At 71.8% G+C, this 112562-nt stretch carries 114 protein-coding genes, 1 tRNA gene and 1 pseudogene (2 of these 116 only partly in view); 81 read left to right on the top strand and 35 right to left on the bottom strand.

The annotated features are described in order from the left end of the window. The 5 genes from DAI17_RS15910 to DAI17_RS15930 all read left to right on the top strand — a co-directional run. A protein-coding gene (locus DAI17_RS15910) for an ABC transporter substrate-binding protein (RefSeq protein WP_107774204.1) crosses the window boundary here: on the top strand, positions 1-511 show its 3' portion. It extends 374 nt beyond the left edge of the window; 511 of the gene's 885 nt are visible here — the last part of the coding sequence; its start codon lies beyond the left edge, outside the window; it ends in the stop codon at positions 509-511. Then, the gene (locus tag DAI17_RS15915; protein ID WP_107774205.1) at positions 511-1398 is read left to right on the top strand and encodes an amino acid ABC transporter permease; all 888 of its coding nucleotides are present in this window, start codon (positions 511-513) and stop codon (positions 1396-1398) included. Before DAI17_RS15910 ends, DAI17_RS15915 begins: the two co-directional genes overlap by 1 nt. Before the next feature lie 98 nt (positions 1399-1496). After that, a complete protein-coding gene (locus tag DAI17_RS15920) occupies positions 1497-2216 on the top strand; it encodes an amino acid ABC transporter ATP-binding protein (RefSeq protein ID WP_107774417.1) in 720 nt (239 codons plus the stop codon). 62 nt (positions 2217-2278) lie between these two features. Beyond that, positions 2279-4174 carry an ABC transporter ATP-binding protein gene (locus DAI17_RS15925; RefSeq protein WP_325049877.1) on the top strand — a complete coding sequence of 632 codons (1896 nt, stop codon included), beginning with the start codon at positions 2279-2281 and terminating at the stop codon, positions 4172-4174. Then, entirely contained in the window at positions 4171-5988 is a 1818-nt protein-coding gene (locus DAI17_RS15930; protein ID WP_325049878.1) for an ABC transporter ATP-binding protein, read from the top strand. Before DAI17_RS15925 ends, DAI17_RS15930 begins: the two co-directional genes overlap by 4 nt. 19 nt (positions 5989-6007) lie before the next feature. On the opposite strand, the gene DAI17_RS15935 is transcribed toward DAI17_RS15930, so the two are convergent. Next, entirely contained in the window at positions 6008-6427 is a 420-nt protein-coding gene (locus tag DAI17_RS15935; RefSeq protein ID WP_107774207.1) for an SsgA family sporulation/cell division regulator, read from the bottom strand. A gap of 209 nt (positions 6428-6636) precedes the next feature. Here DAI17_RS15935 and DAI17_RS15940 point away from each other — a divergent pair, with 209 nt between their 5' ends. The 7 genes from DAI17_RS15940 (at position 6637) to DAI17_RS15970 (ending at position 13416) form a co-directional block, all read left to right on the top strand. After that, positions 6637-7131, top strand: coding sequence for a PGPGW domain-containing protein (locus tag DAI17_RS15940; RefSeq protein WP_107774208.1), 495 nt, complete (start codon positions 6637-6639; stop codon positions 7129-7131). Between the two features lie 22 nt (positions 7132-7153). Continuing rightward, positions 7154-7225 (top strand) — tRNA-Val (locus DAI17_RS15945). A 159-nt stretch (positions 7226-7384) separates the two neighbouring features. After that, on the top strand, positions 7385-8887 hold the full coding sequence (locus DAI17_RS15950) for an MFS transporter (RefSeq protein WP_199905163.1): 1503 nt from the start codon (positions 7385-7387) through the stop codon (positions 8885-8887). Continuing rightward, positions 8884-10020 (top strand): aminopeptidase P family protein, encoded by a 1137-nt coding sequence (locus DAI17_RS15955; RefSeq protein WP_107774209.1) that lies wholly within the window; start codon positions 8884-8886, stop codon positions 10018-10020. The genes DAI17_RS15950 and DAI17_RS15955 overlap by 4 nt, the downstream gene beginning before the upstream one ends. Positions 10021-10217: 197 nt before the next feature. Next, positions 10218-11621 (top strand): APC family permease, encoded by a 1404-nt coding sequence (locus DAI17_RS15960; protein WP_234412533.1) that lies wholly within the window; start codon positions 10218-10220, stop codon positions 11619-11621. Continuing rightward, entirely contained in the window at positions 11618-12061 is a 444-nt protein-coding gene (locus tag DAI17_RS15965; RefSeq protein WP_107774210.1) for a pilus assembly FimT family protein, read from the top strand. Before DAI17_RS15960 ends, DAI17_RS15965 begins: the two co-directional genes overlap by 4 nt. Continuing rightward, positions 12061-13416 carry a dipeptidase gene (locus tag DAI17_RS15970; RefSeq protein ID WP_107774211.1) on the top strand — a complete coding sequence of 452 codons (1356 nt, stop codon included), beginning with the start codon at positions 12061-12063 and terminating at the stop codon, positions 13414-13416. Before DAI17_RS15965 ends, DAI17_RS15970 begins: the two co-directional genes overlap by 1 nt. 38 nt (positions 13417-13454) lie before the next feature. Here the strand turns inward: DAI17_RS15970 and DAI17_RS15975 are convergent, their stop codons facing one another. From DAI17_RS15975 to DAI17_RS16005, 7 genes and pseudogenes are all read right to left on the bottom strand, one after another. Continuing rightward, positions 13455-13937 (bottom strand): DUF6328 family protein, encoded by a 483-nt coding sequence (locus DAI17_RS15975; RefSeq protein WP_107774212.1) that lies wholly within the window; start codon positions 13935-13937, stop codon positions 13455-13457. Positions 13938-13947: 10 nt separating this feature from the next. Continuing rightward, a complete protein-coding gene (locus DAI17_RS15980; RefSeq protein WP_107774213.1) occupies positions 13948-14439 on the bottom strand; it encodes a threonine/serine exporter family protein in 492 nt (163 codons plus the stop codon). Positions 14440-14497: 58 nt separating this feature from the next. Then, a pseudogene (locus tag DAI17_RS21815) lies at positions 14498-14812 on the bottom strand (threonine/serine exporter family protein); the annotation flags it as partial. Between the two features lie 88 nt (positions 14813-14900). Further along, positions 14901-15296: an SHOCT domain-containing protein gene (locus DAI17_RS21595; protein ID WP_107774214.1), complete on the bottom strand. Its 396-nt coding sequence runs from the start codon at positions 15294-15296 to the stop codon at positions 14901-14903. A 235-nt stretch (positions 15297-15531) separates the two neighbouring features. After that, a complete protein-coding gene (locus DAI17_RS15995; protein ID WP_107774215.1) occupies positions 15532-15915 on the bottom strand; it encodes an AsnC family protein in 384 nt (127 codons plus the stop codon). 100 nt (positions 15916-16015) lie between these two features. After that, positions 16016-17140 carry an alpha/beta hydrolase gene (locus tag DAI17_RS16000; RefSeq protein ID WP_107774216.1) on the bottom strand — a complete coding sequence of 375 codons (1125 nt, stop codon included), beginning with the start codon at positions 17138-17140 and terminating at the stop codon, positions 16016-16018. Beyond that, positions 17092-18579, bottom strand: coding sequence for a DUF4389 domain-containing protein (locus DAI17_RS16005; RefSeq protein WP_234412534.1), 1488 nt, complete (start codon positions 18577-18579; stop codon positions 17092-17094). Before DAI17_RS16005 ends, DAI17_RS16000 begins: the two co-directional genes overlap by 49 nt. Before the next feature lie 174 nt (positions 18580-18753). On the opposite strand from DAI17_RS16005, the gene DAI17_RS16010 reads away from it, so the two are divergent. Next, positions 18754-19203: a hypothetical protein gene (locus DAI17_RS16010; RefSeq protein ID WP_199905164.1), complete on the top strand. Its 450-nt coding sequence runs from the start codon at positions 18754-18756 to the stop codon at positions 19201-19203. Between the two features lie 19 nt (positions 19204-19222). On the opposite strand, the gene DAI17_RS16015 is transcribed toward DAI17_RS16010, so the two are convergent. After that, on the bottom strand, positions 19223-19795 hold the full coding sequence (locus DAI17_RS16015) for a 1-acyl-sn-glycerol-3-phosphate acyltransferase (protein ID WP_107774218.1): 573 nt from the start codon (positions 19793-19795) through the stop codon (positions 19223-19225). A gap of 132 nt (positions 19796-19927) precedes the next feature. Between DAI17_RS16015 and thrS the strand changes: the two genes are divergently transcribed. The 3 genes from thrS (at position 19928) to DAI17_RS16030 (ending at position 23149) form a co-directional block, all read left to right on the top strand. Then, the gene (gene thrS, locus DAI17_RS16020; RefSeq protein ID WP_107774219.1) at positions 19928-21913 is read left to right on the top strand and encodes a threonine--tRNA ligase; all 1986 of its coding nucleotides are present in this window, start codon (positions 19928-19930) and stop codon (positions 21911-21913) included. A gap of 8 nt (positions 21914-21921) precedes the next feature. Beyond that, on the top strand, positions 21922-22428 hold the full coding sequence (locus DAI17_RS16025) for an HIT family protein (protein WP_456093755.1): 507 nt from the start codon (positions 21922-21924) through the stop codon (positions 22426-22428). A 100-nt stretch (positions 22429-22528) separates the two neighbouring features. After that, a complete protein-coding gene (locus DAI17_RS16030) occupies positions 22529-23149 on the top strand; it encodes a hypothetical protein (RefSeq protein ID WP_107774220.1) in 621 nt (206 codons plus the stop codon). Positions 23150-23199: 50 nt separating this feature from the next. Here the strand turns inward: DAI17_RS16030 and DAI17_RS16035 are convergent, their stop codons facing one another. Together DAI17_RS16035 and DAI17_RS21680 are read right to left on the bottom strand one after the other, a co-directional pair. Next, the gene (locus tag DAI17_RS16035; protein ID WP_107774221.1) at positions 23200-24348 is read right to left on the bottom strand and encodes a N(5)-(carboxyethyl)ornithine synthase; all 1149 of its coding nucleotides are present in this window, start codon (positions 24346-24348) and stop codon (positions 23200-23202) included. Continuing rightward, positions 24345-24479 carry a hypothetical protein gene (locus tag DAI17_RS21680; protein ID WP_267894735.1) on the bottom strand — a complete coding sequence of 45 codons (135 nt, stop codon included), beginning with the start codon at positions 24477-24479 and terminating at the stop codon, positions 24345-24347. The genes DAI17_RS16035 and DAI17_RS21680 overlap by 4 nt, the downstream gene beginning before the upstream one ends. Positions 24480-24550: 71 nt before the next feature. Here DAI17_RS21680 and DAI17_RS16040 point away from each other — a divergent pair, with 71 nt between their 5' ends. From DAI17_RS16040 to DAI17_RS16090, 11 genes are all read left to right on the top strand, one after another. Further along, positions 24551-25306 (top strand): inositol monophosphatase family protein, encoded by a 756-nt coding sequence (locus DAI17_RS16040; RefSeq protein WP_234412535.1) that lies wholly within the window; start codon positions 24551-24553, stop codon positions 25304-25306. A gap of 9 nt (positions 25307-25315) precedes the next feature. Next, the gene (gene pgsA, locus DAI17_RS16045; protein ID WP_107774223.1) at positions 25316-25939 is read left to right on the top strand and encodes a phosphatidylinositol phosphate synthase; all 624 of its coding nucleotides are present in this window, start codon (positions 25316-25318) and stop codon (positions 25937-25939) included. A 56-nt stretch (positions 25940-25995) separates the two neighbouring features. Further along, positions 25996-26898 carry a pyridoxal 5'-phosphate synthase lyase subunit PdxS gene (gene pdxS, locus DAI17_RS16050; protein WP_107774224.1) on the top strand — a complete coding sequence of 301 codons (903 nt, stop codon included), beginning with the start codon at positions 25996-25998 and terminating at the stop codon, positions 26896-26898. Further along, entirely contained in the window at positions 26895-27491 is a 597-nt protein-coding gene (gene pdxT, locus DAI17_RS16055) for a pyridoxal 5'-phosphate synthase glutaminase subunit PdxT (RefSeq protein WP_107774225.1), read from the top strand. Before pdxS ends, pdxT begins: the two co-directional genes overlap by 4 nt. Before the next feature lie 44 nt (positions 27492-27535). Further along, positions 27536-28303, top strand: coding sequence for a YebC/PmpR family DNA-binding transcriptional regulator (locus DAI17_RS16060; protein ID WP_107774226.1), 768 nt, complete (start codon positions 27536-27538; stop codon positions 28301-28303). An 80-nt stretch (positions 28304-28383) separates the two neighbouring features. Next, a complete protein-coding gene (ruvC, locus tag DAI17_RS16065; protein ID WP_107774227.1) occupies positions 28384-28905 on the top strand; it encodes a crossover junction endodeoxyribonuclease RuvC in 522 nt (173 codons plus the stop codon). Further along, positions 28902-29501: a Holliday junction branch migration protein RuvA gene (gene ruvA, locus DAI17_RS16070; RefSeq protein ID WP_107774228.1), complete on the top strand. Its 600-nt coding sequence runs from the start codon at positions 28902-28904 to the stop codon at positions 29499-29501. The genes ruvC and ruvA overlap by 4 nt, the downstream gene beginning before the upstream one ends. Positions 29502-29514: 13 nt before the next feature. After that, positions 29515-30627 (top strand): Holliday junction branch migration DNA helicase RuvB, encoded by a 1113-nt coding sequence (gene ruvB / locus DAI17_RS16075; RefSeq protein ID WP_107774229.1) that lies wholly within the window; start codon positions 29515-29517, stop codon positions 30625-30627. Between the two features lie 107 nt (positions 30628-30734). After that, the gene (gene yajC / locus DAI17_RS16080; protein WP_107774230.1) at positions 30735-31040 is read left to right on the top strand and encodes a preprotein translocase subunit YajC; all 306 of its coding nucleotides are present in this window, start codon (positions 30735-30737) and stop codon (positions 31038-31040) included. Between the two features lie 8 nt (positions 31041-31048). After that, positions 31049-31603 (top strand): adenine phosphoribosyltransferase, encoded by a 555-nt coding sequence (locus DAI17_RS16085; protein ID WP_107774231.1) that lies wholly within the window; start codon positions 31049-31051, stop codon positions 31601-31603. A 119-nt stretch (positions 31604-31722) separates the two neighbouring features. Continuing rightward, positions 31723-33951, top strand: coding sequence for a RelA/SpoT family protein (locus DAI17_RS16090; RefSeq protein WP_107774423.1), 2229 nt, complete (start codon positions 31723-31725; stop codon positions 33949-33951). Positions 33952-34095: 144 nt separating this feature from the next. Here DAI17_RS16090 and DAI17_RS16095 read toward each other — a convergent pair whose 3' ends face one another. Next, positions 34096-35346, bottom strand: coding sequence for a DUF349 domain-containing protein (locus DAI17_RS16095; RefSeq protein ID WP_107774232.1), 1251 nt, complete (start codon positions 35344-35346; stop codon positions 34096-34098). 89 nt (positions 35347-35435) lie between these two features. Between DAI17_RS16095 and DAI17_RS16100 the strand changes: the two genes are divergently transcribed. The 28 genes from DAI17_RS16100 (at position 35436) to DAI17_RS16235 (ending at position 66295) form a co-directional block, all read left to right on the top strand. Beyond that, positions 35436-36152 carry an MBL fold metallo-hydrolase gene (locus DAI17_RS16100; protein ID WP_107774233.1) on the top strand — a complete coding sequence of 239 codons (717 nt, stop codon included), beginning with the start codon at positions 35436-35438 and terminating at the stop codon, positions 36150-36152. A 4-nt stretch (positions 36153-36156) separates the two neighbouring features. Further along, on the top strand, positions 36157-37536 hold the full coding sequence (gene hisS, locus DAI17_RS16105) for a histidine--tRNA ligase (protein WP_107774234.1): 1380 nt from the start codon (positions 36157-36159) through the stop codon (positions 37534-37536). Next, complete coding sequence (aspS, locus tag DAI17_RS16110) at positions 37533-39320, top strand: aspartate--tRNA ligase (RefSeq protein ID WP_107774235.1); 1788 nt, start codon at positions 37533-37535, stop codon at positions 39318-39320. Before hisS ends, aspS begins: the two co-directional genes overlap by 4 nt. Before the next feature lie 195 nt (positions 39321-39515). Continuing rightward, complete coding sequence (locus tag DAI17_RS16115; protein WP_107774236.1) at positions 39516-40538, top strand: ABC transporter permease; 1023 nt, start codon at positions 39516-39518, stop codon at positions 40536-40538. Between the two features lie 77 nt (positions 40539-40615). Beyond that, entirely contained in the window at positions 40616-42373 is a 1758-nt protein-coding gene (locus DAI17_RS16120) for an ABC transporter substrate-binding protein (RefSeq protein WP_107774237.1), read from the top strand. A 150-nt stretch (positions 42374-42523) separates the two neighbouring features. Then, on the top strand, positions 42524-43528 hold the full coding sequence (locus tag DAI17_RS16125; RefSeq protein WP_107774238.1) for an ABC transporter permease: 1005 nt from the start codon (positions 42524-42526) through the stop codon (positions 43526-43528). Continuing rightward, positions 43525-44628, top strand: a complete 1104-nt coding sequence (locus tag DAI17_RS16130) for an ABC transporter ATP-binding protein (RefSeq protein WP_107774239.1) — start codon at positions 43525-43527, stop codon at positions 44626-44628. The genes DAI17_RS16125 and DAI17_RS16130 overlap by 4 nt, the downstream gene beginning before the upstream one ends. Beyond that, positions 44625-45947 carry a dipeptide ABC transporter ATP-binding protein gene (locus DAI17_RS16135; protein ID WP_325049879.1) on the top strand — a complete coding sequence of 441 codons (1323 nt, stop codon included), beginning with the start codon at positions 44625-44627 and terminating at the stop codon, positions 45945-45947. Before DAI17_RS16130 ends, DAI17_RS16135 begins: the two co-directional genes overlap by 4 nt. Before the next feature lie 141 nt (positions 45948-46088). Beyond that, complete coding sequence (locus DAI17_RS16140) at positions 46089-47750, top strand: peptide ABC transporter substrate-binding protein (RefSeq protein WP_107774425.1); 1662 nt, start codon at positions 46089-46091, stop codon at positions 47748-47750. A 105-nt stretch (positions 47751-47855) separates the two neighbouring features. Continuing rightward, positions 47856-48782: an ABC transporter permease gene (locus DAI17_RS16145; protein WP_107774240.1), complete on the top strand. Its 927-nt coding sequence runs from the start codon at positions 47856-47858 to the stop codon at positions 48780-48782. After that, positions 48775-49698: an ABC transporter permease gene (locus DAI17_RS16150; RefSeq protein ID WP_107774241.1), complete on the top strand. Its 924-nt coding sequence runs from the start codon at positions 48775-48777 to the stop codon at positions 49696-49698. Before DAI17_RS16145 ends, DAI17_RS16150 begins: the two co-directional genes overlap by 8 nt. A 13-nt stretch (positions 49699-49711) precedes the next feature. Then, positions 49712-50740, top strand: a complete 1029-nt coding sequence (locus DAI17_RS16155) for an ABC transporter ATP-binding protein (RefSeq protein ID WP_107774242.1) — start codon at positions 49712-49714, stop codon at positions 50738-50740. Continuing rightward, the gene (locus DAI17_RS16160) at positions 50733-51755 is read left to right on the top strand and encodes an ABC transporter ATP-binding protein (protein ID WP_107774243.1); all 1023 of its coding nucleotides are present in this window, start codon (positions 50733-50735) and stop codon (positions 51753-51755) included. The genes DAI17_RS16155 and DAI17_RS16160 overlap by 8 nt, the downstream gene beginning before the upstream one ends. Positions 51756-51812: 57 nt before the next feature. Next, complete coding sequence (locus tag DAI17_RS16165) at positions 51813-53159, top strand: replication-associated recombination protein A (RefSeq protein WP_199905165.1); 1347 nt, start codon at positions 51813-51815, stop codon at positions 53157-53159. A gap of 9 nt (positions 53160-53168) precedes the next feature. Then, positions 53169-53696, top strand: a complete 528-nt coding sequence (locus tag DAI17_RS16170; protein WP_107774244.1) for a hypothetical protein — start codon at positions 53169-53171, stop codon at positions 53694-53696. After that, the gene (locus DAI17_RS16175) at positions 53696-53998 is read left to right on the top strand and encodes a DUF6167 family protein (protein WP_107774245.1); all 303 of its coding nucleotides are present in this window, start codon (positions 53696-53698) and stop codon (positions 53996-53998) included. The genes DAI17_RS16170 and DAI17_RS16175 overlap by 1 nt, the downstream gene beginning before the upstream one ends. After that, positions 53998-56697, top strand: a complete 2700-nt coding sequence (gene alaS, locus DAI17_RS16180) for an alanine--tRNA ligase (protein ID WP_107774246.1) — start codon at positions 53998-54000, stop codon at positions 56695-56697. Before DAI17_RS16175 ends, alaS begins: the two co-directional genes overlap by 1 nt. Before the next feature lie 15 nt (positions 56698-56712). Further along, positions 56713-57174 (top strand): Holliday junction resolvase RuvX, encoded by a 462-nt coding sequence (gene ruvX / locus DAI17_RS16185; protein WP_107774247.1) that lies wholly within the window; start codon positions 56713-56715, stop codon positions 57172-57174. Next, entirely contained in the window at positions 57167-58351 is a 1185-nt protein-coding gene (gene mltG, locus DAI17_RS16190; protein ID WP_107774248.1) for an endolytic transglycosylase MltG, read from the top strand. The genes ruvX and mltG overlap by 8 nt, the downstream gene beginning before the upstream one ends. Before the next feature lie 10 nt (positions 58352-58361). Then, complete coding sequence (locus DAI17_RS16195; RefSeq protein WP_107774427.1) at positions 58362-59225, top strand: shikimate dehydrogenase; 864 nt, start codon at positions 58362-58364, stop codon at positions 59223-59225. Continuing rightward, positions 59222-60013 carry a prepilin peptidase gene (locus DAI17_RS16200; RefSeq protein ID WP_107774249.1) on the top strand — a complete coding sequence of 264 codons (792 nt, stop codon included), beginning with the start codon at positions 59222-59224 and terminating at the stop codon, positions 60011-60013. The genes DAI17_RS16195 and DAI17_RS16200 overlap by 4 nt, the downstream gene beginning before the upstream one ends. A gap of 82 nt (positions 60014-60095) precedes the next feature. Then, on the top strand, positions 60096-61274 hold the full coding sequence (gene aroC / locus DAI17_RS16205) for a chorismate synthase (protein ID WP_107774250.1): 1179 nt from the start codon (positions 60096-60098) through the stop codon (positions 61272-61274). Continuing rightward, the gene (locus DAI17_RS16210; protein WP_234412536.1) at positions 61271-61789 is read left to right on the top strand and encodes a shikimate kinase; all 519 of its coding nucleotides are present in this window, start codon (positions 61271-61273) and stop codon (positions 61787-61789) included. Before aroC ends, DAI17_RS16210 begins: the two co-directional genes overlap by 4 nt. Beyond that, positions 61786-62910 (top strand): 3-dehydroquinate synthase, encoded by a 1125-nt coding sequence (gene aroB, locus DAI17_RS16215; protein WP_107774251.1) that lies wholly within the window; start codon positions 61786-61788, stop codon positions 62908-62910. The genes DAI17_RS16210 and aroB overlap by 4 nt, the downstream gene beginning before the upstream one ends. A 148-nt stretch (positions 62911-63058) precedes the next feature. Next, positions 63059-63622, top strand: a complete 564-nt coding sequence (efp, locus tag DAI17_RS16220; RefSeq protein ID WP_107774252.1) for an elongation factor P — start codon at positions 63059-63061, stop codon at positions 63620-63622. A 5-nt stretch (positions 63623-63627) separates the two neighbouring features. After that, positions 63628-64035, top strand: coding sequence for a transcription antitermination factor NusB (gene nusB / locus DAI17_RS16225; RefSeq protein ID WP_107774253.1), 408 nt, complete (start codon positions 63628-63630; stop codon positions 64033-64035). A gap of 64 nt (positions 64036-64099) precedes the next feature. Next, positions 64100-64924: a DUF1206 domain-containing protein gene (locus DAI17_RS16230; protein WP_107774254.1), complete on the top strand. Its 825-nt coding sequence runs from the start codon at positions 64100-64102 to the stop codon at positions 64922-64924. A 9-nt stretch (positions 64925-64933) separates the two neighbouring features. Then, positions 64934-66295, top strand: coding sequence for a dihydrolipoyl dehydrogenase family protein (locus DAI17_RS16235; RefSeq protein WP_107774255.1), 1362 nt, complete (start codon positions 64934-64936; stop codon positions 66293-66295). Here DAI17_RS16235 and DAI17_RS16240 read toward each other — a convergent pair. From DAI17_RS16240 to DAI17_RS16255, 4 genes are all read right to left on the bottom strand, one after another. Beyond that, a complete protein-coding gene (locus DAI17_RS16240; protein WP_107774256.1) occupies positions 66264-66680 on the bottom strand; it encodes a hypothetical protein in 417 nt (138 codons plus the stop codon). The genes DAI17_RS16235 and DAI17_RS16240 overlap by 32 nt on opposite strands. A 104-nt stretch (positions 66681-66784) precedes the next feature. Continuing rightward, entirely contained in the window at positions 66785-67480 is a 696-nt protein-coding gene (locus tag DAI17_RS16245; RefSeq protein WP_107774257.1) for a TetR/AcrR family transcriptional regulator, read from the bottom strand. A gap of 69 nt (positions 67481-67549) precedes the next feature. Beyond that, complete coding sequence (locus DAI17_RS16250) at positions 67550-68041, bottom strand: GNAT family N-acetyltransferase (RefSeq protein WP_107774258.1); 492 nt, start codon at positions 68039-68041, stop codon at positions 67550-67552. Between the two features lie 53 nt (positions 68042-68094). Beyond that, positions 68095-69594 carry an ATP-dependent DNA ligase gene (locus tag DAI17_RS16255; RefSeq protein ID WP_107774259.1) on the bottom strand — a complete coding sequence of 500 codons (1500 nt, stop codon included), beginning with the start codon at positions 69592-69594 and terminating at the stop codon, positions 68095-68097. 84 nt (positions 69595-69678) lie between these two features. Between DAI17_RS16255 and DAI17_RS16260 the strand changes: the two genes are divergently transcribed. Next, entirely contained in the window at positions 69679-70317 is a 639-nt protein-coding gene (locus DAI17_RS16260; protein WP_199905166.1) for a hypothetical protein, read from the top strand. 81 nt (positions 70318-70398) lie between these two features. Further along, the gene (locus DAI17_RS16265; protein WP_107774260.1) at positions 70399-72042 is read left to right on the top strand and encodes an MFS transporter; all 1644 of its coding nucleotides are present in this window, start codon (positions 70399-70401) and stop codon (positions 72040-72042) included. A 7-nt stretch (positions 72043-72049) separates the two neighbouring features. On the opposite strand, the gene DAI17_RS16270 is transcribed toward DAI17_RS16265, so the two are convergent. Next, the gene (locus tag DAI17_RS16270) at positions 72050-72919 is read right to left on the bottom strand and encodes a tryptophan 2,3-dioxygenase (protein WP_107774261.1); all 870 of its coding nucleotides are present in this window, start codon (positions 72917-72919) and stop codon (positions 72050-72052) included. A 39-nt stretch (positions 72920-72958) separates the two neighbouring features. Here DAI17_RS16270 and DAI17_RS16275 point away from each other — a divergent pair, with 39 nt between their 5' ends. From DAI17_RS16275 to DAI17_RS16285, 3 genes are all read left to right on the top strand, one after another. Further along, complete coding sequence (locus DAI17_RS16275) at positions 72959-73912, top strand: DNA-3-methyladenine glycosylase family protein (protein ID WP_234412537.1); 954 nt, start codon at positions 72959-72961, stop codon at positions 73910-73912. A 92-nt stretch (positions 73913-74004) separates the two neighbouring features. Further along, entirely contained in the window at positions 74005-75723 is a 1719-nt protein-coding gene (locus tag DAI17_RS16280; protein ID WP_199905167.1) for an FAD-dependent oxidoreductase, read from the top strand. Further along, a complete protein-coding gene (locus DAI17_RS16285) occupies positions 75720-76607 on the top strand; it encodes a hypothetical protein (RefSeq protein ID WP_107774263.1) in 888 nt (295 codons plus the stop codon). Before DAI17_RS16280 ends, DAI17_RS16285 begins: the two co-directional genes overlap by 4 nt. Here DAI17_RS16285 and DAI17_RS16290 read toward each other — a convergent pair. Further along, entirely contained in the window at positions 76567-77811 is a 1245-nt protein-coding gene (locus DAI17_RS16290) for a phospholipase D-like domain-containing protein (protein WP_234412538.1), read from the bottom strand. The genes DAI17_RS16285 and DAI17_RS16290 overlap by 41 nt on opposite strands. A gap of 53 nt (positions 77812-77864) precedes the next feature. Between DAI17_RS16290 and uvrB the strand changes: the two genes are divergently transcribed. The 5 genes from uvrB (at position 77865) to DAI17_RS16315 (ending at position 83540) form a co-directional block, all read left to right on the top strand. Further along, complete coding sequence (gene uvrB / locus DAI17_RS16295; protein ID WP_107774264.1) at positions 77865-79991, top strand: excinuclease ABC subunit UvrB; 2127 nt, start codon at positions 77865-77867, stop codon at positions 79989-79991. A gap of 197 nt (positions 79992-80188) precedes the next feature. Further along, a complete protein-coding gene (locus DAI17_RS21070; protein WP_159081598.1) occupies positions 80189-80695 on the top strand; it encodes a hypothetical protein in 507 nt (168 codons plus the stop codon). A 1-nt stretch (position 80696) separates the two neighbouring features. Then, entirely contained in the window at positions 80697-81272 is a 576-nt protein-coding gene (locus tag DAI17_RS16305) for a hypothetical protein (protein WP_107774266.1), read from the top strand. Positions 81273-81309: 37 nt separating this feature from the next. Continuing rightward, entirely contained in the window at positions 81310-82290 is a 981-nt protein-coding gene (locus tag DAI17_RS16310) for an NAD(P)/FAD-dependent oxidoreductase (RefSeq protein WP_107774267.1), read from the top strand. Further along, entirely contained in the window at positions 82290-83540 is a 1251-nt protein-coding gene (locus DAI17_RS16315) for an NAD(P)/FAD-dependent oxidoreductase (RefSeq protein WP_107774268.1), read from the top strand. The genes DAI17_RS16310 and DAI17_RS16315 overlap by 1 nt, the downstream gene beginning before the upstream one ends. Positions 83541-83554: 14 nt before the next feature. Here the strand turns inward: DAI17_RS16315 and DAI17_RS16320 are convergent, their stop codons facing one another. Further along, complete coding sequence (locus DAI17_RS16320) at positions 83555-84133, bottom strand: TetR family transcriptional regulator (RefSeq protein WP_234412539.1); 579 nt, start codon at positions 84131-84133, stop codon at positions 83555-83557. 48 nt (positions 84134-84181) lie between these two features. On the opposite strand from DAI17_RS16320, the gene DAI17_RS16325 reads away from it, so the two are divergent. The 3 genes from DAI17_RS16325 to DAI17_RS16335 are packed head-to-tail and all read left to right on the top strand — an operon-like array spanning position 84182 to position 87300. After that, positions 84182-85510, top strand: a complete 1329-nt coding sequence (locus DAI17_RS16325; RefSeq protein ID WP_199905168.1) for a glycosyltransferase family 4 protein — start codon at positions 84182-84184, stop codon at positions 85508-85510. Then, positions 85497-86216 carry a class I SAM-dependent methyltransferase gene (locus tag DAI17_RS16330; protein ID WP_107774432.1) on the top strand — a complete coding sequence of 240 codons (720 nt, stop codon included), beginning with the start codon at positions 85497-85499 and terminating at the stop codon, positions 86214-86216. Before DAI17_RS16325 ends, DAI17_RS16330 begins: the two co-directional genes overlap by 14 nt. Then, positions 86206-87300: a prenyltransferase/squalene oxidase repeat-containing protein gene (locus DAI17_RS16335; RefSeq protein WP_107774271.1), complete on the top strand. Its 1095-nt coding sequence runs from the start codon at positions 86206-86208 to the stop codon at positions 87298-87300. Before DAI17_RS16330 ends, DAI17_RS16335 begins: the two co-directional genes overlap by 11 nt. Here the strand turns inward: DAI17_RS16335 and DAI17_RS16340 are convergent. Further along, entirely contained in the window at positions 87271-87966 is a 696-nt protein-coding gene (locus DAI17_RS16340) for a class I SAM-dependent methyltransferase (RefSeq protein ID WP_234412540.1), read from the bottom strand. The two genes, DAI17_RS16335 and DAI17_RS16340, sit on opposite strands and share 30 nt — an antisense overlap. Positions 87967-87985: 19 nt before the next feature. Here DAI17_RS16340 and DAI17_RS16345 point away from each other — a divergent pair, with 19 nt between their 5' ends. Both DAI17_RS16345 and DAI17_RS16350 read left to right on the top strand, forming a co-directional pair. Continuing rightward, a complete protein-coding gene (locus DAI17_RS16345) occupies positions 87986-89026 on the top strand; it encodes a S66 family peptidase (protein WP_107774273.1) in 1041 nt (346 codons plus the stop codon). Positions 89027-89126: 100 nt separating this feature from the next. Then, the gene (locus DAI17_RS16350) at positions 89127-89462 is read left to right on the top strand and encodes a VOC family protein (RefSeq protein ID WP_107774274.1); all 336 of its coding nucleotides are present in this window, start codon (positions 89127-89129) and stop codon (positions 89460-89462) included. 3 nt (positions 89463-89465) lie between these two features. On the opposite strand, the gene DAI17_RS16355 is transcribed toward DAI17_RS16350, so the two are convergent. Continuing rightward, positions 89466-90713: an alpha/beta hydrolase gene (locus tag DAI17_RS16355; protein ID WP_107774275.1), complete on the bottom strand. Its 1248-nt coding sequence runs from the start codon at positions 90711-90713 to the stop codon at positions 89466-89468. A 167-nt stretch (positions 90714-90880) separates the two neighbouring features. On the opposite strand from DAI17_RS16355, the gene DAI17_RS16360 reads away from it, so the two are divergent. Then, complete coding sequence (locus DAI17_RS16360; RefSeq protein WP_234412541.1) at positions 90881-92419, top strand: M28 family peptidase; 1539 nt, start codon at positions 90881-90883, stop codon at positions 92417-92419. Between the two features lie 39 nt (positions 92420-92458). Here DAI17_RS16360 and DAI17_RS16365 read toward each other — a convergent pair whose 3' ends face one another. From DAI17_RS16365 to DAI17_RS16375, 3 genes are all read right to left on the bottom strand, one after another. After that, on the bottom strand, positions 92459-93190 hold the full coding sequence (locus tag DAI17_RS16365; RefSeq protein WP_107774277.1) for a dienelactone hydrolase family protein: 732 nt from the start codon (positions 93188-93190) through the stop codon (positions 92459-92461). Then, complete coding sequence (locus tag DAI17_RS16370; RefSeq protein ID WP_107774278.1) at positions 93187-93816, bottom strand: DedA family protein; 630 nt, start codon at positions 93814-93816, stop codon at positions 93187-93189. The genes DAI17_RS16365 and DAI17_RS16370 overlap by 4 nt, the downstream gene beginning before the upstream one ends. Before the next feature lie 100 nt (positions 93817-93916). Then, positions 93917-94462, bottom strand: coding sequence for a hemerythrin domain-containing protein (locus DAI17_RS16375; protein ID WP_107774279.1), 546 nt, complete (start codon positions 94460-94462; stop codon positions 93917-93919). 106 nt (positions 94463-94568) lie between these two features. Between DAI17_RS16375 and DAI17_RS16380 the strand changes: the two genes are divergently transcribed. The 3 genes from DAI17_RS16380 to DAI17_RS16390 all read left to right on the top strand — a co-directional run bounded on the left by DAI17_RS16380 (position 94569) and on the right by DAI17_RS16390 (position 96899). Further along, positions 94569-95108 carry a flavin reductase family protein gene (locus DAI17_RS16380; protein WP_107774280.1) on the top strand — a complete coding sequence of 180 codons (540 nt, stop codon included), beginning with the start codon at positions 94569-94571 and terminating at the stop codon, positions 95106-95108. A gap of 90 nt (positions 95109-95198) precedes the next feature. Next, positions 95199-96149 carry a zinc metalloprotease gene (locus DAI17_RS16385; RefSeq protein WP_107774281.1) on the top strand — a complete coding sequence of 317 codons (951 nt, stop codon included), beginning with the start codon at positions 95199-95201 and terminating at the stop codon, positions 96147-96149. Positions 96150-96236: 87 nt separating this feature from the next. After that, on the top strand, positions 96237-96899 hold the full coding sequence (locus DAI17_RS16390) for a sulfotransferase family protein (protein WP_107774282.1): 663 nt from the start codon (positions 96237-96239) through the stop codon (positions 96897-96899). A 27-nt stretch (positions 96900-96926) separates the two neighbouring features. On the opposite strand, the gene DAI17_RS16395 is transcribed toward DAI17_RS16390, so the two are convergent. Then, positions 96927-97556 (bottom strand): sulfotransferase family 2 domain-containing protein, encoded by a 630-nt coding sequence (locus DAI17_RS16395; RefSeq protein ID WP_107774283.1) that lies wholly within the window; start codon positions 97554-97556, stop codon positions 96927-96929. A 92-nt stretch (positions 97557-97648) separates the two neighbouring features. Between DAI17_RS16395 and DAI17_RS16400 the strand changes: the two genes are divergently transcribed. Both DAI17_RS16400 and DAI17_RS16405 read left to right on the top strand, forming a co-directional pair. Then, positions 97649-98125: an SRPBCC family protein gene (locus DAI17_RS16400; RefSeq protein ID WP_159081599.1), complete on the top strand. Its 477-nt coding sequence runs from the start codon at positions 97649-97651 to the stop codon at positions 98123-98125. Then, the gene (locus tag DAI17_RS16405) at positions 98125-99180 is read left to right on the top strand and encodes an NAD(P)H-binding protein (RefSeq protein ID WP_107774285.1); all 1056 of its coding nucleotides are present in this window, start codon (positions 98125-98127) and stop codon (positions 99178-99180) included. Before DAI17_RS16400 ends, DAI17_RS16405 begins: the two co-directional genes overlap by 1 nt. A 23-nt stretch (positions 99181-99203) precedes the next feature. Here the strand turns inward: DAI17_RS16405 and DAI17_RS16410 are convergent, their stop codons facing one another. The 3 genes from DAI17_RS16410 to DAI17_RS16420 form a co-directional block, all read right to left on the bottom strand. Then, the gene (locus tag DAI17_RS16410) at positions 99204-101252 is read right to left on the bottom strand and encodes a M3 family metallopeptidase (RefSeq protein ID WP_107774433.1); all 2049 of its coding nucleotides are present in this window, start codon (positions 101250-101252) and stop codon (positions 99204-99206) included. Between the two features lie 80 nt (positions 101253-101332). Further along, positions 101333-101911, bottom strand: coding sequence for a hypothetical protein (locus tag DAI17_RS16415; protein ID WP_107774286.1), 579 nt, complete (start codon positions 101909-101911; stop codon positions 101333-101335). A gap of 81 nt (positions 101912-101992) precedes the next feature. Next, positions 101993-103612 carry a hypothetical protein gene (locus tag DAI17_RS16420; RefSeq protein WP_159081600.1) on the bottom strand — a complete coding sequence of 540 codons (1620 nt, stop codon included), beginning with the start codon at positions 103610-103612 and terminating at the stop codon, positions 101993-101995. Positions 103613-103885: 273 nt separating this feature from the next. Here DAI17_RS16420 and DAI17_RS16425 point away from each other — a divergent pair, with 273 nt between their 5' ends. Then, positions 103886-104671 (top strand): CPBP family intramembrane glutamic endopeptidase, encoded by a 786-nt coding sequence (locus tag DAI17_RS16425; protein WP_107774288.1) that lies wholly within the window; start codon positions 103886-103888, stop codon positions 104669-104671. A 109-nt stretch (positions 104672-104780) separates the two neighbouring features. On the opposite strand, the gene DAI17_RS16430 is transcribed toward DAI17_RS16425, so the two are convergent. Beyond that, entirely contained in the window at positions 104781-105086 is a 306-nt protein-coding gene (locus tag DAI17_RS16430) for a hypothetical protein (protein ID WP_107774289.1), read from the bottom strand. 175 nt (positions 105087-105261) lie between these two features. Between DAI17_RS16430 and DAI17_RS16435 the strand changes: the two genes are divergently transcribed. Beyond that, on the top strand, positions 105262-105984 hold the full coding sequence (locus tag DAI17_RS16435) for a DUF4396 domain-containing protein (protein ID WP_234412542.1): 723 nt from the start codon (positions 105262-105264) through the stop codon (positions 105982-105984). Between the two features lie 35 nt (positions 105985-106019). Here the strand turns inward: DAI17_RS16435 and DAI17_RS16440 are convergent, their stop codons facing one another. Both DAI17_RS16440 and map read right to left on the bottom strand, forming a co-directional pair. Then, positions 106020-106841 (bottom strand): Fpg/Nei family DNA glycosylase, encoded by an 822-nt coding sequence (locus tag DAI17_RS16440; RefSeq protein ID WP_107774290.1) that lies wholly within the window; start codon positions 106839-106841, stop codon positions 106020-106022. 5 nt (positions 106842-106846) lie between these two features. Next, positions 106847-107614, bottom strand: coding sequence for a type I methionyl aminopeptidase (gene map, locus DAI17_RS16445; protein ID WP_107774291.1), 768 nt, complete (start codon positions 107612-107614; stop codon positions 106847-106849). 67 nt (positions 107615-107681) lie between these two features. Between map and DAI17_RS16450 the strand changes: the two genes are divergently transcribed. Beyond that, on the top strand, positions 107682-108545 hold the full coding sequence (locus tag DAI17_RS16450; protein WP_107774292.1) for an alpha/beta fold hydrolase: 864 nt from the start codon (positions 107682-107684) through the stop codon (positions 108543-108545). 27 nt (positions 108546-108572) lie between these two features. Here the strand turns inward: DAI17_RS16450 and trxA are convergent, their stop codons facing one another. Beyond that, complete coding sequence (trxA, locus tag DAI17_RS21725) at positions 108573-109238, bottom strand: thioredoxin (RefSeq protein WP_107774293.1); 666 nt, start codon at positions 109236-109238, stop codon at positions 108573-108575. A gap of 102 nt (positions 109239-109340) precedes the next feature. On the opposite strand from trxA, the gene DAI17_RS16460 reads away from it, so the two are divergent. Then, the gene (locus DAI17_RS16460; RefSeq protein WP_107774294.1) at positions 109341-109715 is read left to right on the top strand and encodes a nuclear transport factor 2 family protein; all 375 of its coding nucleotides are present in this window, start codon (positions 109341-109343) and stop codon (positions 109713-109715) included. Here DAI17_RS16460 and DAI17_RS16465 read toward each other — a convergent pair whose 3' ends face one another. Genes DAI17_RS16465 through DAI17_RS16475 form a run of 3 tightly spaced genes read right to left on the bottom strand, consistent with a single transcriptional unit; the run spans position 109716 to position 111678 of the window. Next, positions 109716-110273, bottom strand: a complete 558-nt coding sequence (locus DAI17_RS16465) for a GNAT family N-acetyltransferase (RefSeq protein ID WP_159081601.1) — start codon at positions 110271-110273, stop codon at positions 109716-109718. It lies immediately after the preceding gene. Beyond that, positions 110270-110941, bottom strand: coding sequence for an MBL fold metallo-hydrolase (locus DAI17_RS16470; RefSeq protein ID WP_234412543.1), 672 nt, complete (start codon positions 110939-110941; stop codon positions 110270-110272). Before DAI17_RS16470 ends, DAI17_RS16465 begins: the two co-directional genes overlap by 4 nt. Then, the gene (locus DAI17_RS16475) at positions 110938-111678 is read right to left on the bottom strand and encodes a maleylpyruvate isomerase family mycothiol-dependent enzyme (RefSeq protein ID WP_159081602.1); all 741 of its coding nucleotides are present in this window, start codon (positions 111676-111678) and stop codon (positions 110938-110940) included. The genes DAI17_RS16470 and DAI17_RS16475 overlap by 4 nt, the downstream gene beginning before the upstream one ends. Positions 111679-111847: 169 nt before the next feature. Between DAI17_RS16475 and uvrA the strand changes: the two genes are divergently transcribed. Continuing rightward, a protein-coding gene (gene uvrA / locus DAI17_RS16480; protein WP_107774297.1) for an excinuclease ABC subunit UvrA crosses the window boundary here: on the top strand, positions 111848-112562 show its 5' end (the start). 2357 nt of this gene lie beyond the right edge of the window; 715 of the gene's 3072 nt are visible here — the first part of the coding sequence; the start codon lies at positions 111848-111850; the stop codon falls past the right edge of the window.

The following is a 112562-nucleotide window of genomic DNA, read 5'->3' on the forward strand; positions in this document are numbered from 1 at the left end:
CAACCAGGTCTCGATCACCGAGGAGCGCCGCAACGCCGTCGACTTCTCCAGCGGCTACTACGACGTGCGCCAGGCCGTCATCACCAACGCGGGGAGCGCCATCGACGGCGCCACCGCGATCTCCGACCTCGCCGACGCCAGGCTGGGCGCCCAGGTGGGCACCACGAGCTACAACGCCATCACCGAGCAGATCGGCACCTCCGAGCAGGCCGCGGCCTTCGACACCAACGACCAGGCGGTCCAGGCGCTCAAGAACGGCCAGATCGACGGCATCGTGGTCGACCTGCCGACCGCCTACTACATGACCGCCGTCCAGCTCGACGACGGCACGATCGTCGGCCAGCTGCCGCTGCCGGACGGCGAGGTCGAGCAGTTCGGCGCCGTGCTGGACAAGGGCAGCCCGCTCACCGACTGCGTCTCGCAGGCCGTCGACGCGCTGCGCGAGGACGGCACCCTGGACCAGCTCGCCGACGAGTGGCTGGCGCAGCAGGGCGCTCCCGAGCTCTCCTGATGCCGGACCTCGGGGCCGACGCCGAGGCCGCGACCCGGGCCACGGACTGGCACCCCTCGGCGGTCCAGCGCGAGCGCGACGCCTGGCGCCGACGCCAGACGATCCGGAGCGCGGCCGTCGCGGCCACGTCGACGGTCGTCCTGCTCGGCGTGGTGACCGCGCTCGTCGTCACCTCGCCGGGCTGGGAGCGCGTCCAGGAGACCTACTTCGACTGGGACAAGGCCGTGGCCTCGCTGCCGGCGGTGCTCGCGGGGCTCTGGCTCAACATCCGCGTGATGGCCGTCTGCGCGGTCGTGATCGTCGCGCTGAGCCTGACCATCGCGGTGATGCGCACGATCCGGGGCCCGGTGGCGTTCCCGTTGCGGCTGCTCGGGACGGTGTACGTCGACGTGTTCCGCGGCCTTCCTCTGCTGCTGGTGCTGTTCCTCCTCGGCTTCGGCGGGCCGGCCCTGGACCTGACGGGGCTGCCGACGTCCGCGCTGTTCTGGGGCTGCGCGGCGCTGGTGCTGTCCTACTCGGCGTACGTCGCGGAGGTGTTCCGGGCCGGCATCGAGTCCGTCCACCCGTCGCAGCGGCTGGCCGGTCGTGCGCTGGGGCTGTCCTACGCACAGACCCTGCGGCACGTCGTGCTGCCGCAGGCCTGGCGCCGGGTGCTGCCCCCGCTGATGAACGACCTGGTCTCGCTGCAGAAGGACTCCGGGCTCATCGCCGTGCTCGGGGTCATCGACGCCATCCGGGCCGCGCAGATCGAGACGGCCCGCGACTTCAACTACACGCCGTACGTCGTGGCGGGCTTCCTGTTCATCTGCCTCACCATCCCGATGGCGCGGCTGACCGACTGGTTCGCCCGCAAGCAGGGGTTCCACGGCGCGGGAGGGATGCTGTGAGGGACGGAGCCGAGCGAGGCACGAGAGAGCGACCGAGCTCACCGTCGGACGCTGTGAGCGACGGGGCCGATCAGGGCGCCAACGGGCTCGTGCTGGAGATGTCGGGCGTCCGCAAGGCGTTCGGGGACCACGTCGTGCTGCGCGACATCGACCTGTCGGTCGCGCGCGGCCAGTGCGTGGTGCTCATCGGTGCCAGCGGGTCGGGCAAGTCGACGCTGCTGCGCTGCGCCAACCTCCTCGAGGTGGTCGACGACGGCGTCATCACCTTCGAGGGTCGCGACGTGACCGACCCGAGGGTGGACGCCGACGAGGTGCGGGCCCGGATGGGCTTGGTCTTCCAGGCCTACAACCTGTTCCCGCACCTGAGCGTGCTGGGCAACGTGACGCTGGCGCTCCGCAAGGTCCACGGGGTGGCGGTCGACGAGGCCGAGGCCCGGGGGCTGGCCATGCTGGAGCGCGTGGGCCTGGCCGCCAAGGCGCAGGCGCGTCCCGACGACCTGTCCGGAGGACAGCAGCAGCGCGTGGCGATCGCCCGGGCGCTGGTGACCAGCCCCCGCCTCATGCTGCTCGACGAGGTCACCTCGGCGCTCGACCCCGAGCTCGTCGGCGAGGTGCTGGACCTGCTGACCGACCTCAAGTCCGAGGGCGTGACGATGGTCCTCAACACCCACGAGATGGGCTTCGCGCGCGACGTCGCGGACACCGTCTGCTTCCTCCACGACGGGGTCATCCACGAGTCCGGGACGCCCGCGCAGGTGATCGGCGACCCGCAGCAGGAGCGCACCCGCGCGTTCCTCTCGAGGCTGCGACTCGTCTGACCCCGAGGGTGCCCGTCCGATTGGGTCGCCGTCGGTGCCGGGGAATAGCCTGACGCCTCGCGATGGTTGCGACGGGCAACCTGTGCGTGGCGGGTGCTGCGCGGCGGGACAGGGACGACGACGAGGGGCGGGCGACACCGGTGGCAGGCATGGACGCGGGGCTCCGGGGATCGACCACCCGGGAGGGCTTCGCGGTCCTCGGCCACGCGATCCGTCGCGAGCCCGGCATCTTCGTCCTCTCGACGGTGGGGTCGGTGCTGTTCGCCGTGCTGACCGTCGCCGACGCCTGGGTGCTCGGGTGGGCGACCGACCACGTGGTCATCCCCGCCTTCGAGACCGGCGAGATCAGCACCGGCCTGCTCTGGGCCGTGCTGGCGCTCTTCCTCGGCGTGGCCATCCTCCGGGCGGTCGGCATCGTGGCGCGCCGGCTCGGCGCCGGCGTCATGCAGTACCGGATGCAGGCCCACACGCGCCGCGCCGTCACCCGGCAGTACCTCACCCTGCCGATGGAGTGGCACCAGCGGCACCCGACCGGCCAGCTGCTGTCCAACGCCTACTCCGACGTCGAGGCGGCCTGGGCGCCGATCGCGCCCCTCCCGATGGCCCTCGGCACCGTGGTGATGATGGCCATCGCGGTGGTCCAGATGCTGCTGGCCGACGTCGTGCTCGCGATGGTGGGCCTGCTGGTGTTCCCGGCCGTGGTGGTCGCCAACCTGGCCTACCAGCGACTCGCGTCGCCGCTGATGACGCACGCCCAGGCCCTGCGCGCCGAGGTGAGCGAGATCGCCCACGAGTCCTTCGACGGGGCGATGGTGGTCAAGACGCTGGGTCGGGAGACCCAGGAGACCGACCGGTTCCGCGCCAAGGCCCACCAGCTGCGCGACGTCAACATCCGGGCCGGGCGGATCCGGGCCGCGTTCGACCCGACCCTGGCGTCGCTGCCCAACATCGGCGTCCTCGTGGTGCTGGCCGTCGGGACCTCACGGGTGCTGTCCGGGCAGACCGACGCCGGTGACGTGGTGACCGTCGCCTACCTCCTGACCATCGTCTCCTTCCCGATCCGGGCGATCGGCTGGCTGCTGGGCGAGTTCCCGCGCTCCGTCGTGGGCTACCGGCGCACCGCGGCGGTCATCTCGGCCACCGGCTCGATGGTGTACGGCGACGCTGCCCTGCCCTCGTCGGAGCGCGGCGCCGTGCTCGAGGTCGACGGCCTGCACTACGCCTACGACCCCGGCGCCCGGCTCCTCGACGGCGTCACCTTCGACGTCCAGCCGGGACGGACGGTGGCCCTCGTGGGCCAGACGGCCTCCGGCAAGAGCACCCTCACCAACCTGCTCACCCGCCTCGTCGACCCCGACGAGGGCGCGGTGCGCATCGACGGCGTCGACCTGCGCGACCTCGCCCGCGGGCAGCTCGCCGGCGCGGTCGCGCTGGTCCCGCAGACGGCATTCCTCTTCGACGACACCGTGCGGGGCAACGTCACGCTCGGGGCCGACATCCCCGACGAGCAGGTGTGGGCGGCACTGCGCGACGCCCAGGCCGACGGCTTCGTCGCCGCCCTCGACGGCGGGCTCGACGCGCGACTGGGGGAGCGGGGCACCTCGCTGTCCGGCGGGCAGCGCCAGCGCATCTCGCTGGCCCGCGCGCTCGTCCGCCGGCCGCGGCTGCTGATCCTCGACGACGCCACGTCCGCCGTCGACCCCGAGGTCGAGGCCCGCATCCTCGCGACCCTGCGCGACGGCGCCACCGACACGAGCCTCGTGGTGGTGGCCTACCGCAAGGCCACGATCGGGCTCGCCGACGAGGTCGTGCACCTCGACGGCGGGCGGGTCGCCGACCGGGGCACACACCGCGAGCTCCTCGCCCGCAACCCCGACTACGCCCGGCTCGTCAACGCCTACGAGCAGGCGGCCCACGACGAGACGCCCGCCCCCACCAGCGCGGGAGGCGCCCAGTGAGCACCACGACGACCACCCGCACCGCCGCCGGCACCCGCATGGACAGCGGCGAGGACATCGGCGCCATCGAGACCATCCGCCGCGGAATGCGCATCTCGCCCGAGCTCAGCGAGGGCCTCGGCTTCACGCTGTTCCTCGCCATCGTGGCGGCCTGCGGCCAGGTCGTCGTGCCCATCGCGGTCCAGCAGACGCTCGACCGCGGACTCAACGGCCCCGACGGCCCGCAGCTGGGCTACGTCGTGTGGCTGGGCATCGGCTGCGCGGTCGCGATCGCCGTCACCAGCCTCGCGTCGTACACCATGACGAGCCGGCTCTTCGCCACCTCCGAGCGGGGGCTGGCGACGCTGCGGGTCAAGGCGTTCCGGCACGTGCACGACCTCCCGCTGCTCACCCAGAACACCGAGCGCCGTGGCGCCCTGGTCTCCCGGGTCACCAGCGACGTCGACCAGGTGAGCCAGTTCCTGGTGTTCGGCGGCCTGATCTTCGTGGTCAGCGTCGGGCAGATGCTCGTCGCCACCGTGATCATGGTCATCTACAGCTGGCAGCTGGCCCTGGTGGTGTGGCTCTGCTTCGCGCCGCTGTTCGTCTCCATCCGCTACTTCCAGCGCAAGCTGTCCCAGGCCTACGGCGTGGTTCGCCACCAGGTGGGCGTCCTGCTCGGCGCGATCTCCGAGCCCGTCGTCGGTGCCGCCACCGTCCGGTCCTTCGCCGTGGAGGACCGCACCCAGCGCCGCATCGACACCGCGATCGACGAGTTCAGGACGGCGAGCACCCGCGCCCAGAAGTTCACCGTCGTGTCCTTCTCGCTCGGTGGCGTCTCGGCCGGCCTGGCCAACGCCGGCGTGCTGATCGTCGGGGTCCTGCTCGGCTTCACCTCCGACATGACCGCGGGCAAGGTGCTCGCCTTCGCCTTCCTGGTCACCCTGTTCGTCGGGCCCGTGCAGATGGGCACCCAGATCCTCACCGACGCCCAGAACGCCATCGTCAGCTGGCGCCGCGTCATCGGGATCCTCGAGACGCCCGCCGACCTCGTCGACCCCGGCCCGGACGGACTCGTGCTGCCGCGGGGGCCGATCGACGTCACCTTCGACGACGTGACCTTCGCCTACCCCGGCGGCCCGCCGGTGCTCTCCGACGTCTCCCTGCACATCGACGCCGGCACCCGGGTCGCCATCGTGGGGGAGACCGGGTCGGGCAAGTCGACCTTCGCCAAGCTGCTGACCCGGCTGATGGACCCGGTGGAGGGCGCGGTGCTGCTCGACGGCCTCGACGTACGCCGCATCGCCCAGGACTCGCTGCGGCGCAGCGTCGTGCTGGTCCCCCAGGAGGGTTTCCTCTTCGACGACTCGATCGCCGCCAACGTCCGCTACGGCAGGCTCGACGCGACGGACGGCCAGATCCTCGCCTCCGCCGACGAGCTGGGGCTGCGGGACTGGCTCGATGCCCTGCCCGACGGGCTCGCGACCCGGGTGGGCCAGCGCGGCGAGTCGCTGTCGGCGGGGGAGCGCCAGCTCGTGGCGCTGCTGCGTGCCCACCTGGCCGACCCCGACCTCCTCGTCCTCGACGAGGCCACCAGCGCGGTGGATCCCCACCTGGAGATGCGCATCGGGCGTGCCCTCGAGCGACTCATGCAGTCACGGACGTCCGTGACGATCGCCCACCGGCTCTCGACGGCCGAGAACGCCGACGAGGTCGTCGTGGTCGACCGTGGGCGCGTGGTCCAGCGCGGCCCGCACCGCGAGCTGGTGGCGCAGGAGGGCAGCGTCTACGCCGGGCTCCACGCCTCGTGGGTGGCCCAGCACGACGCCCGCTGACGCGGGACGGCGGGACGGCTCAGACTGCGAGCAGCTGGGCGATCATCTGGTCGACGTCGAGGTGCTCGGCCTCGACGCCGGGCGGGCACACGTCCACGGTGCGCGCGATGAAGCGGGTGACGTCCTCGGTGCGCGCCTCGAGCACGAGCTCGCCGTCGGGGCTGGACAGCTCGACCTGCACGATGGCGGCGCCGGACTCGTCCAGGGCGGGCCAGACCCGGACGTCGCCCTCACCGGTGGGGTGGGTGATGCCGCGCATCAAGAGGTCCCGGCCGAAGGTCCAGGTGACCAGCGGGTCGATGTCCCCGAAGGTCATGGTGATGGCGAAGGCGTCCGAGCGTGCGTACCCGAGGACCGTGTCCAGCTCGTAGCGGCGGCCGTCGAGGTCCCGGCAGTACATCGTCACGTCGACGGCGACGTCCGCGGTGGTCTCGCGCATGTCTCTCCACTCTCTCTCGAGGCGCCCGACCGCTCGGACCCTCCCTCGGTGGGTAGGACGGCGGGGGTACCGACCTATGACGTGGGTTCAACGAGCCGATTCTCAGTGGGCTACGCCACACGTGGGAGCGCCCCGTAGGGTCATCTCGTGAGCGCAGCTGATCAGGCAGAACAAGTTTCACCCGCGCGGGCCCGGACGGGGAAATCCTGATGGGCGTCCCGGGGGGTGGCGCGGCGAAGCGGGTGGTCCTGGAGACCCTCGGCTGGGTGCTGCTGCTGGCGGGGGTGGCGGCCATCTTCCTGCCCGGACCCGGCCTGCTCGGCATCTTCGCCGGGCTCGCCCTGCTGTCCCAGCAGTACGACTGGGCCGAGAAGCGCGTCGAGCCGGTGCGCATCCGCGCCCTGCGCGGCGCCGCCGAGGGCGTCGAGACCTGGCCGCGCATCACCGCGTCGCTCCTGGGCGCCGTGATCCTGCTCGCGTGCGGTGTGCTGTGGATCCTCCGGCCGCCGGCGCCCGACTGGTGGCCGTTGGTCGAGTCCTGGTGGCTGCCCGGGGGGCTGTGGACCGGCGTCACCCAGGTCGCCTCGGCGTTCATCGCCGTGGGGCTCATCGTCTACAGCTACCGACGCTTCCACGGGAAGCCCGAGGCGGTCGCCGCGCTTCACCGGGAGGGCGATTCCGACGAGTCGCCGTCGATGCGTTAGAGTTCCCCGGCACCGCAACAGCGGGCGATTGGCGCAGTGGTAGCGCGCTTCGTTCACACCGAAGAGGTCACTGGTTCGAACCCAGTATCGCCCACCGATCCGGACCGCCTCCAGTCTTGCGACAGCAGGACCCGGGGGCGGTCTCGCTTTCTCCACCTCGCCCGTTGAGGGTGAAGGGCAGCCCGGCGGGCCCGGCTAGCGTCGTGGTCACGGGCGCCGCGGCTCGGGCGTCCCGTCAACGGAGGGAGCACACGTGGGCGATCCCGCACAGGTCGGCACCCGGGCGACCGGAGTGCTGGCGGCCACGTGCATCTCGACGCTCGTGGTCAATGCCAACACGTCCGCGGTGAGCATCCTGCTCCCCGCCATCTCCGAGGACACCGGCACCTCGGTCACGACGTTGCAGTGGGCCGTGACGGGGTACTCGCTGGTCGGCGCCGCCGTGATCGTCACCTCCGGATCGCTCGGCGACGTGTTCGGCCGCAAGCGGGTCTTCCAGGTTGGCCTGCTCCTGTTCGTCGTGTCCTGCGTGATGATCGCGCTCGCCGGGTCGGGGGAGATGGTGATCGCGGGACGCGTCATCCAGGGCGCGGCCGGGGCGACCATCCTGGCCTGTGGCCTGAGCCTCCTCACGGTCGCGACCTCTGGCGACCAGCAGCTCAAGTTCGTTTCTCTCTGGGGCGCCGCGGCCGCGGTCGGTGCCGCCGTCGGACCGCTACTCGGTGGTGTGCTGGTCGACGTCACCGGCTGGCAGGGCCTGTTCTGGATCGACGCCGGCGTCGCGGTGGGCTGCATGCTGCTGGCCTACGCCACCATCGCGGAGTCGCGGGACGAGGGCCGGTCGCGTTCGATCGACTACCTCGGGACCATCTTGATCGCGCTGACCCTGGTGCCGTTGATCTACGGCTTCACCGGGAGCGGGGACTGGGGCTGGATCTCTGCCCGCACCTTGGGCTGCTTTGCCGCCTCGGTCGTCGCCGGTCTCCTCTTCGTGCTCACCGAGAAGCGGGTCGCCGTCCCACTCCTCGACCTCGCCCTCCTCCGCAACCGGGTCCTGGTCGGCGCCACGATCTGCATCCTCATCGGGGCCGGCACCATCAACGGCCTGATGTACCTGGTCAGCCTCTACTTCCAGAACCCCGCGGCCCTCGGCTTCAGCCCGCTCCAAGCAGGCATCGCCACGCTGCCCGCCACCGTCGGCCTGGTCGTGGTCGCGCCGTTCGTGCCCCGGTTCGCCAAGAAGCTGGGGGGCCGCCAGGTGATCGGCGTCGGCTTCATCCTGATGGCCGCCGGGTTCGCCGGGATCGGGCTGGTCCAGGCGTCGTGGACCTACACCGCGTTCCTGCTGCCGATCCTCGCGATCGCGGTCGGCATGGGCCTCTCCAACGGCCCGTCGTCCTCCGCCGCGACAGCGTGCGTTCCGCAGGCCCAGGTCGGTGGGGCGTCCGGTGTCTCCAACATGGCGCGCTACGTCGGCGCAGCCGTCGCCACCGCGCTTGCCGCCAGCATCTACGGCAGCGTGCAGGCCAACCAGCTCGACGACGGCGCCAGCGCGTCCGATGCGCTGGCATCGGGCCTCTCCGCGGCCTCGTGGCTGATGGCCGTCATCAGCGCCCTCGGCATCCTGCTCGCAGTCGTCGCGATCCGCCGGCACAAGGCGGCCCAGGGCACCACCCAGGACGCTGCCGCCTCGGCCGCAGCCCACCTCCACACGTTGCCGACCACGGCGACGGCAGCATCCGGGAGCACCTCATGACCCAGGCACAGCCGCGCCCGCCGGCGCCGTTCACCAGCGACGAGTACGCCGCGCGGATGCGACGGGCCCTGGCCGACGCCACCCAGGCCGGCCTGGACGGTCTCATCGTGATGCCGGGTCCGGAGCTGGTGTGGCTCACGGGCTACCGGCCGACAGCGATCACCGAGCGCCTGACCGCCCTCGTCCTCGTGCCCGACCGGGAGCCGACCCTGCTGGTGCCGGTCCTCGAGCGGCCGGACGCGGAGGCAGCCGCCGGGGCGCCCGGCCTCACGATGGTGGACTGGGCCGACGGGGAGGACCCCTGTGCCAGGGCGGGCGCGCTGGTCCATCCTGGGGCGACCATGGGCATCTCGGACTCGGCTTGGGCGATGCACCTGCTGGGCCTGCAGGAGGCCGTTCCCGGCAGCTCCTACCGGTCGCTCACGCACAGCCTGCCCATGCTCCGTGCGGTCAAGGACGAGCGCGAGCTCGCCCGGCTGGCGGCCGCCGGCGCTGCGGCGGATGCGACCTACGAGCAGATCCTGCGTGTGCGGTTCGCCGGGCGCAAGGAGACCGACGTGGCCGCGGACCTGGCTCGGCTGTTGCTGGAGCACGGGCACGAGCAGGTGGACTTCACGGTCGTCGGGTCGGGTCCCAACGGGGCCAACCCGCACCACGAGGCGGGGGACCGCACCATCGAGGTGGGTGACGCCGTCGTGCTCGACTTCGGCGGGCTCATGGACGGCTATGGCTCCGACACCAGCCGTACCGTGTGTGTCGGCGATCCGTCCGCCCGGCTCCGCGAGGTGCACGAGGTCGTCCGGCAGGCGCAGCAGGCAGGGTTCGAGGCGGTCCGTCCCGGCGTCGCCTGCCAGGAGGTCGACCGCGCGGCCCGGAAGGTGATCACGGACGCGGGGTACGGCGAGCGCTTCATCCACCGGACCGGGCACGGCATCGGTACCACGACGCACGAACCGCCGTACATGATCGAGGGGGAGGAGCAGCCGCTCGTGCCCGGGATGTGCTTCTCCGTCGAGCCGGGCATCTACCTCCCCGGGGAGCTCGGGGTCCGGATCGAGGACATCGTCACGGTCGCCGAGGCCGGGGGGCAGCGTCTCAACAACACCGCGCGCGAGCTCCGGGTCGTCGAGTAGGCAACGGAGGCACTCGTGCCCCTCAGATCACCCGTCACGGGTGAACCCCAAGTGTCGGGGAAATCTCCAGACTGCTGGGGACCGAGCACCCGAGCGTGGGAGGGACCGATGCGTACCAACTCGCCCCCGCGGGGGACACCGTGAGCGCCGCTGACGTCCCCGCTGACGGCTCGGCTGTCCCGTCCGCGCGAGCCCGCGTGGCCACGCACCAGTGGATCTCGTGGGTGGCGCTGGCGATGATGACGACCAGCTCGGTGGCCAGCCTCCGCGCCGCGCCGACCATGGCCGTCTACGGCCTGGCGTGCGTGTTCCTGTACCTGTTGCCCGCCATCGTGTTCCTGCTGCCGACGTCACTGGTGTCCGCGGAGCTGGCGTCGGGCTGGGAGGGAGGCATCTACAACTGGGTGTCGGAGGGCATCTCCAAGCCGATGGGCTTCCTGGCGGTGTGGTGCCAGTTCGCGATGACGATCTTCTACTACCCGAGCCTGCTGGGATTCGTGGCCAGCACGCTCGCCTACGTCTTCAATCCCGAGCTCGCCTCCAGCGGCGTGTGGACCGCAGCAGTCATCATCGTCGTCTACTGGTCGGGCGTCTGGGTGTCGTCGCGCGGCACCAAGGGCGTGGCCGGTCTTGCCAGCGGCGGACTGATCATCGGGACCCTGATCCCGGGTGTGGTCCTGGTCGTCCTCGGTGTGGTCTTCCTCGGCCAGGGCAACGAGTCAGCCGCCCCCATGACGTCGGAGAACCTGCTGCCCGCCTGGGCCGGGCTGTCCAGCCTCGTGCTGATCGTCAACAACTTCCTGTCCTACTCCGGCATGGAGATGAACGCCGTGCACGTCGGGTCGCTGAGGAACCCGGGCAAGGAGTTCCCGAAGTCGATGTTCCTGGCCATGGGCCTGGTGCTCGCGATCTTCGTCCTCCCAGCGCTGGCCATCAGCTGGATCGTGCCCGCCGAGGAGCTCTCGCTGACGGCCGGCGTGATGCAGGCCTTCGACGCGGTCTTCGCCAACTTCGGCTGGCAGTGGCTGACTCCGCTCGTCGGGATCATGCTGGTTGCCGCCTCGCTCGGCGGGATGCTCACCTGGCTGGCGGGACCGTCCAAGGGTCTCCTGTTGATCTCCCGGCAGGAGGGCTACCTGCCGCCCTTCCTCCAGCGCCTGAACAAGAACGGCGTCCAGCAGAACATCCTGGTCGTCCAGGGAGCGATCACCACCGTGATCGGCCTCGCCTACGCCCTGATCCCGGACGTTTCCAGCGCCTACTGGATCTTCTCGGTGATCACGACGCAGGTCTACCTGATCATGTACCTCCTGATGTTCGTGGCTGCGGTCCAGCTGCGTCGCAAGCAGCCCGACCATGCTCGCGGCTACCGGGCACCGATGCTCCTCGGCCTGTGCGGCGTGGGCTTCGCCTCGTCCCTGGCCGCCCTGCTCGTCGGGTTCATCCCGCCCTCCCAGTTCGGCTCGGGCAACGCCGGCGTCTACTTCGCGATCGTCGGCGGCGGAGCGCTCGGGCTCGGACTGCTCGTGCCCTACCTCTTCTACCGGTTCCGCAAGCCGTCCTGGCAGCAGCCCGAGCCCGAGGGGGTGACCCCGTCATGACGACGCCGATGGAGAACCAGGCCCCCCGCGAACGGACGTGGATCTACGTCACCGCCTGCGTGCTGCTCGGTGTGCTCGCCCTGATCGCGATCCTCACCTTCAGCTCGGCGAGAGCGTCGCAACGCGCGCAGGAGAAGGCCGACGAGCTGATCGCGGCGCTCGAGGACGCCGGAGTGGAGAACCCGGACAAGGACCGCATCGTGCGCGTCCTCGGGGACGACGGCGGCGCCACCTGCGCCGACCCCAACGACGCACTCAGCAGGGCGACGTTGCTGTCCCTCCTGGCCAACGGCGCCACGGGACCGGGTGCGAGACCCGTCATCGCGGACAGCCGTGCTGTCCAGGGCCAGCTGCTCATCATCGAGATCTACTGCCCCGACGAGCTCGAGGACTTCCAGGAATTCGTGAACGACCTCGAGACCGACGGCGTGGCCGGCTGATGGCTACGAGCGACCTGCGGCGACGCGTAGCCGACCTGATGCCGGTCGTCCGCGACGAGCTCACCGAGCTCGTCGCCCTGCGGTCGGTCGCCGACCCCCGGCAGTTCCCGCCCGAGGAGTGCGAGCGGGCCGCGCAGTGGGTGCTCGAGCGGTTCGCGGACCTGGGGTTCTCCGACGCGCGGCTCGAGGAGACCGCCGACGGCAGCATGGCGGTCGTCGGGTCGCGCGCCTGCTCGGACCCGGCGGCTCCGACCGTGCTGCTGTACGCCCACTACGACGTGCAGCCGCCGCTCGACGAGGACGCCTGGCGTACACCGCCATTCGAGCTGACCGAAGCGGACGGCCGCTGGTACGGCCGGGGGACGGCCGACTGCAAGGGGAACATCGTCATGCACCTGGCGGCCTTGCGCGCCCTCGGCGACAGGTTGCCGGTGAACCTCAAGCTCGTGGTCGAGGGGTCCGAGGAGCAGGGGACCGGCGGGCTCGAGGCGTTCGTCGTGGCGCACCCGGACCTGCTGCGGGCCGACGCGATCCTGGTCTGCGACACCGGCAACGCGGCCGTCGGTCAGCCGGCCGCGACGGTCAGCCTGCGGGGCATGGTCAACCTGGTGGTCCGGGTCGAGTCGGGTGAGTCGGAGATCCACTCGGGGATGTTCGGCGGGGCCGCTCCGGACGCCCTGGCCGCCCTGGTGGCGATGCTGGCCTCGCTGCGGGACGACCGGGGCAACACGACGATCACGGGGCTTGACAACACGCAGCGCTGGTCGGGAGCGCCGTACCCGCCCGAGCAGTTCCGCGACGACGCGGGTGTGCTGGAGGGCGTCTCGCTGCTCGGCGACGGCAGTGTCTCGGACATGCTCTGGGCGCGGCCGGCGGTGACCGTCCTCGGCATCGACTGCCCGCCTGTCGTCGGCTCGGCCGCGGCCGTCGTGCCGCGGGCGGCGGCCCGGCTGAACCTGCGGATCCCTCCCGGGATGTCGCCCGTGGTGGCGCAGCCCGCGCTCGTCGAGCACCTGCGCGCCGCGGCGCCGTGGGGCGTCCACGTCACGGTCGAGGTCGAGGCGACGGGGTCCCCCTTCGAGGCCGCGACCGACGGCCCGGCATACCGAGCCATGGCCTCTGCGATGCAGGAGGCCTACGGACGGCCGATGTCGTTCCTCGGCCAGGGCGGGTCGATCCCCCTGTGCAACGTGTTCGAGGAGACGTTTCCGGACGCCGAGATCATCCTGATGGGCGTCGAGGAGCCGCTGGCCCTGATCCACGCTCCCAACGAGAGCGTGGACCCGCGCGAGATCGAGCAGATGGCGCTGACCGAGGCCATCTTCCTCGAGTCCCTCGCACGCGGGCAGACCTGAGCTCCCCCCTGGTCGCCACCTGCCCGCCCTGCTCCCGATCAGCGGCGGGCAGGTGGGTGCGCACGCAGCGGCACGACCAGCCACAGCGCGACGTACCCCAGGACGGTCGCGAGCGACGCGACGATGCCGGCGGCGCGACCCGCCACGATGCTGAACGCGAGGAACACCACTCCGCACATGGTGAGGGCCGCCAGCACCAGGCCGGCCCGGGCGATGCGGTTGGCGCTCTGGACCAGCCACGGCCGGCGATCCCGGCGGAACAGGATCCGGTGGTGCGCGACGGGCGCCAGGAGCGCCACCGTGGCGCCGACCGAGCAGGCGAGGACGACAAGGTACGCCGTGCGCTCGACGTCGTCGAGGGTGTCGAACCGGTCGGTAAACGGGACCGCGAGCAGGAAGCCGGTGAGCACCTGGACGCCCGTCTGGGTCGACCGCAGCTCCTGGAGCAGCTCGGTCCAGTTGCGGTTGAGCGTGTCCTTGGGGATGCCGTCCGCGGACGGCGCCGGCTCCGGGGTCGTCACACCGTCGACCCTACTGCGCTGGCCGGCCGCGCCGCGCGGCGCGACGCCGCAACGGGCCGACCATGCGTGGTCCGGACAGGCGGGTCTCCCATCGACGTGCCTCGCGCCGCAGGGGCTGGGACAGGTACTGGCCGAGGATGACGCCTGCCGCGAGCGCCAGGGCGGTGGCCAGGGCCGAGGCGAGCTGCAGCACGCCGTCCTCGCCCTCGGCCAGGAGCGCCAGCCCGCGATAGATGTCCAGCCCCGGCAGGAGAGGCACGATGGCCGGCACCACCACGACGAGGGGCGGTACCCGGAAGCGACCCGCCACCAGATGGCAGACGGCGCCGATGGTGACGGCGGCCGTCGCCGACCCCCACGTCCGACCGACCGGCGAGCCGTCGACGGCGAGGAGCACTCCCCGTCCGAGCGCCGCCACCAGCGCCACCGCCACCAGGGAGCGCGGTGCGCAGGCCGCGAGGAACGCGAGCAGGCACACGACCGGCGTGCCTCCCAGGGTCAAGGGCGATCCCGGTCCCCATCGCGCCCCAGCCCAGCGTCACCGCCCACCGCGGGCGGCGGTGGCCGGTGGAGACGATGCTCGCGACCTGGTCGTGTGCCTCGGCCCGGGTGATCTCACCCGCGACGAGGCGGTGCACGGTCTCGTCGACCTCGATCAGGTCGGCGTAGTCGACGCGACGAGGTGTCACCCGCCTCACCCGGATGGCGGCCGGCGCGTCCCGGGTGGGCTGGTGACGCAGAGTCAGGTCGACGAAGGTGACGTCCGCCGTGACGTGGCGCACTCCGCAGGCGTGGGTCGTGGCCAGCATGGTGGCGGTGACGTCCGCCGCACCCGCGCCCGACGACAGGAGGACCTCGCCGATGCGCAGCGCCAGGTCGAGCGCTCGTAGACCTCGTGCCCCGTGGTCACGATGTCCGTCCGGTGGCCGTCCGGTGGCCCGTCCGGTGGGCCGGCCGGGGGCCTCAGGCGAGCGCCTTGGCCTTGAGGGCCTCGAACTCCGCGGCCGAGATGGCGCCGGAGTCGAGCAGGGCCTTGCCGTCGGCGATCTGGTCGGCCGGGCTGCGGCCGCCGCCGGCGACCTCCTTGATGTAGGCGTCCTGGTCAGCCTTCATCCGCTGCGCGGCGGCCATCTGGCGCTCGGTCATGCTCCTGCCACGGGCGATCAGGTAGATCAGGGCTCCGAGCCAGGGGACGAAGACGAGCAGGATGGCCCAGCCGGCCTTGCCCCAGCCGCTCAGCGAGTCGTCGCCGAACAGGTCGAACAGGCAGCGGACCCACACCATGATCGCGGCGATCCAGATGAAGAACCAGAAGCTCCAGAGGAGCACGTCCCAGAAGTCCGTCGTGATCGAGTCCATGGTCCTCTTCCTCTCGGTCGCGCAGTCGCTGCGCCTGGCATTGCAGCGAGCGTGGCAGAGAATCCGAGGCTCTCCCTCACACATTCCGGGTGAGGTCGAGCGGGTTGCGAGACACGAGGGCGTCGTCAGGGTACTCTTGACGCAGGTCGTGGGTTGGGTTGCACGGGGGTGAGCCCAACCCACGACCTCTGTGCGTCCAGGGGTGCGTGCCGCCTTGGGCGTCAGCGGCCGACACTCAGGCGGTGGCGCTGCCCTTGCGGGTCTTGCTCCCCGCGAACCGCTCCCAGGCGGCCTGGCGCGAGACGCCGAGCGCCTGCCCGATCTCGGCCCACGAGAGGTTGCGCTCCCGCGCCATCTGCACCCACTCGCCGAGGAAGCCGTTGACCTGGGTCGCGGTGTCGGCGATGAGCGGGAGCTTGGCCAGGATCTCGGTGTCGGACATCTCGTCCCACGGCGGGCGCGAGATGGTCTGCAGGAGCTCGGGCGTGCTGAACTTGTGGTGGTAGAACTCCAGGCAGTCGACGCACATCATGGCGCCGAGGCCGCCGGCGAACCGCGTCTCGGCCGTCCCCTGCAGTCCGCAGAAGGAGCACGACTTGTTGGCGGAGCTGAAGTCCATCTCCGTGTTCCTTCCCCGTTGACGTCCCGTGGCCCCAGCATGACACAGCGACACCCGTCGCGTGCGTGGTCGCGACCCGGTCGTCACGCCGCGCGCCGGCTCAGGGGCCCGAAGGTCCCAGCGAGGCGTCCAGGAAGGTCACCACCCGCTCCTCCCACTCCTCGGGCTCGGCGGAGAGGCCGCCCGTGTGACCGGCGCCGGGGACGGTCCACGTCTCCACCTGACCGCGCGCCGTACCGCTGACGTAGTCGACCGCGAGGGACTCGTCGGGCACCTCCCCGGCGGCGAGCAGCAGGAAGGCGGTGGGCTCCGTCCGCCCGGTCGCGGTCGCGACCGACTGCCGCAGGGACGACGGTCGGGGAGCGGGGGTCAGGACGCCCACCAGGGCGGTGGTCACCCGGTCGATCGCCTGCTGGACCTCGCCACGGAAGCCGTACGCCGCGAGGTATCCGCGGTCGGCCGCCGTCCGGTTGGTCGCTCCCTCGGCCACGACGGCCGCGACACGCTCGTCCACCCCGGCGGCACCGATCGCCTCCTCGCCGCCCATGGAGAGGCCGACCAGGCCGATGCGCCCGGGGGACACGTCCGGGCGTCGGCTGAGGAAGTCGACCGCCCCGGCGGCGTCGGACTCGCCCCACCACCCGAGGTCCATGCCGCGTCCCTCGCTCTCACCGTGCCCGCGGGCATCGAGCAGCAGCACGCCGTACCCGTGGCCCGCCAGGACGGCCGCGTGGTCCAGCACGGAGGTCCGCGTCGATCCCGCTCCGTGGAGCAGCGCGACGGCGGCCCCGTTGCGCGACTCGACGTACCACCCCGAGAGCTGCACCCCGTCGGCGCTCGGGAGCGTCACCTCCTCGTAGGCCATCGCCAGGTCCGCCGGGGTGCGGGACCCGAGGTCGGGGCGGGGCGGGAAGGCCGCGGCCACCGCCGTGCCCAGGGTCCACAGCGAGAGGTACGTCGCCACGAGCAGGAGGGGGACGGTCAGCACCCACCAGCGGCGGCGGGTCCCGCGGAGCACACGCACGGCGCCCCACAGGACCGCGGCGACGCCGCACGCCGCGAGGACCAGCCCCAGCACTCCGGTCGGGCCGAGGCCCTCGACGGCCAGGTGCCGGGGCCCGAGCCCGACGCCGACCGCGAGGACCAGCAGCCCGGCCCCCAGTGCCAGCACGCCCGTCATGGGCCGGGCGTTGCCCCCGGCGGTGGCCCAGGCGGCGCCGTCCACGGCGGTGCCCCCGGCGTGGTGCCCCTCGAGGCGGCCCGGACCGGGAGGGCGATGAGCAGGACCCCGGCGACCAGGGCGAGACCGGCGAGGACGAGCAGGACCGCGATGACCGTCTCGAGCACGGGCACCTCGGCGCCGGCGCGGACCTCGGCGGCCACGGGGTCGGAGCCGTCGGCGGCCATCACCACGACCGTCCAGTCACCGTCCTCGACCTCCCAGGTGAGCGCGGGCTCCGTCCCGACCGCCTCCGCCGTCCAGAAGGTCTGCTCGCTGGGCGGCGCCTCCGGCGCCCCGCCCTGCGTCGAGCGGTAGATCGTCTCGCCGTCCCGCACCTCGAGCACCGTGTCGTGCCGTACGTCGCCCAGGTAGGCCGCGACGTCGGCCGCCGGCGCGATGCCCACGAAGACCTCCGAACCGATGGTCGACTCGGCCTCGACCCGGACGTCGCCCAGCAGGTCCTCGGGCAGCCACGTCGACGCGCCGTCGGTGTGGACCTGGAGGTCCCCGGAGGTGATGGCGAACCCCTCCGAGGCGTACGTGCGTGAGGGGCTCATCAGGAAGCCGTCGTCGTCGCGCTGGGTCTGCTCCACCAGGGCCAGCGTCCCGCCCGCGCCGGCCAGGCCCAGCCCACTGACCACCAGCAGGGATCCGAGCACGACGCAGAAGACGCGTCCGGCCGTCCAGCCACCGCGGTGCGGGGGAGCGGCGGCGGGCAGACCCGCGGGGTGCGCAGGCGTCGGCGCGATCCCGGGAGGCGGATTGGTCGCGACGTCCGGGTCGTGCGGCCCCTGGTCGAGGCTGAAGGGCGGGTAGCGGTCGGTCATCAGGCTGACGTAGCCGGCCACCCGCAGGACCCAGCGGTTGATGCCCAGGACCAGGTCGAAGACGCGCTGGGGGTAGCGGCCGGTGAACAGCAGCACCACCCCGGCCACCAGGACGAGGATGCCGAGGAGGCTGATGGTGAGCACCGGGTCGTCGTCGGCGCCGGTCAGGGCGTACCCGGCGCCGCCGACGAAGAGCGCGAGGACCAGGTAGTGGGGGATGGCCAGCAGCCACCACTTCACCAGGACCAGGCCCCGGGAGAGGTGCTCGGGGTAGTCGACGTGGAGGTGGGCCGGGTAGTCGGGCACCTCGGCGAGGGTGAACGGTGGGTAGCGGTCGGTGCCGAGGGCGCCGTAGGCGTAGAACGCCACTCGCCAGCTCCAGCGCATCACGCCGACGTTGAAGTCGAAGATCGCGCTCGGGTAGCGGCCGGTGAACAGGATGCTGAAGAAGGCGACGACGGTGGTCACCGCGAAGGCGATCCACAAGAACGCCAGGACGACGTAGTGGGGGATCGCCAGGATCCACTTGACGAGCCACAGGCCGCGGCTCAGGCCGGGTTCGAGCTCGGCGTCGACGTGGACCGGGTATGCGATCGGGGTGGTCGAGGTGTTCACGGGGCATCACTCCAGGACGTGCTGGTCGACTACCGTCCAGCGTCCGTCGGCCGGCCTCGGGCCGACAGGGTCGAAGGACACCCGCGAAGGGCCGACCCGCCCCCCTGCCCGGGCAGCGCGGGAACGCCCGTGCGGGGGTGGTCGGGACCAACGACCCGTGCCACGCTGGCTCGCGTGACCGACCGACCAGCACCTGAGCACCGTCGGCCCGAGGGCGTCAGCGACGCCACCGTCGAGGCCCTCGGCAAGCTGTCCGCCGCGCTCGACCACGTCGAGGACGCTCGCGGCCACCTCTACGCCTTCCACCGCCTCATGGGCAGCTCCGAGACCACGCTCGAGGAGGCGACGGCCCTGATCCGGGAGGCCGGGCACGACGACATCGCGGACGCCCTCGACACGGCCGTCCTGGGGCGCAACCCCCTGCCGGGCATGTGGTCCTTCCAGATGGTCGAGGCGTTCGACGACGGCTACTACGCCGAGGCCAAGGCGATCGAGCGGCGCGCCATCGACGAGCTGGTGGACGGTCGACGGCACGTGTTCGAGGCCGAGATGAAGGAGCTGCGGCGCACCCGCGGCCGGGAGGGTCACGAGGCCACGCCGGCGGACGCCGACGGGACGCTCTGAGGCCAGGCGTCCGGACCGGTCAGCCCTCGTTGCGCAGCCGGGGCTCCGTGCGCTTGTCAGGGTGCAGCCCGCGCTTGTCGGCGTAGAAGGCCCGCACCATGTCCATGTCGGCCTTGACGTCGCCGGTGGGGGTGAAGGTGGGGCCGGCCCCGACGGTGCGGGACGGGCCGTCGATGAAGGCCAGCGTGATCGGCAGCCCCGTCTGCTGCGAGAGCCGGTAGAAGCCGGACTTCCAGTGGTCGGAGCGGCTGCGCGTGCCCTCGGCGGCGATGGCGAGCAGGAACTCCTCGGACCCCCCGATGCTGTCGACCAGCGCCCGGATGTCGGCGGCCGGGTGCGACCGGTCGATCGAGACCGCGCCGGTGGCGCGCATGACGGGCGCCAGCGGACCCTTGAAGAACTCCTGCTTGACCATGATCCGGGGATGCCGGCCCTGGCTCCAGGCGAGCAGCAGCGAGAAGACCCAGTCCCAGTTGGAGGTGTGCGGCGCCCCGACGACGATGCCGTGCGAGGGGAGCGTCCCCACGGTCCGCCACCGCACGAGGCGCAGGAGGGTGCGGGCGAGGCGGGGACGGACGACCATGCGGGACATGGGCGCAGGCTACTGGTGGGCGCACGCGAGCCGACGGCGGCCAAACCGGGGTGAGCCCGGGAGGCCGCGGCCGATAGCATCGGCGGAGTCCGCTCGACCCACCCGCTCAACCACCTCGCAAGGAGCACCGCCGTGTCCGAGATCCAGGTCGTCCGCACCCACGCTGGCCAGCGTGAGGAGCAGACCCTGACGACGGGCACCAAGGCCTGGGAGCTCTTCAAGGACGACGCGGACGTCATCGCGGCCCGCGTCGGCGGCGAGCTGCGCGACCTCGCCCACGAGCTGCGGGACGGCGACGAGGTCGAGGGCGTGGAGATCGGCAGCAAGGACGGGCGCGACATCCTGCGGCACTCCACCGCCCACGTGATGGCGCAGGCCGTGCAGCAGATCTGGCCCGAGGCCCGCCTGGGCATCGGCCCGCCGGTGACCGACGGCTTCTACTACGACTTCGACGTCGAGACCCCGTTCGTGCCGGAGGACCTCGCCAAGATCGAGACCGCCATGCGCAAGATCATCAAGGCCAACCAGCGCTTCGAGCGGAGGGTCACCACCGACGCCGACGCGATCAACGAGCTGCAGGACGAGCCCTACAAGCTCGAGCTCATCGGCCTCAAGGGCGGTGCGGGGGCCGACGACACCGAGGGCGCCTCGGTCGAGGTCGGCGGCGCCGAGCTGACCATCTACGACAACATCGGCCGCGACGGGCAGGCCGCCTGGTCCGACCTCTGCCGCGGTCCCCACCTGCCGACCACCAAGCGGATCCCGGCGTTCAAGCTGATGCGCACCGCCGCGGCCTACTGGCGCGGGGACGAGAAGAACAAGCAGCTCCAGCGCATCTACGGCACCGCGTGGGAGTCCAAGGAGGCGCTGGAGGAGCACCTCCACCGCATCGAGGAGGCCGAGCGCCGCGACCACCGCAAGCTCGGCCGCGACCTCGACCTGTTCAGCTTCCCCGACGAGATCGGGTCCGGCCTCGCGGTCTTCCACCCCAAGGGCGGCGTGATCAAGCGGGTCATGGAGGACTACGTCCGCCAGCGCCACATCGAGGAGGGCTTCGACTACGTCGGCACCCCGCACATCAGCAAGGAGGGGCTGTTCCACACCTCCGGGCACCTGCCGTACTACAGGGACACCATGTTCCCGCCGATGGAGTTCGAGGGGTCGGACTACTACCTCAAGGCGATGAACTGCCCGATGCACAACCTGATCTTCCGCTCCCGTGGACGGTCCTACCGCGAGCTCCCGCTGCGGCTCTTCGAGTTCGGCAGCGTCTACCGCTACGAGAAGTCCGGGGTGGTCCACGGCCTCACCCGCGTCCGCGGCCTGACCCAGGACGACTCGCACTCCTACGTCACCCCCGAGCAGGCGCCGGCCGAGGTCAGGCACCTCCTCGAGTTCGTCCTCGGGCTGCTGCGCGACTTCGGCATCGACGACTTCTACCTCGAGCTCTCGACCCGCGACGACTCCAAGCCCGACAAGTTCGTGGGCACCGACGAGGACTGGGCGACCGCCACGAAGGTGCTCGAGGACGTCGCCGTCGCCTCGGGCCTCAAGCTCGTGCCCGACCCGGGCGGGGCGGCGTTCTACGGCCCCAAGATCTCGGTGCAGGCGCGCGACGCCATCGGCCGCACCTGGCAGATGTCGACCATCCAGTACGACTTCAACCAGCCCAAGGGCTTCGAGCTCGAGTTCGCTGCCGCCGACGGCTCGCGCCAGCAGCCGGTCATGATCCACTCCGCCAAGTTCGGCTCGCTGGAGCGGTTCTTCGGCGTGCTGGTCGAGCACTACGCCGGCGCCTTCCCGCCCTGGCTGGCGCCGGTCCAGGTCCAGGCGATCCCGATCGCCGAGCGGCACCACGACTACCTGTACGACGTCGCGCGGCGCATGAAGGTGGCCGGGCTGCGGGTCGAGGTCGACGACTCCGACGACCGGATGCAGAAGAAGATCCGCAACGCGCAGCTGCAGAAGGTGCCGTTCATGATGATCGCCGGCGACGACGACATCGAGCACGGTGCCGTGTCGTTCCGCTACCGCGACGGACGCCAGGACAACGGCGTGCCCGTCGAGGAGGCCATCGAGCGCGTCGCCTCCGCGGTCGCGGCCCGCGAGCAGGTCTGACCCGCGTCGTGGGCGAGGACGGGCTCGAGCGGATCTGGACGCCGCACCGGATGGCCTACGTCCGGACGGCGACCGACGAGCCCGGGTGCCCCTTCTGCGTCATCCCGGCGCAACCGGAGGACGAGTCGCTCGTCGTGGCGCGCGGCGAGACGACGTACGCCGTCCTCAACCTGCACCCCTACAACCCCGGACACCTGATGGTCGTGCCCTACCGGCACGTGGCGGGTCTCGAGGACCTCACGCCCGAGGAGTCCGCCGAGCTGATGACGATGACCCAGCAGGCGATCCGGGTGATCCGCAGCGTCAGCCAGCCGCACGCCTTCAATGTCGGGATCAACCTCGGCGGCCCCGCGGGCGGCTCGCTGGCCGACCACCTGCACCAGCACGTCGTACCGAGGTGGTCCGGCGACGCCAACTTCATCACCGTCATCGGCGGCACCAAGACGCTGCCGCAGCTGCTGGCGGACACCCGCAGGCTGCTCGCCGAGGCCTGGCGCGAGCAGGCCGGTCACTGACCTTCCGCCACCCCTTGCCCCCGGCGGTGGAGGGGAGGAACGTGGGGAGGACCGGTGGCGTCACCGGGGCGCCACCCCTGTGGTGCGGAGGTGCACCGTGATGTATGCACGATCGACGTCGATCACCGGCGATGCCGGTCAGGTCGACGCGTGCGTCGCGTTCGTGCGCGACGAGGTGATGCCGGCGGTCACGGCGATGGACGGCTGCATCGGGCTGTCGTTGCTCGTCGACCGCGAGGGCGGTCGCTGCATTGCCACGACGTCCTGGCTGGGCGAGGAGGAGATGCGGGCCACCGAGGGCCGGGTCGGTCCGCTACGGGCGAGGGGCAGCGAGCTGATGGGCGGTGAGGCCGAGGTCGACAGGTGGGAGATCGCGGTGATGCACCGCGAGCACGAGGCCGAGGAGGGGTCCTGGTGCCGCGTCACCTGGATGCAGTGCGACCCCGCGGAGGTCGAGTCGATGATCGACTTCTTCCGGGACACCGTGCTCCTGCGGCTCGACGGCGAGGACGAGTTCTGCAGCGCCAGCTTCCTGGTCGACCGGGCCGGCGGGCGGTGCTGCGGCACGGCCCGCTTCGAGTCCCGCGCAGGCCTGGAGGCGACCCGCGAGATGGTCGCGAGGATGAGGGAGGAGCGCAGCGCCACGTCGAGCACCCGGTTCACCGACATCCTGGAGTGCGAGCTGGCCATCGCGCACCTGCGGGTGCCCGAGCTGGTCTGACCGGCTGCTCCGCCGCGCGAGGGGCGGCCGCTTCGGGCCCCGCCCCGTCCCTACGCCCGGCTCACCGGATGGGGGTGCTCCGGCGCGCGCCCCTGGAAGGCCAGGATCGCAGGGTTGCGGATGTGTCCGCCCCGGATCTCGATGGCCCGGCTGACCGTCTCGTCCGCGTCCCAGGCACGCGGGCCCGACAGGACCGTCTCCACGAAGGGGAGCAGGGCCTCGCTGTTCTCCCAGGTCGCCGAGCTCCAGAGGTACGACGGGCTGTGGTCCACGGCGTAGTAGTGGACGCGGTCCGCCACCATGAACATCGGCTCGGCGAAGGTCGTGGGGGTGGCCCACGAGAAGCCCATCCCCTCGTCGCACGACACGTCCACGATCAGGCTGCCCTGCCGAAACGCGTCGAGGTCCTCGGTCTGCAGGTAGGTCAGCGGCGCCGAGGTGTCCTGGAACGTGCAGTTGACGACGATGTCGTTCTCCGCGAGGTACGCCGCCAGGGGCTCGCGACCCCGGTCGGTGATCACGTGGCTCAGCCCGACCCGGTGCGGGTCGTGGTCGAACTGGCGGATCCGCACCGAGTGGATCGGCGAGCCGACCGCCGCGACGCCGCGGGTCGTCAGGACGGCCACGTCACCCACGCCGTGCGCCTTGAGCGCGGTGACGGCGCCGCGGGCGGTGGCGCCGAAACCGATCACGACCGCACTGAGCCGCCGGCCGTAGTCGCCGGTGACGCCGATGAGCTGCATCGCGTGCAGCACCGAGCAGTAGCCCGCGAGCTCGTTGTTCTTGTGGAAGACGTGCAGCCCGACGTGACCGTCCGCGGTCCAGTGGTTCATCGCCTCGAACGCGATGACGGTCAGCTCCCGGTCGATGGCCAGCTGCGTCAGCCCGGGATCCTGCACGCAGTGCGGCCAGCCCCAGAGGACCTGCCCGGGGCGCATCGCGGCCACGTCGCCGTGCTGCGGCTTCGGCAGCACCACCACGTCGGACCCGGTGATGATCTCCTCGCGGGTCGCGAAGCCGGCGACGTGCTCGGCGAGCTCGGCGTCGGAGCGTCCGAAGCGGGCGCCGTAGCCGTGCTCGAGGGTGATCCGCCGGGCGACCTCGGGATCGAGCCGCGACAGGTGCTCGGGGTGCAGCGGGAGACGGTGCTCGTTCTCCTTGGTCGAGGTGCCGACGACACCGAGGCCGAGGAGGCTCACTTCTTCTTGGGGGTCAGGCCCTCGACGGCCGTGGTCTTCCCGGCAGCCTTGGCGTGCTTCTCGGCACGCTTCTCCTTGATGGACTTGCCGGACTTCTTGGTCATGCCTTGCCGTGGCGACTTGTCGCTCATCGGGGCTCCCTCGTCGGAAGCCTGGATGGCTCCGTGCTGCCACAGTACGCCGCCCCGGTAGCGTGCGGGGCGTGGATGACGCCCAGCTTGCCTCCGCGCTCGTCCGAGAGGCGGCCGTGCTGGCGGCCACCATGAGGCGCGAGGGCCTTGCCACCGAGCAGAAGACCCACGTCTCCGACATCGTCACGGCCGCCGACCGGGCCGCCGAGCGCCTGGTCGTGGACGGCCTCCGAGCGGCGCGCCCCGACGACGGGGTCGTGGGGGAGGAGGGCGCCGACCACACCGGGACCAGCGGCCGCACCTGGGTGATCGACCCGGTGGACGGCACCTACAACTTCCACCGCGGGCTGGAGTGGTGGTGCTCGGCGCTGGCCCTGGTCGACGGCGACGACGTCGTCCTGGGTGCGGTGCACCACCCGCAGCAGGACGCGACGTACGTCGGGGGGCCCGCGCGCCCGGGCACGCGCAACGGCGTGCCGATGGCGCCGCTCGTGGACCGGCCGCTGTCGGAGTGCTGCGCGACGACCTACCTCCATCCACCGTTCTACGAGGGCGAGGTGGGCGCGGCGTTCGCCCGGGCGGTCGGTGGCGTCGCGACGCTGCGCATGATGGGCTCGGGGACGCTGGACGCGATGGCCATCGCGCAGGGGTCCTGCGACGTGTCGTTCCAGCACTCGGTCCCCGACTGGGACCGACTCCCCGGCGCCGCGATCATCCGCAGCGTGGGCGGGGAGGCCCGTCTCGTCGAGGCCGGCGGCAGGCAGTGGCACGTCGCGGGTGTCCCGAGCGCCGTGTCCGAGGTCTGCGACCGCCTCGCGGGAGGGTAGCCTGCCGCCGTGCTCGACAGGTTCAAGCAGTTCTGGCAGGGCGTCATGCTCGCGCCCTTCGTCAACCTCTTCCTGCGCCTGGGCATCAGCCCCGACGTGGTGACGCTGGTCGGTACGCTGGGCCTGTCCTTCGGCGCCCTCTTCTTCTTCCCGCAGGGGATGGTCTGGCAGGGCGTGCTGTTCATCACCGCCTTCGTGTTCAGCGACCTCGTCGACGGTGCCATGGCGCGCAAGTCGGGCCGCAAGGACGACTTCGGAGCCTTCCTCGACTCCACGCTCGATCGCGTCGCCGACGGCGCTCTCTTCGCCGGGGCGGCGCTCTACTTCGCCTGGGTCGTGGAGGACCGCCTCTACACCGCCCTGTGCCTCGTCATCCTGGTGATGGGGGCCGTGACGTCCTACGCCCGGTCCAAGGCCGACCACCTCGGCTACGACGCCAAGGTGGGCGTCGCGGAGCGCCCCGACCGCCTGGTCGGCTTCCTCGTGCCGGCCTTCTTCGCCGACGTGCTCGACCTGCCCTGGCTGCTCGAGGCGGCCCTGTGGATCCTGGCCGTCGCGGCCACCGCCACGGTCGCCCAGCGCATCTGGACCGTGCGCCGCCAGGCCCTGGCGCGGGCCGCCTCGCAGGCCTGAGCCCCCAGGCCTGTCCCGGGGTGGGGACGCAGGGTCGGCCGCACTACGATTTCCCCATGTCCGACTCCCCGCAGACCCCCACCACCGGCACCTCCCGCGTCAAGCGCGGCATGGCCGAGATGCTGAAGGGCGGCGTCATCATGGACGTCGTCACCGCCGAGCAGGCCAAGATCGCCGAGGACGCCGGCGCGGTCGCCGTGATGGCCCTCGAGCGGGTCCCCGCCGACATCCGCGCCCAGGGTGGCGTGTCCCGCATGAGCGACCCCGACATGATCGACGGCATCATCGAGGCCGTCTCGATCCCGGTGATGGCCAAGGCCCGCATCGGCCACTTCGCCGAGGCGCAGGTCCTGCAGTCTCTCGGGGTCGACTACATCGACGAGTCCGAGGTGCTGACCCCGGCCGACTACGCCAACCACATCGACAAGTGGGCCTTCACGGTCCCCTTCGTGTGCGGGGCCACCAACCTCGGCGAGGCGCTGCGCCGCATCACCGAGGGCGCGGCGATGATCCGCTCCAAGGGCGAGGCCGGCACCGGCGACGTCTCCAACGCCGTCACCCACATGCGCACCATCCGCGCCGAGCTGCGTCGCCTCCACGGCCTGTCCGAGGACGAGCTGTACGTCGCCGCCAAGGAGCTCCAGGCGCCGTACGACCTGGTCAAGGAGGTCGCGGCCGCCGGCAAGCTGCCCGTGGTGCTCTTCACCGCCGGCGGCATCGCCACCCCGGCCGACGCCGCGATGATGATGCAGCTGGGCGCCGAGGGCGTCTTCGTCGGATCGGGCATTTTCAAGTCGGGCAACCCGGCCCAGCGCGCCGAGGCGATCGTCAAGGCCACCACCTTCTACGACGACCCCGACGTCGTCGCCAAGGTCAGCCGCGGGCTCGGCGAGGCGATGGTCGGCATCAACGTCGACGAGATCCCGCAGCCGCACCGGCTCGCCGAGCGGGGCTGGTGACCCGGACGATCGGGGTCCTCGCCCTCCAGGGGGACGTGCGTGAGCACCTGCGTGCGCTCGCGTCCTGCGGCGTCGAGGCGACCGTCGTACGCCGTCCCGCCGAGCTCGCCGCGGTGGACGGGCTCGTGCTGCCCGGCGGCGAGTCGACGACGATGGTCAAGCTGGCCCGGATCTTCGACCTCCTCGAGCCGCTGCGGGCGCGGATCGCCGACGGGCTCCCCGCGCTGGGCACCTGCGCCGGGATGATCCTGCTCGCCGACCGGGTGCTGGACGGAGCGCCCGGCCAGGAGACCATCGGCGGGATGGACGTCACCGTGCGGCGCAACGCCTTCGGCCGGCAGGTCGACTCGTTCGAGGAGGACGTCCCGTTCGCCGGCCTCGACGACCCCGTGCACGCGGTCTACATCCGCGCCCCGTGGGTGGAGGAGGCCGGGCAGGGCGTCGAGACGCTGGCGCGGGTCGCCTCCGGTCCGGCCGCCGGTAGGATCGTCGGCGTTCGCCAGGGTCACCTGATGGCGACCTCCTTCCACCCGGAGGTCGGCGGGGACACGCGGGTCCACCAGATGTTCGTGGACCTGGTGCGCAGGAGCTGACCGCGCGGGCCACGCCGTACTGCACTTGAGAAGAAGAGGGACCCATGTCTGGCCACTCCAAGTGGGCGACCACGAAGCACAAGAAGGCCGCGATCGACGCCAAGCGCGGCAAGCTGTTCGCCAAGCTCATCAAGAACATCGAGGTGGCGGCCAAGCAGGGCGGCGGCGACCCCGCCGGCAACCCGACGCTCTTCGACGCGATCCAGAAGGCCAAGAAGAGCTCGGTCCCCAACGACAACATCGACCGGGCGGTCAAGCGCGGCTCCGGCGCCGAGGCGGGTGGAGCCGACTACCAGACCATCATGTACGAGGTCTACGGCCCGCAGGGCGTCGCGCTCCTCGTCGAGTGCCTCACCGACAACCGCAACCGCGCGGCCATGGAGGTCCGCACCGCGGTCACCCGCAACGGCGGCACGCTGGCCGACCCGGGGTCGGTCTCGCGGCTCTTCACCCGCAAGGGCGTCGTGGTGGTGCCCAAGGCGCAGGAGTCCCGGGAGGTGTCCGAGGACGACGTCCTCGAGGCGACCCTCGACGCCGGCGCCGAGGAGGTCAACGACCTCGACGAGGCCTTCCAGGTGCAGTCGGAGGCCACCGACGTGGTCGAGGTCCGCACCGCCCTCCAGGCGGCCGGCATCGACTACGACTCCGCGGACGTCGAGTTCGTCGCCAGCATGGAGATCCCGGTGGCCGACAGCGACGCGGCCGGCAAGGTCTTCCGGCTCGTGGACGCGCTCGAGGACCTCGACGACGTGCAGAACGTCTTCACCAACGTCGACGTGCCGGACGAGGTGCTCGCCGAGCTCGACGCCTGACCCGGCGTGTCGCGAGCCGTCGCGTGGGCGAAGGACCGTAGCGTGGGCGACCGAACACCTGTTCGTACGGAAGGGTCCCCATGCGCGTGCTCGGCATCGACCCCGGCCTCACCCGGTGCGGGGTCGGCGTGGTCGAGGGATCGCTGGGTCGACCGCTGACCCTGGTGGACGTCAACGTGCTGCGCACCAGCGCGGGCGTCCCCGTCGCCGAGCGCCTCGTGACCATCGAGAAGGGCCTCGACGCCTGGCTCGACGAGTTCCGGCCGGACGCCGTGGCGGTCGAGCGGATCTTCGCCCGCTCCGACGTCAGCACCATCATGGGGACCGCCCAGGCCAGCGGCATCGCGCTCGTGGTCGCCGCCCGGCGCGGGCTGCCCGTCGCCCTGCACACGCCCAGCGAGGTCAAGGCGGCGGTGTCCGGCAGCGGTCGGGCAGGCAAGGCACAGGTCGGGGCCATGGTGACCCGGATCCTGCGGCTGGACGCACCCCCCAAGCCGGCCGACGCCGCCGACGCGCTGGCGCTGGCCATCACCCACATCTGGCGCGGCAGCGCCCAGGCCCGCATCGACGCCGCGCTCGCCGCGGCCGGGAGGAAGCCGTGATCGCATTCGTCCGTGGCGAGGTCGCCGCCGTCACCCTGACCAGCGCCGTCCTCGAGGTCGGCGGGGTCGGGCTCGAGCTGATGTGCACGCCGGGCACGCTGGCGACGCTGCGGGTCGGCCGGGAGGCCACGCTGCCCACCAGCATGGTGGTCCGCGAGGACTCCCTCACGGTGTTCGGCTTCCTGGACGAGGACGAGAAGCAGGTCTTCGAGCTCGTGCAGACCGCCTCCGGGGTCGGTCCCAAGCTCGCCCAGGCCATGCTCGCCGTGCTGTCGCCCGACGACCTGCGGGCCGCCGTGGCCGCCGAGGACGTCAAGACCCTGACCCGGGTCCCCGGCATCGGTCAGAAGGGCGCCCAGCGCATCATCCTCGAGCTCCGCGACCGCATCGGGGCCCCCGTCGGATCCGGCGGTCGTACGACGCCCACGCCGGCCGGCGCGCCCTGGCGCGACCAGGTCCAGCAGGGCCTCGTCGGCCTCGGCTGGTCGGCCAAGGAGGCCGACAAGGCGATCGACGCCGTCGCCGACCAGGCCGGCCCCAGTCCCGACGTGCCCGCCCTGCTGCGTGCTGCGCTCCGCACGCTGAGCAAGGCCTGAGGAGGCCGGACCGATGCCGATCGACTGGGACGACACCGACCTCGACGACGTCGAGCTCTCCGAGGCCGACCTCACGCCTGCGGAGGCGGCCCACTTCCGGCGGCTCACCGACGCCGAGGCCGACGGCGACGAGCGAGCCGTCGAGGCCGCGCTGCGTCCCCGCAGCCTGGACGAGGTCGTCGGGCAGGTGCGGGTTCGTGACCAGCTCGGTCTGGTCCTCGAGGCGGCGCGGCGTCGGGGGAGGGCGCCCGACCACGTGCTGCTCTCGGGACCGCCCGGCCTCGGCAAGACCACGCTGGCGATGATCATCGCGGGGGAGATGTCGGCGCCGCTGCGGCTCACCAGCGGCCCGGCGATCACCCACGCCGGCGACCTGGCCGCGATCCTGTCGGGCCTCAACGAGGGCGACGTGCTCTTCGTCGACGAGATCCACCGGATGTCCCGCCCGGCCGAGGAGATGCTCTACATGGCGATGGAGGACTTCCGGGTCGACGTCGTCATCGGCAAGGGGCCGGGAGCGACCGCGATCCCGCTCGAGATCCCGCCCTTCACCCTGGTCGGCGCCACCACGCGCGCGGGCCTGCTGCCCGGCCCGCTGCGGGACCGCTTCGGCTTCACCGCGCACCTGGAGTTCTACGAGCCCCACGAGCTGGACCTGATCGTGCACCGCTCGGCCGGCCTGCTCGACGTCGAGCTGACCTCCGAGGGCTCGGCCGAGATCGCGTCGCGCTCGCGCGGCACGCCGCGCATCGCCAACCGGCTCCTGCGCCGGGTCCGCGACTTCGCGCAGGTGCGCGCCGACGGCGTGGTGACGCTGCCGGTCTCCCGCGACGCCCTCGAGCTCTACGAGGTGGACGAGTCGGGGCTCGACCGGCTGGACCGCGCGGTGCTCGACGTGCTGTGCCGCCGCTTCGGGGGCGGCCCGGTCGGCGTGGCCACCCTGGCGGTGGCCGTGGGGGAGGAGCGCGAGACCGTCGAGGAGGTCGCCGAGCCCTTCCTGGTGCGGATGGGACTGCTCGCCCGGACCCCGCGCGGACGGGTCGCCACCCGAGCCGCCTGGGACCACCTCGGGCTGTCGGTGCCCAGCGTCGCGGGCATCGACGGCTCCCTGTTCGACGACCTGTGACCGGCCCCCGACCCGGCCACGTACACTCCACCGTTGGTCCCGTCCGAGCGCGTCAGCAGCTCCTCGGGGACCGCCGTCTCACTCCCTGACTCGCGAGGTACACGACCGTGACGGAGCTCGTCTCCTTCCTGCCCCTGGTGGCCATTGCCCTGCTCTTCTGGCTGATGGTGGTGCGCCCCGCCTCGCGCCGCCAGAAGCAGCTCGCCCGCATCCAGTCCGAGGTGCAGCCCGGCCAGCGCGTCATGCTGACCTCCGGCATCTTCGGCACCGTGCGGTCCGTGACCGACGACCGCGTGCGCGTCGAGATCGCGACCGGCGTCGAGGTCGAGGTCGTGCGGCCCGCGATCGGCTCCGTCGAGCCCGCCGGCGGTGACGAGCCCGGCACCGCGCCCGGGACGCACACCGAGGGCTGAGGCACCACGTGACGGACACGCACGCTGACCTCGCGCGCGCCCACCTCGACCGTCTGATCGTGGACGTGGCCGACTATCCCGAGCCCGGGGTGGTCTTCAAGGACATCACGCCGCTCCTGGCCGACCACGTGGCCTTCGGGTCCGTCGTCTCGGCGCTCGCGACCGGCGGTCGTGACGACTCGGGCGGCACGGTCGTGGACAAGGTCGTCGGCATGGAGGCCCGCGGCTTCATCCTGGCCGCGCCCGTCGCCCTCGAGCTCGGCGCCGGCTTCGTGCCGGTCCGCAAGGCGGGCAAGCTCCCGCGGTCCACCCACGCCGTCTCCTACTCCCTGGAGTACGGCGAGGCGACGCTCGAGGTGCACCGCGACGGCATCGCGCCGGGCGACCGCGTGCTGCTGGTCGACGACGTGCTCGCCACCGGTGGCACCGTGGCGGCCACCCGCGAGCTGGTGGAGCGGTGCGGCGGCACCTGCGTGGGGGTGGCCGTGCTCATGGAGCTGAGCTTCCTGCCGGGCCGCCAAGCGGTGGCCGGACTGCCGCTCACCGCGCTCATGACGGTGTGACCTCGGCGGTCCGGCGTACCCCGGCTCGCGCGCGTCACTAGACTGGGTGGATGCCAGAGGAGACCACGACACCGGTGCCGCGCGAGCGGTCCGCTGACGTGCCCGTGTCGCCCCGCAGCATGCGCGCGCGACTGGCCCGGATCGGCGCCAAGGCGCCCTCGGGCAACCCGGTCCTCGAGCCGCTGTTCCGCGCCGTCCGGGCCAACCACCCGAAGGCCGACCTGGCCCTGCTGGAGCGTGCCTACGGCATCGCCGAGCGGATGCACGACACGCAGATGCGCAAGAGCGGCGACCCCTACATCACCCACCCGCTCGCCGTCACCACGATCCTCGCCGACATCGGCATGACCGAGCCGACCCTGGTCGCGGCGCTCCTGCACGACACGGTCGAGGACACGCCGTACACCCTCGACCAGCTGCGCGCCGACTTCGGGGACGAGGTCGCGGCGCTGGTGGACGGCGTCACCAAGCTCGACAAGGTCCAGTACGGCGACTCCGCGCAGGCCGAGACGATCCGCAAGATGATCGTCGCGATGTCGCGCGACATCCGGGTGCTGGTCATCAAGCTCGCCGACCGGCTGCACAACATGCGCACGCTGCGCTACCTCAAGGCCGAGACGCAGGAGCGCAAGGCCCGCGAGACCCTCGACATCTACGCGCCGCTCGCGCACCGCCTGGGCATGAACACCCTCAAGTGGGAGCTCGAGGACCTCGCCTTCGCCACCCTGCACCCCAAGATGTACGACGAGATCGTGCGGCTCGTGGCCGAGCGGGCGCCGTCGCGCGACCAGTTCCTCGCCGAGGTCATCGAGAAGGTCGAGGCCGACCTGCGCGAGGCCAAGATCAAGGCCAAGGTCACCGGACGGCCCAAGCACTACTACTCGATCTACCAGAAGATGATCGTCGGGGGCCGGGAGTTCTCCGACATCTACGACCTGGTCGGCATCCGGATCCTCGTGGAGGAGGACCGGGACTGCTACGCGGTGCTCGGTGTCCTGCACTCGCGGTGGAACCCCGTGCTCGGGCGGTTCAAGGACTACGTCGCGATGCCGAAGTTCAACATGTACCAGTCGCTGCACACGACGGTCATCGGACCGCAGGGCAAGCCGGTCGAGCTCCAGATCCGCACCTTCGCCATGCACCGCCGCGCCGAGTACGGCGTCGCGGCGCACTGGAAGTACAAGGAGGACGGCAAGGCCGGGGTCGACACCGACCGGCCCGGCGACCTCGACGACATGTCGTGGCTGCGCCAGCTCATGGACTGGCAGAGCGAGGTCGAGGACCCGGGGGAGTTCCTGGAGTCGCTGCGCTTCGAGATGAACCGCGCCCAGGTCTACGTCTTCACCCCGCGCGGCGACGTGATGCCGCTGCCCGTCGGCTCGACGCCGGTGGACTTCGCCTACGCCGTGCACACCGAGGTCGGGCACCACACGATCGGCGCCCGGGTCAACGGCCGGCTCGTCCCGCTGGAGTCCTCCCTGGACAACGGCGATGTCGTGGAGGTCTTCACCTCCAAGGCGCCCGGCGCCGGCCCGTCGCGCGACTGGCTCAACTTCGTCAAGTCGCCCCGCGCGCGCTCCAAGATCCGCCAGTGGTTCACCAAGGAGCGGCGCGAGGAGGCGATCGAGCGCGGCAAGGAGCAGATCGGGCGCATGATGCGCAAGGAGGGGCTGCCCCTCAAGCGCCTGATGACGCACGAGTCGCTGATGCTCGTCGCCGAGCACTTCCACCACTCCGACGTCTCCGCGCTGTATGCCGCCGTGGGGGAGGGCAACCTCAGCGCCCAGGCCGTCGTACGCCGCGTCATCGACCTGCACGGGGGCGACGACGGGGCCGCCGAGGACCTGGCCGAGGGCGTCACCATCACCGGTCGGCGCGGCCGTTCCAAGCCGACCTCCAGCGACGCCGGCGTCATCGTCAAGGGCGTCGAGGACCTGTGGGTCAAGCTCGCCAAGTGCTGCACGCCCGTGCCGCCGGACCCGATCCTCGGGTTCGTGACCAAGGGCGGGGGAGTCTCGGTGCACCGCAAGGACTGCACCAACGCCGGCAACCTCGAGAGCCAGCCCGAGCGGCTCCTCGACGTCGAGTGGGCGCCCACCTCGCAGTCGACCTTCCTGGTCAACATCCAGGTCGAGGCCCTCGACCGGGCGCGGCTGCTGTCCGACATCACCATGGTCCTCTCGGACGCGCACGTGAACATCCTCAGCGCCACCCTCTCGACCACCCGTGACCGGGTGGCCAAGAGCCGATTCAGCTTCGAGATGGCCGACGCCTCGCACCTCGACAGCGTCCTGCGTGCCGTCCGCTCGGTCCCCGGCGTCTTCGACGCCTACCGCGTCACCAGCTGACCCCGACCGAGACGTCGGACGTCCAGCGGGACGTCCTACGAAGGGGTCGCCCGGGCCGCCGGGACGTCGGACGTCCCGCCCAGCGTCCGACGGCGCGGTCGCCGGAGCGTCGGACGTACGACGGTGACGCGCGGTCGGCGAGCGTCAGCTGCCGAACTCCGCGGACGCGCGGCGCGCCATGTCGAGGAAGGCCTGCTTGTTGGCCAGCTCGGACTCGAGGTCCTTGGCGCGTTTGGTGTCACCGGCGGCCTGGGCCTTGTCGAGCTTGGCCTGGGTCTCCGCGATGCCGGCCTCGAGCTTGGAGACCATGTCGTCGGCGCGGGCGGACTTCTCGGGGTCGGAGCGGCGCCACTGGTCGTCCTCGACGGAGCGGATCGCCTGCTCGACCTTGCGGATGCGGCCCTCGAGCTCCTTCATCCGGTCGCGCGGGACCTTCCCCGCGGCGTCCCACTTGTCGGCGATGTCGCGGAAGGCCCGCTTGGCGGCGTCCAGGTCGGTCACCGGCAGCAGGGCCTCGGCCTCGACGAGGAGGGCCTCCTTGACCTCGGCGTTGGCGGCGAACTCCTTGTCGAGCTCGGCGTTGGCCGCGTCGCGGGCGCCGAAGAAGCGGTCCTGGGCTCCCCGGAAGCGCTGCCAGAGCTGGTCGTCGACGTCGCGCGGGGCGGGGCCGGCGGCCTTCCACTCGCGCATCAGGTCGCGGTAGCGGCCCGCGGTGGGGCCCCACTCGGTCGAGGTGGACAGGGCCTCGGCCTCGGTGGCGAGGCGCTCCTTGATGACCCGGGCCCCGTCGCGGCGCTCGTGCTCCTCGGCGAAGTGCGCCTTGCGGCGGCGCGTGTAGGTGGTGCGGGCGGAGGAGAACCGGCGCCACAGGGCGTCGTCGGTGGCCCGGTCGAGGCGCGGGAGCGCCTTCCACTGGTCGAGGAGGTCGCGGAGCCGGTTGGCGCCGTTGCGCCAGTCGTTGCTCTCGGCGAGCCTCTCGGCCTCGGTGACGATCTTCTCCTTCTCGGCCTTCGACTCGGCGGTGCGCTGGGCCTTCTCGGCGCGGCGCGCGTCGCGCTGGATCGCGATCAGGGGCGCGGTCGCGTCGAGCCGGCCGGCGAGGGCGTTGAGGTCACCGACGGCGTTGGCCTCGACGACCTGCTCGCGCAGCGCCTTGACGGTGGAGGAGGCCTCCTCCGGGCTCAGCTTGCCGGCCCCGATGCGCTGCTCGAGGAGCTGCACCTCGAAGGCGAGGGCGTCGTACCGGTCGGTGAAGAACTTCAGCGCCTCCTCGGGCGTCCCCTCGGGGTACTGCCCCACGGAGCGTTCTCCATCGGCGGTCCGGACGTATACGGTGCCGTCCTCGGTGACCCGGCCCCAGTCGGAAGCCTGCGAGGACTGCTTGTCGGCGCTCATGGTCGCCCATCGTAGTCATCCCCCGGACGCGTCTCGGTAGGCTGACTCCTCGCCCCACCCCCCGACCCGTTGCTGAGGACTGTTGCCCCGTGCTGATCGCCGGCTTCCCCGCTGGACCCTGGGGCACCAACTGCTACGTCGTGGCCACCGGAGCGGGCTCCGAGTGCGTCGTCGTCGACCCGGGCAAGGACTCCGCGGCCATGGTCGCCGAGGTCGTCCGTGAGCACCGGCTCAAGCCGGTCTCGGTGCTGGTCACCCACGGCCACGTCGACCACATGTGGTGCGTCGCGCCCGTGAGCGGGACCTACGACGCCACCGCCTGGGTCCACCCGGCCGACCGCCACCTGCTCACCGACCCGATGGCCGGCATGAGTCGCGAGACCACGTCCATGCTGCTCGGGGGCAGCTACGAGTGGGCGGAGCCCGACGACGTCCGCGAGCTCTCCGACCTGCAGGAGCTCGAGCTCGCCGGGCTCAGGTTCGTGGTCGACCACACCCCCGGGCACACGGAGGGGTCGGTGACCTTCCGGACCCCGTACGCCGCCACCGACCCGCGCGTCTCGGAGGTCATGTTCTCGGGCGACCTGCTCTTCGCGGGGTCGATCGGGCGCACCGACCTCCCCGGCGGCGACCATCCGACGATGCTGCGCAGCCTCACCGACAAGGTGCTGCCGCTGGCCGACGACGTCGTGGTGCTGCCCGGGCACGGGGAGCAGACGTCCATCGGCCGCGAGCGCGCCACCAACCCCTACCTGCTCGAGCTCCAGCGAGGAGACGAGACGGGTCGAGCCACCCGAGGTCTCTAGACACATGAGCAAGCCCACGCCCCTCAGCGGGTTCCCCGAGCTGCTGCCTGCGCAGCGCGCCGTCGAGCAGCAGGTCATCGACACGCTGCGGCACACCTTCGAGCTGCACGGCTTCGCCGGCATCGAGACCCGTGCCGTGGAGCCGCTGGACCAGCTGCTCCGCAAGGGCGACACGTCCAAGGAGGTCTACCTCCTGCGCCGGCTGCAGGAGGAGTCCGTCGAGGGCCACGCCGGCATCGGCCTGCACTTCGACCTCACCGTCCCGTTCGCCCGCTACGTGCTGGAGAACGCCGGCAAGCTCGACTTCCCGTTCCGGCGCTACCAGATCCAGAAGGCGTGGCGGGGGGAGCGCCCCCAGGAGGGGCGGTTCCGGGAGTTCACCCAGGCCGACATCGACATCGTGGGCCGCGACACGCTGGCCTTCCACCACGACGTCGAGGTCACCCGGGTCATGGTCGACGCGCTCACCCGCCTCGACTTCCTGCCCGGCTTCAGGCTCCAGGTCAACAACCGCAAGCTCATCCAGGGCTTCTACGCCGGCCTCGGCATCCGGACCGGCGACGGCGGGACCGACGAGGTCATGCGCCTCGTCGACAAGCTCGACAAGCTGCCCGTCGACAAGGTCCGCGACCTGCTCCTGCAGGAGGCCGGGTTGTCGGTGGAGAACGCCGATCGCGTCCTGGAGCTGGCGACGATCCGCTCGGACGACGACGGCTTCGTGGCGGCCGTCCGCGCCCTGGGCGTCGAGCACGAGCTGCTCGACGAGGGGCTGGCCGAGCTGGCCGAGCTCGTCCGCGGCTGCGCCGACCTGGTCACGGACCGGGTGCGCGTGACCGCCGACCTCTCCATCGCCCGCGGCCTCGACTACTACACGGGCACCGTCTTCGAGACCCGCCTCGACGGCTACGAGTCGATGGGGTCGATCTGCTCGGGCGGGCGCTACGACGCCCTCGCCAGCGACGGCCGTACGACGTACCCCGGGGTCGGCATCTCGCTCGGCGTCAGCCGGGTCGTCGTACCCCTGCTCGCGCGCACCGGCCTGTCGGCCTCCCGTTCGGTGCCCAGCGCCGTGCTGGTCGCCGTGGTCGACGAGGGCTCCCGCGCCACGAGCAGCGCGGTGGCCGCCGACCTGCGCCGCCGTGACATCCCCTGCGAGGTGGCGCCGGACGCCGCGAAGTTCGGCAAGCAGATCCGGTACGCCGAGCGCCGCGGCATCCCGTTCGTCTGGTTCGTCCAGCCGACCGACGACGGGGGAGTGACCCACCAGGTCAAGGACATCCGCTCCGGGCAGCAGGTCGACGCCGACCCCGCCGCCTGGACCCCGCCGGAGGCAGACCTCCGGCCGACCATCGTCAGCACAGTTGAACATGAGGAGAACCAGTGATCCGCACCCATGACGCCGGCGCCCTGCGCGCCGAGCACGTCGGCCAGACCGTCACCCTCGCCGGGTGGGTGGCCCGCCGGCGGGACCACGGGGGAGTGGCCTTCCTGGACCTCCGCGAGGCCAGCGGCGTCGTGCAGGTCGTCGTCCGCGACGAGGCCGTGGCGCACAGCCTGCGCGCCGAGTACTGCCTCAAGGTCGCCGGCGAGGTCGTGGCCCGCAAGGCCGGCAACGAGAACCCCCACCTCGCCACGGGTGACATCGAGGTGGTCGCCTCCGACATCGAGGTGCTGAGCGCCTCGGCACCGCTGCCCTTCCCGATCGACGACGCCGCCTCGTCCAAGAGCGGCGAGGTCGGCGAGGAGGCCCGCCTCAAGCACCGCTACCTCGACCTGCGCCGCAGCGGGCCCAACAGCGCGCTGCGCCTGCGCAGCAAGGTCAACAAGGCGGCACGCGACGTGCTGGAGCGCCACGACTTCGTCGAGATCGAGACGCCCACGCTGACCCGCAGCACGCCGGAGGGCGCCCGCGACTTCCTGGTGCCCGCCCGGCTGCGGCCGGGCAGCTGGTACGCCCTGCCGCAGAGCCCCCAGCTGTTCAAGCAGCTGCTGATGGTCGCCGGCATGGAGCGCTACTACCAGATCGCGCGCTGCTACCGCGACGAGGACTTCCGCGCCGACCGCCAGCCCGAGTTCACCCAGCTCGACATCGAGATGAGCTTCGTCGACCAGGACGACGTCATCGCCGTCTCCGAGGAGATCCTCGTCGCGCTGTGGAAGCTGATCGGCCACGACGTGCCCACCCCGCTTCCCCGGATGACGTACGCCGAGGCGATGGCCCGGTTCGGCTCGGACAAGCCCGACCTGCGCATGGGCCAGGAGCTCGTGGAGTGCACCGAGTTCTTCTCCGACACGACCTTCCGGGTCTTCCAGGCCGACTACGTCGGCGCGGTCGTCATGCCGGGCGGCGCGAGCCAGCCGCGCAAGCAGCTCGACGCGTGGCAGGAGTGGGCCAAGCAGCGCGGAGCCCGTGGCCTGGCCTACGTGCTCGTGCAGGAGGACGGCGAGCTCGGGGGACCGGTCGCCAAGAACCTCACCGACGCCGAGCGTGCGGGCATCGCGGCCCACGTGGGCGCGGTCCCCGGGGACTGCATCTTCTTCGCCGCCGGCCCCGTCAAGACGAGCCGGGCCCTGCTGGGCGCCGCGCGCCTCGAGATCGGCCGTCGCCTCGACCTGCTCGACGACGACGCCTGGAGCTTCCTGTGGGTCGTCGACGCGCCGCTCTTCGAGCCGACCGCCGACGCGACGGCCTCCGGTGACGTGGCGCTGGGCTACAGCGCCTGGACCGCCGTCCACCACGCCTTCACCTCGCCGCAGGACCTCGAGGGCTTCGACCACGACCCCGCCAACGCCCTCGCCTGGGCCTACGACATCGTCTGCAACGGCAACGAGATCGGCGGCGGCTCCATCCGTATCCACCGCGAGGACGTCCAGAAGCGCGTCTTCGAGGTGATGGGCATCGGCCCGGAGGAGGCGGACGAGAAGTTCGGCTTCCTCCTCGAGGCCTTCAAGTACGGCGCCCCGCCGCACGGCGGCATCGCGTTCGGGTGGGACCGCATCGTTTCTTTACTTTCCGGCAGCGAGTCCATCCGCGACGTGATCGCCTTCCCGAAGTCCGGTGGCGGCTACGACCCGCTGACGGCAGCCCCCGCGCCGATCTCTCCCCAGCAGCGCAAGGAGGCCGGTGTGGACGCCCCACAGGCGGAGGATCTGTCGCCAGAGGCGTGATCGGACGCCGATCGTGGCGGTCCGGGCGGCAAACCTGTCGTGTCCGGATCGTTACGCGTCAGTGATCGCCTGTGCGTCGCCCGTCACATAGAGTCCCGTCTCGGCGTAGCCCAGACCTACCGGTCTGGACCGCCGAAAAGGGTTCCCCCCCCCCGTTCCCCCCCAGGACCAGCATCCCGGCCAGATAGGGAGAGCATGTCGCAGCCGACTGCACCCGAGACCTTGGGCTCGTTGACCGACGAGACCAGCGTTGACCCCAACAGCACGTCCGCCAAGGAGATCGCCGGCAAGTCGCCGATGCAGATCGCCGCAGGGCGCCTGCTGAAGGACAAGATCGCGATGGCGTGCGCGTTCGTCATCCTGTTCTTCGTCCTGATCGCCGTCTTCGCCGGCGTGATCAGCAAGCTGTTCGGCGTCAGCACCGACACGGTCCTGGCCAGCCAGTACCTCGACGTCCTCAACGGCGGCATGCCCAAGCCGGAGTACGGCCCGCCCAACGGCGGCTTCACGATGGACCACCCCTTCGGCATCGCCCCGCGCACCGCGGACGACAACCTGGCCTACTGGCTCTACGGCGCCCGCACCTCGCTGATGATCGCCGGTGGGGCCACGCTCTTCGCCTCCGTCGTCGGCATCGTCGTCGGACTTCTCGCCGGATTCCTCGGCGGCGTCGTCGACAAGGTGCTTTCCTTCTTCGTGGACACGTTCCTCACCGTGCCCTTCATCCTCGCCGCGCTGACGATCGCCCCGATCCTCAACGAGCGGTTCAACTCCAGCGACAACTACCCGATGATCCAGAAGGTCAGCCTCGTGGCGGTGCTCGCGATGTTCGGCTGGATGGGCATGGCGCGACTGATCCGTGGCGAGGTCCTCTCGCTGCGCGAGCGGGAGTTCGTCCACGCGGCCCGGGTTCTCGGGATGCCGACCCGGCGCATCCTGTTCAAGGAGCTCATGCCCAACCTGGCCGCGCCCATCATCATCAGCATCTCGCTGATGCTGCCGGCCTTCGTGGCCGCCGAGGCGGGTCTCGCGTTCCTCGGCATCGGCGTCACCGACGGCGCCTCGTGGGGCCGCACCATCAGCTTCGCGGTGACCTACTTCGAGCAGTACCCCCTCTACCTGTGGGAGCCCCTGATCGGCGTCGTGCTGCTGGTGCTCTCGCTCAACCTCCTCGGTGACGCGATCCGCGACGCCCTGGACCCCAAGACTCGTCGCTGACCATCCCGGTCACCGATGCAGACGCTGCCGACAGCACCTGCCGCCGGCACGATCAAGAGATAAGAAAGGCTGGATGCATGAAGCGGAACAAGCCGCTCGCGCTCGTGGCCGGTGCCGCCCTCCTCACCCTTGCTGCCTGTGGCGGCGGGGGCTCGGAGAGCGAGTCCTCCGGCTCGGGCAGTGACCGAGAGTTCGGTGCGCAGGAAGGCGGGAGCAAGGACGCTGAGCGTCAGGGCCCCGCCGAGGAGATCGAGGGCGCCGCCGCCGGCGGGACCGTCACGGTCTACCTCCCCGGCGACCCCGGCCCCAACTCGCTGGACCCGACCGACGGCTGGTCCGTCACCGGCAACTCGATCCAGCAGGCGCTGACCCACCGCTCGCTCACGCAGTACGTGCGTGACGAGGAGGGCCAGCCGCTCCTGGTCCCCGACCTGGCGACCGACCTGGGCACGCCCAACGAGGACTTCACCGAGTGGACCTTCACGATCCGCGACGACGCCAAGTGGGAGGACGGCAAGCCCGTCACCGCCGAGGAGGTCGCGTGGGGCATCGAGCGCTCGCTGGACTCCGACACCTTCCCGTCCGGTCCCGGCACGGAGTACTCCAAGCACTACTTCCTGGGCGGTGAGGACTACAAGGGTCCTTACACCGACAAGGGCAAGAAGTCCGAGGCGATCTCCGTCGACGGCCAGGACGTCACCATCAAGATGGAGACGCCCTTCCCGGACATGGACTACTGGGGCGCCTTCATGGCGATGGGCCCGGCTCCGCTCGGCAACGCCTCCAAGCCGCCGAACTACGGCCAGGACCCGCTGTCCAACGGTCCCTACATGATCGAGGACTTCCAGCCCAACCAGGAGCTCACCCTCGTCAAGAACGAGCAGTGGGACCCCGCGTCCGACCCGGGCCGGCACCAGTACGTCGACAAGTGGGTCTTCAAGTTCAACCAGGACCAGGCCAAGGTCGACCAGATCATGCTGTCGGACAACACCGACTCGCAGACCGCGATCTCGACCTCGCTGGGCTCGGACAAGTACACCGAGGCCAACGAGGCCCTGGGTGAGCGTCTCGTGCAGCAGACGTCGCAGTGTGTCTCCACGCTGACGCCTGACTACACCAAGATCACCGACATCAACGTCCGCAAGGCCCTCGCGTACGCCTACCCGTACGAGGACATGTGGTTCGCGACGGGCGAGGTTCCCGGCGTCACCCGCATCCCGGCCAACTCCGTCATGCCCCCCGGCATGGCCGGCAAGAAGGACTTCCAGGTCGACGGTGAGCAGATCACCTACAACCCGGAGAAGGCCAAGGAGCTGCTCGCCGAGGCTGGCGAGGAGGGCTACCAGATCACGATGGTCTACTACGAGGTCGACCCGCTGGCCGTCGCCGGTCAGAAGCAGCTGACCAAGGGCTTCGAGGAGGCCGGCTTCAAGGTCAAGGCCATCCCGGTCCAGGTCTCGCCGTACGACATCTGGCTCGACCCCGACAACAAGACGAACAAGCAGCTCAACCTGCGTGGCGTCAACTGGTGCTCGGACTGGCCCGCCGGCTCGACCATGATCCCGCCGCTCCTCAAGACCGACGCTGTCTACAACACCGCCGGTTTCTCGGAGCCCGCGATCGACGAGAAGATGGACGAGATCGCCACCATGCCTCTCGAGGAGCAGGCTGAGGCCTGGGGCGAGCTGGACGAGGAGATCATGACGGACTACTTCCCGATCATCCCGACCGCGTTCCGCAACGACCTCTTCGTGTTCGGTTCCAAGATCGGCAACCCGTCGGGTGACGGCGCCCTGGGCGCCCCGAACTACAAGGACGTCTACGTGATGCAGTGAGCCCCGCGCTCGCTCATCACCAGATGAACCCTGTGTAGTCGCACGACAGGATTCACAGCAGCAATAGCACCAACTGACGGGTGGGGGTCCCAGACCGGGGCCCCCACTCGGCAGCCCGCACAACTTCCATCACCCCCGGAGAGGTTGCGAATGTTCGCGTATCTCGTCAAGCGGTTGATCTCAGGAGCGCTCGTCGTCACCCTGGTCTCGATCGCGATCTTCCTGCTGTTCTGGTTCGGACCCTCGAGCCCGGCCCAGACCATCTGCGACCGCGAGACCAGCAACCGCTGCGGTGACCGCATCGAGATCTACGAGAAGACCCTCGGCTACAACAACCCCGTCCACGAGGAGTACCTCAAGTGGGCCAAGGGCGTGTTCGTCGGCCGTGACATCCAGATCGCGTCGACCACGTACGAGTGCGACGCCCCCTGCCTCGGCGTCTCCTACCTGACCAAGCAGTCGGTCTCGGAGGAGCTCGCCTCGCGCCTGCCCGCCACCATCTCGGTGGCCGTCGGCGGCGCCTTCCTCTACCTGCTCTTCGGCATCCCGATCGGCGTCGCCGCGGCGCGACGACGAGGGACGGTCGCGGACAAGGCGCTCGTCTCGAGCTTCCTGTTCCTCAGCTCCATCCCCTACTACCTCTTCGCGCTGCTGACGTGGCTCTACCTCACGGTGCTGTGGGAGGCGCCGTTCGTCAGCGACACGGGTTACTTCCCGATCACGGAGAACCCGGCGAAGTGGTTCGGCGGGATGTTCCTGGCCTGGGTGGCCCTGGGCATCTTCGGCTGTACGCAGTACACGCGTTACACGCGTGGCGCGATGGTCGAGGCCCTGAGCGAGGACTACATCCGTACGGCGCGCGCCAAGGGCCTGCGCGAGGGCACCGTGGTCTACAAGCACGGACTCCGGGCGGCGCTGGTGCCGGTCGTGACGATCTTCGGTATCGACTTCGGCATCCTGCTCGCGGGCACCATCTTCACCGAACGTATCTTCGACATCGACGGCATCGGCTTCTGGAGCCTCCAGGCGGTCCAGCAGAAGGACCTGCCGGTGGTGGCTGCCACCGCGCTCTTCAGTGCCGTGCTCCTGATCATCTCCAACCTGATCGTCGACGTGATCTACAGCGTCCTCGACCCGAGGGTGAGGCTCTCGTGACCACCACTCCCGCGCAGACGCGCGCCACCGAGGCGACGTACGCCGAGGGCGAGGGCCCGATCCTCGCCGTCGAGGACCTGTCGGTGACCTTCCCGACCCAGGACGGACCGGTGACGGCCGTCAAGGGCCTCAGCTACACCGTCGAGATGGGCAAGACCCTCGGCATCGTGGGGGAGTCCGGCTCGGGCAAGTCCGTCTCCAGCCTCGCCGTGCTCGGCCTCCACGACGCCAAGTCCAGCAAGATCACCGGTTCCATCCGCGTGGCCGGCACCGAGGTCGTGGGCCTGTCCGAGAGCCGGATGCGAAAGCTCCGCGGCAACGCGATGTCGATGATCTTCCAGGACGCCCTCGCGGCGCTGCACCCGTTCTACAAGATCGGCGACCAGCTCTCCGAGGCCTACCTCGTGCACCACCCCAGCGCCTCCAAGCGCGACGCGCGCCGCAAGGCCGTGGAGATGCTCGACCGCGTCGGGATCCCTCAGCCCGACCGCCGCGTGGACGACTTCCCGCACCAGTTCTCCGGCGGCATGCGGCAGCGCGCCATGATCGCGATGGGCCTCGTCAACGACCCGTCGCTGCTGATCGCCGACGAGCCGACCACCGCCCTGGACGTGACCGTCCAGGCGCAGATCCTCGACCTGCTCCAGGACCTGCAGCGGGAGTTCAACTCCGCGGTCATCATCATCACCCACGACCTCGGCGTCATCGCCGAGATGGCCGACGACGTGCTGGTGATGTACGCCGGCCGCGCGGTCGAGTACGGCACCGCCAAGCAGATCCTCACGACTCCCGAGATGCCCTACACCTGGGGCCTGCTCTCCAGCATCCCGGACGTGACGGCCAGCACGGACGCCCGGTTGATCCCCATCCCGGGCAACCCGCCGAGCCTGCTCTCCCCGCCGTCCGGCTGCTCGTTCCACCCCCGCTGCGCCCACACCGACAAGGTGCCCGGCGACCTGTGCTCCACCCAGCTGCCGGACCTGACCCCGGCCTCGGGCGTCGACCACGTGAAGCGCTGCCACCTTGCCGACCCCGAGATGATCTACCGGACCGAGATCCTCCCGGAGATCGCCCCCGACCTGGTCGAGGAGAACCGATGACCCAGGACCCCAACGTCGAGGCCCAGGTGGCGCCCACCGAGGTGGGCGCCAACGCCGCCGAGGCTGGCGACCGTGCCGTGATGACCGAGCCGCACGACGCCTACAGCGACCACGAGGTCATCACGCCGCACGCCGTGGACGGCCACGTCGCCAGCAGGCTCGACCCCGACGCGCCGGCCGTGCTCGAGGTCGAGGACCTCAAGATGTACTTCCCGGTGAAGTCGTCGGGCCTGGTGCGCCGGACCATCGGTCACGTGCAGGCGGTGGACGGGATCTCCTTCCAGGTGCCCAAGGGCGGCTCGCTCGGCCTGGTGGGGGAGTCGGGTTGCGGCAAGTCCACGACCGGACGCCTCATCACGCGGCTCTACCAGCCCACCGGCGGCTCGATGATGTTCGAGGGCCAGGACCTCGCCAAGCTCTCCAACCGCGAGATGAAGCCGCTGCGCCGCGACGTGCAGATGATCTTCCAGGACCCCTACACCTCGCTCAACCCGCGGCACACCGTGGGCGCGATCGTCGGTGCCCCGCTCGCGGTCCACGGCGTGGTGCCGAAGAACAAGATCCTGTCCCGCGTCCAGGAGCTCCTCGAGGTCGTCGGCCTCAACCCCGAGCACTACAACCGCTACCCCAACGAGTTCTCCGGCGGGCAGCGCCAGCGCATCGGCATCGCCCGCGCCCTCACGCTCAACCCCAAGCTGCTCGTGGCCGACGAGCCGGTCTCGGCGCTCGACGTGTCGATCCAGGCGCAGGTCATCAACCTCCTGCAGGACCTGCAGAAGGAATTCGACATCGCGTTCCTGTTCATCGCCCACGACCTCGCGGTCGTGCGTCACTTCTGCCCCGAGGTGGCGGTGATGTACCTCGGCAAGATCGTGGAGATCGCGGACCGCGAGACGCTCTACTCCAAGCCCTACCACCCCTACACGCAGGCGCTCCTGTCCGCGGTGCCGGACGTCAAGCAGGCCGCCATCGGTGGCCGGCGTGAGCGCATCCGGCTCGAGGGCGACGTGCCCAGCCCGATCAACCCGCCGTCCGGCTGCCGTTTCCGCACCCGGTGCTCGCTGGCGCAAGAGATCTGCGCGAAGGTCGAGCCTCCGCTGCTCCAGATCGGTCCGCGGCACAAGGTGGCGTGCCACTTCGCCGGGGAGCTGGGCCAGCACCCCGTCGCGCCGGTGACCGCCGGGCTGCTCGGCGTGGACGATCACGGCAGCCCGACCTCCTCCGGTCCGGCCGCCACGCCGCTCACGAGCGGTCCGGGGTACGAGAAGGAGTGGTTCGACGTGAAGAGCCGCCAGATGACCTCGGGGGCCGCTGGCTGAGCAAGAGACCTGTCGACCGCACGCCGCCGTCGCGTGGCCGGATCGTTACTCCGGCGTGATCGCCGGTGTGTGATGCGTCACATACTCTCCAAGTGAGGTTCACCCTCTCGGGGTCCGCCCACTCACGCAAGGAGATGGATGATGCGACGCGTCCGAAGGTCCCTCACTCTGGCTTCCGCCCTCCTCGTCGCCTCGGCTGCGCTCGCGGCGTGCGGCGGGGACGACGACGACGGGGGAGGCGGCCAGTCCGAGAGCGGCGAGCAGACGGGCGGCGAGATCACGGTCCGCGGCTGCAACCCCGAGAACCCGCTGGTCCCGGGCAACACGGCGGAGACCTGCGGTGGCAACGTCCTGGACGTGACAACGGCCAAGCTGATCAAGTACGCCACCGAGGACGCGGCGCCGCAGAACGACATCGCGGAGTCCATCGAGACCGAGGACAACCAGAACTTCACGGTCACCCTCAAGGACGACTACATGTTCTCCGACGGCACCCAGGTGACCGCGTCCAGCTTCGTCGACGCGTGGAACTACAACGCCTACGGCCCCAACGGCTACCAGTCCAGCTACTTCTTCGCACCGATCGCCGGGTACGCCGACCTGCAGTGCACGGGTGACGGTGAGGACCCGTGCGCCGGCCAGGGCAGCCAGCCCAAGGCCGAGGAGATGAGTGGACTCGAGGTCGTCGACGACCTGACCTTCACCATCCAGACGACGGAGCAGGTGTCCAACCTCCCTGTCCGGCTGGGCTACACGGCGTTCGCGCCCTACCCGGAGTCCTTCTTCGAGGACCCGGAGGCGTTCGGCACCATGCCGGTCTCGGCCGGCCCCTACATGGTCGAGGAGTTCACCCAGAACGAGCAGATCGTCGTGACCAAGAACCCGGAGTACTCCGGGGAGTTCCCGGGCAACCTCGACCGGATCACGTTCCGCGTCTACAACGACGCGTCGGCGGCGTACGCCGACGTGGTGGCCGGCAACCTGGACGTGACCGACGACATCCCGGTCAACGTGCTCCAGGACGACATCTGGCTCTCCGACCTGCAGGACCGGGGCACCGAGCGCGAACAGGGTGTGATCTCGACCATGGGCATGGACCCGACCGTCGACAAGCGCCTCGACGACCCCGCCCTGCGCACGGCCATCTCGATGGCGATCGACCGGGAGACGATCACGGAGCAGATCTTCGCCGGTGCCGCGGCGCCGGCCGACGGGTGGGTCTCCCCGGTCGTCGACGGCTACGTCGAGGGACAGTGCGGTGACAACTGCACCTACGACCCCGAGGCCGCGAAGGCCATGTGGGAGGAGGCGGGCGGCATCCAGGGTGGGCTGACGCTGACCTACAACGCCGACAGCGACCACGGTCCCTGGACCGAGGCGGTGTGCAACTCGATCCGTCAGGCACTCGACGTGGAGTGCAACCCGCGTCCCGTGGTCGACTTCGCCACCTTCCTGACCCAGCTCGGGGACAAGGAGATCGACGGCCTGTTCCGCCAGGGCTGGCAGATGGACTACCCGTCGATCGAGAACTTCCTGGTCCCGCTCTACTCCAAGGGGGCGTCCTCGAACTACTACAGCTTCGACAACGCGGACTTCGAGCGACTCAACCGGGAGGCCGCGGCGGCTCCGTCGGTCGAAGAGGCCAACCTGCTCTACCAGGAGGCCGAGCGGCTGCTGGCCGAGGACATGCGCATCATCCCGCTGTGGTTCACCACGGGCCAGGTGGGGTGGTCCGACCGGGTCAGCGGGGTCGAGCTCAATGCCTTCGGTGTCCCCGACTACGCCGCCATCAGCCTGAACTGACTCCGGAGGGGGCGGCCACCCCGGTGACCGCCCCCAGCGAGCAGCCACTCCCGGCCCGGCCCGCGGCACGTGGGTCCGGGGACCGTCACAGGGTCCGGAGGACAAGTGTTCAAGTTCACGGTGCGGCGCCTGCTGCAGATGATCCCGGTGATCATCGGCGCCACGTTCCTCATCTACTGGATGGTCTTCTCCCTGCCGGGTGACCCCACCGCGGGCAAGTGCGGCGACCGACCGTGCCCGGACGCCTACGTTGCGCAGTTCGAGGAGGAGTACAACCTCAACGACCCGTTGCTGGTGCAGTACGGCAAGTACATGGCCGGCGTCGTCCAGGGTGACTTCGGGGAGAGCTACTACGGGGTGCCGGTCAGCGAGGAGCTCTCCGAGCGCTTCGTGGTGACAGCCAAGCTCGGACTCATGGCGCTTGGGATCGAGGCCGTCATCGGCATCCTGGCGGGCGTGCTGGCGGCCCTGAAGAAGGGAGGGTTCATCGACAACGTGGTGCTGGTGAGCACGTTGGCGGTGATCGCGCTGCCTCTCTTCGTCACCGCCTCGGTGCTGCAGCTCTACCTCGGTATCAGGTGGGAGCTGTTCCCCGTGACGGTCGGCTCGGACACCTCCTTCTACGCCCTCCTGCTGCCTGCCTTCGTGCTGGCATCCGTGTCGCTGGCCTACCTGGCGCGGCTGATGCGCACGAACCTGTCGGAGAACCTCGGCTCCGACTACGTACGCACCGCGCGCGCCAAGGGTCTGCCGCAGTCCCGGGTGGTGGGGGTGCACACGCTGCGGAACTCGCTGATCCCGGTGGTCACCTTCCTCGGCTACGACCTCGGGGCCCTGATGGGTGGGACCATCGTCATCGAGGGCATCTTCAACATCCCGGGGGTGGGCAACTACATCTACCGCGCCATCAACGACCGCGACGGCGTCGTGGTGGTGGGCGCCGTGACCGCGCTGATCCTGGTGTACCTTTTCGCCAATCTCGTCGTCGACCTCCTCTACGGACTGCTGGACCCGAGGATCTCCCATGACTGACGACCTCAAGGCATTCGAGGTCGTGGACGAGAGGAAGGGGTCCTCCAGGTCCGAGGGCGTTCGCTCCCTGCGCGCCGACGCGTGGCACGACCTGCGCCGCAACCCACTCTTCTGGATCTCCGCCGCGCTGATCGTGTTGTTCGTCGTAATGGCGATCGCGCCGGGACTGTTCACCAACACCTCCCCCCGCGAGACGGTGTTGTCCGAGGCACGCACCCCGCCGAGCAGCGAGAACTGGTTCGGTCGCGACGTCCAGGGCTACGACCTCTACGCGCGCTGCATCTACGGCGCACGGGCTTCGATCCTGGTCGGGGTCTTCGCTGCGGCAGGCACCGCGATCATCGGCACGATCTTCGGCCTCCTGGCCGGCTATGCCTCGGGCGCGACCGACGCGGTCGTCGGCCGGGTCGCCGAGATCTTCTTCGCCCTGCCGCTGATCCTCGGCGCCGTTGTCATCCTGACCGCCCTGCCGCCCTCGGACGAGTACTTCGTCATCGTGTTCAAGGTGGTGCTCGTGTTCTGGATCCTCGGCTGGCCCACCATCTTCCGGCTGATGCGCTCGTCGGTGATGCAGGTCCGGCCGAACGACTACGTCCAGGCTGCCCGCGCGCTCGGTGGCTCACCCTGGCGCATCGTGACCTCCCACATCCTGCCCAACGCGATCGCCCCGGTGATCGTCGTGTCGACCATCAACCTGGGGGTCTACATCTCTGCCGAGGCAACGCTCTCCTTCCTCGGCATCGGCCTCCAGCCGCCGACCATCTCGTGGGGGGTGATGATCTCGGACGCCCTCGTGGCCATGCGCTCGGCACCGCACGTGCTGCTGTTCCCGGCGGCGTTCCTGAGCCTGGCCGTGCTCGCCTTCATCATGCTCGGCGACGCCGTGCGTGACGCCTTCGACCCGAAGTCACGCTGAGGAGGAGAAGACCGTGAGCGACTCGTCCCCCCTCCAGCTGTCCGACCGCCCCCCGGAGGCCGAGGGTCACCTGTTGCAGGTCGAGGACCTGCACGTCGACTTCCACACCCGCGACGGTGTCGCGCACGCGATCAACGGGGTCGACCTGCACCTCGACGCGGGCGAGACCCTTGCCGTCCTCGGGGAGTCGGGGTCCGGCAAGTCCGTCACCGCCCAGGCGATCATGGGCATCCTCGACATGCCGCCCGCCGCCATCCCGACGGGGCGGATCCTCTTCCGCGGCCAAGACCTGCTGACCATGCCGGACGAGGAGCGCCGAGCGGTTCGCGGACCGGGCATCGCCATGATCTTCCAGGACGCGCTGTCCTCGCTGAACCCGGTGTTCCCCGTCGGGTGGCAGATCGGTGAGATGTTCCGGGTGCACCGCGGCCTCAACCGGTCCGACGCCCGATCGGCAGCGGTCCGGCTGATGGAACGGGTCAACATCCCCGCCGCGAAGCAGCGCGTCAACGCCTATCCGCACCAGTTCTCCGGGGGCATGCGGCAGCGCATCATGATCGCGATGGCGATCGCCCTCGAGCCCTCGATCCTGATCGCCGACGAGCCGACGACGGCCCTCGACGTCACCGTCCAGGCTCAGGTCATGGACCTGCTCGGGCAGCTCCGCGAGGAGTCCGGCATGAGCCTGATCCTCATCACGCACGACCTCGGCGTCGTCGCCGACATCGCGGACCGGATCGCGGTCATGTACGCCGGATCTATCGTCGAGAGCGCCGGTGTGCACGACCTGTACCGCCGCCCCGGGCACCCCTACACGGAGGGCCTTCTGCAGTCGATCCCGCGCCTGGACATGAAGGGGGAGGAGCTCTTCGCCATCAAGGGGCTGCCCCCCAACCTCCTGCGGATGCCGGAGGGCTGCCCGTTCCACCCCCGCTGCCACCGGGTGCGCGACGTCTGCCGGGTCGACGAGCCGGCGCTGCGCGAGGTGCGCCCCGGTCGGAGGAGCAAGTGCCACTTCGCGGAGGAGGTGCTGGATGAGTGAGGTGATCCTGCGGGCGGAGGGACTCAAGAAGTACTACCCGATCCGCAGTGGCGTGCTGCGTCGTACGGTCGGGCACGTCAGGGCGGTCGACGGGGTCTCGTTCGAGCTCCGCGCCGGTGAGACGCTGGGCGTGGTCGGCGAGTCGGGGTGCGGGAAGTCCAGCCTGGGCCGGTTGCTCATGCGCCTCGAGGAGCCGACCGAGGGCGTGCTGCACTTCGACGGCGTCAACGTCTACGAGCAGAACCGTCGCGACATGCGCCGGATCCGCCGCGACATCCAGATCGTCTTCCAGGACCCCTACACCTCGCTCAACCCGCGCAAGACGGTCGCCGACATCATCGGCGAGCCGTTCGAGATCCATCCCGACGCCGTGCCCAAGGGCGGGCGGAGCGCACGGGTCCGGGAGCTGATGGAGATGGTCGGGCTCAGCCCCGAGCACGTGAACCGCTACCCCCACCAGTTCTCCGGCGGCCAGCGCCAGCGCATCGGCATCGCCCGGGGCATCGCGCTGAACCCCAAGGTCCTGGTGTGCGACGAGCCGGTCTCGGCGCTCGACGTCTCGGTCCAGGCGCAGGTCATCAACGTGATGGACAAGCTTCAGGACGAGCTGGGCCTCGCCTACGTCTTCATCGCCCACGACCTGTCGGTGGTGCGGCACATCTCCGACCGCGTCGCGGTGATGTACCTCGGCAAGATCGTGGAGGTCGGCACCGACGAGGAGATCTACGAGCGGCCGACCCACCCCTACACGCAGGCGCTGCTCTCGGCAGTCCCGGTGCCGGACCCGAGCCTGCGCGGCAGCCGCGGCCAGATCAAGCTCGAGGGGGACGTACCTTCGCCGGCCGACCCGCCGCCCGGCTGCAACTTCCACACCCGGTGCTGGCTGGCCCAGTCGATCTGCTCCAGGGACGAGCCCGAGCTCATCGAGCGGCCGGACCTCAGCGGCACCCACCCGTCGGCCTGCCACTTCGTGGAGGAGTCGATGATGACCTCGACCCGCACGCACACCGAATAATGGCAGCCGCGGGAGGGGACGCCGGACGGCGCTCGGGGACGGATTAGTGTCTCGGGGGTGGAGGGACTCTTCGACGTACCCGGTGCCGGCGGCCCCGCCCCGGGCACGGGTTCGCTCTCGGCGAACACGCACGCCTCCGCACCGCTGGCGGTGCGGATGCGCCCGCGCACCCTGGACGAGCTGGTCGGCCAGTCGCAGCTGCGAGCGCCCGGCTCGCCGCTGCGGCAGCTGATCGAGGGCGACAGGTCGATGTCGCTGCTGCTCTGGGGCCCGCCCGGCACCGGGAAGACCACGATCGCCTCGATCGTCAGCCAGCAGACGCAGCGTCGCTTCGTCGAGGTCTCGGCGGTCGCGGCCGGGGTCAAGGAGGTGCGGGCGGCCATCGACGCGGCGCGCTCCGAGCTGGCTCGGGGCGGCCAGGAGACGGTGCTGTTCGTCGACGAGGTGCACCGCTTCACCAAGGCCCAGCAGGACGCGCTGCTCCCCGGGGTGGAGAACCGGTGGGTCACGCTCGTGGCGGCCACCACGGAGAACCCCTTCTTCTCCGTCATCTCACCGCTGCTCTCGCGCAGCCTGCTGCTGCGCCTCGAGTCCCTCACCGACGACGACATCGTGGCCGTCGTCGACCACGCCCTGGCGGACGAGCGCGGGCTGGACGGCGCCTACACGCTCGACGACGACGCCCGGGACCACCTCGTGCGGCTCGCCGGCGGTGACGCGCGCCGCGTGCTGACCTACCTCGAGGCGGCCGCCGGCGCCGCGGCGGGGACGCACATCGACCTGCCGACCGCCGAGACCGCGGTCGACCAGGCCGCGGTGCGCTACGACCGGCAGGGCGACCAGCACTACGACGTCATCAGTGCCTTCATCAAGTCGATCCGGGGCTCCGACGCGGACGCCGCCCTGCACTACCTCGCCCGGATGATGGAGGCGGGGGAGGACCCCCGCTTCATCGCCCGACGGCTCGTCATCTCGGCCAGCGAGGACATCGGCCTGGCCGACCCCACGGCGCTGACCACCGCCGTCGCCGCCGCCCAGGCCGTGCAGCTCATCGGCATGCCGGAGGCGCGGCTCAACCTCGCGCAGGCCACGATCGCGCTCGCCGTGGCGCCCAAGTCCAACGCGGTCACCGTGGCGGTGGACGCGGCGAGCGCCGACGTACGGGCGGGGAAGATCGGCCAGGTCCCGCCGCACCTGAGGGACGCGCACTACTCCGGGGCCAAGAAGATCGGCCACGGCTCGACGTACGTCTATCCCCACGACGAGCCCTTCGGCCTCGCGGAGCAGCAGTACGCCCCGGACGTCGTCCAGGACGCCCGCTACTACCGCCCCACCGCGCTGGGCGCGGAGGCCGCGGTCAAGGAGCGGTGGGAGCGCATCCGGCGGCTCGTGCGCGGACGATAGGGTCGGCGGGTGAGCTCCGAGCAGATCTGGCTGGCAGCAGGAGGCGCCGTGGCGCTGCTCCTGCTCCTCACCGTGCTCGTCCTCGCCACCGTCGTACGCCGCTCGTCGCGCTCCCGGGCCGACCTGGCCGAGCGGGTGGCCGCTCTCGAGGCCACGGTCGGTGCCCTGCAGGCGGCCCGCGTGCCGGAGCCCCGCGACGAGCCGGCGTCGTACGTCATCACCGCCGTCGCGGACGACGGGCCGGGGGAGCCCGAGACGTCCCGCGTCGTGGAGGGCCGCATCGACGGCGCGCTGTTCGCGGACATCGTGGCCCGGGAGAGCGTCATCAAGGCGGCGGGCCTGGCCCACGGCCTGCGCCGGGCGCTGGCCCCCGAGGCTCGCAACCGCATCCGGTTCGAGGTGCGTCAGGAGACCAGGCGCTCGCGCAAGCAGCGCCGCGCCGACCTCAAGGCGGCGCTGCGCGACATGCAGGCCCGCGAGCGGGCCCGGACGCAGGCACAGACGGCCGAACGGGGCGACGAGGGGGACGCTGCCTGATGGCCAGGACGTTCTGGTTCGTCGCCGGAGCGGGAGCAGGTGCCTACGCCCTGACCCGCGCCCGCAGGGCGGCCGAGTCCCTCACCGCCGACGGGCTCCGCGACCGGCTCAACGGCCTCGCCGTCGGCGCGCGGATGTTCCGCGACGAGGTCGCCGCCGGGCAGGCCGAGAAGGAGACCGAGCTCCGCCAGCGCCTCGGCCTGGTGCCCCACGGCCTGCCCGAGCTGGCCGGCCCCGCACCCACACCGACCACCGGCCCCCGGGCCGACACCCCCCTGAACGACCCAGAGGAACCCAGCTGATGGACACGTCCCAGATCCGCCGCCGCTTCGTCTCGCACTTCGAGGCCGCCGGTCACACCGCGGTGCCGTCGGCGAGCCTGCTGGCCGACGACCCCAACCTGCTCTTCGTGCCCGCCGGCATGGTGCCGTTCAAGCCCTACTTCCTCGGCCAGGAGACGCCGCCCTACCGCCGGGCGACCAGCGTCCAGAAGTGCGTGCGCACCCCCGACATCGAGGACGTCGGCAAGACCACGCGCCACGGCACCTTCTTCGAGATGTGCGGCAACTTCTCCTTCGGCGACTACTTCAAGGAGGGCGCCATCGAGCTGGCGTGGGACCTGGTGACCAAGTCCCACGCCGACGGTGGGTTCGGGCTGGAGGAGGACCGGCTGTGGCCGAGCATCCTGCAGGGTGACGACGAGGCCCTCGCGCTGTGGATGAAGGTCACCGGCCTCCCCTCCGAGCGCATCGTCAAGCTCGGCCCGCGGGAGAACTACTGGTCGATGGGCGTCCCCGGCCCCGGCGGCCCGTGCTCGGAGATCCTCTACGACCGCGGTGAGAAGTACGGTCCCGACGGCGAGTTCGCGACCACCACCCGGCTGTCGATGCCGGAGAAGCTCGAGGACCGCTACCTCGAGATCTGGAACCTCGTCTTCATGCAGGACGAGCTCTCGGCGGTCCGGTCCAAGGAGGACTTCGACATCGTCGGCTCGCTGCCGAAGAAGAACATCGACACCGGCATGGGCCTCGAGCGCGTCGCGTACCTCCTGCAGGACAAGGAGAACATGTACGAGATCGACGTCATGTTCCCCGTCATCGAGCGCGCCATGGAGCTCAGCGGCAAGCGCTACGGCGCCGACCACGAGGACGACGTCCGGTTCCGGGTCGTCGCCGACCACGTCCGCTCCTCGATGATGCTCATCGGCGACGGGGTGACGCCGGGCAACGAGGGCCGTGGCTACGTACTGCGTCGCCTGCTGCGTCGCGCCGTGCGCTCCATGCGCCTGCTGGGGTACGACGACCCGGCACTGCCCGAGCTGATGCCGGTCAGCCGCGACAAGATGGCCGAGACCTACACCGACCTCACCCGTGACTGGGAGCGCATCGCCCGGGTGGCGTACGGCGAGGAGGAGACGTTCCGCAAGACGCTCCAGGCCGGCACCCAGATCTTCGACCTCGCGGCGACCGAGGTGAAGAAGACCGGTGGCACGAGCCTCTCCGGAGAGCGGGCCTTCTCACTCCACGACACCTACGGCTTCCCGATCGACCTGACCCTGGAGATGGCCGCCGAGCAGGGCCTCACGGTCGACGAGGTGGGCTTCCGTGGCCTCATGGCCGAGCAGCGCGAGCGGGCCAAGGCCGACGCGCGCGCCAAGAAGGGCGCCCACACCGACACCGCCGTCTACCGGGGCATCCTGGACGCGCACGGTCCCACCGACTGGCTGGCCTACGAGACCCTCGAGACCGAGTCGCGGGCCCTGGCCCTGCTCAGCGGTGCCGCCGCCGTGCCGTCCCTCGCCGAGGGCCAGGTCGGCGAGCTCGTGCTCGACCGCACCCCGTTCTACGCCGAGTCCGGCGGACAGGTCGCGGACGCGGGCACCATCGACTTCGAGGGTGGCCGGCTCGAGGTGCTCGACGTCCAGCGGCCGGTGCGTGGCCTGGTGGTCCACCAGGTGCGCGTCGTGGAGGGCGAGCTCGGCCCCGACGCGCTGCTGCACGCGCGGGTCGACCCCGAGTGGCGCACCGGTGCCCGGCAGGCGCACTCGGGCACCCACGTCGTGCACGCGGCCCTGCGCGAGGTGCTCGGCCCCACCGCCCTGCAGTCCGGCTCCTACAACCGGCCCGGCTACCTCCGCCTCGACTTCGGCTGGACGCAGGCGCTGAGCCCCGCACAGGTCCGTGACATCGAGCAGGTCTCCCAGCAGGCGCTGCGTGCCGACCTCCCCGTCGGCTGGCAGTACATGACCCTCGAGGAGGCCAAGGAGTGGGGCGCGATCGCGCTCTTCGGCGAGACCTACGACAACACCAAGGTGCGGGTCGTCGAGATCGGCGGGCCGTGGTCCCGCGAGCTGTGCGGCGGCACCCACGTCGAGCACGCCTCGCAGATCGGCACCGTCGTGGTGACCGGCGAGGCGAGCGTCGGGTCCGGAAACCGCCGGATCGAGGCCCTCACGGGCGTGGAGGGCTTCGCCTACCTCGCTCGCGAGCGCGACGTCGTGGCCCAGCTCACCGGCCTGCTCAAGACGCAGCCCGACGATCTCGTCGGCCGGGTGCAGGACCTCACCGAGCGGCTGCGCACGGCCGAGAAGGAGCTCGAGCGCGTGCGCACCTCCCAGCTCCTCGCCGGTGGCGGACAGCTGGCGGCGCAGGCCGTCGACGTCGCCGGCCTGGCGGTCGTCGTGCACCGTGCCGAGGGCATCGGTGGCGGCGACGTGCGCACCCTGGCCCTCGACGTGCGCAGCAGGCTCGACCGCGCGGGCGCCGTGGTGGTCGCGGGCGTGCAGGACGGCAAGGTGGCCCTCGTCGCCGCCGTCAACGACGCCGGCCGCGAGCGCGGGGTGAGCGCCAACGACCTGGTCCGGACGGTCGGCGAGCTGATCGGCGGGCGTGGTGGCGGCAAGGCTGACGTCGCCCAGGGCGGCGGCTCCGACGCCACCCGGTTGGACGAGGCCCTCGCGCTGGTCCCGGGCGAGGTCGCCCGGATGGCCGGCCAGGGCTGAGCCCGGGGAAGACGGATGCGAAGCGGCGTGAGGATCGGCATCGACCCCGGCGACGCCCGGATCGGCGTCGCGCGCAGCGACCCGTCGGGGTTCCTGGCCACGCCCGTGGAGACGGTCCGCCGCGGGCGCGGCGACCTGTCCCGGCTGCGCCGAATCGTCGCCGAGGAGGAGGCCGTCGAGGTGGTCGTCGGGCTGCCCCGCTCCCTCTCCGGCGGCGAGGGCCCGGCGGCGGCCAAGGTGCGCGACTTCGCGGCCACCCTGGCGCGTCAGATTGATCCTGTGCCGGTGAGGCTGTGTGATGAGCGCTTGACCACGGTGTCCGCGGAGTCCCTGCTCCGCGACCGGGGTCGCAAGGGAGCGGCACGGCGTGCCGTGGTCGACCAGGCGGCTGCCGTCCTGATCCTCCAAAACGCGTTGGACACCGAGCGCGCCAGTGGGAAAGCGCCAGGAGAGATCGTCGAGGTCAGCGATGAGTGACGAGCACCAGCACACCACCGACGAGGTGGTCGAGCGCGACGACGCGTTCGACCGGTCGTCGGACGAGGACACCTACTACGAGGGCGGCCGGCGTCGCAAGAAGCGCGGCGTCTCCGGTTGCCTCGCCGTCCTGGTCGCGGTCGCGGTGCTCGTCGGCGGCTTCTACCTCGCCGTCACCCGCGGCGTCGACTGGGTGTCCGACCAGTTCTCCAGCGCCGAGGACTACCCCGGTCCCGGCCGCGGGTCGGTGACCTTCGAGGTCCAGGAGGGCGACACCACCGCCGAGATGGGCCGCAACCTCAAGGCCGATGGCGTCGTCGCCTCGGTGCAGTCCTTCCTCGACGCCGCCGCCGCGGAGCCCGACGCCGCCGGCATCCAGGTCGGGTTCTACGGGATGAAGAAGGAGATGGCGGCCGAGGACGCCCTCGAGGTGCTGCTCGACCCCGCCAACCAGGTGAAGGCCACCGTCACCGTGCCCGAGGGCATGCGGGTCGAGGACGTCGTCGAGCTGCTGGGCCAGGAGACGGACTTCGGCGCAGCCAAGTGGCGCCGGGCGCTGACGCAGGACATCGGGCTGCCCGACTACGCCGAGGGCAACCCGGAGGGCTACCTGTTCCCCGCGACGTACGAGATCGGTCCGAAGGACAAGCCCAAGGACGTCCTGACTGCCATGGTCGACCGGTGGCGCCAGGCGGCGGAGGACGCGGGCCTCGAGGAGGCGGCCGCCGAGCTGGGCAAGACCCCGGCCGAGCTGATGATCATCGCGTCGCTCATCGAGGCCGAGGGCCGGGGCGACGACATGCCGAAGATCTCCCGGGTCATCTTCAACCGCCTCGACGGTCCTGGGGACAAGGGCGGCACCAATGGGCTCCTCCAGATCGACGCCAGCGTCAACTACGGGCTCGACCAGGAGCTCGGGGTCGCGCTGACCACCGAGCAGCTGCAGCAGGACACGCCGTACAACACCTACACCCGTCCGGGGCTCCCGCCGACGCCGATCGAGGCCCCGGGTGACGCGGCCATCGCGGCGGCGGCCAACCCGGAGGAGGGGGACTGGTACTACTACGTGACGGTCAACCTCAAGACGGGTGAGACCAAGTTCGCGGAGACCTACGACGAGTTCCTCACCTACAAGGACGAGTTCACCGAGTACTGCACCACCTCCGACGCCTGCTGATGGCCTGGTGATGGCGCAGCAGGACCCGACGGCCCGGCTCGAGCGCGGCGCGCGGCGCTGCGGCGTGCTGGGCGACCCGGTCGCGCACTCGCTGTCGCCGACCCTCCACCGCGCCGGGTACGCCGCGCTCGGGCTCGACTGGGTGTACGACGCGCACCGTGTCGGGCCGGGCGGGCTCGCGGACTTCGTCGGCGGGCTGGGTGCGGAGTGGCGCGGGCTGTCGCTCACCATGCCGCTCAAGCGGGAGGCCGTGGGGCTGGTCGACGAGCTGAGCGAACGCGCCCGGCTGGCGGGCGCGGCCAACACGATCGTGCTCGACGATGGTCGGCTGGTGGGGGACAACACCGACGTCCCCGGGGCGATCGCCGCCGTCCGGGAACGCACCGGCGCGCACCTCACCAGCGCGGCCATCCTCGGCGGGGGCGCCACCGCCACCTCCGTCGGCCTCGCGCTGGCGGACCTGGGGGTGCGGTCGTTGAGCCTGCTGGTGCGCGACTCGGCCCGGGCCGCCGAGACCCGGGAGGCCCTGGCCGGGCACCCTGGCAGGCCCGACGTGGTCGTGGGCCGGCTCGACGACCCGTCCCCGCTCGACGTCGACCTGGTGGCCTCGACCATCCCGGCCGACGCCCAGGACCGGCTGCTCGTGGAGCGCTGCCGCCGGGCCGGCGTCGTCTTCGAGGTGCTCTACCACCCGTGGCCGACCCCGCTGGCCGCCTCGGTCGGCGACCGCGTGCTGGTGAGCGGGCTCGACCTGCTCGTCCACCAGGCCGCGATCCAGTTCGAGCTCTTCACCCGGCAGCCCGTCGCGGTCGCGGTGCTGCGTGCGGCGGGGGAGCAGGCACTGGCGGAGCGTGCGCGGGGCGTAGCCCCGTGAGCGACGCGGTGCTCGCCGGACTCGTCGTCGGGGTGCTCTGCGGCATGCTCGGCCTGCTGGTGCCCCGTCTCGTGGCCGCGGTGCCCGAGCCGGCGCCGCGGGAGCCGGCGGCGGACGAACCAGCAGCGCCGGACGCCGGGCCGGAGGGCTCGGTGCCGGAGACCTCGACGCCGGGGATCTCGGTGCGGGAGGAGGTCAAGCCGCTCTACGCCGACCTCGCGGCCCGACCGCACCTGGCAGTCCGGTCAGCGCTGGCGTCGTTCCTGGCCGGAGCGCTCCTCGGCGCCGCGACCGGCTGGGACTGGCCTCTGGTCTGGCTGGTGCCGCTGGTGCCCGTCGCGGTCGCGCTGTCCTTCGTCGACTGGCACACCCGCCTGCTGCCGCGACTGGTGGTGCTGCCGGCCACGCTGGCCACCGCCGTCGCGATGGTCGCCGTCGGGCTGGCGGCCGGCGAGCGCGATGCCCTGGTGCGTGCCCTGGTCGCGATGGTCGCCGTCCGGTCCTTCTTCTGGGTGCTGTGGTTCGTCCGCTCGGCCGGCATGGGGTTCGGCGACGTGCGCCTCGCCGCGCTCGTCGGCCTCGTTCTCGGCTGGGTCGGCTGGGGCACGGTGGCGGTGGGCGTGTGGATCGGCTTCGTGGCCTTCGCCGTGCCGGGGGTGCTGCTCGCCGTCGTACGCCGGGACCGGGCGCTGCTGCGCCAGGCGTTCCCGTTCGGCCCGTTCATGGCCGCCGGTGCCCTGGTCGGGCTGGTGTGGGGGCCCGCGCTGGCCGGGACCCTTTGGGGCTGAGCTCGAGGCCGGCCTCGGACGGTTGATCTCGCCGCCCGAGGAGGGGCGCGGGCGCCGCCGGGCCGCGTGAAAGACTGCCGCCATGCTTCGTTGGCTCACCGCGGGCGAGTCCCACGGCCCCTCCCTGGTCGCCGTCCTCGAGGGTCTGCCCGCCCACGTCCGTGTCACCTCCGACGACATCTCCGACGCGCTCGCGCGGCGCCGCCTCGGCTATGGCCGTGGCGCACGGATGAAGTTCGAGGCCGACGAGGTGACCGTCATCGGCGGCGTGCGCCACGGTGAGACCCAGGGTGGTCCCGTCGCGATCCAGGTCGGCAACACCGAGTGGCCCAAGTGGGAGAAGGTCATGTCCGCCGACCCGGTGGACCCCGTCGAGCTCGACGCGCTGGCCCGCAACGCGGCCCTCACCCGACCCCGTCCCGGCCACGCCGACCTGGTCGGGATGCAGAAGTACGACTTCGACGAGGCCCGCCCGATCCTAGAGCGCGCCTCCGCCCGCGAGACCGCTGCGCGCGTCGCCCTCGGCCGCGTCGCCATGCACTTCCTCTTCCAGTCCGTCGGCGCCGAGATCGTCAGCCACGTCGTCGAGCTCGGGGGCGTGCCCGCGCCCGCCGGCTCGGTCCCGGAGCCCGGCGACGTCGAGCGCCTCGACGCCGACCCGGTCCGCTGCCTCGACCCCGAGGCGAGCGCCGCGATGGTCGCCCGCATCGACGAGGCCCACAAGGACGGCGACACCCTCGGCGGGGTCGTCGAGGTGGTCGTCCACGGCCTGCCGCCGGGCCTGGGCTCGCACGTCCACTGGGACCGCCGCCTCGACGCCCGCCTCGCCGGCGCCCTCATGGGCATCCAGGCCATCAAGGGCGTGGAGGTCGGTGACGGCTTCGACCTGGCCGCGACCCCCGGCTCGCTGGCCCACGACGAGATCGTCTCGACCCCCGATGGGCTCCGGCGCACCTCGGGTCGCTCGGGCGGCACCGAGGGCGGCATGACCACGGGCGAGGTCCTGCGCGTCCGGGCCGCGATGAAGCCGATCGCGACCGTGCCCCGGGCCCTGCGCACGGTGGACGTCGCCACCGGGGAGGAGGCGGTGGCCCACCACCAGCGCTCCGACGTGTGCGCCGTGCCCGCGGCCGGCATCGTCGCGGAGGCGATGGTGGCCCTCGTGCTCGCCGACGCGGTGCTCGAGAAGTTCGGCGGCGACTCCGTGCGCGAGACCCGCCGCAACGCCGAGAGCTACCTGGACACGCTGAGGTTCCGATGACCCACGCACCCACGACCCGCCCCCGGGTCGTGCTCGTCGGCCCGATGGGTGCCGGCAAGTCCACCGTCGCGGCGATCGTCGGCGACGCCTGGGGGCTGCCGGTGCGGGACACCGACACCGACATCGAGGCAGCCGAGGGCCGGACCATCGCGGAGATCTTCGTCGACTCCGGCGAGCAGCACTTCCGCGCCCTCGAGGCGGCGGCCGTCGCCGAGGCGCTGGCCACCCACGAGGGCGTGCTCGCGCTCGGCGGGGGAGCCGTGCTCGACCCCACGACGCGCTCGCTCCTCGACGGGCACCGGGTCGTCTTCCTGCGGGTCGGGCTCAGCGAGGCCGTCAAGCGCGTCGGCCTCGGCGTGGGGCGCCCGCTCCTGCTGGGCAACGTGCGCTCGCGCATCAAGGCGTTGCTCGACGAGCGCACCCCGGTCTACGAGGCCGTGGCCACCCTCGTCGTCGACACCGACGAGCGCACCCCGGACGAGGTCGCCGCACAGGTGATGGAGGAGCTGGCATGAGCGGCGAGACGGTCCTGCACGTCGGCGGCGCGTCGGCGCGCCGTCCTGAGCCCGACGAAGGGTACGACGTGGTGGTCGGGCACGACCTCTCCGGCCGGCTCCCGGACGTCCTCGGCGAGTCCGTGCAGCGCGTCGCCGTGCTGTACGCCGGCCAGCTGGGCCAGCTGGTGCAGCCGGTCGTGGACGCCCTCGTCGACAACTACGACGTGCTCGCGCTCGGCCTGCCCGACGGCGAGGCTGCCAAGACGGCACCGGTGGCCTCCGACTGCTGGGAGGCGCTGGGCGAGGCGGGCTTCACCCGCTCGGACGCCGTGGTGACCGTCGGCGGGGGAGCGACCACCGACCTGGGTGGCTTCGTGGCGGCGACCTGGCTGCGCGGCGTGCGGGTGGTGCACGTGCCGACCACGGTGCTGGGCATGGTCGACGCCGCCGTCGGCGGCAAGACCGGCATCAACACCGGTGCGGGCAAGAACCTCGTCGGCTCCTTCCACGAGCCGGCCGGCGTGCTGTGCGACCTGGACCTGCTCGGCTCGCTCCCGCGCGAGGAGCTCGTCTCCGGGCTCGGCGAGGTCGTCAAGTGCGGCTTCATCGCCGACCCGGTGATCCTCGACCTGGTGGAGGCCACCGATCCCGCCGACCTGACGGCAGGATCGGCGGTGCTCCGTGAGCTCATCGAGCGGGCGATCCGGGTCAAGATCGACGTGGTCGTCGCCGACCTGCGCGAGACCGGCGGCCGCGACGGCCACCCCGGCCGCGAGGTCCTCAACTACGGCCACACGCTGGCGCACGCCATCGAGCGCGCCAGCGGCTACGCCGTCCGGCACGGCGAGGCGGTGGCCATCGGCTCCGTCTACGTCGCCGAGCTGGCCAACCGGGCCGGGAGCCTGGACGCGGCCGTCGTCGAGCGGCACCGGGCCGCGTTCGGGCGGGTGGGGCTCCCGACCGGCTACGCCGGGGCCTCGTTCGAGGAGCTGCACGAGGCGATGAAGGTCGACAAGAAGTCCCGCGGCAACCAGCTGCGTTTCGTCGTGCTCGACGACGTCGCCGTGCCGCGGGTGCTCGCCGGGCCGAGCGAGCACCACCTGCGGGAGGCGTTCGCAGCGATCGGCGGCGACCGCTGAGGACCCTGCTCCGCGCGCGAGCCCGGCAGGGCGGAGCCGGTTCGTGGTTCGGCCGGGGCCTCGATAGACTCCACGGTCGGCGCCGCGGTGCGTCGTACCTCTCTTGACAACAGACCAACCCGATGGCGAAGGCAGGCCGGACCACACCATGGCAACCACCAACGACCTCAAGAACGGCATGGTCCTCAACATCGAGGGCCAGCTCTGGACCGTCATCGAGTTCCAGCACGTGAAGCCCGGCAAGGGCCCGGCCTTCGTGCGCACCAAGCTCAAGAACGTCGAGTCCAACAAGACGGTCGACAAGACCTTCAACGCCGGCACCAAGGTCGAGACGGCCAACGTCGACAAGCGCACGATGCAGTACCTCTACAACGACGGCACGTCGTACGTCTTCATGGACACCTCGACCTACGACCAGCTCGAGGTCGCGCCGGAGATCGTCGGCAGCGCCAAGAACTTCATGCTCGAGAACCAGGAAGCCATCGTGGCGACCAACGAGGGCCGCGTCCTGTTCATCGAGCTTCCCGCCTCGGTCGAGCTCGTGATCTCCGAGACCGAGCCGGGCCTCCAGGGCGACCGCTCCACGGGTGGCACCAAGCCCGCGACGCTGGAGACCGGCCACCAGATCCAGGTGCCGCTCTTCATCACCACCGGCGAGAAGGTCAAGGTCGATACCCGCGACTCGTCCTACCTCGGCCGCGTCAAGGGCTGAGGTCCGTGTCTGCTCGCGGCAAGGCCCGCAAGCGCGCGCTGGACGTCCTGTACGCCGCCGAGATGCGCGGCGAGCAGCCGCTCGAGGCGCTGGAGCGCATCGTCGCGGCCGGCGAGGGGCCGACCAACGAGTACACCTCGGTGCTGGTGCACGGCGTCGCCGAGCACCAGGGACGCATCGACGAGCTGCTGGGGACCTACGCACAGGGCTGGACGCTGGCGCGCATGCCGGCGGTCGACCGCAACGTCCTGCGCCTCGGCGTCTACGAGCTGCTGTACGTCGAGGACGTGCCGGACGGCGTCGCGGTCTCCGAGGCGATGAACCTGGTCCGGGACCTGTCCACCGACGACTCGCCCGCCTTCGTCAACGGTCTCCTGGGCAGCATCGTCCGCGACAAGGCCGACCTGGTCTGACCTGCTCGCGCGTTGCCACCGGCGGGTGAGGCGGCGCGGTCCGCCGAGCCCTAGGGTGTGCCTCATGGGAGAGGTCGCCGACAAGGCACACGGAGCAGGGCAGCAGGCACACCGCAGCGAGTGGCTCGACCACGCGGTCCGGGTGGGGCTGATCGCCTACGGGATCGTCCACCTCATGATCGCCTGGCTCGCCCTCCAGCTGGCGCTGGGCGACCGGTCGGAGAACGCGTCGAACACGGGCGCGCTGCAGGAGCTCGCGCAGCAGCCACTGGGCGGCTTCCTGGTCTGGATGGTCGCCATCGGCATGCTGCTGCTCGTCGTCTGGCGCCTGCTCGAGTTCGCGCTCGGCTACCAGGACGAGTCCGACGACGCGAAGCGGTGGCGCAAGCGGGCTGGGTCCCTCGGCAAGGCCGTCATCTACGGCGCCCTCTCCTGGACAGCCTTCAAGGTGGCCGTCGGCAGCGGGTCCGGGGGCGGCGGGACCGACACGACGACGGCGAAGATCATGCAGCTCCCCGGCGGCCAGCTGATCGTCGGCGCGGTGGGACTCGCGATCATCGGGTACGGCGCCTCGCTGGTCTACCGCGGCTGGACCGAGAAGTTCACCGAGCACCTCGACGCCCAGGGACAGTCGGGCAAGGAGGGGTCGGCTTACGTCATGTTCGGCAAGGTGGGCTACATCGCCAAGGGCATCGCGATCGGGATCATCGGCGGCCTGTTCGGCTACGCGGCGATCACCCACGACGCCAAGGAGTCGGGCGGCCTCGACCAGGCGCTCCAGACGGTCCTCGAGCAGCCGTTCGGTCCGGTCCTCCTGGTCGCCATCGCCCTCGGCATCGCCGCCTACGGGCTGTTCTGCTTCGCCCGCGCCAAGCACCTCTCGCGCTGAGCCGCCGACGTGGGCGAGCGGGTGCGGTGTGAGGTCGTCGTCCTCGGGCTGGGGCCCGGCGGGCAGGGGCTCGCGAGCGGCCTGGCCGAGGCCGGGGTGGACACCGTCGGCGTCGAGATGCACCTCGTCGGTGGTGAGTGCCCCTTCTACGGCTGCACCCCGAGCAAGCTGATGATCCGCGCGGCCGACCACGTCGCGATGGTCCACCGCGCCGACCGGCTCGCCGGCCCGTCGGCCGTGACCCCGGACTGGTCGCGGCCCGCCGGCCGGATCACCGAGGAGGCGACGAAGGGCTGGACCGACGACGCCAACGCCAAGGCGTTGCAGGAGTCCGGGGTGAGGCTGGTCCGCGGCCACGGCCGGCTCGTCGCGCCGGGCGTCGTCGAGGTCGAGGGCGTGGAGTACGAGGCGTCGCGAGGCGTGGTGCTGAACACCGGCACCGAGCCGCTCGTCCTGCCGATCGACGGCCTCGCGGACACGCCGTACTGGACCAACCGCGACGTGGTGCAGGTGACCGAGCTGCCGCGCAGCCTGATCGTCCTCGGCGGCGGCCCCATCGGGTGCGAGCTGGCCCAGGCGATCGCCCGGTTCGGCGTGGAGGTCACGGTCATCGAGGCCGACGACCGCCTGCTCGCCGTCGAGGAGCCGGAGTCGAGCGAGCTCATGACGCGGCTCTTCGAGGCCGAGGGCATCACGGTCCACACCGGTGTCGAGGTCGAGCGGGTGGAGCACGACGGTCGCTTCGTCGTGACGGCCGGGGACCTGCGGGTGGAGGCCGAGCGGCTCCTCGTCGCCGCCGGGCGCAGCAACAACCTGCACGACATCGGTCTGGAGACCGTCGGCCTCGACCCGGACGCCGACTCCGTGCCGACCGACGAGCGGATGCGGGCGGGCGACCGCCTGTGGGCCATCGGCGACATCACCGGGCACGGGCGCTACACCCACGTCTCGCACTACCAGGCGGAGGTGGTCGAGGCGGACATCCTCGGCGAGGACGGGCCGCTGGCCGACTACCGGGCCGTGAGCAGGGTGACGTTCACCGACCCCGAGATCGGCTCGGTCGGGCTGACCGAGGCGCAGGCACGCGAGCAGGGGCTGGACGTGCGAACGGGTTTCGCCGACATCAGCGAGACCTCGCGCGGGTGGCTGGACGGCGTCGGCAGCCAGGGCCACGTCAAGCTCGTCGCCGACGCCGGCACGGGTCTGCTCGTCGGCGCCACCGCCATGGGCCCCACCGGGGGAGACCTCGTCGCGATGCTCGCCCTGGCCATCCACGCCGAGATCCCTCCGGCACTGGTCCGGCGCATGCACTTCGCCTTCCCGACCTACCACGGCGCCGTCATGACCGCCCTGGACGACCTGGTCCCGTGACGTCCTCTGGCCCCTCTGGCCCCTCGGGTCGCTGGGGACCCTCGGTCAGCTGGATCCGGTCGTCGTGCGACGCCTCCCGGTCCTCCTTGGAGTGCACGCGGTCGAGGCCCGCGGCGCGGCGCTCCGGCCAGTCGTCGCCGTACTCGACGGCATCCGTCTGATCCAGCAGCCTGGCGCGATCCAGCTCCCTCTCACGCTGATCGGCGGCCGCGTCCCTGAGGTCGGCCCGGGAGTCCCGCTCATCCGCGACGGCCAGGATCGCCTCGGCGGCCTCCATGCGCTCGGCCAGGGCATGCTCGCGGGCGGTCACCGCTGACTCACGACGCGCGACCTCGGCCTCACGTCGTGCGAGGTCGGCCTCGCGGTCCTCGCTACCGTCCCCCATGCCACGAGTGAACCATCGTGGCGCCTCGCCGGACCCTGCGGTCGGCGATGGTCTGGACCACCTCCCCGCGGGCGACGCCGGTCCCAGTCGGGGTCGGGATGACGTCAAGTCTGTCGCGTCGAGACCGACAGCGCCGTGGCGACGAGGAAGTCGCGGACCTGGTCGGGCGACACCGAGCCGACGGTGGGCATGCCGGGCGCCGACTCGCCGACCAGGATGCCGACGCGGGCGAGCTGCAGCCCGCCGAGCGCACTGGCGTAGAGCTGGTTGGCCAGCAGGTTGGTGTCCTGGACCGTGAAGTCGGCGGTGGCCACGCCGTCGTCGATGACGCCCGACAGCACCGAGAGGCAGGCCGAGATGCTGCGGCCGAGGCGGAAGAGCGCGCTCTCGCTGATCTCGTCGAGCAGCTCGGGACCGGTACGCCGCATGAGCGTCTGCGCGCAGTCGACGAAGGCCGGGTGGGCCAGGCCGTAGTCGACGAACGCGGTGACGATGCCCGTCAGGCGCTCGGCCGGCGTCCCGGGTCGGTCGGACGCCGCAGACAGCGCGTCGCGCAGCTCGTCGAGGTAGCCGGTGAGGGTGAGCGCGAAGAGCTCCTCCTTGCCGGTGAAGTGCCGGTAGACGATCGCCCGGTTGATGCCGACCGCACGGGCGATGTCCTCGATCTGGGCGTCCCGGACGCCGCGCTCGTCGAAGAGCCGGCGTGTGGCGTCGAGGATCTCCGCCTCGCGCTGCCGACGACGGGCCGCGGCGGCCGACCGCCGGCCGTCGACGCGAGGTGGCTGCTCACTGGTCGCCATGGGCAGAAGTGTAGGACGCGTGCAACCCGGAGTTGCACGACTGTGACGCCAAGCGCTCCTCGAGCCGCCTCAACCGGTCTCGGGACGCACGAGCACGGTGAAGTCCCGGGCGTCACGGGCCGCCTCGAAGGTGCCGACGCGCTCGAAGCCGAGGGACTCGACCGCGCGCAGGGCGCGCGCGTTGAACGACGCTACGGTCACGCGGAACGCCGGGGGTGAGAACAGTGCTCGGCCGTGGTCCAGCCCGGCCGAGATGACCGCGGGTCCGAGCCCCTGCCCCGTGAGCTCCGGTCGCAGCCCACCACCGGTGTCGAGGGCGGAGTCGTCGTAGTCCCAGCCGGGCACCCGGCCGTCGGGGCCGAAGGAACGGAACCCGATCAGCCGGTCGTCCGCCAGGACGGCGTGGAAGCCGACCTCGGGTCGGAGCAGCTCGTCCGGGGTGGCGCCGACCATGTCGTAGGTGTCGTAGGGCGCGGCGTACCGCCAGGTCGAGATGTCCTCGGCGTGCTCCCGGCTGAGGGGAGCGAGGCGGATGGATCGCGGGTCGATCGCCGTCGGCATGGGGTCAGGCTCTCACCCCGCGCCGGATCACCGGCACCGACCGGCCCGTCTCGTCAAGCCATGGCCCGCACGGTGTCGATCGTGTCGGCCTCGTGCGCGCCCTTGTCATCGCGGTAGCGGAGCACACGGGCGAACCGCAGCGCGACCCCGCCGGGATAGCGCGTCGACCGCTGAAGGCCGTCGAAGGCGATCTCCACGACCTGCTCGGGACGGACGTGCACGACGTGGCCGTCACGGGAGGTCTCCAGGCCCAGGAAGCGGTCGGTCTGCCAGGCCAGCATCTCGTCCGTCATCCCCTTGAACGTCTTGCCGAGCATCACGAAGCCACCGTCGGCGTCCCGGGCGCCGAGGTGGATGTTGGAGAGCCAGCCCTGGCGGCGTCCGCTGCCCCACTCGACAGCGAGCACGACCAGGTCGAGGGTGTGGACCGGCTTGACCTTGATCCACCCGGCGCCTCGGCGGCCCGCCTCGTAGCGGACGGCGAGGTCCTTGACCACGACCCCCTCGTGGCCGGCGGCGAGCGTGTCGGCCACGAACTGCTCGGCCGTGGCGAGGTCGTCGGTCACCACCCGGCCGACGCGGTGCCGCTGGGGGACCAGCGCGTCGAGGACGGCGAGCCGTTCGTGGCCGGGCTCGTCGAGCAGGTCGCGGTCGTCGAGGTGCAGCACGTCGAAGAAGTAGGGCGCCACGACGCCGCCGCCGGCCTGGGCGGTGCGGGACGAGGTCTCCTGGAACGGGCGGGGTCGGCCGTCCTCGGTGAGCAGCAACGCCTCACCGTCCAGCACGAACCGCTCCGCCGGCAGTGACCGGGCGATCTCGACCACCTCCGGCAGCCGACCGGTGATGTCGTCGAGGCTGCGGGTCACCACGAGGACGTCGTCGCGGTCGCGGTGCACCTGGATGCGGATGCCGTCGAGCTTGGCGTCGATCGCCACGGCGGCGCCGCGCATCTTGTGCAGGGCGGCGCCGACGTCGGGCGCGCTGGAGGCGAGCATCGGCAGCACCGGTCGCCCGACCTCGAGGCCGATGGCCGCCAACGCCTGCTCGCCGCCGTCGAAGGCGGCGACCGCGGCGGCCAGTGTGCTGCCCGCGAGCATGGCGGCGCGGCGTACGGAGGTCAGCGGCACCTCCGCCACCGCGGCGACGGCCTCCTGCACCTGCGCGTCGAGCGCGCCCTGGCGGACCTCGCCGGTGACCAGGCCGCGCAGCCAGGCCTGCTCGTCGGCGGTGGCGCGGCCGAAGAGGTCGACGACCGCGGCCCGGCGCAGCGCCTGCGAGCCGGTGCCGGCGATGGCGCTGATCGCCTCGAAGGCCTCGTGGACCTCGCTGACCCCCAGGGACGGCTCGCCGGCCGGCGGGGGCAGGTCGGTCAGTCCCCGCCAACCGAGGCCCGTCCGTCGCTGGCGCAGCGTGCCGCCGAGGTAGGCCACGACGGTCTCGAGCTCGTCGGCGTCCGCCTGGCGCAGGGCGGACGCCAGCGCCTCGGCCTTGGCCTTGCGCGAGCGGGTGGCGCTGACGGCCTGCGAGGTGGCGACGAGGTCGGCGAGCAGCATGCCGCCATCCTGCCCGGTGCCACCGACACCCGCCTCACCCGGCGGGACACCGCAGGCTCGCCCACCGGGTGGGACGATGCGGGGGTGCCGAGCAGACGGTCCAGGATCCGCGAGCGCTTCACCGGCCGGATCGCGGGGGTGGGCAGCACCTCGGGCGTGCGCGTGGTCGTCGGCCGCTGGGACGACGGCCCGTGGGGGTCCTTCGCCGACCTGATGGTCGAGGACGCCGCCGGCCACCGCGTCCTGGTCGCCCCGGACGAGCAGACCCGCGACTTCGTGTCGGCGACCTACTCCTTCGACGAGGTCGTGATCACCCCGGTCGAGGTCCGTGACACCGCGACCGGCTGGCAGGTGCGGTCCGCGCCGCTGTCGCTCGACCTGGTGCTCGGTGGCCCGACACCGGTCGGTCGGCTGCTCCGGCTCGTCCCCGCGCGCGTGGCCACCGCGCCGGCCTGGTGCGCGCTCACGGACCCGGTCGCGCGGGTGGTGCTGCGCGGTGTCCGGACGCGCGGGACCGCAGGCCGGGACCGGCGGGAGTGGTACGGCGCGACGTCGGCGCGGGCGGTGACCGCCCTGGAGGGTTCGTGGCGGGGCCGACCGCTCGGCAGCCTGACCGACGTCGACCCGCCCTGCCGCTTCGGCTTCTCCTCCACGCCGCGCCGCCCGTCGGTGACCGACGTCGTGACGACCGTCGAGCGGCCCGCGGGCACCCCCGCAGCCTGAGCCGACCCTCGTCACCCGTTCCGGAGGATGTGCCGCACCGGCTGCGCGGCCTGCAATGGGGCGGACCGGGAGGAGGGCGGGATGGCGCGTGGGCACGCAGCGGGCTCGGCGCCCGACAGCGCCGGCGTGGCGGCCGCGGCCTCGGGGGTGGTGCTGCTGACGCTGTCGTCGGCGCAGTTCCTGATGACCCTGGACAGCTCGGTCATGAACGTCTCGATCGCCACCGTCGCCCAGGACGTGGGCACCACCGTGACCGGCATCCAGACCGCCATCACCCTGTACACGCTCGTGATGGCCTCCCTGATGATCACCGGCGGCCGGGTCGGGCAGATCATCGGCCGCAAGCGCGCCTTCGCGATCGGCTGCGTCATCTACGGCGCCGGGTCGTTCACCACGTCCCTGGCGCAGAGCCTGCCGGTGCTCATGTTCGGCTGGTCGCTGCTCGAGGGGATCGGGGCGGCCCTCATCATGCCGGCGATCGTCGCCCTCGTGGCGTCCAACTTCGGCCGGCCGGACCGGCCGCGTGCCTACGGGCTCGTCGCGGCCTCGGGGGCGATCGCCGTGGCGGCGGGACCGCTGATCGGCGGCCTGCTCACGACGTACGCCTCGTGGCGGTGGGTGTTCGCCGGTGAGGTGCTCATCGTGGCAGCCATCCTGGTCCTGATGCGCCGGATGGCCGACACCCCGCCCGAGCCCGCCCGCCTCGACGTCGTCGGCACCGGGCTGTCCGCCCTCGGCCTCGGCCTCGTCGTGCTGGGAATCCTCCGTGGGGGCTCGTGGGGCTTCGTGGTGCCCAAGCCGGACGCACCGTCGTGGCTCGGGCTCTCGGCAGTCGTGTGGCTCGTCCTGGCCGGGGGCGTCGTGCTGCGGATCTTCCTCTGGTGGCAGCGCCACCAGCTGGACGGGGGACGGGCCGCACTCATCGACCCGACGATGCTGGAGAACAAGCTCCTGCGCGGCGGGCTGACCTCGTTCTTCTTCCAGTTCCTCCTCCAGGCCGGCCTCTTCTTCACCGTCCCGCTGTTCCTCTCCGTGGCGCTGGGCCTGTCGGCGGTGGAGACCGGTGTCCGGATCCTTCCGCTCTCGGTGACCCTGCTCCTGGCAGCCGTGGGGGTGCCCCGCTTCTTCCCGGACGTCTCGCCGCGGCGGGTGGTGCGGCTGGGGTTCGTCGCGCTGTTCGCCGGGATCGTGACGCTGATGGCCTCCCTCGAGTTCGGCGCCGGACCCGAGATCGTGACCTGGCCCATGCTCCTGGCCGGGCTCGGCATCGGAGCGCTCGCGTCCCAGCTGGGCAGCGTGACCGTCTCGGCCGTCCCCGACGAGCAGAGCGCCGAGGTCGGCGGCCTGCAGAACACCTTCACCAACCTGGGCGCCTCCATCGGCACCGCCCTCGCGGGGGCGGTGCTCGTCGCCGGGCTCACCTCGTCCTTCCTCTCGGGCATCCAGGACAACCCCGACGTCCCGCAGGAGCTGTCCTCCCAGGCACAGGTGGACCTCGCCGGAGGGATCCCGTTCATCCCGAACGACGCGCTGCGCGACTCCCTCGACGACGCCGGCATCACGGGGGACACCGCGGACGCGATCGTGGAGACCAACGAGCAGTCCCGCATCGACGGGCTGCGCATGTCGCTGGCCGTCCTGGCCCTGCTCGCGCTGCTCGCGCTGTTCATGACCGGCGGCATCCCGACCCGCCAGCCCGGCGCCGAGCCCACCCGCACGGGGTGACCCGCGGCTACTCCCCGATGCGGGTGCGGACCGCGAACAGCTCGGGGAAGAACGTCAGGTCCAGGGCCCGGCGCAGGAAGTCGACGCCGCTGGACCCGCCCGTGCCCACCTTGTGGCCGATGGTCCGCTGGACGACCTGGAGGTGCCGGAAGCGCCACTGCTGGAAGTTGTCCTCGACGTCGACCAGCTCCTCGCACGTCTCGTAGACGCCCCAGTGCTCGGCCGGCGCGGCGTAGACCGTCGCGAAGACATCGACGAGCCCGGGGGAGAGGGCGTGCGGGACGGTGACGTCGCGGTCCAGCAGCTCGGCCGGGACGGCGTAGCCGCGACGGCCGAGGTAGCGCAGGAACTCGTCGTAGAGCGACGGCTCGCGCAGCAGCCCGGACAACGCGTCGTACGCGGCGCGGTCGTGGCCGAAGACCCGCACCATGTCGGCGTCCTTGTTGCCGAGCAGGAACTCGACCTCGCGGTACTGCGCGGACTGGAAGCCCGAGGAGGTGGCCAGGAAGGGGCGGATCTCGGCGTACTCGCTCGGCGTGAGGGTCGCCAGCACGGCCCACTGGTCGGTGAGCACCCGCTGGATGTGCTTGACGCGGGCCAGCCGCTTGAGGGCCGGGGCGAGGTCGTCGGAGGCGAGCAGGTCGCGCGCCGAGCGGAGCTCGTGGACCATCAGCTTGAGCCACAGCTCGCTGGTCTGGTGCTGGACGATGAAGAGCAGCTCGTCGTGCTGGGGCGGGTCGCTCTGCGGCTGCTGGGCCGAGAGGAGCAGGTCGAGGCGCAGGTAGTCGCCGTAGGACATCTGGCTGCTGAAGTCGCGCTCGATCGTCGGCTCGATCTCGCGCCTGGCGGCCGTCCCGCCGGTCTCGGATTCACCCATGGCGGAAAGGTAGTCGGTGCCGTCGTCTACCGTCGCGGTGTGGGTGCTGGGACGCAGGGACGGACGCGCGAGTGGCGGCCCCACTGGCCGTGCGCGCCCGGGGCGGTGCTGGCCCAGCAGCGACGCGGGGCCGGCGACCCCACTCAGCGCACCGACCTCCACGGCCGGGTGTGGCGGGCGATCCGCACCCCCGACGGTCCGGCCACGCTGCGCGTGGAGTCCCGCGCCGCCGACGGCGTCGTGGTCGGTACGGCGTGGGGCGCGGGGGCGTCCTGGGCGCTGGACACGATGCCGTCGCTCCTCGGCGCGGACGACGACCCCGCCGGCTTCGAGCCCCGGCACCCGGCGGTCGCCGAGGGCTGGAGGCGGCAGCCGCACTGGCGCCTGGGGGCCAGCCGCAGGGTCATGGAGTCGCTCGTGCCCTCGATTCTGGAGCAGAAGGTCACCGGCAAGCAGGCCTTCGGGTCGTTCCGCCAGCTCGTGCTGCGGCACGGCGAGCCGGCTCCCGGTCCCGTCGCCGAGCTGCGGCTGCACGTGCAGCCCGAGCCGGCCGTGCTGGCCCGGATCCCGTCGTGGGAGTGGTTGCAGCTGGGCGTCGACCCCGCCCGGTCGCGCACCCTGGTGACCGCCTGCCGGGTCGCGGCGTCGCTGGAGCGGCTCGTCGACGCGCCACCGGAGGAGTTCGACCGGCGGCTCCGGTCCCTGCCGGGGGTCGGCGTGTGGACCAGCGCCGAGGTCCGCCAGCGGGTGCTCGGCGACCCCGACGCGGTGAGCTTCGGGGACTACCACCTCGCCAACTGGGTCGGCTGGGCGCTCTACGGCCACGACATCACCGACGAGGAGATGGCCGAGGCGCTCGAGCCCTACCGGCCCCAGCGCGGGCGGGCGGCCGCGATGGCGTGCGCCGGCGGCCGCACGCGGCCGCGTCGGGGTCCGAGGATGAGCGTGCCCACCCACCTGCCCACGCGCGGGACCACCCGCCGTACGAGCTGAGGGGGACTGCCCCGGGACCACCAGAAATGGGGTCGCTGGCCTCCGCCGGCGCGAGTAGCGTCGAAGGGTGCCGGAGGCGCTGAGGGAGGGGCATGATGGTTGACGCCGACCCCGTGCTGCTGCTGGCCACCTCCGACCCCACGTCCCGCGAGGTGATCGGCTCGGAGCTGCGGCGGCGGTACGGCGGCGACTACGAGGTCGTCGTCTGTGCCGATCACTCGCACGCCCGCGCCGTGCTGGAGGGCCTGCGGCGATGGGGCCGCGACGTGGCGCTGGTGATCGGCTGCTACGGGCCCGGCGACCGGGCGGGTCTGGACTTCCTGCGACGCGCCTACGCCCTGCACCCCTCGGCCAAGCGGGTGGTCGCCGCGATCTGGGGTGACTTCGCCAGCACCTCGACGGTGTTCGCGGCCATCGCGCAGGGGCACGCCGAGCTGGTGGTGCTGCGTCCGGAGCGGCCGCGCGACGAGGAGTTCCACGGCGCGCTGACCGACGCGCTCGACGACTGGCAGCTGGCGCAGGGCATCGGGTTCGCGGCCGTCCGCCTGATCGGCGAGCAGCGCGACGAGCGCACCCACTCGCTGCGCGACACCTTCGGCCGCAACCACATCCCGGTCGCCTTCCACGAGGCCGGCACGGACGCCGCCCACCGGATGCTGGCCGGGCTCGGCCTCGAGGATCCGGCGCTGCCGGTGGTCGTGCTCACCTTCACCTCCCCGCCGACGACCCTGGTCGCGCCGACCGACCTCGAGATCGCCGACGCGTTCGGGCTCACTCGCCCGCCGCCGGCCGGACACGTCTACGACGTCGTGGTCGTGGGGGCGGGTCCCAGCGGGCTCGCCGCGGCCGTCTACGCCTCCTCCGAGGGGCTCTCGACGCTGGTCGTCGAGCAGCAGGCGGTGGGCGGCCAGGCGGGCACCTCCTCCCTCATCCGCAACTACCCTGGCTTCTCCCGGGGGATCAGCGGCGCCCACCTGGCCTGGCGGTCGTTCCAGCAGGCCTGGGCGTTCGGCACCGAGTACTTCTTCATGCGGCGGGTGCAGGGACTGGGGACGGACGGTCCGCTGCACACCGTGGAGCTGTCGGACGGCGACACGGTCCGGAGCAGGAGCGTCGTGATCGCCACCGGGGTCGACTACCGCCGCCTGGACGTGCCCGTCCTCGAGGACCTGGTCGGCCGGGGCGTCTACTACGGCGCCGCGGTCTCCGAGGCGCCGTCGATGGCAGGACAGGAGGTGTACGTCGTCGGCGGCGGGAACTCCGCCGGGCAGGCGGCCCTCCACCTCGCGCGCTACGCCCGGCACGTGACGCTGCTCGTGCGCGGCCCCTCGCTGGCCGCCAGCATGTCCGACTACCTCATCGCCCAGCTGGAGGGCACCCGCAACGTTGCGATCCGCTACCACTCGGTGGTCCTGGGCGGCCGCTCGGCCGACGGCTGCCTCGCGGGACTCACGCTCGGCGACCCGCGTGGCGGCGAGCCCGAGGGCGTGCCGGCCACCGGTCTGTTCGTGCTCATCGGTTCGGTGCCACGGACGGGCTGGCTGCCGCAGGAGGTGATGCGCGACGAGGCCGGGTTCGTGCGCACCGGACCGGACACGGCGACCGCCGCCGAGATGATGCAGGGCCAGGCGCGGCTGCCGCTCGAGACCAGCATGCCGGGCGTCTTCGCGGTCGGCGACGTGCGCTCCGGCTCGGTCAAGCGGGTGGCCACCGCGGTGGGCGACGGCGCGACAGTGATCGCCCTGATCCACGGCTACCTCGCCGAGCAGCGCGCGCGGGAGAACGGCACGACGCCGGCGGGCACGCCGTGACCAGCCGCGACGTGGTCGTGCTCGCCCCGATGCGGGTGATCCTGGTCGCCGCGGCGGTGCTGGTGTTCCTGGCCGGCTTCCAGCTCACGGTCTTCCCGGAGCGGACCGCGGACTGGTTCGCCTGGACGATCGACGTGCCGATGACCGCGGTCTTCCTGGGGGCGGCGTACTGGGCGAGCGCCGTGCTCGAGGTGGCCGGCGCCCGGTCGGCGGGGTGGGGGCGGGCCCGGATCACCGTGTGGACGGTGCTCGTCTTCACCACCCTGACGCTGGTGGTGACGCTGGTCCACCTCGAGAACTTCCACCTCGGTCCCGAGCAGCCCACCTCGGCGCGGCTGGTGACCTGGGGGTGGCTGGCGATCTACGCCGGGGTGCCGGTGGCGATGATGGTCGCGCTGGTGCTGCAGGCACGCTCCCGGGTGCCGGCCCCGGGGCACCGGTCCGCCCTGCGACCGCTGACCACCGGCCTGCGGGTGCTGCTCGTCGTGCTGGCTGCGGTGCTGGGCGTCGGTGGCCTCGCCCTGCTGCTCGCCCCGACCTGGGCGGCCGACGGGTGGCCCTGGCCGCTGACCGAGCTCACCGCGCGTGCCGTCGGGGCCTGGCTGGTCGGCCTGGGGTGGGCGGCCGGGCACGCCTTCGTCATCGACGACGTGGCACGTGTGCAGCCGCTGGGCATGACCGGCGTCGCGTTCGTCGTGCTGGAGCTCGTCGCGCTGGCCCGGTACGGCGACGCGCTGGACTGGTCGGGCGTCCCCGCCGTCGTCTTCCTCCTCGGGCTCGCCGGGATCGCCGTCGTGTCCGCCTGGATCCTGGCCCTGGGCCGGCGGCGTGGGGACGGGACCGTCAGAGCAGGGGACGCAGCGGCGCGAGGACGTACTCGGTGAACTTGCGGTGCAGGTCCCGGGCCTCCCACTCGCCGAGGGTGAGCTCGAGGGTGTTGGCCTCGTCGGTCAGGAAGATCTCCTCCATGAGGGCCGCCATCGACTCGTCGATGACCTCGACGTTGATCTCGTAGTTGCCCTGCAGGCTCAGCCGGTCGACGTTGGCGGTGCCGACGGTCGACCAGTTGCCGTCGATGGTCGAGGTCTTGGCGTGCATCATCGCGTCGCGGAAGCGCAGGATCCGCACCCCCGCGTGCAGCAGCTGGCCGAAGTAGCCGCGCGAGATCCAGTCGGCCACGATGTGGTTGGACTTCAGCGGCAGCAGCAGCCGCACGTCCACGCCCCGTCGGGCCGCGTCCTTGAGCGCGTCGACGAAGTCCTGGTCGGGGATGAAGTAGGCGTGCGTCATCCAGACGTTGCGGGTCGAGCGGTTGATGGCGTCGAGGTACATCGAGCGGATCGGGAAGACCCACAGCCGGGGGACGTTGCGCGCGAAGCGGATCCGCGGCTCCCACACCGACGCGGTCTCCAGGAGCAGCGGACGCTCGCTGTGGCCGATCCGCTTGCGGCGGTTGAGGTTCCAGAAGTCGGCGAACGCGCGCTTGAGGTCCCACACGCCCGGCCCCGTGATCCGGACGTGGGTGTCGCGCCACTCCGTGGCGTAGGCCGTGCCGATGTTGTAGCCGCCGACGAACCCGACCTCCTCGTCGACGACGAGGATCTTGCGGTGGTCCCGGCCGTAGCGGCGTAGGTCCCAGAACCGGAACCCTGCGGCGTACACGGGGTAGCGCAGCACCTTGACGGAGGCCGGGAAGCGGAGGAACCGGGGCGAGACGACGAGGTTGGCGAACCCGTCGTAGATGCAGTAGACCTCGACCCCGCGCTCGGCGGCGGCCACGAGTGCCGCCTTGAACCGCTCGCCGACCTCGTCGCCCTTCCAGATGTAGGTCTCGAAGAGGATCTGCCGGCTCGCCCCCTCGATGGCCGCCAGCATGTCGTCGTAGAGGTCCTGCCCGAAGGTGTACGTCGTGAACGTGCCGTCGCCGACCTCGACGCTCTGCGGTGCGGTGACCGGGAACGGCTTGGGCTTCTTGTTGCGGCGGCGGTAGGAATCGACGACCGAGAGGCCGATCGCGAGTAGGAGCTGGAAGCCGACCACCGACAGCAGCGTCCGGCGTACGACGGTCAGCACACGGGCGGCAGTCACGGGGACAATCTAGCGACGCTGGTGTTGTCGGTGGTCGGTCGTAGGCTCGACGCATGCGTCCCGTCACAGACCTCGAGCGCCGCGTCGCCCCCTTCAGGGTCGTCTCCGACTACCAGCCCTCCGGCGACCAGCCGGCAGCGATCGAGGAGATCTCGCGACGGATCAACGGCGGGGAGCAGGACGTCGTGCTCCTCGGAGCGACCGGCACCGGCAAGACGGCCACGGTGGCGTGGGTGGCCGAGCAGCTGCAGCGGCCGATGCTGGTGCTCCAGCCCAACAAGACACTGGCCGCGCAGTTCGCCAACGAGCTGCGCCAGCTGTTCCCCGACAACGCGGTGGAGTACTTCGTCTCCTACTACGACTACTACCAGCCCGAGGCCTACGTCCCCCAGACCGACACCTACATCGAGAAGGACTCCTCGATCAACGAGGAGGTCGAGCGGCTGCGGCACAGCGCGACCAACAGCCTGCTGACCCGGCGCGACGTCATCGTGGTCAGCACGGTCTCGTGCATCTACGGCCTCGGCACCCCGCAGGAGTACGTCGACCGGATGCTGCGGCTGCGGGTCGGGGAGGAGCACGACCGCGACTCCATCCTGCGTCGGCTCGTGGAGATCCAGTACACGCGCAACGACATGTCCTTCACCCGCGGCACGTTCCGGGTCCGGGGCGACACCCTCGAGATCTTCCCGGTCTACGAGGAGCTCGCGGTCCGCATCGAGTTCTTCGGCGACGAGGTCGAGCGGCTGATGACGCTGCACCCGGTGACCGGCGAGGTGATCACCGAGGACCAGGAGCTCTACGTCTTCCCGGCCACCCACTACGTCGCCGGTCCGGAGCGCATGGAGCGCGCGATCAAGGGCATCGAGCTCGAGCTCGAGGACCAGCTCGCCGTCTTCGAGCGGCAGGGCAAGCTGCTGGAGGCCCAGCGGCTGCGGATGCGCACGACGTACGACGTGGAGATGATGCGGCAGGTCGGGTCCTGCTCGGGCATCGAGAACTACTCGATGCACATCGACGGCCGCCAGCGCGGCAGCGCGCCCAACTGCCTGCTCGACTACTTCCCAGAGGACTACGTCCTCGTGGTGGACGAGTCCCACGTCGCGGTGCCCCAGATCGGCGGGATGTACGAGGGCGACATGTCCCGCAAGCGCAACCTGGTCGACCACGGCTTCCGGCTCCCCAGCGCGATGGACAACCGCCCGCTCAAGTGGGAGGAGTTCCTCGAGCGGATCGGGCAGACCATCTACCTCTCCGCCACGCCCGGCAACTACGAGCTCGACAAGGTCGGCGGGGTGGACAACACCGTCCAGCAGATCATCCGGCCGACCGGGCTGGTCGACCCGGAGGTCGTGGTCAAGCCGACCAAGGGTCAGATCGACGACCTGATCCACGAGATCCGCACCCGCTCGGACAAGGAGGAGCGGGTCCTGGTCACGACGCTGACCAAGAAGATGTCCGAGGACCTCACCGACTACCTGCTCGACGCCGGCATCCGCACCCGTTACCTGCACTCCGAGGTCGACACCCTCAAGCGGATCGAGCTGCTGCGCGACCTGCGGCTGGGGGAGTACGACGTGCTGGTCGGCATCAACCTCTTGCGCGAGGGCCTCGACCTGCCCGAGGTGTCGCTGGTGTCCATCCTGGACGCCGACAAGGAGGGCTTCCTGCGCTCGGACAAGTCGCTGATCCAGACGATCGGTCGCGCGGCCCGCAACGTGTCCGGCCAGGTCCACATGTACGCCGACAAGATCACCCCGTCCATGGAGGCGGCGATCGACGAGACCAACCGTCGTCGCAAGATCCAGGTCGACTACAACACCGCCCACGGCATCGACCCGACGCCGCTGCGCAAGAAGATCGCCGACATCACCGAGATGCTCGCCCGCGAGGACGAGACGACCCAGGAGCTGCTCCAGACCTGGGCCGACGTGGGCCAGAAGGGCCGCGCGGGCGGCGTCAAGGCCAAGTCGCCGACCCCGTCGCTCTCCAAGATCCACTCCGACCTCCCCGACACGGCCGGCATCCCGTCCACCGACCTGGCCGAGCTGATCCAGGGCCTCACCGACCAGATGAAGACCGCGGCCGCCGAGCTGCAGTTCGAGGTGGCGGCCCGGCTGCGCGACGAGATCAGCGAGCTCAAGAAGGAGCTTCGCCAGATGATGGAAGCGACGAAGTGAGGAGTGGTGCGCGCGGGCCGAGGAACGAGGTCCGCGGCGCACCCGACGAGCGAGGAGCCCGGGGAGCGCAGCGAGCCGCAGCGACGAAGTGAACGTCCTGCACGCACGCCGGCGCGCCTGACCCGACGAGTCCCCGCCGATCGGCGGGGCGTCTGCCACCATGCGTGCATGAAGCCCTCCCGCGTCGGTGACGAGACGTGAGCCGACGTCTCAACATCGGGCTGGCGTTCCTGGTCCTCGTGCTGCTGGTGGCGTTCGCCGTGCTCGTCGCGCGCAACGCCGCGGACGGCGACGGGGGCGCCGCCGCACCCGACCGTCCGGCGGGCACGGACCACGCTGCCGCCGTCCGTGCGGCGACCGAGCAGGTCCGGGCGTTCCTCGACGTCGACCACACCGACGTCGACGCGCAGCTCGAGCGGATGCTCACGACGACCACGGAGGACTTTCGCGAGCAGTTCGCCGACCAGCTGGAGACCATCCGGTCCGAGACCCTGCGCCGGCAGTCGTCGGCCGACGTGACGATCCTGCGTGCGGGCCTCGGTGAGTCCACCGCGGCCTCTGCCGTGGTGCTGGTGGCGGCCGACACGGAGGTGACCAGCAGGGTCGGCGGTTCCCGGACCCGGGAGGTGCCGTGGCGCATCCGGGTCGACCTCGTCCGAGACGGGGACCGGTGGCTCACCGACGGCCTCCGGTTCGTGAACTGACGTGGACGCCACGACCCCCGCAGACGCCGGCCGGCCCCCGGAGGAAGCCGCGTCCGAGCGCTCCGCCCTTGCCAGCCCGTGGCTGACCGCGGTGCTGGTCCTCGCCGCCGTCGTGCTGACCGCCCTGGTCGTCCTCCAGGTGGAGGAGGCCGAGCGCGGTGCCGACCAGACCGCTCCGGCAACGGCCCCCCTGGCCGAGAGGGCGGAGCGCGAGCGCGTGCTGTCGGTCGCGTCGAGGACGGCTGCGGCCGTGCTGACCTACCACCACGACTCGTTCGACCAGGACGTCGCGCGGGCGTCCGCGACTCTCGAGCCGGACTTCGCCGCCGAGCACGTCGAGGCGATGGAGCGGGTCCGTCGGGTGACCGTGCGTGAGGAGATCGACCAGGAGGCCTCGGCGGTGGCGTCGGGGGTCGTGTCGGCGAGCGACGGGCGGGCCGAGGTGCTGGTCTTCGTCAACCAGGAGACGACGTCCGGCCGGACCGGGGCACGCCGCTTCCAGCGGGACCGGGTGGTCGTCAGCCTGGTGGGGGAGCAGGGCGCGTGGACCGTGGCAGGGGTCACGTCGCTCGGCTAGGTTGACTGCGTCCTGACGGCGACGAAGGAGTGACCGGGTGCCCGAGGTCGATCTGCTCATCATCGGAGCCGGCCCGACCGGGCTCTACGCCGCCTACTACGCCGGGTTCCGCGGCCTTCGCGTCGGGGTGGTCGACTCCCTGCCCGAGCTCGGCGGCCAGATCACCGCGATGTACCCGGAGAAGGCCATCCTGGACGTCGCCGGCTTCCCGTCCATCAAGGGCCGCGACCTCGTCGAGGGGCTGGTCGCCCAGGCCGCGACCGCCGACCCGCAGTACTTCCTGGACCGCACGGCGCAGACGCTGGAGCACGGTGACGACCACGTCACCGTCGGCCTCGACGACGGCACGTCGATCACCGCCGGCGCGCTGCTGGTCACGGCCGGCATCGGGAAGTTCAGCCCGCGCCCCCTACCGGCGGCCGAGGGCTGGGTCGGGCGGGGCGTGGAGTTCTTCGTGCCCAGCTTCGCGCCGTACGCCGGCAAGGACGTGGTGATCGTCGGCGGCGGGGACAGCGCCTTCGACTGGGCCCAGCACCTCGAGCCGGTCGCCTCCTCGGTGACGCTGGTCCACCGCCGCGACGCGTTCCGGGCGCACGAGCGGACCGTGCAGGCGGTGCGCGACTCCAGCGTCGAGATCATCACCAAGGCGCAGGTCACGGCACTGCGGGGGAGCGGGGGCAACGGGAGCGGGCACGTGGCGGAGGTGGAGGTCACCGTCGACGGGCAGGAGCCGTTCGTCCGACCGGCGCAGGCGGTCGTGGCCGCCCTGGGCTTCGTGGCCGACCTCGGCGCCCTGCAGACATGGGGGCTGGAGACGCTCAAGCGCCACCTCGTGGTCGACAGCGCGATGCGCACCAACATCGAGCGCGTCTTCGCCGCCGGCGACATCACCGAGTACCCCGGCAAGGTGCGGCTCATCGCCGTGGGCTTCGGCGAGGCGGCGACCGCGGTCAACAACGCGGCCGTGGCGATCGACCCGACGGCCCACGTGTTCCCGGGCCACTCCAGCGAGGCCTGATGCCCGAGCGCGTCGCCGTCGTCGGAGCCGGCATCGTCGGTCTCGCCACCGCCTGGTTCCTCCAGGAGCACGGCGTCCACGTCACGGTCCACGACCGCCGACACGTCGCGGCGGGCTCGTCGTGGGGGAACGCCGGGTGGATCACCCCGGCCATGACCGCGCCGCTCCCCGAGCCTTCGGTCCTGCGCTACGGGGTGCGCGCGGTGCTGAGCCCGACCTCGCCGGTCTACGTCCCGGTGCGGCCCGACCCGCGACTGCTGAGGTTCCTGGCCGGCTTCGTCCGGAACAGCACCGTCCGGCGCTGGGGGACCGGGATGCGCGCCTACGCGCCGCTCAACCGGGGCTCTGTGGCCGCGTTCGACGAGCTCGCCGACGCCGGCGTCGACGCCCCGACGTATCCCGCGGACCCGTTCCTGGCGTGCTTCCGCACGCGGGACGAGCGCGCGCCACTTCTGCACGAGCTCGAGGACATCCGTGCCTCCGGCCAGGACGTGGCCTACGACGTCCTGACCGGCGCGGAGGCACGCGCTGCGGAGCCGGCCCTGTCCGCCTCGGTCGGCGCCGCGGTGCGGCTTCACGACCAGCGCTACGTGAACCCGCCGGCGTTCCTCGCGGCCCTGGCCGACTCCGTCCGTGGCCGAGGTGGTCGCATCGTGGAGGCCACCACCGTCACCGGGGTCCAGGAGGACCGGGGTGGGGTCGTCGTCGGCACCGGACCGGGGAACGCTGAGCGGTTCGACGCCGTCGTGCTCGCCCACGGTGCCTGGCTGGGGCCCCTGGCCCGTCGGTTCGGGGTGCGGCAGCCCGTCCACGCCGGTCGCGGCTACTCCTTCAGCGTCGCCGGTGACCGGGTCCCGCACGCGCCGCTGTACTTCCCGGCCCAACGCGTGGCGTGCACCCCCCTGGAGATGAGCGGAGGCGTGCGGCTCCGGGTGGCCGGGATGATGGAGTTCCGCGCCCCCGACGCGGCGCTCGACCCCCGTCGCATCCGGGCGATCGTCGAGTCCGTCCGCCCGCTGCTGCAGGGGGTCGACCTCGACGACCGCCGTGACGAGTGGGTGGGTGCCCGCCCCTGCAGCGCGGACGGGCTGCCGCTCATCGGCCCGACCACCTCACCGCGCGTGTTCGTGGCGGGTGGTCATGCGATGTCGGGGATCTCCCTCGGTCCGGTCACGGGCAAGCTGCTCGCGCAGCGGATCGTGACCGGCAGCACCCCGGCCGAGCTGGTGCCGTTCGACCCGCTGCGCTGACCGTTCCCGGCGGGTCAGCGCAGGACGAGGCGCACGGCCCGCTCCATGTGCGCGGAGGTCTCCTCGGCGCTGCTGCGGCCGTTGACCCAGGCCATGAGCGCGGCGAGCCACACGTCCCCGATGACCCGGGCGATGGCGCGGTCCTCGTCGGACGCCGTCGCGCCCGGACGCATGGCCCGGGTGAGCATGCGGACCAGCAGCTGGCCCACGCCTTGGATCTCCTGGCGGGCGGACCGGTCCGCGAACATGAACGCGCGGGTGAGCGCCTCGGTGAGGTGCTGGTCGTCCTGGAGGCCGCGGGTCAGCCGGTTCAGCACGTGGTTGACGCGGTCGGCCTGGGTGTCACCAGGGACCGGGTTGTCGGCCATGGCCGCGTCGGCGCGCTCGAACTCGCGGCCCAGCGCGCTGACGAGCAGGTGGATCTTGGAGGGGAAGTAGCGGTAGAGGGTGCCCAGCGCGACGTCCGCCTGCTCGGCCACCGTCCGCATCTGGACGGCGTCGAAGCCGCCCTGCGAGGCGAGCGCGATGGTGGCGTCCAGGATGCGGGTACGGCGTTCCCGCTGGACGGGCGAAGTCGGGTCGTCGTTGGCCACGTGCGCCATGATAGGAACACGTTCCACTTCGAGAAAGGTCGCAGGCACGTGCGCATTGCGATGCTGTCCTACCGCAGCAAGCCCCACTGTGGCGGCCAAGGGGTCTACATCCGGCACCTGAGCCGGGAGCTGGTGCGGCTCGGCCACGAGGTGGAGGTGTTCTCCGGGCAGCCCTACCCCGACCTCGACGAGGGCGTGCGGCTGACCAAGGTCCCGAGCCTGGACCTCTACCGCGAGCCCGACCCGTTCCGGACGCCCCGGCCGAGCGAGATCCGCGACCTCATCGACGTCGAGGAGGTCCTCACCATGTGGACCGCCGGGTTCCCCGAGCCCAAGACGTTCTCCCGCCGGGTCGCCCGGGTGCTGCGCGAGCGGGTCGGCGACTTCGACGTCGCCCACGACAACCAGGTCCTCGGCTACGGGATTCTCGACATCGAGAAGATGGGCATCCCGCTGCTGACCACCATCCACCACCCGATCGCGATCGACCGCCGCATCGACCTCGCCGCCGCCCCCACGCTGCGCAAGAAGCTGGCCCTGCGGCGCTGGTACGGCTTCTTGAGGATGCAGGGGAAGGTCGCCCGGCAGGCCCGCGCGATCCTGACGCCGTCCGACAGCTCGGCCCGCGACATCGCTCGCGACTTCGGGGTCGACCCCGGCCGAATGCGCACCGTGCTGCTCGGCGTCGACGACGCCTTCGTGCCGCCCACCACGCCTCGCGTGCCGGGCCGCATCCTGGCCATGGCCAGTGCCGACGCCCCCATGAAGGGCATCGCCACCCTGCTGGAGGCGTTCGCCAAGCTCCGCACCGAGCGCGACGTGTCGCTCGTGCTGGTGACCACCCCCGAGCCGGGCGGCCGGACGGAGCAGCTCATCGACCGGCTGGGCATCACGGAGCACGTCACCTTCGTCAACGGCGTGAGCGATGCCGAGCTCGTCGAGGTGATGGGGTCGGCCGAGGTGGCCTGCGTCCCGTCCCTCTACGAGGGCTTCTCGCTGCCCACAGCCGAGCTGATGGCCTGCGAGACCCCGCTGGTCGCGTCGCGCGCCGGAGCGATCCCCGAGGTCGTCGGCGAGGACGGCGAGTGCGCCGTGCTCGTCGAGCCCGGCGACGTGGGCGAGCTCGAGCAGGCCCTCGCCGCGCTCCTGGACGACCCGGTCCGTCGCGAGCGGCTCGGCCGCGCCGGCCGCCGGCGCGTGCAGGAGCTGTTCAGCTGGCGCGCGGTCGCGGAGGCGACCGCGGCGGCGTACGAGGACACGATCGCCGGCTTCCGTGCCGAGCAGACCGCTGGGTCGACCACCGTGCCGACCACCGCCCCGACCACCGCCCCGACCACCGGGCACCCGACCGAGGAGGACTCCCGTGCTGACCGTTGACTTCGACCGACTCGGGCTCCGGCCGGGTGAGCGCGTGCTCGACATGGGATGCGGCGCCGGACGCCATGCCTTCGAGATGTACAAGCGGGGCGCCGACGTCATCGCCTTCGACCAGGACGCCGACGAGCTGGCCACCGTGCGCGAGTGGTTCGCCGCGATGCGGGACGGGGGCGAGGTCCCCGACGGTGCCGAGGCCGACGTCAAGGAGGGCGACGCGCTGGCCCTGCCCTTCGCGGACGGCGAGTTCGACCGGGTGGTCGCGGCCGAGGTGCTCGAGCACATCCCCGCCGACATCCAGGCGATCCAGGAGCTGGTGCGGGTGCTGCGCCCCGGCGGCACGCTCGCCGTCAGCGTGCCCCGCTGGTTCCCCGAGGTCGTCAACTGGAAGCTGTCCGAGGACTACCACAACACCCCGGGCGGCCACATCCGCATCTACACCGACAAGGAGCTGGTCGACAAGGTCACCAGGGCCGGCATGGACTTCGAGGGCAAGGACTACGCCCACGGCCTCCACTCGCCGTACTGGTGGATCAAGTGCGCGGTCGGAGTCCGCAACGACGACCACCCGCTGGCCCGCGCCTACCACAAGCTGCTGGTGTGGGAGATCGTCAAGGACCCGAAGGCCCTGCGGCTGGCCGGCAAGGTGCTCGACCCGGTGATCGGCAAGAGCATGGTGCTCTACTTCCGCAAGCCCGATGCAGCCTGAGCACGTCGAGCGCGTCCTGACCTGGACCCAGGTCGAGGAGACGGCCGCGTCGATCGCGGCGATGCAGGAGGCCGACGGGGCGATCCCGTGGACGACGGGGGAGCACACTGACGTGTGGAACCACGTCGAGGCGGCCATGGCGCTCGTCGTCGGCGGGCAGACGCAGGCCGCCGAGCACGCCTACGACTGGGTGGTCCGCACCCAACGTCCCGACGGGTCGTGGCCGATGAAGCTCGTCGCCGGCGAGGTCGAGGACCACAGCGGCGAGACCAACATGTCGGCCTACCTCGCGGTGGGCGTGTGGCACCACTGGCTCGTACGACGCGACGAGGCGTTCGTGGGCCGGACGTGGCCGGCCGTGCGGCGGGCCCTCGACTGGGTCGTGGGCCACCAGCTGCCCTTCGGCGGCATCGCGTGGTCCCAGGAGTGGCACGACGGGCGGCCGTCCCGGGTCAACGAAGAGGCCCTGCTCGCCGGGTCGTCGAGCATCTACCAGAGCCTGCGTGCCGGGGTGGCGCTCGCCGACCTGGTCGACGAGCCCCAGCCCGAGTGGGAGCTGGCGGGCGGGCGGCTCGGCCACGCGCTGCGCGGCCACCGGGACCGGTTCCTCGACAAGTCCGAGTTCTCCATGGACTGGTACTACCCGGTGCTGGGCGGCGCCGTGCGCGGTGACGCGGGCCGGGCACTGCTCGGGGAGCGCTGGGACACCTTCGTCGAACCGGGCCTCGGGATCCGCTGCGTCTCCCGCAACCCGTGGGTCACCGGCGCCGAGACCTGCGAGCTGGCCATGGCACTGGACGCCCTCGGCGACCGACGCCGCGCCCTGCAGCTGCTCGCCGACATGCAGCACCTGCGTGCGGAGGGGGGCCGCTACTTCACCGGCTACGTGTTCCCGGACGACGTCAACTGGCCGGTCGAGCACACCACCTACACCGCGGCGGCCGTGGTCCTCGCCGTCGACGCGCTCACCGGCACGACCCCGGGATCGGACATCATGCGCGGCACCTCGCTGGCCCCGCACTTCGCCGAGATCGCGCTCGAGTGCGGCTGTGAGTCAGCGGACCGGGTCGCCGGCGTCTCCTGACGTCCGCCTCAGCACGCGCACCGAGCCGAGGTCCTCGACCTCGGTGAAGTCGCCGCTCCCCAGCGCGCGCACGAAGACGTCGTACGGCGGTCGCCCACCGTCCGCCGGGTCGGGGAAGACGTCGTGGATCACCAGCAGCCCGCCGGGCATCAGCCACCGCGCCCAGCCCGTGTAGTCGTCGTGCGCGTGCTCCTCGGCGTGACCGCCGTCGATGAACAGCATCGACAGCGGGGTGCGCCAGAGCGCGCTGACCGTCGTCGACCGGCCCACCACCGGCACCACGACGTCCTCGAGACCGGCCCGCTCGATGGTGCGACGGAAGACCGGCAACGTGTCCATCAGCCCCGACTCGGCGTCCACGAGGGTCGGGTCGTGGTGCTCCCACCCCGCCTGGTTCTCCTCCGACCCGCGGTGGTGGTCGACGGTGACGACCACGCCGCCCACCTCGCGGGCCGCGGCCCCGAGGTAGATCGCGGACTTGCCGCAGTAGGTGCCGACCTCCAGCACGGGCCCGTGCGGCAGCCGCTCCCGCGCCACCCGGTGGAGGAGCAGGCCCTCCTCCTCGGGCATGAAGCCCTTGGCGGCACGGGCGTGCTCGAGCAGGTCGGCGGGCATCCCACCGAGGTCGGAGGGCTGGCTCCGGGGGGAGGGCGCAGGTGACGTCACGCGGCGAGACACTAGTGCCATGACCCACCCCGTCTCGCTGCCCCCGCCCGCGACGACCGGCGGGAAGGTCGCCGTTGTCTCGCCGTCGTGGTGCGCGCCGGCCCACTTCCCGGCGATCCACGAGCAGGCCCTCGGGCGGCTCCGCAACCTGGGCCTCGAGCCGGTCGAGTACCCCACCACCCGGCGCCAAGGGACGCCGCAGGAGCGCGCCGAGGACCTGATGGCGGCCTTCGAGGACCCGGACGTCTCGGCCGTCATCGCGACCGTCGGCGGCGACGACCAGGTCACCGTGCTCCGGTACCTCGATGCCGATCGCATGACCGCCGCCCCGAAGCGGTTCCTCGGCTACAGCGACAACACCCACCTGGCCAACTACCTGTGGGACCACGGCATCGGCTCGGTCTACGGGGGCTCGACGCAGGTGCACCTCGGCCCCGGGCCCGCGGTGGACCCGATGCACCTCGCCTCGCTGCGGGCCGCCCTCTTCGGCGGCACCCACGAGGTGCGGGTCGTGCCCCGCACCTTCGACGCGGGACTCGGCTGGGACACGCCCGAGGCGCTCACCCGGCCAGCGCCCGACGCCCCCGCGGAGCCGTGGACCTGGTCCGGACCCGAGGTCCGCGTCTCCGGCCGCACCTGGGGCGGCTGCCTGGAGTCGGTGGCCGAGACGCTGCAGGTCGGCCGGTGGATGATGCCGGGGGAGTCGTACGCCGGGGCGGTGCTGCTCCTGGAGCCCTCCGAGGAGCGCCCGGACCCGGAGGTCTGCTTCCGCATCCTCCGCGCGCTGGGCGAGCGCGGGATCCTCGGGGGAGCGTCGGCCCTGCTGTGGGGTCGCCCGCCCGTCGGCGACCGGGAGCACACGCCGTCGCCGGAGCAGGCCTCCGCGCGCCGGGGCGAGTACCGCGAGGCTGTGCTGCGCGCCGTCGCCGACTACGCCCCGGAGGCCGTCGTCGTGATGGACGTCGACTTCGGGCACACCTCGCCGCAGGTGGTGCTGCCGTACGGCGGGGAGGTCACCGTCGACGGGGCGGCGCGCCGGATCACCGCGGACTTCGGCTGAGCCGCCCGACCCGGCCTGTCACGTCCCGGCGTCCTGGCTCGTCAACCACGCGACGAACCACACCAGCACCGGCGACGCCGGTCGGACCCAGGAGGCACCCATGACCGTCAGCTCCATCGTGATCCCCGTCAAGGACGTCGACGCCGCGACGGCGTTCTACCGGCAGGCCTTCGGGGCCGAGCCGCACACCGAGACGCCGTACTACGTCGGATTCAACCTCGACGGGCTCGAGATCGGCCTCAACCCCCACGGCCACGCGTCAGGGATGGTCGGGCCCACGCCCTTCTGCGCCACCGAGGACGTCGAGGCCGGCGTCGCCGCGCTCGTCGACGCGGGCGGCGAGGTGCTCCAGCCGCCGAGCGAGGTCGGCGGGGGCACCACGGTGGCGACCGTCGTCGACGCCGACGGCAACCACATCGGCCTCATCCACCGGTAGCGCTCAGGCGCCGGCATCCACCGCCCGGCCCCGTCGCCACGAGTTCCAGTGCCAGTTGAGGTAGCGCTCGATGGCGCGCACCACGTGCGTGGAGCGGATGGACGGCAGGGTGTCGAACGCGTGCTGGGCGCCGGGCAGCTCGGCGTACACGACGGAGCTCGGCGAGACCTGGCGCAGCCGCTCCACGAACGCGCGCGCCTGGTTGACGTCGACCAGGCTGTCGGTGTCGCCGTGGATGACGAAGAAGTCGGGCTCGTCCCCGTCGACGCGCAGGATGGGGGACGCGGCCTCGAACAGCTCGGGGTCGCGTTCCCAGGTCGTCTGCATCACCCGGGGGGCGATGAACCGGTCCCGCATGCCGACGGCGCTGCGCAGGCCGGTCGACCCGGCGAAGTCGTAGACGCCGTAGTGCGGGACGGCCGCCTGGACCGAGGTGTCGGCGGCCTCGAAGCCCGGCTGCCACTCCGGCTCGTTGGGCGTCACCGCGGCGAGCGCGCACAGGTGCCCGCCGGCCGAGCCGCCGGTGATGACGACGTAGTCCGGGTCTCCGCCGTACTCGGCGATGTGTTCCTTGACCCACGCGATGGCCCGCTTGACGTCGATGACGTGGTCGGGGAACGCCGAGCGCGGCGAGAGCCGGTAGTTGATGGCCACGCAGACCCACCCCTGCTTGGCCATGTGTTGCATCAGCGGGATGGCCTGGTGGTCCTTGCGCCCGGTCATCCAGGCGCCGCCGTGCACCTGGAGGAGCACGGGCGCCTTCGTCGGCTCCGTCTCGGCCGACCGGTAGATGTCGAGCAGGCCGCGCCGCCCGTACGTCGAGTAGGCGATGTCCTTCTCGACCCGCACGGCGGGATCGGTGAGGTCGAACGGGTTGACGATCCGTCGCCACGGCGGCGCCAGGTCCGCGGGGGTGGGGGGTGCGTCCAGCTGCTCGACGTACTGCACGCCCAGCCCCTCGACGAGCGCCTCCTCGAGCCGGTGCCGGACCTGGTGGCTTCGGTGGATCATCGCGGCCAGGCCGGCCGCGCTGAAGGCGGCGAGCGCGAGCCCGGCCCTGCTACGGGGACCGCGTCGCAGTGGGGACACGTGCAGCGCGGCGTCCGCCGCGGTGAAGGCGAGGACGTGGGGGGCGAGCTCGCCCACGATCCAGCCGGCGCCGAAGGAGAGGAACCCGGCACGGCCGGGGAGCGGGCGGAGGGCGTTGGCGGTGAGGGCGGCGATCACGCCCTGACGGCGGAGGAAGCTCACGTGCCGATGGTATCGGGAGGCCTAGAACCTGTTCTCATCGCGGAGTTCCCCAGTTCTGGGGCTTCTTCCGGTGCGATCCCGTGCTGGGTCTCCCCGTGGCTAGCGTCCGAAGTCCCCACGTGATGGTTCTCGGGCGCTCACGGCCGTCGACCCACCGAGGAGAGAACGTGAAGCACAGCAGGACGACCAGGACCCGCCTCGTCGCGATCACCGCGGCGGCAGCGCTGGCGGGCGGATCCACACTCGCAGGCACCGCGCAGGCAGCCGTCACCGTCGACACCGAGGACCTCCGCGAGGCCGTCACCGTCGCCGGTGTCATGAAGCACCTCGATGCCTTCCAGGCCATCGCCGACGCCAACGACGACAACCGGCAGGCCGGCACGAGCGGCCACGACGCCTCCGTCGACTACGTGGAAGCGCTCCTCGACGACGCCGGCTACATCACGACGCGCCAGGAGTTCAGCTACGAGCGCGTCGACTTCACCGGGTCGTCGCTGGTCCGGACGGCACCCGACCCGGACACCACCTACACCCTGGGCATCGACTTCTACCCCATGGACTACTCGGGAGGCGGTACGGCGGCCGCGCCGGTCACCAACGTCGACCTCAACCTGGCCGGTGACCGGGCCTCGACCAGCGGTTGCGAAGCGGCGGACTTCACCGGCTTCCCGGCGGGCAACATCGCCCTGATCCAGCGCGGCACCTGCCCGTTCGCGGTCAAGGCCGACAACGCCGCCGCGGCGGGTGCCAGCGGGGTCATCATCTTCAACCAGGGCAACGTCGTCCCGGGGGATGACCGCCTCTCGCTCTTCGGCGGCACCCTCGACCCGCCGGTGCGCGACATCCCGGTCGTGAGCGCGTCGTACGCACGGGGCGAGGAGTGGGCGAACACGCCGGGCCTGGAGATGAACCTCACGCTGCAGATCACCATCGAGCAGGTGACCACCGAGAACCTGCTCGCCGACACCCCGACGGGACGCACCGACCGCACCGTCGTGGCCGGCGGACACCTCGACTCCGTCGGCGAGGGTCCCGGCATCAACGACAACGGCTCCGGGACCGGGGCGCTCCTCGAGACCGCGCTGCAGATGGCCGAGCTCGGCATCCAACCCGAGAACCGTGTGCGCTTCGCCTTCTGGAGCGGCGAGGAGGACGGCCTCATCGGGTCGGAGTACTACGTCTCCCAGCTCACGAAGCGGGAGATCAAGGGGACTGCGCTGAACCTCAACTTCGACATGGTCGGGTCGCCCAACGCGGTCAACTTCGTCTACGACGGTGACGGGGACGCCCTCGGGGTGTCCGGACCCAACGGCTCCGGCCTCATCGAGGACGTCTTCACCGACTTCTTCACCTCGCAGGGGTCGTCGAGCGAGCCGACGGACTTCGACGGACGCAGCGACTACTTCGCCTTCATCAACGCCGGGATCCCCGCCGGCGGACTCTTCACCGGTGCCGAGGGCATCAAGACCGCGGCTCAGGCGGCGGAGTACGGCGGCACGGCCGGCGTCGCCTACGACCCCTGCTACCACGCGCCCTGCGACGACATCGACAACCTCAGCGAGGATGCGCTGGACATCATGTCGGATGCCATCGCCCACGCCACGCTGATGTTCGCCGAGACGACGTCGGCGGTCAACGGCACCGGCCAGGGCAACGGCACGGGCACGGTCGAGTGGAAGTTCAAGGGCAACAAGGCCCTGCGCTGAGCTGGGATCCAGTTGCCCGCGTCGGGCACCTGTGCCGGGTCACCGGCGCAGGTGCTCGGCGAAGAACGCCAGCACCGCGTCGACGGCCTCCTGCCGCCGGTGCGCGGTCACCGTCGAGTGCCCCTTGCCCTCGAGCTCGACCCGGACGAAGGCGTCGCCGAGCTCGCGGGTGAGGGTGTCGAAGCGGGTCCCGACGGCCGGGTCGCTGCGGAACTTCACGCCCAGCACCTGCTGGCCCGCGGCGCAACGACCCTTGACGACCGCCAGGTCGGCGGGGGAGAGGTTGACGTCGGCGGCCCGCCTGCTGCCGACCGCGGCCGGCGTGCTCGGCTGGCACACGACCGGTGCGGCTACGGCCGGGTCGACGGCCATGGCCAGGGCGAAGCCACCGGTGAAGCACATCCCCAGGGCGCCGACCCCCGGCCCGCCGAGCTCGTCGTGCAGCTCGCGAGCGAGCGATCGCAGCCACCCGGCGACCGGCGTGGTCTCACCGGTGCGCAGCTTGGTGAACTCGCGGCTCACGCAGACGCGTCCGATCGAGGAGGCGATCGTCCGAGGGGTCATCGGGGCGCCGTCGGTGCCGAAGAGGCTGGGCAGGACGACCGTGAAACCGGCGTCGACGACCTCCTCGGCGAAGGCCGCGACCTCGGGCGTGATCCCGGGGACCTCGTGGATCACGATGACGCCCGGCCCCGTCCCCCTGCGGTACGTCGCGTGCGTGACGCCGGCGTACGTGTGCGAGCCGCGGGTCCAGCCGTCCGGGAACGTCATGCGTCCAGTGTGGCCCGGTCACCGGCTCGACGCACCGGGCGTGCCCGCCACCACCACACGGCGCCCGCCACCGCGGCCAGCCCGACGCCCAGGGCCCCGGCGGCGCCGATGACGTCGGCGACCTGCCGGTAGGAGTGCCCGGCGGCGTACCCGAGGAGTGCGACGCCGCCGGCCCACACGACGCCGCCCACGACGTCGTACGCCAGGAACGTGCGCCACCGGACGCCGCTCATCCCGGCGACGGGTGGGGTCATCGCGCGGACCAGCGCGGTCATCCGGCCGGCCAGGATCGCGAGGCCGCCCCGTCGTCGCACCAGGTCCCGCATCTGCTCGACGCGCGCGGCGTGCCGGACCATCGTGCGGCGACCGCGCAGCCACGGCCCGTACCGCCGACCCACCCAGAAGCCCACGGCGTCGCCCACGACCGCCGCCGCGACGACCAGGGGCACGAGCACGGCGAGGTCGAGGCGGCCGACGGAGGCCAGCATCCCGCCCAGCAGGACACTGGCCTCCCCGGGCAGGACGAAGCCGACGAACAGCGCCGACTCGGCCAGCACCAGGAGCGCGATGGCGGCGTAGACCCAGTGCGTCCCCGCTCCGAGGAGCGGGGCGAGGAGATCGGGCACGTCCCGACGCTAGGGCCGGGACGTGAACGGCCGGCGAACCCGCCGCTGCGCCCCGGTGTCAGTCCTCCGGTGTCAGTCCTCCCGTGTCGGTCCTCGGACGTCAGTCCTCGTCGTCGAGGAGCCCCTCACCGCGAGCCTCCTCGACGATCTTCCGCACCTGGGCCTCGCTGCCGCACCCCTGGTCGAGGAGCTCGTTGCGACGCTCGGCGAACGCCGCGCCCAGCTCGGCCCGGACCTGGTCGCCGACCTCCTCGCGGGCCGGGTTGAGGATGGTGAGCTCTTCCTCGGTGAGGTGGTGGTTGATCAGCTCGGCGAGCTTCTCCAGCGCGTCGTCGTAGGCCTGGGTGTCGGTACCGCTGAGCTCGAGCAGGGCCAGGAGCGCCTCGTTGCCCTCGGCGTGCTCCTCGTGCCCGTGCTCCTCCTCGTGCTCGCCGATCGCGCGCTTGCGGCGCAGCTTGGGGTAGACCAGCTCCTCCTCGGCGAGCGCGTGGGCGACGTGCAGCTCGCTGAAGGCGCGCCGGGCGGCGTCGCGGTCGGCGGTGGCGTCGCGCATGGTGCGCATGAGGTCCTCGAAGCGTCGGTGGTCCTCGAGGATCAGCTCGACGACGTCGCCCTGCACGGGCCGGCCCAGGTCAATGGCAGTCATGGGCACATCCCACCGCATGGCGCCGAGGCGCGCACCCCCCACCCTGGTACGACGAGACGTCGCGCCCCGTCGTACCCGCGCGTGGGCCGTGCGCGAGACTGGACCGATGGACCACCACCACGACTTCGAGTGGCGACCCGGCGAGACCCTCGAGGTCGACGGGGATGCCGCGTGGGCGCAGGCCGGGCGCTTCCGCGACGTCCTCGGGCGCTACGCCTCGGGGGTGACGGTGGTGACCACCGCGGTCGACGGGGCGCCAATCGGAATGACCTGCCAGTCGTTCACCAGCGTGTCGCTCGACCCGCCCCTCGTCGCTTTCCTGCCCACCCGCCAGTCGCGCGCCTTCGCGGCCATCCGGCGTACGGGGACGTTCTGCGTCAACCTCCTGGCCGCGGACCAGGCCGACGTGTCGGACCGGATGGCCGGCCCGTCGGACGAGAAGTTCGCGGGCCTGCCGTGGCGGCCGGCACCCGGCACGGGCTCGCCGATGCTCGAGGGGACCGTCGGGTACGTCGACTGCACGGTCGAGGCGATCCACGAGGCCGGCGACCACTTCATCGTCGTCGGCCGGGTCGTGGCCCTCGCGGCGGACGGCGACGGCCGCCCGCTGGTGTATCACCGCGGCGTCTACACGACGACTTCCTGACACACATTTGTCCTCCGGGGACGTAGCCCGACCTGCCCATGCGGCCATAGGTTGTCCGGACTAGTACCCGTCAGGAAGGCGTCACCACCCATGCGCACACGTCTCGTCCGCTCGGCCGCCGTCGCCGGCGTCCTCTCCCTCACCCCCCTCACCCTGGCCGTCACGCCCGTCTTCGCCGCCGTCGCCTCCGACGGAGTCGTGGCCTGCGAGGAGGGCTCGGACCACTCGTCGGCGGCCCGCGTCCGCAAGGACCACCCGCTCGCCAAGGAGCCGGCCCTCTACCCGGCCAAGGACGCCAAGAAGTACGGGGTCATCAAGGACCTGCCCTCGCTCCCGAACGGCTCGGTGCGCATCGAGACCGTCTTCCACGTGATCACCGGGTCCGACGCCACCGACGCGCACCGCACCCGCCTCGGCACCCTGGTCGAGGAGCAGATGGACGTCCTCAACGACTCGTTCGCCGGCACCACGGCCCCGGACGCCGCGGACACGGCGTTCCGCTTCGACCTGGCCAAGGTCAACTACGTCACCAACGACGCCTGGGTCAACGTCGCGCCGGGCAAGACCGAGTACGACATGAAGAAGGCGCTGCGCGTCGGCGACTCCGAGACGCTCAACGTCTACACCGCCGACATCGGTGGCGGGCTCCTCGGCTGGGCCTACTTCCCCAAGGGCTACAACAACGGCCAGGACTACAAGGACGGCGTGGTCATCCTCGACGAGTCGATGCCCGGTGGCACCGCCGAGCCCTACAACGGGGGCGACACGCTGACCCACGAGGTCGGGCACTGGATGATGCTCGAGCACACCTTCGCCGGCGGCTGCTCGGCCAGCGGCGACGGCGTGGCGGACACGCCGCGCGAGGCCTACCCGCAGTTCGGTTGCCCGGAGGGAGCCGACACGTGCGCGGCCCCCGGCCTCGACCCGATCCACAACTTCATGGACTACACCGAGGACAACTGCATGGACATGTTCACTGAGGGCCAGGCGGCCCGGATGAGCGACGCGTGGCTGGCGTTCCGCGCGGGCGGCAACGGCTGACCCGACCCTCCCGCACGTCCCTGGGCGGCGTCGACCGGGCTGCACCGGTCGGCGCCGCTCGTGCGTGGTCTGGAAGGATCGCGCCCCATGATGGCGTTCCCGCGGCACGGATTCGTGCTGCTCGCCATGCCCAAGTGCGCGTCCACGTCGCTGGAGGCCGCGCTCGCGCCGTACGCCGACCTCGTCATCGACCGACCGCCGGGTCTCAAGCACCTCGGCGCCTCGGGCTACGGCCGGCGGATCGCCCCGCGGCTGGCCGCCGACGGCCACGAGCGCGACTCCTACGAGCTGGTCACGATGTTCCGCGACCCGGTGCGGTGGCTCGAGTCGTGGTGGCGCTACCGCGCGCGTCCCGAGTCCGAGCGACACCGCCGCGGCGCGGACAGCTCGGACCTCACCTTCGAGGAGTTCGCCCTGCGCTACGTCGAGGGTGACCCCGACGCGCCGACACCGCGAGGACGGCCCGGCCAGTTCCTCACCGTCGACGACGTCGTGGAGGTCGACCGGGTGCTGGCCGTCGAGCGGCCCGACGCGTGGCAGGGGTGGTTCCGCTCCCGGCTCGGCGACGACGTCACGTTCGAGCGCCGCAACGTGTCGCCGCCGGCCGACCCGCAGCTCAGCGACTCCACGAGGACCGCCCTGGTCGACTTCTTCGCCCCCGAGTACGACGTGTGGTCCCGGCTGCAGGACACCGGCCAGTGGGCCGGTGCCCGTGGCACCCGGCTCGTCGTGCCCCCGCGGCCCCGCTGAGGGTCGACCCGGGCACGGGATGTGGGGTCAGAATCGGTAGCCGAACTCCTCGACGTCCTTGGCGTAGACCTCGGCGACGCGGTCCCGGGTCGCGGGCGTGTAGTAGTCGCGCCACGAGCCGCTGGACCGGGCGTTGCGGTGCGGCACCTCGGTCACGGGCAGGCCGAGCTGCCGCTGGACCGTGGCGGTGTCCTCGGCGAGGTTCTCGGTGCGGCCGATGAAGTCGGCCCGGCGACCGTCCGCGAGGAGGTAGTCGAGCTGCGGCATGGCCAGCCGGTCGTGCTCCTCGGTCCCGCGCAGCACGAACTCCTCGAAGTCGGCGTACCCGGCCACCGCGCGCCACAGCGGGTTGCCGTCGCGGGTGGAGCCCCACTGCCCCTCCTGGGGGCGTCCGGAGGCCGGTCCCCAGCGGTGGTTCCAGGTGTCGATCATCGAGTACCAGGACACCATCCGGGCCCAGGGGTTGCGCACGAAGCCGAACGACCAGTAGTCCGCCAGGGCCGGCTCGTGCCGCAGGATCCGCTGGAGCCGCGCGTGCCGCTGCCGACCGACCGTGCGGGCGTCGGGGCAGGCGTCGCGGAGCAGCTGCTCGACCGAGGACCCACCCGTCTTGGGGATGTGGACGAAGAGCATCCGGCGCTCGTCGGAGATCAGCACCCGTGCAGGCTAGACGACGCCCTGCGTGCCGGCGTCCGTGCGGTGCCGGTGCCGGGAGGGGACGCCGTGCAGCGCCCGCCTACGCTGGCCGGGTGAACCGCTTCCGTGCCCGCAACACCTCCGAGGCCTCCCTGCGCTCCGCGCCGGACGACGTGTGGAAGGTGCTCACCGACCCGACCCTGCTGCCGGAGCTGACGCCGTACCTCACGCGCATCGACGTGGACGGCGACCGGTGGACGTGGAACCTCACGCACATCCCGGTGATGAGCGCGACCATCGCCCCCACGTTCACGGAGGTGATGACCTTCGACCAGCCGCACCGGATCGTCTTCGCCCACGACCCGGAGCGGCCCGACGAGCGCACCGGCGTCGACGGTGAGTACCGCCTGCGTCCCCAGCCCAACCCGGACGGGACCACGGGCACCCACGTCGCCATCGACCTGGAGATCTGGTGCGACCTGCCGCTGCCGCGGCTGTCCCGCATCGCGGTCGAGACCGTCATGCACGGCGTGGTGGCTGCCATGGGCCGGCGTTTCGCCCACAACATGCTGCGCCACCTGGGGGAGTGATGGACGAGACCTCCCGCCGCGTCCTGGTCCTGGGCGCCACCGGCTACATCGGGTCGCGACTGGTCCCCGAGCTGCTCGACCGGGGCTGGCACGTCACCGCCGCCACGTCCCGGCCGCCAACGCCCGACCGCTTCTCGTGGGGCCACCAGGTCGACTGGGTGCGCTGCGACGTGACCGACGCCGCCGACGTCGCCGTGGCCCTGGAGGGGGTCGACGCGGTCTGCTACCTGGTGCACTCGCTGAGCACCCGCGGTTTCTCCGAGATCGACCGGCTGGGCGCCCGGACCGTACGCCGCGGTGTCGACGCGGCGGGCGTCTCGCGCCTGGTCTACCTCTCCGGCCTCGTCCCCCAGGTCCCTCGCCACGAGCTCTCCGAGCACATCACCTCGCGTCTGGAGGTGGAGGAGGAGCTGCTCGCCTCGTCCGCGTCGTCGGTCGCCCTGCGGGCCGGGGTCGTGATCGGCGCGGGCTCCACGTCGTTCGAGGTGATCCGCCAGCTCGGGAGCCTGCTGGTCCTCCAGCCGGTCCCGCTGTGGCTGCGCTCGCGGGTGCAGCCGATCGCGGCCACCGACGCGGTGCGGGCCCTCGTCGAGGCGCTCGAGCCCGACTCGACGCTCCAGGGCGCCGTCGACATCGGCGGACCCGACGTGCTGCGCTACCCGCGGCTGCTCGCGGCGTACTCCCGGGCCGCCCGGCTGCTGCGGGTGCGCGTGCCGGTCGCGATGGTGCCCACGCCGGTCGCGGCCGTCGGCACGGCGGGACTGGTCCAGGCGCCCTTCTGGACGGTCAACGCGCTGGTGGAGTCGCTGCGCCACGACATGGTGTGCCGCCCCGAGGCCACGTGGGTGCCGGCCGATGGCGGTCGCCTGCTCGGCGTGCGCGAGGCCATGCGGCGCGCCGTGCGCGGTGAGCCGGGCACGGCGGAGGCGCCGCTGCCCAGCGACCCCGACTGGACCCGCCAGCGGGCGCCGGTGCTCGACGCGCTGCGGGCGCCCCGCAGCGTGCGGGCCGGCGCCAGCCTCGCCTGGCACCGGCTCCGCCAGCTCAGCGACTGACCCGGTCGCCCGGGCCCGTCCCGCTACTCCGCGCCGATGCGGCGTAGGAGGTGGGCGAGGTCCGGGTCCCCGCCGCGGAAGCGGCGGTAGGTCTCCATCGCGTCGATCGAGCCGCCGCGGCCGAGCAGCTCGCGACGGAAGTGCTCACCGGCCTTCCGGTCCATCCCGCCCTGCTCGCCGAACCAGGCGACCGTGTCGGCGTCCATCACCTCCGACCACAGATAGGAGTAGTAGGCCGCCGAGTAGCCGCCGCCGAAGACGTGGTGGAAGTACGTCGACCGGTAGCGCGGGGGCACGGTCGCGTAGCGCACGCCGGCCCGCTCGAGGGCGGCCAGCTCGAAGGCCTCGACACCCTCGTCGTAGGCGGGCAGCTCGTCGGCCGGGGTCTGGTGCCACGCCTGGTCGAGCAGCATCGCCGCCAGCAGCTCGGCGTACCGGTAGGTCTCCTTGCCGGACCGGCCACGCAGCTGCTCGACCCACTCGGCGGGCATGGGCTCGCCGGTCTCGTGGTGCACGGCGTAGCGCGCCAGCAACGTGGGCTCGTAGGCCCAGATCTCGTTGACCTGGCTGGGGAACTCCACGAAGTCGCGGGGCACCGACGTCCCCGAGCGGGAGGGGAACCGGACGTCGGACAGCAGGCCGTGCAGGTCGTGCCCGAACTCGTGGAAGAGCGTGATGACGTTGTCCCACGACAGCAGGCTGGGCGTCCCGGGAGCCGGGGGCGGGAAGTTGCAGGTGTTGGTGACGACGGGCGCCGCGTCGAGCAGGTGGCTCTGGTCGACGATGCTCGTCATCCAGGCGCCGCCCTGCTTGGTGGGACGGGTGTAGGGGTCGATGACCACGGCACCGAGGTGGCTCCCGTCCTCCTCCCGCACCTCGTAGACGCGAGCGACGTCGGTGTAGCCGACGAGGTCCTCGCGTGGGTGGAAGGTGATGCCGTAGAGGGCGGTGGCGGCGGCGAAGACGCCCTCGACCAGCACCCGGTCGAACTCCAGGTAGGGGCGCAGGCCCGCCGGGTCGAGGACTGCCTCCTGGCGGCGCAGCCGGGCGTCGACGTACGCCCAGTCCCACGGCTCGAGGGAGGCGCCGGGCTCGATGCCCTCGAGGTGGGCCTGGAGCTGCTCGCCGCGCGCGCGGACCAGGCCGTACGCCGCGGGGCCGAGCCGGCCGAGGATCTCGTTGACCGCGTCGGTGCTGCCCGCGCAGCCGACCTCGGCGGCGTACGACGCGTGGTGGGGGTAGCCGAGCAGGTGGGCGCGCTCGTCGCGCAGCCGGGCCATCGTCAGCAGGACCGACCGGGTGTCGGTGTCCGGGTCGCCGCCGAGGCCTCGCTCGGCGCTGGCCCGGAAGACGCGTTCACGGGTGGGCCGGTGCGTGAGGTCGGCGAGCACGGGCTGGCCCGTGGTGTTGGTGATGGTCAGCAGCCAGCCCTCGCGACCGGCCGCCTGCGCGGCCTCGCGCGCGGCGGCCTTCTGGCCGTCGTCGAGGCCGTCGAGCTCGGACTCGTCGGTGACGTGCACGGCGGCGGCGTTGCGTCCCGCGACGAGCATCTGGTCGAACCGGGTGGAGAGGGTCGCGAGCTCGGTGTTGAGCTCGCGCAGTCGGGCCTGCTGTGCCTCGGGCAGGGCGATGCCGCCCCGTCGGAAGGCCTTGAGCCGCTCCTCGAGCAGGTGTGCCTCCTGCTCGTCCAGGGTCACCTCGCCGGCGTCGCGGCGCTCGGCCAGCGCCGTCAGGCGGGCGTAGAGGCGCGCGTCGAGGAGGATCGCGTCCGAGTGCTGCGCCAGTCGGGGCGCCATCTCCTCCTCGATCGCGTCGCGCTCGTCGTTGGTGTCGGCCGACTTGGCCACCCAGAACGCGTTCATCGCACGGTCGAGCAACGCGCCCGACCGCTCCCACGCCTCGAGGACGTTCGCCACGGTCGCGGGGGAGTCGTCGACGGCGATCTCGTCCAGCTCCGCGAGCTGCTCGGCCATGCCCCGGTCGATCGCCTCGCGGTAGTCGGCGTCGGTGAGGTGGGCGTAGTCGGGCAGGCCGAACGGCAGCGTCGAGGGACGCAGGAGGGAGTTGGTCATGCCGTCCATCCAAGCAAAGGGACCGCGCTCACGTGCGGCTTCGCTCGGGGTGCGCCGGCCCGAGGTTGCTCAGGCGTCGATCAGGCGCAGCCGTCGCAGACCTTGGTCGCCGGGAGCGCCATGTTGCAGTCGGGGCAGGTGTCGACGGGGCGGGCCAGGGCGGACGCCTTGCGGGCTCGGGTGCGGGCTGCGCTCACCTTCTCCGTCAGCGTCGGGACGCCGCCGTCGACCGGCAGGTCCGACGCCTCGAAGTGGGTGTGGCACGACAGTCGCTCGCGGGCCGCGTGGTCGTCGGCGTCGCCGATCTCCTCGCCCCGGGTGTCCAGGACGATCGACGCGTACGTCGCCCCCACGCTGCCCTGCGCGTTGACCGCCAGCGCCGCGAGGTTGGGCTCGTCGCGCTCGGAGCAGTCCCGGGCCACGCGGTGCAGCACGTCGGACATCCAGTGGTGCAGGGGCTGGCTGCTCGCGATGCCGGTGCTCTCCTGCACCTCCGCGGCCAGTTCCTTGTAGGTCACGAGGGCGCGGTAGCGCCGGGCCTTCTCGATGAGGACCGGGCGTGCAGCCTCGGCCCAGGCCGCGCGGGTGCTCTCCGTCGGGGGTCCGGTCACGTCCTCCGGCTCGATCTGGTCAGCAGTGCCGAGCTCGAGGTCAGTCATCCTTCGACAGTAGACCCCCGGAGGATCATCGCCCGCTTCGCCGACTCCGCCGCACGCGTGACGCACTCGCTGCAGGTCCGCTCATCGGCTGCTTGCCCCATCGGCCGCCGGCCCGGTGCCTGACGAGGCGCGACCTGGTCGGAAGGGCTCGAAGTGCGCGAGCAGCGTCTCCAGCTCGCGGGCAGTGAACACGGCGCGACCGGTGAAGTAGGTCGCCGGATCCTGGAGGAAGGTCGGGTCCAGCTCCAGCACCTGGGCCATCTCGGCCCAGGCCTGTTCCCGGTAGCCGAGGGCGGCCAGGGCGAGAGCCCGGTACAGCGGACCCCACAGCTGGCCGGGCACGTGGACCAGGCTCGCCTCGGCGAGCGCGCCGGCGTCGTCGCCCGCGACCAGGCAGGCCAGGGCCGTCACCGAGTGCGCGGAGCCCGGATGCACGGGATTGATGCGGAACCCCCGGCGCAACGTCTGCGCCCCACCCGCCCAGTCCCCGGCGACCGCCTGGACCGTGCCGGCCGACATCAGGACCGTCGGGTTCCACGGGGCCAGGTCGACTGCCCGGGTCGCATGTCGGTGTGCGAGCTCCCACTGTCGTCGCTGCCACGCGGTGCCGGCGAGCACGAGGTACGCCGCCGCGCTGTCCGGATCGAGCGCAAGCGCATCCCTGGCCAGCCGCTCGGCGCTGCGCAGCTCGCGGTCTCGCTCCGTCGCGGTCGTTCCCTGGTTGACCTCTGCGTTGTGGATCGCGCCTCTCATCGCGAGCAGCTCGGCTGTCGACTGCAGCCCCAGTGCCCGGTCGAGGGCTGCCGCCGCCGCGGCGACCGACTCGCTCGTCCCCGTCATCAGGTAGTCGGTGTAGGCCAGCCGCGCCGCGTGCACCGCGGAGCCGGCATGCTCCTCGCGGGCGAGAGCGCGCCGGAAGATCACACCGGTGGCGTCGCCGACCTGGCCGGCAACGGCGGCGGCCCACCTGTCGTCGAGCCGCGAACCGTCGAGGTCCGCGGTGGCGACGCACTCAGCGATCCGCCAGGCGACGTCCCCGGACGCCACGTCGCTGAGCCGGGCCTCGAGAGCGACTGCGTCGTCCGAGCTCGTCAACCTGCCTTCGAGGATGAAGCGGGCACCGAGCGGCCGTGGCGCGGCGTCGGTGCCGGCCGGGGCGAGCGTGGAAGGCCCGATGACCGTCAACCCCGGGAAGTCGCGCAAGCGGCGGACGATCGCGTCGCACAACGTGCTGCCGAGCAGCTCGGCGCCCGGCCCGGTGGAGACGAACCGCAGCACCGCGACCGCGACGGCGTCGGGGGACGTCGACGTGTCCGGGCACGGATCGTGTCGGGCGACGACGGGGTCGTAGGTGCCGGGAGGCAGGGAGATCCGGATCGTGGCGCTCGCGCCCTCAGCGTCGTAGTAGCGCTGGAGTGCCGTGCGCAGACGGCTTGCCTGCACCCGAACCGACGAGTTCAGCCGGGAGTCGTACGCGGAACGGCCCAGCGCGTGGCGGGCCACAGCGTGCTCGCCGAGACGGTCACCTCGTCCGGCGAGGTGCTCGGTCACGATGTAGGCGAGGAAGTCCCGTGAGCGCGGAGCAGATCGGAAGGCCTCGCTGTCGAGGATCGCGGTGAGGGCGAGGACCACCGCCTCCGGCGCGATCACATCGACACCGACCGGTGCTTCCTCGACGCTCGAGCCTCGAGAGTCCGGCATGCCGTCCTGCCTCTCCTCGACCTTGGACGTGTGGGCGAGAACTGCCTCGGCGCCCGCCTTGTTCCGCCGCGGTCTGGACCACTGCGAAGCAGCCGTACGACGGAACGTGATGCCAGCGCCCCGGCGGAGGTCGCGTCATACCGGCGCGCACGCACCACGGGGCGGGGCGCGACCGTCGTAACCGTTACAGGGGGCCCAAGGCCCTACCTCACGCTCAGGGGGTGGCCCTAGCGTCGGGCGCACCCAGGACCTCGTGAACCCCGAAGGACCATCATGCGCGTCCAGCCCCGCCCGCTCATCACGGTCGGCCTCGCGGTCGGCTACGTCGCCATCGTGACATTCACGTGGGTCCTCGTCGGCCTCGACTACGACACGGTCGGCGACTCGACCTCGAACATCGTCGAGGGCATCGTCCTCCCCATCGCGCTCGCGTCCGCGTTCACCGCTGGAGTGACCAGCTACCTCGGCTGGTGGGGACCGGCGATCCGCGAGGACCTGGGCGCGCCCCGCTGGCTGTGGGTCGTCCCGGTCCTCATGTTCCTGCCGGGACTCGGCTCGTTGCTCGGTGGCTTCGGGCCCGCGGACAGGTCAGCCTCCTACCTCCTGGCGCTGGGGGTTGGCACCTTGCTGGTCGGGTTCGGCGAGGAGATGCTGACGCGCGGCGCCGGGCTGGTCGGCCTGCGCGGCGGATTCCGGGAGCCGATGGCCTGGTTCTTCAGCTGCCTGCTCTTCGGCCTGCTCCACGCACTGAACCTGTTCTTCGGGCAGTCCCTCGGGTCGACCACGCAGCAGATCGCGCTGGCCTTCGTCGCGGGATCCGTGTTCTACCTCACGCGGCGCCTGGCGGGCACGTTGGTCCTCTGCATGGTGCTGCACGCATGGATCGACTTCACGACGTTCGCGTTCTCGGACGCTGCGAGGGATGCCGAGTCGCTCTTCGCCATCTTCGGCCTCCTCCAGTTCCCGGCCTTCGTCCTGGCCATCGTGGGTGTGGTCGTCGTGCTGCGCCGAGGGAGCGACCAGCGCGACAGCGCGCCGGACGCCCAGCCCGCCGCCTGAGCCGGACGAGGACCGGCGGCGACCACGTCATGCCGCGAGTGAAGGATCCGGCAGAGCGACTTGCCACCAGGGTCACACCGAGCTGCGTCGAGCTTCTCACCCGTGCGCCTCACGTCCGTTTGTGGAAGCGGACGGTGCCGTCGGGCGACAGCAGCATGGGCGCCGGGTCTCCCTGGGTCTCCGGCCCGGCCCGACCCTCCGCTGCGTCCACTCGACGGTAGGTGTCTCCGCTCGCGCTCAGCACCACCGCTTGGGGGAAGTCGAGGAGCTCCACGCCGAAGCCGTGCTGGTAGAGCGCCACCGCGGGCCCGGGCGGCGAGTCGGACACGTTGCCGGTGAGGTGCGAGTAGCCGGCCAGGATTGCCGCCGCCGAGCACACGCCGGCGAGACCAGGCTCACCCACCGCGATGCGCACGGTCGCGAGCCTAGGGGCGGCCCAGGACGCGCATGAGGAGGGGCGCTCCGATCTACCCCGTTCACGGCAGGCGACCCGCGCGGACAACCCGCGACCGTGGACAACTGGAATATACCCCCCTAGGGTATGTGTTCAGCGAGCAGAACCGTCCACGACACCAGCCGGAGGTAGACCGATGGCCAGCACGTCCCACGGGCAGCACCACGAGACCAACCCCACGCACCACGAGAGCCACCAGGGAGCCCAGGACCACCAGGCCCACCAGGGGCACGACATGGGTGGCACGCGCTCCATGGCGCTGAGCGCGACCCTGCACTGCCTGACGGGCTGTGCCATCGGCGAGATCGCCGGACTGATGATCGGCACCGCCATCGGGCTGGCGACCGGGTGGACCATCGTGCTGGCGGTCTCCCTCGCCTTCCTCTTCGGCTACGCACTCTCGACCCTGCCGCTCCTCAAGGCCGGGCTCGGGCTGGGCGCGGCGCTCTCGGTCGTCCTCGCCGCCGACACGCTCTCCATCGCCACCATGGAGGTGGTCGACAACGCGGTCATGGCAGTCATCCCCGGTGCCATGGACGCGGGTCTCGTCAACCCGGTCTTCTGGGTCAGCATGATGATCGCGCTGACCGCCGCCTTCTTCGCGGCCTACCCCGTCAACCGGTTCCTGATGGCGCGGGGGAAGGGCCACGCGCTGACCCACGAGTACCACGGCGCTGAGGCCGCCACTGGTGCCCGGCGGTTCATCCCCTCGCTGGCCACCTCCACGCTCGTAGGGGTCATCGTCGCCTTCATGCTGGGCGGCCTGGTGGTCTCCGTGGCTGCCGAGCTGGGGGAGGACACCGACGACGCCGGGGCCGGTGGCGGGCACGCCCTGTCGTCGACGACCCGGCACGGTTGAGTCGGCGCCCGCCGACACCCGTGCGGCGCGTGACGTCAGCCGGAGGCCGGACCCTGCTCGACCGAGCAGAACCACGTCGTACGGCCGCCGACCGTGGCCCGTTGCATCGGAGCACCGCACCGCGGGCAGTGGCCGCCGGCGACGCGGTGCTCCATCACCTCGCCCGTGTGCACCCCGCCGTTGCGGATCGCGGCCCTCGTGGCCTTCCGCAGCGACCGGTGCAGGGCGGTGAGCGTGTCGTGGTCGAGGGTGTCCACCCTCCGGCGCGGGTCGACCGCGGCCTGCCACAGCGTCTCGTCGGCCAGCAGGTTGCCGACGCCCGCGATCACCGACTGGTCGAGCAGCCGGGCCTTGACCGGAGCCGTGCCGCGACCCACCCGGGAGCGGAACTCCGCCACCCCGACCTCCGCGGCGTCGGGGCCGAGGCGGTCCAGGTCCGGGTCGAGGCGCACCCGTCCGAGCCGGCGCTTGTCGAAGAGCCGCAGCTCCCCGCCGTCGGCGAAGCGGATGGTGAAGCGGTCCCAGGCGAGGTCGCGGTCCGGGGAGGTGGCGGTGAGCCCCCGCACCCGGTCGCCGCCCTCCACGGGGTCGCCGGACGGGTCCGTGACCACGATCCGCCCGCTCATGCCGAGGTGGATCCCGAGGACCGGTCCGTCGGACGAGGTCTCGCACCACATGCTCTTGCCGCGCCGCAGCGCCACCGTCAGCCGGCGCCCCACCAGGGCCGAGCGGATCTCGCCGGTGGCGTGCGGTCGGCACACCCACGTGTCGGTGTCGTCGACGTCCGCGACCTCGCGGTCGAGCGCGCCGGCCTCGATCACGGCGCGCGCGCTCTCCACCTCGGGCAGCTCGGGCACGGCCGTCAGTCCCGGGCCGTGAGCACCAACGGGCCGTCCTCGGTGATCGCCACCGTGTGCTCCATGTGCGCGCCGCGGGAGCCGTCCGCGCTGCGGAGCGTCCACCCGTCCGGGTCGGTGTAGATCTCGTCGGTGGTGTGCAGGAACCACGGCTCGATCGCGATCACCAGGCCGGGCTGGAGCTTGAAGCCGCGCCCCGGGGTGCCGTCGTTGGGGATGTGCGGGTCGCCGTGCATCGTCCGCCCGACACCGTGGCCGCCGAACTGGAGGTTGATGCCCAGGCCGGCGCCGCGCGCCACCGAACCGATCGCGTGGGCGATGTCCCCGATCCGGTTGCCGGGCCGGGCCGCGTCGATGCCGGCGTCGAGGGCCTGACCGGTGACCTCGATCAGGCGCAGGTCCTCCGGGCGCGGCGTACCGACGACGAAGGAGAGCGCCGAGTCGGAGACCCAGCCGTCGACGGCCACCGCGAAGTCGAGCGTCAGCAGGTCGCCGTCCGCGAGGTCGTAGTCGTGGGGGAGGCCGTGAAGCACCGCGTCGTTGACCGAGGTGCAGATGACCTTGCCGAACGGGGAGGCGCCGAACGACGGGTGGTAGTCGATGTAGCAGGACTCGGCCCCCCGACGGCGGATCATGTCGTGCGCGATCTCGTCGATCTCGAGCAGGTTGGTGCCGACGTCGACCACCTTCGACAGGTGCGTCAGCACCTCGGCCACGAAGCGCCCGGCGGGTCGCATCTGCTCGATCTGGGAGGGGCTGCGCATCTCGATCACACCGGCCAGCCTAGGGGCGCGACCGAAGGGGTCGCCCGACGCCCGCCGGAGCACTAGCCTGCCCGGCATGGCTGCCACCCGGTCCTCCTTCACGTCCCCGTCCGACGCGACCGCCCTGGCGACGTACACCTGGGACGACGTCGCCGACCCGGTCGGCGTCGTCCAGGTCGCCCACGGGCTCGCCGAGCACTCCGAGCGGTACGGGCGCCTGGCCGAGGCGCTCAACGCCGCCGGCTACGTCGTCCACGCCCTCGACCACCGCGGCCACGGCGCGTCGATCACCGACCGGGCCGGGGACTTCGGACCGGTCGGCTTCGAGGGGCTGATCGCCGACGTCGCGGCGTACGGCGCCTCGTTGCGGGCCGCGCGCCCGGACCTGCCGTTGTTCCTCGTCGCCCACTCGATGGGCTCCTTCGCCGCCCAGTCGGTGCTGCTCGAGCACTCCGACCTGTACGACGGCGTGGTGCTGTCCGGCTCGACGGCCCTCGACCTGCTCGCCGCCGGGCTCGCGCAGGCAGAGGGCCCGGTCGGCCTCGAGGCCTTCAACGCGGGGTTCGAGCCGCGTACCGGCTACGAGTGGCTCTCCCGCGACGAGACCGAGGTCGACGCCTACGTCGCCGACCCGCTCTGCGGCTTCGACCTGCCCGACGAGACGGTGCCGGCCCTGTTCGGCGCCGCCGCCACGCTGGCCGACCCAGCCAGCCTCGCGCGCATCCGTCCCGACCTGCCGATCCTCGTCGCCTCGGGCGAGGCCGACCCGCTGGCCGGGGGCGGGGAGCTGGTGCAGGTGCTGGCCCAGCGCTACCGCGACGCCGGCGTCCGGGACGTCACGGTCCGGGTGTACGCCGGCGCGCGGCACGAGATCTTCAACGAGACCAACCGCGACGAGGTCACCGAGGACGTCATCGGGTGGCTCGACGCCCACCGGTGAGCGCCGAGCCGGTGCCGACTCGCGGCGTCACCGCTCGAGCGGCCAGCCCCGCTGGGCCCACCCACCGGTGCCGTCGGACACGTTGACCGCGTCGACCCCGTTGGCGTTGAGGTACTCGGTGATGGCCCGGCTGCGGTTGCCGCTCTGGCAGATCACGTGCACCCGGCGGTCCGTGGGGACCTCGGCCAGGCGCTGGGGGACGTCGTTCATCGGGATGTGGACGGCCCCGGGCACGTGCCCCGCGGCGAACTCGTCCTGCTCGCGCACGTCGAGGACGTAGCCGCCGCCGGCGTGCTCGGCCGCGAAGGAGTCCAGGTCGACCTCGCTGGGGTTGGCCTCGGCCTCGGCGATCTGGGCGCGGATCGCGTCCATGTCGAGACCGCGGGCCTGCTCGATCACGCCCTCCAGGGCCTGCGGCGGCAGCGCGCCGGCCTGGTTGAAGAGCAGGATGCCGTCGCGGAAGAGCATCAGCGTCGGGATCGAGGTGATCCCCGCCTCGCCGGCGAGCTGCTGCTCGGCCTCGGTGTCGACCTTGCCGAAGACGATGTCGGGGTGCTTCTCGGACGCCGCCTCGAAGACCGGCCCGAACTGCTTGCACGGCCCGCACCACTCGGCCCAGAAGTCGACGAGGACGATGCCCTCACCCACGACGGTGTCCTCGAAGTTGGCGGCGGTCAGCTCTCGGGTGCTCATGCCTGCCAGCGTAAGAGGTGGGTCCGCACGACCTATGGCTCGACCCCCGAGCCGGACGTAGCGTGGCAGGGGGACCCGTCGGGTCCGGGAAGCGGGGACGTCATGTCAGGCCAGGAGAACATCGAGAAGACCAAGGCGGCGTACGCGGCCTTCTCCGCAGGGGACGTCGAGGCCGCGAGCGCGGACCTCGACGACCAGATCGAGTGGATCGTGGCGGGCAACAGCGCGATCTCGGGCACCTACCGGGGCAAGGAGGAGGTCCTCGGCTTCTGGATGCGGCTCGCCGGCAAGGGCTTCTCGACCCGTCCCGAGCACTTCCTGGCCGACGACGAGCGGGTCGTGGTGCTCACCAACATCACCGTGGACGGCGAGAGCGCCGACCAGGCCGACGTGCTGACCTTCCGCGACGGGAAGGTCGTGAAGTTCCAGTCCGCCGGGGACACCGCGATGCAGGAGCGCGTCTGGGGCAGCAAGTAGTCAGGGCTCGGGCAGGGGCGGCCGGTGGTCGCCCGGGAGCAGGCTCCACAGCTGCGTGTCCGCGCGCACCCCGGGCTTCCAGTACTCAGAGCGCAGCACCCCCTCGAGCCGGTAGCCGCAGCGCTCGGCGACCCGCTGGGACGCGGGGTTGCCGACGGCGATGTGCAGCACGATGCGCTCGGCCCCCAGCTCGAGGGCGCGGTCGGTGAGGAGGGAGAGAGCCCAGGTGGCGACCCCGCGCCCCCGCGCGCCGGGGGAGACGATGTAGCCGATCTCCACCGTGGCCGACGCCCCGTCGATCACCGGGAGCATCCCGGCCCCGAGGAAGGCCCCGGTCCCGTCCACCACGGCGTACGCCTCGCGCTCGCCGGTCTCGCGTCCCGCGGCGAAACGCTCGACCCAGCCGGCGGCGTAGTCGTCCGGCGGAGGCTCGGGGATCCGGGTGAACCGGCGGGTGCCGGCGTCGTCGACGAGCTCGCGCAGGTCGGCGACGTGCTCCGCGGCGAGCGGGACGAGCCGCACGTCGCGGATCGGCTCGTGCCCCGAGCTGCTCCTCACCAGCCCCGGGACCGCCACTCGGCGAGGTGCGGGCGCTCGGCCCCCAGCGTCGCGTCGCCGCCGTGTCCCGGGTAGAACCACGTCTCGTCCGGGAGCCGCTCGAAGACCTTGGTCTCGACGTCGTCGATCAGCTGCCGGAAGGCGTCCGCGTCGCCGAACGTGTTGCCGACGCCGCCCGGGAAGAGCGAGTCGCCGGTGAAGAGGTGGCCGCCCTCGTCGGGCCAGTACAAGCAGATCGAGCCGGGCGTGTGCCCCGCGACGTGGATCACCTCGAGGTCGCAGGTCCCGACCGCCACCCGGTCGCCGTCGCCGACCCGGCGGGTGACCGGTACGCCGGTCTGCTCGGTGATCGCGTCGGCGTCGGCCTCGCCCGCGACGACCGCCGCGCCGGTGGCGGCCACGACCTCGGCGAGGGCGCGGTGGTGGTCCCAGTGCTGGTGCGTGGTGACGACGGTCGTCAGCGACCGGTCGCCGATGAGCTCCAGCAGGCGGGGCGCCTCAGCGGCGGCGTCGACGAGCACCAGCTCGTCGGTCTCCGTGCAGTGCAGCAGGTAGCAGTTGTTGGACATGTCGGGGTCGACCGCCACCTTGGTGACCCTCAGGCACCCGATGGTGCGGACGTCGGGCTCGCCACCGGGCGAGACGTCGCCGGTGTAGCTGTCGTTCACCACGAGGGCACCTCCGGGAGTCGGTCGGCATCGACGGTCAGGTCCGCGCCGTCGCCGCGGCCGGTGAGCCACCAGCCGAGCGCGGCCGCGTCGCCGGTGACGGTGGCGACGGGCTGCCCGTCGCCGAAGTCCCAGGTGCGGGCGAGGTCGCGCGCGAGCACCCGGAACGGCTGGGGGTAGGGCCGCCTGGTCATCGACTCGATCAGCACCGCGTCGAACGCCTCGGGCCAGTCGGCGGCCGAGTAGCCGGCCGCCAGGTCGGCGTGGTGGATCTCCACCTCGCGGAGCCGCATCAGCGGCACGGTGGCGACCGAGAAGGTCGGGCCGCCCGGCGTACGCTCGAAGCGGCGTCGCCAGTGCTCGGCCGGCATGGCCGACGCAGCCCGGGAGAAGCAGTGCGTGGACGCCAGCAGCCGCTCGCGCAGCTCCTCGGCCGGCGCGGACGACAGCTCCTCGATGTCGCGGTCCCGCGTCTCGGGGGAGTCGTACATCGGCCGGCTCTCGCCACGCGCGGCCGCCGACAGCACGGCCTCGAGGGCCTCGCCGTTGAGGGCGAGGTGCGCCACGACGTGGGCCCGCGTCCAGCCGGGGAGCAGCGACGGCTGGCCGACGTCCTCGGCCGGGAGGCCGTCGACGGTGCGCACCAGACGTTGGTCCGCCTCCGCGAGGAGCTCGAGCTGGGTGGGCACCCAGGGTGGTGTCCCGGCCGCCTGGCCCGGGGGAGCGGTGTCGGTCATGACTGTCATTCAACACACACCTGGGGGTGCTGTGCAGCCCCGTAGGATCGAGAACTGACCGCGTGGCGGGTTGCGACCCGGCGCGGCATCACGAACACTTGTTCGAAATGAACGTCCTGCCCGGGCGCACGGCTCGTGGCGGGCACCCCCCGTGCAGTGAAGGACAACTGTGGCCGACCAGCTGATCATCCGCGGCGCCCGCGAGCACAACCTCAAGGACGTCTCGCTCGACCTCCCGCGTGACGCGCTCATCGTGTTCACCGGGTTGTCGGGCTCCGGCAAGTCGAGCCTGGCGTTCGACACGATCTTCGCCGAGGGCCAGCGGCGGTACGTCGAGTCGCTGTCGGCGTACGCCCGCCAGTTCCTCGGTCAGATGGACAAGCCCGACGTCGACTTCATCGAGGGCCTCTCGCCCGCGGTGTCGATCGACCAGAAGTCCACGTCGAAGAACCCCCGCTCGACGGTCGGCACCATCACCGAGGTCTACGACTACCTCCGCCTGCTCTACGCGCGCGCCGGCCGGCCGCACTGCCCCGTGTGCGGGGCTCCGATCGAGCGGCAGACCCCTCAGCAGATCGTCGACAAGGTGCTCGCGCTCGAGGAGGGCGCCCGCTTCCAGGTGCTGGCTCCGGTGATCCGCGGTCGGAAGGGCGAGTACGTCGAGCTGTTCCGCCAGCTGCAGGCCGACGGCTTCAGCCGGGCCCGGGTCAACGGCGAGACCTACCCGCTCGCCGAGCCGCCCAAGCTCGACAAGCAGAAGAAGCACACCATCGAGGTCGTCGTCGACCGCCTGGCCGTCAAGGAGTCGAGCAAGCGCCGGCTGACCGACTCGGTGGAGACGGCGCTGCGCCTGGCCAGCGGACTGGTCGTCCTCGACTTCGTCG

Source organism: Nocardioides sediminis, from assembly GCF_003047295.1.
Taxonomy (GTDB): domain Bacteria; phylum Actinomycetota; class Actinomycetes; order Propionibacteriales; family Nocardioidaceae; genus Nocardioides; species Nocardioides sediminis.

Coding starts and splice junctions, on each gene's coding strand:
- DAI17_RS16425 (WP_107774288.1), top strand. CDS start 103,886: ATGCGCGTCCAGCCCCGCCCGCTCATCACGGTCGGCCTCGCGGTCGGC.
- DAI17_RS16265 (WP_107774260.1), top strand. CDS start 70,399: ATGGCGCGTGGGCACGCAGCGGGCTCGGCGCCCGACAGCGCCGGCGTG.
- DAI17_RS16160 (WP_107774243.1), top strand. CDS start 50,733: ATGAGTGAGGTGATCCTGCGGGCGGAGGGACTCAAGAAGTACTACCCG.
- DAI17_RS15965 (WP_107774210.1), top strand. CDS start 11,618: ATGACGACGCCGATGGAGAACCAGGCCCCCCGCGAACGGACGTGGATC.
- DAI17_RS21680 (WP_267894735.1), bottom strand. CDS start 24,479: ATGAGCGACAAGTCGCCACGGCAAGGCATGACCAAGAAGTCCGGCAAG.
- DAI17_RS16210 (WP_234412536.1), top strand. CDS start 61,271: ATGACCCACGCACCCACGACCCGCCCCCGGGTCGTGCTCGTCGGCCCG.
- DAI17_RS15920 (WP_107774417.1), top strand. CDS start 1,497: ATGTCGGGCGTCCGCAAGGCGTTCGGGGACCACGTCGTGCTGCGCGAC.
- DAI17_RS16090 (WP_107774423.1), top strand. CDS start 31,723: ATGCGCGCGCGACTGGCCCGGATCGGCGCCAAGGCGCCCTCGGGCAAC.
- DAI17_RS16255 (WP_107774259.1), bottom strand. CDS start 69,594: ATGCTGCTCGCCGACCTCGTCGCCACCTCGCAGGCCGTCAGCGCCACC.
- DAI17_RS16350 (WP_107774274.1), top strand. CDS start 89,127: ATGACCGTCAGCTCCATCGTGATCCCCGTCAAGGACGTCGACGCCGCG.
- DAI17_RS16345 (WP_107774273.1), top strand. CDS start 87,986: ATGACCCACCCCGTCTCGCTGCCCCCGCCCGCGACGACCGGCGGGAAG.
- pdxS (WP_107774224.1), top strand. CDS start 25,996: ATGTCCGACTCCCCGCAGACCCCCACCACCGGCACCTCCCGCGTCAAG.
- DAI17_RS15955 (WP_107774209.1), top strand. CDS start 8,884: ATGACCCAGGCACAGCCGCGCCCGCCGGCGCCGTTCACCAGCGACGAG.
- DAI17_RS16380 (WP_107774280.1), top strand. CDS start 94,569: ATGGACCACCACCACGACTTCGAGTGGCGACCCGGCGAGACCCTCGAG.
- DAI17_RS15995 (WP_107774215.1), bottom strand. CDS start 15,915: ATGGACTTCAGCTCCGCCAACAAGTCGTGCTCCTTCTGCGGACTGCAG.
- DAI17_RS16365 (WP_107774277.1), bottom strand. CDS start 93,190: ATGACGTTCCCGGACGGCTGGACCCGCGGCTCGCACACGTACGCCGGC.
- DAI17_RS16460 (WP_107774294.1), top strand. CDS start 109,341: ATGTCAGGCCAGGAGAACATCGAGAAGACCAAGGCGGCGTACGCGGCC.
- DAI17_RS16175 (WP_107774245.1), top strand. CDS start 53,696: ATGGCCAGGACGTTCTGGTTCGTCGCCGGAGCGGGAGCAGGTGCCTAC.
- aroC (WP_107774250.1), top strand. CDS start 60,096: ATGCTTCGTTGGCTCACCGCGGGCGAGTCCCACGGCCCCTCCCTGGTC.
- hisS (WP_107774234.1), top strand. CDS start 36,157: ATGAGCAAGCCCACGCCCCTCAGCGGGTTCCCCGAGCTGCTGCCTGCG.
- DAI17_RS16315 (WP_107774268.1), top strand. CDS start 82,290: ATGCCCGAGCGCGTCGCCGTCGTCGGAGCCGGCATCGTCGGTCTCGCC.
- DAI17_RS16195 (WP_107774427.1), top strand. CDS start 58,362: ATGGCGCAGCAGGACCCGACGGCCCGGCTCGAGCGCGGCGCGCGGCGC.
- DAI17_RS16415 (WP_107774286.1), bottom strand. CDS start 101,911: ATGACTGACCTCGAGCTCGGCACTGCTGACCAGATCGAGCCGGAGGAC.
- DAI17_RS16115 (WP_107774236.1), top strand. CDS start 39,516: ATGTCGCAGCCGACTGCACCCGAGACCTTGGGCTCGTTGACCGACGAG.
- ruvX (WP_107774247.1), top strand. CDS start 56,713: ATGCGAAGCGGCGTGAGGATCGGCATCGACCCCGGCGACGCCCGGATC.
- DAI17_RS16280 (WP_199905167.1), top strand. CDS start 74,005: ATGATGGTTGACGCCGACCCCGTGCTGCTGCTGGCCACCTCCGACCCC.
- DAI17_RS15970 (WP_107774211.1), top strand. CDS start 12,061: ATGGCTACGAGCGACCTGCGGCGACGCGTAGCCGACCTGATGCCGGTC.
- DAI17_RS16240 (WP_107774256.1), bottom strand. CDS start 66,680: ATGGGGGACGGTAGCGAGGACCGCGAGGCCGACCTCGCACGACGTGAG.
- DAI17_RS16015 (WP_107774218.1), bottom strand. CDS start 19,795: ATGTCCCGCATGGTCGTCCGTCCCCGCCTCGCCCGCACCCTCCTGCGC.
- mltG (WP_107774248.1), top strand. CDS start 57,167: ATGAGTGACGAGCACCAGCACACCACCGACGAGGTGGTCGAGCGCGAC.
- DAI17_RS16450 (WP_107774292.1), top strand. CDS start 107,682: ATGGCTGCCACCCGGTCCTCCTTCACGTCCCCGTCCGACGCGACCGCC.
- efp (WP_107774252.1), top strand. CDS start 63,059: ATGGCAACCACCAACGACCTCAAGAACGGCATGGTCCTCAACATCGAG.
- DAI17_RS16410 (WP_107774433.1), bottom strand. CDS start 101,252: ATGACCAACTCCCTCCTGCGTCCCTCGACGCTGCCGTTCGGCCTGCCC.
- trxA (WP_107774293.1), bottom strand. CDS start 109,238: ATGAGCACCCGAGAGCTGACCGCCGCCAACTTCGAGGACACCGTCGTG.
- DAI17_RS16150 (WP_107774241.1), top strand. CDS start 48,775: ATGACTGACGACCTCAAGGCATTCGAGGTCGTGGACGAGAGGAAGGGG.
- DAI17_RS16270 (WP_107774261.1), bottom strand. CDS start 72,919: ATGGGTGAATCCGAGACCGGCGGGACGGCCGCCAGGCGCGAGATCGAG.
- DAI17_RS16405 (WP_107774285.1), top strand. CDS start 98,125: ATGGACGAGACCTCCCGCCGCGTCCTGGTCCTGGGCGCCACCGGCTAC.
- DAI17_RS16250 (WP_107774258.1), bottom strand. CDS start 68,041: ATGCCGACGGCGATCGACCCGCGATCCATCCGCCTCGCTCCCCTCAGC.
- DAI17_RS16135 (WP_325049879.1), top strand. CDS start 44,625: ATGACCCAGGACCCCAACGTCGAGGCCCAGGTGGCGCCCACCGAGGTG.
- DAI17_RS16030 (WP_107774220.1), top strand. CDS start 22,529: ATGTATGCACGATCGACGTCGATCACCGGCGATGCCGGTCAGGTCGAC.
- DAI17_RS15925 (WP_325049877.1), top strand. CDS start 2,279: ATGGTTGCGACGGGCAACCTGTGCGTGGCGGGTGCTGCGCGGCGGGAC.
- ruvC (WP_107774227.1), top strand. CDS start 28,384: ATGCGCGTGCTCGGCATCGACCCCGGCCTCACCCGGTGCGGGGTCGGC.
- DAI17_RS15915 (WP_107774205.1), top strand. CDS start 511: ATGCCGGACCTCGGGGCCGACGCCGAGGCCGCGACCCGGGCCACGGAC.
- alaS (WP_107774246.1), top strand. CDS start 53,998: ATGGACACGTCCCAGATCCGCCGCCGCTTCGTCTCGCACTTCGAGGCC.
- DAI17_RS15935 (WP_107774207.1), bottom strand. CDS start 6,427: ATGCGCGAGACCACCGCGGACGTCGCCGTCGACGTGACGATGTACTGC.
- DAI17_RS16475 (WP_159081602.1), bottom strand. CDS start 111,678: ATGACCGACACCGCTCCCCCGGGCCAGGCGGCCGGGACACCACCCTGG.
- DAI17_RS16245 (WP_107774257.1), bottom strand. CDS start 67,480: ATGGCGACCAGTGAGCAGCCACCTCGCGTCGACGGCCGGCGGTCGGCC.
- DAI17_RS16385 (WP_107774281.1), top strand. CDS start 95,199: ATGCGCACACGTCTCGTCCGCTCGGCCGCCGTCGCCGGCGTCCTCTCC.
- DAI17_RS16120 (WP_107774237.1), top strand. CDS start 40,616: ATGAAGCGGAACAAGCCGCTCGCGCTCGTGGCCGGTGCCGCCCTCCTC.
- DAI17_RS16230 (WP_107774254.1), top strand. CDS start 64,100: ATGGGAGAGGTCGCCGACAAGGCACACGGAGCAGGGCAGCAGGCACAC.
- DAI17_RS16390 (WP_107774282.1), top strand. CDS start 96,237: ATGATGGCGTTCCCGCGGCACGGATTCGTGCTGCTCGCCATGCCCAAG.
- DAI17_RS16335 (WP_107774271.1), top strand. CDS start 86,206: ATGCAGCCTGAGCACGTCGAGCGCGTCCTGACCTGGACCCAGGTCGAG.
- aroB (WP_107774251.1), top strand. CDS start 61,786: ATGAGCGGCGAGACGGTCCTGCACGTCGGCGGCGCGTCGGCGCGCCGT.
- DAI17_RS16435 (WP_234412542.1), top strand. CDS start 105,262: ATGGCCAGCACGTCCCACGGGCAGCACCACGAGACCAACCCCACGCAC.
- DAI17_RS16420 (WP_159081600.1), bottom strand. CDS start 103,612: ATGCCGGACTCTCGAGGCTCGAGCGTCGAGGAAGCACCGGTCGGTGTC.
- DAI17_RS21595 (WP_107774214.1), bottom strand. CDS start 15,296: ATGGACTCGATCACGACGGACTTCTGGGACGTGCTCCTCTGGAGCTTC.
- DAI17_RS16375 (WP_107774279.1), bottom strand. CDS start 94,462: ATGACTGCCATTGACCTGGGCCGGCCCGTGCAGGGCGACGTCGTCGAG.
- DAI17_RS16060 (WP_107774226.1), top strand. CDS start 27,536: ATGTCTGGCCACTCCAAGTGGGCGACCACGAAGCACAAGAAGGCCGCG.
- DAI17_RS16125 (WP_107774238.1), top strand. CDS start 42,524: ATGTTCGCGTATCTCGTCAAGCGGTTGATCTCAGGAGCGCTCGTCGTC.
- ruvB (WP_107774229.1), top strand. CDS start 29,515: ATGCCGATCGACTGGGACGACACCGACCTCGACGACGTCGAGCTCTCC.
- DAI17_RS16140 (WP_107774425.1), top strand. CDS start 46,089: ATGCGACGCGTCCGAAGGTCCCTCACTCTGGCTTCCGCCCTCCTCGTC.
- DAI17_RS15940 (WP_107774208.1), top strand. CDS start 6,637: ATGGGCGTCCCGGGGGGTGGCGCGGCGAAGCGGGTGGTCCTGGAGACC.
- uvrB (WP_107774264.1), top strand. CDS start 77,865: ATGCGTCCCGTCACAGACCTCGAGCGCCGCGTCGCCCCCTTCAGGGTC.
- DAI17_RS16095 (WP_107774232.1), bottom strand. CDS start 35,346: ATGAGCGCCGACAAGCAGTCCTCGCAGGCTTCCGACTGGGGCCGGGTC.